Consider the following 112,296-nt stretch of genomic DNA (forward strand, 5'->3'; position numbering starts at 1 on the left):
GCGACGCACAGTCGCTTAAGAATCGACTAACCGGGCGAAGCCGAAACTTTCGTCTTGCCGCCAGGAAACACGATTTGGCGAACGAGTCGGGTGTCGGCATTAAAATAGATTGACTAAACAAGAATTCTACTCGCCTTCGAAAATTGATCTCGCGGCCTGATATTCATTGAATATTTAATCCATGTGGGCGAACCAACGAGCTATTTTCGCTCTACTCTCATGACCAGGCTTGGAGTCGTGGGACTATGGATACGACCGACGATCATACTTATTTTTCACGTCGCGCAGACCGTGAACTGGACATGGCGCAGCGTGCGACATCGCCCCAGGCGGTGAAGGCGCATTACGCGTTGGCGACCTTCTATCTTGGTCGCGTTCATGGCCTCCCGGATCGTCACGATCTGAAGGGTTTTCAGTTTCGGGCGGACAGCGGTGGCAACCCGGATGGCATCGCGTCTCACGAACATTGACGGTCCGGCGTTTTTTCCTCGTAGCGTCAGTGGTTTCTTTCGGCACGAAGCCACGCGGCGAACGTTGATGTCGGACAGCACCACGAAACTTTGGAGCCTATGATGTCCGACAAGCAACCAATGCAGGCGAGTGGAGCGGGCACGCCGCGAGATGGGCCCGAAAGCGATCGTGAGCCCAACGATCAAGACGGCGCATCGCAGGGCGGCGCCTATCCGAATCCGCACACTGGCAAGAAGGGTGGCCATTTCGACGGCGGCCAAACTGGGCAGGGCTATCATGGGACGGGGCAGCTCGGCGCCCAGAAGACCGGCGAGCAGCCGAATGCCGGGTCGACTGCGGAGTAGCTTGACGGGTACGCGCCGGCCGCGGCCGGCGGCGCTTGAAGGATACGACACATCGGTATAGCTCGATCACGAGGCGCAAGGCACGCCATCGCAACCGAAACACCTGTTTCGCGATCGAGAGGAAAGTCGATGCTCGTCGTCCACCATTTAGGACTATCGCAGTCAGAACGTATCGTCTGGTTGTGCGAAGAACTTGAGCTCGAATACGAACTTAAGCGATATGACCGCCGGGCCGACAATCGCCTCGCCCCGGACAAATACAAGTCTTTGCATCCGATGGGTGTCGCGCCGGTAATCACGGTGGACGACTTCGTGCTCGGCGAAAGCGGCGCGATCTGCGAATTCATCAACAGCCGCTTCGGGTCGGGGCGGCTGGCGCCAGCGCCATCGGATCCCGATTACCCGGAGCATCTCTTCTGGTTTCATTGGTCGAACGCGACCTACATGGCGACGAAGATGATGGGGATGGTGCTAGGATTGGGTGGTAGCGATCCGGGGCGCGTGCCGTTCGTCGCGGCGCGGGCGGATCGCAGCAGTGAGATGATGGAGCAGCGGCTGGGCACGGTGCCGTTCTTTGGTGGCCAGCATCTGACACTCGCCGATATCATGATGGTATACACACTCACGACATCGCGGGCGTTCGGCGGCGCGCCACTGACGGGCATGCCGAATGTTCAGGCTTACCTGCGACGCATTGCCGAGCGGGCAGCTTACCAGCGCGCGATGGCCAAAGCCGAGCCGGGCATGACGCCAATGATCGACTGATTCCGGCCACGCGATGCGTGTGTCCTCAGCCAACGAGGGCAGCGGCTGCTACGCGCGTCAGATCGTCGATAACGGATGAATGCTATCATGGCGGCTAGTCGAATAAGCCGTCATCACACTTTCAACCCGGCTTTCCACGCAATCCAAAGCATGGGCCAGTCGGGCAGAAATCAAGAGCTCCTCGGAGAGGTCCGATAAATCAATAATCTGCTTCAACTGATCACGGATAATACGCAGCGTTGCGAGCTTTTGATCATGCTGATTAATCGCGTCCACGTCGTGATCATGCGGCGTTGGGCAGTCGAAATCATTTACCTGTGTTAGCCGCAGTTTTGATGTATTGGGGTTGCGGTGCTCTTACCATGACATGTGCGACGACTAGCACAGGTTATAGCCGCCAGGGGACGGCGCCTTACACCCGACGCTGGGCGGCCCCCGTACAAGATCCCGCGAATGGGGGAACTGCTTTGATCGAAAGCGCTGGCGTATCGCCGAAGACGGTACGACAATCGTTAGCCGATAGCGGCAATGTAAGCCGGTCGGCACGTGTTTCTTCATTGCTCAGGGCGGCCGCGGGTCGGCCGTAGGAAAAGGGATTTGCAGTGACCAGCCCATCGTTGAAGGGGCGGCGAATCCTGATCGTGGAGGACGAGTATTTCATCGCCTCCGACCTGAAGCGCGTGCTGGAAAGCGTCGAAGCCGACGTGATCGGCCCTGTGGGCGATCTTGCGTCCGGGTTGGACCTCGCGCATCGCGAAGCGCTCGATGCCGCGATCCTCGATGTGAACCTGGAGGGGACGCTTTCCTACCGGCTCGCTGACTATCTGGAGCAGCAGCACGTGCCGCATGCCTTTGTGACCGGCTATGATGGCTGGTCGATGCCGGAAGTGTACCGTGATCGGCCGCGGATCACGAAGCCGTTTACCGATGCTAGCGTGCTGGCGGCCGTCGCTGCGCTGTGCGGCAACGCGAGCCGCTGATCAGCTGCGCTGGACGCGCGTCACATGACCCATCTTGCGGCCCGGGCGAACCTCGCGCTTGCCGTAGAGGTGAAGGTGCGCGCCCGACTCGGCGAGCAAGTCGGCCCAGCGGTCGACATCGTGGCCGATCAGATTTTCCATGGTCACGCCGGCACCGACCAGCGCGGTATCGCCGAGTGGTAGTCCACAGATCGCGCGGACGTGGTTCTCGAATTGCGAGGTCACCGCGCCCTCGATGGTCCAATGGCCCGAGTTGTGGACGCGTGGCGCCATTTCGTTGAACACCGGGCCGTCGGGCGTGGCGAAATATTCGCACGTCAGCACGCCCACGTGGCCGAGCGCGTCGGCGATGCGCCCGGTCAGCGCCGCGGCCTCGGTCCACAGCGACGCGATCTGTGCTGGCGCCGGCACCGTGGAGCGGGCGAGGATCGAATCCTCATGCTCGTTCCATGGCGGGGGGTAGCTCACCATCCGCCCGTCGCAATCGCGCACCAGCACGATGGAGAATTCATGGCTGAAATCGACGAACGCCTCGAGCACGGCGGGGCCGGCGATCGACTCCCAGGCGCCATCGGCATCGGCCGGGGATTGCAGCCGGACCTGGCCCTTGCCATCGTAGCCCATGCGGGTCGTCTTGAGCACCGCCGGCGTACCGATCTCCGCGATTGCCGCGTCCAGCGAGACGCGTGAATCGACCGCCGCCCAGCGCGCCGGCGTGCCGCCGACGTTGGAGACGAACTCCTTTTCGGCGATGCGATCCTGCGCGACGCGCAGGCTGGCGGGCGAGGGGTGGACGGGCACACGGTCGGCGAGCCATTCGACCGGAACTGCCGAGATGTTCTCGAACTCGTAGGTCACTACGTCGCATTGCGCGGCGAAATCGGCGAGCACGATTCGGTTGTGGTAATCGGCGCGGGTGAGCGCCGAAGCGGTCTGCGCGGCGACGCTCTCGCGATCGGGCGCGAGGACATGGGTGCGATAGCCGAGCTGCGCGGCAGCGGTCGCGATCATCCGGCCGAGCTGCCCGCCGCCGAGAATGCCAATTGTCGATCCGGGCGGTAACGGCGTCATTCGGGTGTCTCCGCGACTCGCTCGGTCTGCGCCGCGCGCCATGCCTTCAGCCGCGTCGTGAGCGCCGCGTCGCTGGTAGCGAGGATCGCGGCGGCGAGCAGCCCCGCGTTGATCGCACCAGGCTTCCCGATCGCGAGCGTGCCGACCGGGATGCCGCCGGGCATCTGGACGATCGAAAGCAGGCTATCCATGCCCTTCAGCGCCTTGGATTCGACCGGGACGCCGAGCACCGGCAAGTGTGTCATCGCTGCCGCCATGCCGGGCAAATGCGCTGCCCCGCCCGCGCCAGCGATGATCACTTTGAGCCCGCGGTCGGCGGCCTGCGTCGCATAGTCGTAAAGGCGTTGCGGGGTGCGGTGCGCGGAGACGACGCGCGTTTCGTGCGCGACGCCGAGCGCGTCGAGCGTCTCGGCCGCATGGCGCATCGTTTCCCAATCGGACGTGGAGCCCATGATGATGCCGACGTGCGCCATCAAAGGCGGTTAGCGAGGAGGGAAGAGGAGGGCAACAAGGGACTTGGTTAAGCCGGGCCGCCCGACGAGAAGACCTGTCGCTTACTGACGCTGGAGCGGGTGCAGCGCCAGAATGCGTTCGATGTCACGCTCGACCACCTTCGCGGTCACGCGCTCGACCAACCGCTGGGCGCTGCGCCACGAAAGCAAGTCACCCTTGCGCTGGCGATGACCGTCGATCAGGCGGCTGCCCCAGCTTTCGATCGCGCTGACCGGCGCGGAGGCGGCGTCGCCGGCAAGCACTAGCGAGGGAAACGGCAGAGCCACCGCGGGAGACGCGAATGCCTCACGGGTGCCTGCACCCGCTGCGGGTGGATCGAAGAGCAGCGCGCCGGCGACCCGCGACACATAGCTGCGCGGGGTGAGTCGCGCCCACCATGACGCCGCATGGCAGCCGATCCCCTCCGCCACCAGCACAACCGCGCGATCGGCGCGGATCACCGCAGCATCGAGTTGCGCTGCCCAGATCCCGCGCCGGTCGCCGGGTTCGAGCGCAACGTGATCGTCGCCAAAGCTAGGCCAACGCAACCGCGCGTTCCATGCGGGCGATTCGATCCCCGGCGCTGCGATCGTGATGATCGAGAAACGGCTCGGCATCTCCAGCTCGGCGGTTGACATGCGTTGCACCCTTGTTCGTACCCCGTGACGATCATGCCACGCTGCGGCAGATCGCAGCAATGACGATCAGCGTGGCGGTTGCCCAATCGCCGCCGACGCGGCACGGTCCGTCGCTCATAACAGGGGAAGCACATGTTCGGGCCGCGCAAGTCGCTGGAGTCGGTTACGCAGCACGCACACGGACAGGCGCTCGCCAAGACCTTGTCGTGGCCGCACCTGATCGCGTTGGGGGTCGGTGCGATTGTCGGCACGGGGATCTACACGCTGACCGGCGTCGGTGCGGAGCGCGCCGGGCCGGCGGTGATCCTCGCCTTCGCGATCGCGGGCGCGGTGTGCGCCTGTGCGGCGCTGGCCTATGCCGAACTCGCTACGATGATACCGGCCGCGGGCAGCGCTTATACGTTCAGCTATACCGCGCTCGGTGAGGCGCTGGCGTGGATCGTGGGATGGAGCCTGATCCTCGAATATTCGCTGGCCTGCGCGACGGTGGCGGTAGGTTGGTCGGGTTATCTCGTCGGCTGGATTCAATCGGCGGGCATCGTACTACCGCCGGCGTTGCTCAGCGGGCCGCATGGTGGCGGGATCGTCAACCTGCCCGCGGTCATGGTCGCGCTGGGGGTGATGGGAATGCTGATCGCTGGCACGCGCGAGAGTGCGACGCTCAACATCGTGCTGGTCGTCATCAAGCTTACCGCGCTTGGCGTGTTCATCGCCTTCGCGCTGCCGGCGTTCAATGCCGACAATCTGCATCCGTTCATGCCCTATGGCTTCGGATCGGTGGAAACGGGCGGCGAGAAGCGGGGTGTGATGGCGGCGGCGGCGATCGTGTTCTTCGCCTTCTACGGCTTTGATGCGGTGGCGACATCGGCGGAGGAGGCGAAGAACCCGGGGCGGGATCTGACGATCGGGATCGTAGGATCGATGCTGGTCTGCACGGTGATCTACATGCTCGTGGCGGTGACCGCGATCGGCGCCATGCCGTTCCTGCAGCTCGCCAATTCGCCCGAGCCGCTTGCGCTGGTACTGCGATCGCTCGGCCAGCCGGTGGCGGCGTATCTGATCGCGCTGGCGGCGATCATCGCGCTGCCGTCGGTGATCCTCGTGATGATGTACGGGCAGAGCCGCGTCTTCTTTACGATGGCGCGCGACGGGCTGCTGCCGCGCCGGCTTGCGACCGTCAGCCCGCGGACGGGCGCACCGACGCTGATCACCCTGGTAACGGGCGTGTCGATCGCGATCGTTGCTGGTATCTTCCGGCTCGACGAGATCGCTGAGCTGGCCAATGCCGGGACGCTGCTGGCGTTCATCGCTGTCGGCGCGTGCTTGATGGTGCTGCGCAAGCGTGCGCCCGGTGCGGAGCGGCTGTTCCGTTGTCCACAACCTTATGTCGTGGGCACGCTGGCGATCCTGGGCTGCCTGTATTTGCTGTTCAGCCTGCCATCGTCGACTATCGTGCGGTTCGTGATCTGGAACGTGATCGGGCTGGCGATCTACTTTCTCTATGGTCGGCGGCACAGCGTGGAGGGTCGGGTCACCGCCAGCTGAAGTCGAGGCGGGTTTCGCCATCGGGCACGCCCGCCGGGCCGAAGCGGCGCTCGACGATCATGCCGTTGCCTGCCGTATCCACTGCGATCACGGTGCTGCACCGTGTGCCGTAGACGCCGTCGCGGATGAATACCGGGCGTTCGCCGGCTGGCGCTTCGTCGGCGAGCAGATCGAGCACGGCGGAGGCCGGGCGGGTCGAGGCGATCCATTCGGCCAGCGCCATCGTCAGCGTGCGCGTGCGCGGTGACGGCGGATCGAGTGGGCCGTTCGCGATTCCGTGCAGCCCCGGTGCGAGCGGGCGACGCTCGATCGCGGGACGGTTGGTGCGGAAGCTCGCATCGTCCCCGATCGTCAGCAGGCTGAACCCGCCGAAGGCGCCGAGCATGTCGTCCGCCGGCAAGCTGCCGTCGCGCAGGTAATCCGCGACCAGCGCGCCGCGCGAAGGCGCGTCGCCGTCGCGTGGGTAGCCCGCGACGTTCGTGACGACGGCGAACCGCCGCGCGTCCGATACGCCGATCCACCCGCCGCCCGACACGAGATCGCGACCCGATAGGACGTGTGGTGCGTCAGTCCAGCGGGCGAGCGGGGCGGCGGCGCGGGTGTGAAATTCGTCGCGGTTGCCGGCGACGACGAGCTGCCACTTCGGGTGGGCGGCAAGGGCCAGCGCCACGACGCACATCAGCGTGTACTCACCCCACGAAGGCCCGGTCGCGCAGGCCGCGCCAGACGCGCAGCGCCTGCACCGTTTCCGGCACGTCGTGGACGCGCAGCAATTGCACCCCGGCCTCCGCCCCCTTCAGCGCGAGCGCCACCGAGCCACCGAGCCGCTCGCCCGCCGGCGCTTCGTTCGACAAGGCGCCGATCAGTCGCTTGCGGCTCGCCCCTAGCATGACCGGGCAGCCGAGACCGTGGAAGATCGTCAGCGCGTTGATCAGCGCGAGATTGTCCTGCAGCGACTTGCCAAAGCCGATCCCGGGATCGACGATCACGCGCGAGCGCTCCACGCCGGCCGCGACCACCGCCTCGATGCGTGCTTCGAGCCAGTCGAAGACGTCGGTCACTACATTGCGATAGCCATCGCCGCCGTGCGGCCCCTTGGTTGGGTCGGGCGAGTGCATCAGGATCACGGGGCAGCCGGTGCGCGCGACGACGTCGAGCGCGCGCGTGTCCCACAGCAGAGCTGACACGTCATTTACGATCGCGGCGCCTGCGGCGAGCGCGCGCTCCATCACCAACGCCTTGCGTGTGTCGATCGACACGAGCGCGCCAGCCGCCGCCAGCCGCTTGATGACGGGCACGACGCGCTTGGCTTCGTCCTCCTCCCAGACAAGCGTCGCGCCCGGCCGAGTTGATTCACCCCCGACGTCGATCAGCGCGGCGCCGGTGCCGGCCATCGTCATGCCGGCCGCGGCTGCGGCAGTGGGATCGTCGCTATGCGCGCCGCCGTCGGAGAAGCTGTCAGGTGTGAGGTTGAGGATGCCGGCGACCACGGGCTGGTCGAACCGCAACGTGCGTGGGCCGAGGGTGAGCGCCGGTCGCGGTGCGGTGATGCGGCCGTGTAGGGTGACTGCTCGCTCGCCAAGTGACGCAACCTCGGCAACCGGGACGACGCGCTTTGTGGCGGCTTCGGTAACCTCATAGGCGGCGAACCACTGCATCCCGCCGGCCAGCCGCTCGACTGCGCCATCAGGATACGCGAACGGCGCATCGACGAACTGGACCGGGAGTAGGTGCATGACGGCGGAGACTAGACCTGTGTCGCGAGCAGGTACGTCTGGCGCAGTGAATCGATCGGTGTCAGCACCCCTGCGGCCTCATGGTGCCAGAAGGTCCAGCCGTTGCACGCCGGTGCCCCCTGCAGCGTCGCGCCAAGCTTGTGGATCGATCCGATGGTGCCGCAGTCGCTCGCCAGGCTTCCGTCGGCACGCACCGTGGCGCGCCAGCGGCGCTTGGCATCGGTGACGATGCTGCCGGCGGGGAGGTATGCATTCTCCACGAGCACGCCGAACGCGACCTTGGGCTGCTGGCGCGGGCTCTGCATCGTGGTCAGCGAAGATTCGTCGAGCGGCAGGGCGGCGGCGATGCGCGCCTTTGCGGCATCGATATAGCCCGTCTCACGCTCGATCCCGATCCAGCGCCGGCCGAGCCGCTTGGCCACCGCACCGGTGGTGCCGGTGCCGAAGAACGGATCGAGCACCACGTCGCCGGGCTTAGTGCAGGCGAGCAGGATGCGGTACAGCAACGCTTCGGGCTTTTGCGTCGGGTGAACCTTGTGGCCGTCAGTGCCCTTCAGCCGCTCCTGCCCGCCGCAGATCGGGAATTCCCAATCCGAGCGCATCTGGAGCTCGTCGTTCAGCGTCTTCATCGATCGGTAGTTGAAGGTGTATTTCGCTTTCTCACCCTTCGACGCCCAGATCAGCGTTTCGTGCGCGTTGGTGAAGCGCGTGCCGCGGAAATTGGGCATCGGATTGGCCTTGCGCCAAACGATGTCGTTGAGGATCCAATAGCCGAGATCCTGCACCGCGGCGCCGACGCGGAAGATGTTGTGGTAGCTGCCGATCACCCAGATCGTGCCGTCCTCCTTCAGGAGACGGTGTGCCTCGGCCAGCCAGGCGAGGGTGAAGGCGTCGTAATGCTTCAGGCTGTCGAACTTGTCCCAATCGTCGGTCACCGCATCGACATGGCTGCCGTCGGGACGGAACAGCTCGCCGCCGAGCTGGAGGTTGTAGGGCGGGTCGGCGAAGATCATGTCCACCGACTTCGCCGGCAGCGCACGCATGTGGGCGATGCAATCGCCCATCAGGATCTCGTCCAGCGGCAGCACCGCCGGTGGTGTGGCAACGGGCGCCGCCTTTGCGCTGCGGACGCGCGCCTTTTCGATGACCCCCATTGATTCCCCCATTTCGCACGCGATGGTCGCCGCGCGGCGGACTCGTCGTCAAGCGGACAATGGTTAACGAACATCATTGCGAAGTCGTTAACGAAGCGGAACATTTCGCGGCCCGCCCCAGATGTTGAGTCCCGCGCGCCGGCAGGCCTCAAGCGGTGGGGTGTGGCGCAAAAGACTCTAGAATTGCAGAACCGTCTGCGCGACCGGTGCGAAACTGCGACGGTGGAGCGGGCAGGGGCCATGTTCGGCCAAAGCGCGGCGATGCGCGGGCGCGCCATAGCCCTTGTTCGACGCCCAATCGTACTGCGGATATGATTCGTGGTGCTGGAGCATGATCGTGTCGCGGGTGTGCTTCGCGACGATCGAGGCGGCGGCGATCGAGCGGCTGAGCGCGTCGCCGCCGACGATCGGGGTGGACGCATAGCCCCAGCGCGGCAGGCGATTGCCATCGACCAAGACGTGACCGGGCGCGCAGCCGAGTTTGGTTGCGATCTGATCGACCGCGATCGTCATCGCCTTCATCGTCGCCCAATAGATGTTGAGCGTGTCGATTTCGTCGGCCTCGACGATCCCGACGCCGACGATCGCGCAGTCGGTGATCCGTGCGCAGAGGCGGGCGCGCTCGGTGGCGGGGAGCTTCTTCGAATCGTCGATGCCTCTGGGGACGTTTCTCGCCGGCAGGATGACGGCCGCGGCGACGACAGGGCCGGCGAGCGGGCCGCGGCCGGCCTCGTCCACTCCGGCGACAGGGGCGAGATAGAGGCGTTCGTGTTTCAATCCGGGCATGTCAGCCGCCATGGCGGGAAGCGGCGGTTCTCGCCAGCGGTGTAGAGACGAAGCGCGTTGCCGGCGGGGTCGGAGAGTCGGGCTTCGCGCCAGCCCCAGCTCTGGTCGATCGGATCGGTGACCGCGATCCCGTGCGCGCGGGCGGCTGTTACGGCGACGTCGAGGTCGGCGACTTCGAGGAAGAGGATCGGTTTTGCATCGATCTCGTCGGCGGCCTCGATCGAAAGCGTGGTGCCGCCGGCGCTTTCGAAGCGGGCATAGCGGCCGTCGCTGTCGACGATCGGAGTGAGGCCGAGTTCTTTGTAGAAGGCGAAGCTTGCGGCGTGGTTGGTGGCGGGGAGGGTGATCTGGTTGGGGGTCGCGCCGCCGACGTCGCTGTCGAGGCGGACCTTTTGGTGGCCCATCGGGCCGTGTCCGGCACCGAGACCCGGGGCTTCGCGGAGTGCGATGCGGACGAACCGGCGGGCGCGGGCGGTCGCTTGCGGAAGGGGGAGGCCGCGGCCGAGGCCTTCGGCGATCGCGCTGGCGAGGGTGCAGCCGGTGCCGTGGGTGTGCGGGGTGTCGATGCGGGGGGCTGTCCAGCTGGTGACCTCACCGCTCTGGTCGAGCAGGCGGTCAGTAATCTTGTCGCCTTCGGCGTGGCCGCCTTTCACGAGGAGCGCTGCGCCGGTTTCCAGCACCGCGCCCTTGCCGCCAAGTGCGACGAGTTCGGGGAGGTTGGGGGTGACCAGCGTCGCCAGGCGCATCAGGCGGTCGAAGGCAGTGATCGTGTCGGCGTCGGCGAGGATCGAACCGGAGGTGGCGATCATCACTGGGTCGAAGACGATCGGAAGCCCTCTCCCCTTCAGGGGAGAGGGTTGGGAGAGGGGGAGGGCGGCGGACGGGGTGGCTTGGGACTGCCCCTCTCCCCGGCCCTCTCCCCGCGAGCGGGGAGAGGGAGATAGGGTTTCCAGCACGTCCGCTACCGCATGCGCCGTCGCGGCCGAGCCGATCATGCCGATCTTGACCGCGTCGACGCCGATGTCGTCGATGCAGGAGCGCATCTGCTGGACGACCATTTCGGTCGGGATCGGGTGGACGCCCTGCACGCCCACTGTGTTCTGCGCGGTGATGGCCGTCACGGCTGTCATCGCGTGGCCGCCGAGCATCGTGACGGTCTTGATGTCGGCCTGAATGCCGGCGCCGCCGCCGGAATCGGAACCTGCGATGATTAGGATCCGGGCTGTCATCGACGATTGCAAAAAACGAATGTTGAGTAAGTTGAGGCTGTGGCGCGTTTTTCTCCAACAGCCTCAACATTCGTTGGGGTGATGGGAGAGGGCGTAGGGAGGCGGACGATGCTCATCGGCTGCGATTAGATCATGATCGGGCAGAGTAGGACAGCCATTGCGGCGTGGTTCTCTTCGGGCAGGCCCTCCCCCGACCCCTCCCGCAAACGGGAGGGGAGATTAGGATCAACTGGCGAAGTGGCGCTTCGTCGAGGCGGGATGCTTCTTCAGCGAGGCGCCGATGCGGGCGGGGCGGTCGAGGAGTTCGCCGCCGCAATTGAGGCAGCGTTCGTCCATTGCCTCGGCGCAGTCGGCGCAGAAGGTGCATTCGAACGAGCAGATGAACGCGCCGCCCTGATCGGCGGGAAGATCGGTGCCGCAGCGTTCGCAGTCGGGGCGCATGTCGAGCATGTCGGTTGCCTTACGCGACGCGATCGGGCTGTGCCACCATCAGCGCATTCAGGAACTGGCGGACGTCGCCCTCGATCGGGACCGGGCGGCCGGTCGGCAGATGGACGTTGACGCTGACCAGCTCGATCACGTTGCACAGATCGCCGTGCTGGTTGGCGAGATCGAAGCGCTTGGTGATGCTCGAAGTGCCCATCCGCTCGATCCGCACAGATGCTTCGACGGTGTCGCCGAGCACCAGCGGTTTGAGATAATCGACCGTGGCGCGGCGGACGTGGAATTCCATCTCGCGCCAGGTTTCGCCGAGCGCGGCTTCGATCCCGGTCCATTCCCAGAATTCAGTGACGGCGACATCGGCATATTCGAGATAGCGCGAGTTGAAGACGACGCGTTGGCCGTCAATCTCAGCGTAGCGGACCTTGAAGGCGGTGGAGAAGGCGAAGCCGGGGCGGGGCATTTGGGTGGTCCTATGTTCATTTCCGTTCGTCCCGAGCGAAGTCGAGGGACAAGCCACGTACGGGTTGCTTTGGGCATGTGCCTCGACTTTGCTCGGCACGAACGGTTTGTCATCTCCCGGTCGCCCTGAGGAGGTGCTGAGCAGAGCGAAGCGCCGTCTCGAAGGACATGTGCTTCGGGACGGCATTTCGACAAGCTCAATGCCTCCTCAGCACGAACGGGTATGGAGAGGCTAACAAGAATGGGGGGCGGCTAGCAGGGGGGCGTGCTACAAAATCAGCTTCAGCCCCACCAGCCCGAGCGTCGTCGCGAGGATCGGGGTGAGGACGCGATCGGTGACGCGCGATGCGATCACGCTGCCCAGCACGATGCCGGGGATCGATCCGGCGAGGAGCGAGGCGAGCAGCATCATGTCGACCGAACCGAGCCACCAATGGCCGAGCCCGGCGATCAGCGTCAGCGGCACGGCGTGCGCGATGTCGGAGCCGACGAGGCGGTTCACCGGGGCGAGCGGGTAGAGGATGAGCAGCGCGGTCATGCCGAGCGCGCCGGCGCCGACCGAGGTGAACGACACCAGCACGCCGAGGATCGCGCCGAGCATCACCGTGAGAGTCGCGAGCCGCCGCTCGCTCATGCCGTCGAAATATGGGGCGACGCGCGCGACGATCCGCGCGCGGAAGAATGTGGCGAGCGCGGTGAGGACCAGCGCCACGCCGAGGACAACCGCGATCGTCGCGCCGGTCTCCTTCGCCGTTGTGCCGGCACGGCTCAGCACCAGCAGCGTGAGCAAGGCGGCGGGCAGGCTGCCGGTGGCGAGCCGCCGCACGATTGCCCAATCGACGGTGCCGCGCATGCCATGCACCGCGCTGCCGACCGTCTTGGTCGCCGAGGCATAGAGTAGGTCGGTGCCGACCGCAGTGGCGGGGTGGAAGCCGAAGGCGATAACCAGCAGCGGCGTCATCAGCGATCCGCCGCCGACGCCGGTCAGCCCGACGAGCATGCCGACCATGAGGCCGGCGAGCGAATAGAGCGGGTTATAGCCGTCCATGTGCCCCCGCCGTGCGCGAATCGGTCGGCGATCTGCTGTCCGTCACCCCGGCCTCGGGCCGGGGTCCCGCTGTTTCTCGCAGTGTGAAGAAGAAGCGGGACCCCGGCTCGAGGCCGGGGTGACGGGAGAAAATGGAAGCGATGCGTCGGTGCAGCACCGCGCCGATCGTGCTCAACCGGCGTTCCGGGCGGGCGTGTTTACTCCCATGCTGGCGAGATACTTTCGCACGTTGCGCGCCGCTTGGCGGAGGCGCTGTTCGTTCTCGACCATCGCGATGCGCACGAAGCCCTCGCCATTCTCACCGTAGCCGACGCCAGGCGCGACCGCGACCTTGGCGTGGGTGAGCATCTGCTTGGAGAATTCGAGACTGCCAAGGTGCGCGAGCGCTGGCGGCAGCGGCGCCCAGGCGAACATGCTGGCGCGCGGGGAGGGGATGTCCCAGCCGGCGCGGCCGAAGCTTTCGACCAGCACGTCGCGGCGGCGGTGATACAACCGCCGGTTCTGCTCGACGATGTCCTGCGGGCCGTTGAGCGCGGCGCAGGCGGCGGCCTGGATCGGGGTGAAGGCGCCGTAATCGAGGTACGACTTCACGCGCGTCATCGCCGCGATCAGCGTCCTGTTGCCGACCGCGAAGCCGATCCGCCAGCCGGCCATCGAATAGGTCTTCGACAGCGAGGTGAATTCGATCGCGACGTCCTTCGCGCCGGGCACCTGCATGATCGAGGGGGTCGGGTTCCCGTCGTAATAGAGCTCGGAATAAGCGAGGTCGGAGATGATCCAGACCTTATTCTCGCGTGCCCAGGCGACGAGCCGCTCGTAGAAGGCGAGGTCGACCGCCTCGGCTGTCGGGTTCGACGGATAGTTGACGACGAGGATGCTCGGACGCGGGACGGTAAATGCCATCGCACGTTCGAGGCTTTCGAAATAATGCTCGTCGGGGGTGGTCGGCACGGCGCGGATGGTTGCGCCGGCGATGATGAAGCCGAAGGTATGGATCGGGTACGACGGGTTGGGCGCGAGCACGACGTCGCCGGGCGCGGTGATCGCGGTGGCGAGGCTGGCGAGCCCTTCTTTCGAGCCCATCGTGACGACGACCTCGGTTTCCGGATCGATGTCGACTCCGAAGCGGCGGCCGTAATAGTTCGCCTGCGCGCGGCGCAGGCCGGGGATGCCCTTCGAGGCGGAATAGCCGTGCGCGTCGGGCTTGCGCGCGACTTCGATCAGCTTTTCGATGACGTGCTCGGGCGGCGGCAGATCGGGATTGCCCATGCCGAGATCGATGATGTCCTCGCCGCCCGCGCGCGCCTGCGCCCGCATCGCATTCACTTCGGCGATGACATAGGGTGGCAGGCGCTTCATGCGGTAGAATTCGTCGGACATGGCAAGCCTCGTGCTGGGAACAGCGGCATAGACGCTGCGTTGGCTTAGCGGAAGCAGGCAGGTTTTCGCGGTCACAAAGCCGCGCTATGCTGCTTCGCGAGAGGACGTCATGACCGATCAGCAAGCCACCCCGAACCCGGACGCGCCGGCACCGGCCACCGCGACGCCGAGCCTGGCGGACCTGCAGCATTGGACGTGGGTGATGGGGCGAGGGCAGCAGATGATGCTCGAGCAGGGGCTCGCCTCGCTGAAATCGGTGCCGACGTTCGACAATCCGGCGCTGGCGCAAGTGCGTGATTTCTGGACGGACAGCCTGACGCTGTGGCAGCGAATGCTCGATCCCAAGGCGCCGCGGCCTGAGGAGCCGGCGGCCCAGGCGCGCGACAAACGCTTCAAGGCCGATGCGTGGCGCGAGAACCCGGTGTTCGACTGGATCCGCCAATCCTATTTCATGATCTCGGATCATATGCTGCGCAGCATCGACGCGATGGACGGCGTCGACGACAAGCAGAAAGAACAGATGCGCTTTGCCGCGCGCGGGCTCGTCGATGCGATGAGCCCGTCGAATTTTCCGCTGACCAACCCCGAGGTAATAGCCAAGACGGTCGAGACGCGCGGCGAGAATCTGCTCAAGGGGCTGCAGCATATGCTCGCGGACATGAGCCGTGGGCAGCTGACGCATACGCCCGGCGATGCGTTCGAGATCGGTCGAAACCTGGCCGTCACGCCGGGCAAGGTGATCCACCGCACGGCGCTGTACGAGCTGATCCAGTATACGCCGACGACGCCTGACGTGCTGGCGACGCCGCTCGTCATCTTCCCACCGTGGATCAACCGGTTCTACATTCTCGATCTCACGCCCGAGAAGAGCTTCATCCGCTGGTGCGTCGATCAGGGCATCACGGTGTTCATGGTGTCGTGGAAGTCGGCCGACGCGTCGATGAAGGACGTGGTGTGGGACGATTATGTCGCCGCGCAGGTCGATGCGATCGATACGGTGCGCGCCGTGCTGGATGTGCCCGCGGTCCATGCGATCGGCTATTGCGTGGCGGGCACCACGCTCGCCGCGACGCTGGCGCTGCTGACCGCGCGCGGCGAGGCGGACAAGGTGAAGAGCGCGACGTTCTTCACCGCGCAGGTCGATTTCGCGCAGGCGGGCGAGCTCAAGCATTTCATCGAGGACGATCAGCTGGCGATGGTGCGGTCGCTGTCGTCGGAAGGGTTCCTCGACGGGCGGTATATGGCGGCGACGTTCAACCTGCTGCGCGGGCGCGACCTGATCTGGAATTACGTCACCAGCAACTATCTGCTCGGCAACGATTATGTGCCGTTCGACCTGCTGCACTGGAACGGCGATACGACCAACCTGCCGGCGAAATGGCACCTGAGTTATCTAACCGATCTGTATCGCGACAATCTGCTCGTGACGCCCGGCGCATTGTCGATCGCGGGGACGCCGATCGACCTGACGATGGTCACGACGCCATCGTACATCCAGGCGGGGCGCGAGGATCATATCGCGCCGGCCGAAAGCGTGTTTGAGATCACGCGGCATTTCCGCGGGCCGATGGAGTTCGTGCTGGCCGGATCGGGGCATATCGCTGGCGTCGTCAATCCGCCGGCGGCGCAGAAGTATCAGTATTGGACCAACGACGCTGCCGTGGATTCGCTCGATGCGTTTGTCGCCGGGGCTTCCGAGACGAAAGGGAGCTGGTGGCCGCATTGGCTTGAGTGGCTGGGCGGGCATGGCGACGAGCGTGTCGCCCCGGATGGCGCGCGCGTGCCCGGCGGTGGCGCGATGGCGGCGATGGAGGATGCGCCGGGGAGCTACGTGCGTGCCCGCTGAGGGCAATTGCTGCACTGCACAAAAGTCTTGATTTAGGGCCGACGTTTCACTATTGTGCAGCGCAGCATAGGGAGCCGTTTGCATGTCCGATACGCCAGTGACGCCGACCAGCCTCGACGAGATCGTGCTGTCGGCAAGCGCAGAAGGGCCGAGCCCCGTGCCATCGGTGCTGAAGGCGCCGGTGACCAAGACGGCCAAGAAGCCGGCCCCGGCGGCGAAGATCGCCGCAACGCCAGCGCCAGAGCAGACCAGCGTACCACCGCAGACCGAAATCACGCCCCCCGCCGCTCCGGCGGAGAGCATCGCAAAGGAATCCAAGATGGTCGAAACGATCCAGATGATCACCGACAAGACCAAGACCGCGTTCGCCGACGTGAACGAGCGTGCCAAGGCGCAGATGGAAAAGGGCGCGCAGTCGTTCCAGGAAATGGGCGCGTTCAACAAGGGCAACCTCGAGGCGATGGTCGAATCGTCGAAGATCGCCGCCAAGGGCGTCGAGAAGATGAGCCAGGACGCGGCGCAATATGCCAAGGCCTCGTTCGAGCATGCGACCAGCGCGTTCAAGTCGATGTCGACCGTCAAGTCGCCGACCGAGCTGTTCAAGCTGCAGAGCGATTACATGCGCGCCACGTTCGACGCGTTCGTCGCTGAAGCTTCGCGCTCGACGGAAGCCACGCTGAAGCTCGCCGGCGAGATCGCGCAGCCGATCTCGAACCGCGTCGCGCTGGCCGCCGAGAAGGTAAAGACCGCCGCTTAATAGCGACGGACTTGTGTGAATGTGGGGCGGTCGTCGCAAGACGGTCGCCCCGTTTTCGTTTCAGGCCTTGCCCTTGGCGCCCCGCTTGCCATATTTTGTCGAGTGACGATGACCACCTATTCGATCAGCATGGCCGAGCGACGCGACGATGGCGGTGACGAGGGCACCGGCGTCGGCATCGCGACGCGTACGCGCTCCAAGACGAAGCAGCCGACGCCGTATCGTGTGTTAATGCTCAACGACGATTACACGCCGATGGAGTTTGTCGTGCTGTGTCTGCAGCGTTTTTTCCGGATGACGTCCGAAGAAGCGACTCGCGTGATGCTGCACGTCCATCAGAAGGGCGTCGGCGTGTGCGGGGTGTTCAGCTACGAGGTCGCGGAGACGAAGGTGGGCCAGGTGATGGATTTCGCCCGCGCGAATCAGCACCCGCTGCAATGCACGCTGGAAAAGGCCTGATCGCCCGCGGGCGCCGCTTGCCATGATGCTCCTCGCCCTGCTCGCCACCACTGCGGCAGTATCGGTGGGCCCGGCAGCGCCGGAGCGCACCGCCTGGTATACATGCCTCGAAGATTACGCGCAGGTCGCGATGGCGAGCACGAGTTCTCCTGCGGCGATCGCGATTCAGACCGACCGCGCGTGCAGCGCCGAGCGCAAGGCGTTCCAGGTCGCGCTGTGGCGTTCGCGCGAGGTGAAGGGTGACGGCGCTGCGCTCAATGCTCGCTTCGCGGTCGAGGACCGCGCCGCCTATGGGCATGTCATTCGGTTTGTCGAGCGACTGCGCTGATCGTGGCTGCGGCCGGCAACCACGACAGGTCGATACCCGCCATTCGATCGACATAGTTCGCCGCGCGCGCAAGCCGTGGTTCATCGAGAATCGTCACGCGACCCGACTCGCGGGCGATCATTTTCTCGTCCTCGAGTTGCCGCAGCATGCGGTTGACGTGGACGGCGGTAAGCCCGGTCGCGTCGCCGATCTCCTCCTGGGTCAACCCTGGCACGAAGCTATCGCCCAGCGCGGGATCGATCCGGCGCAACCGATCGCGTACCTCTAGCAGGATCGCAGCGACCCGTGCCTTCGCCGAGGTCCGACCGAGGCCTGCCAGACGATCGGTCAGCGCGACGCGCTCGATCTGGTCGATCGCGACGATTGCAGCGAACAGCCGCGGTTGTTCGCAAGCGAGCCGTGACATCATCGGCCGATCGAACGGACAAACCACGCTGTCCGACAATGCCGTTACCGCCTCGCGCGCGCGCGAATAGGCGAGCGCCGACATCGCGATGATGTCGCCCGGAAACAGGAACTGCAGGATCTGGCGGCTGCCGTCGTCGAGGATGACGAAGCTCATCATCATCCCGCGCTTCAGGATGAAAAGCTCGGTCGTCGCGTCCTTCTCGCGCACCAGCGCCGCGCCACGCCGCAGCGTGCGTTCGCGCTCCTCGATACAGTCGAGCAGCGCATGTTCGGCCTCGGTCAACACGATATACTCGCCGAGACGTTCGGCGAAACAACTACTTGGCACGCGGCGGAGGCCCCTGATTTTAAGGCCGAGACGCTAGTCACCAAACGGCGCGGCGCGCATTAAAGTCGATCAACCCTGCTGCCCTGCGCATCGCTTGGCGACGACGCCGACCTTCGTTAGAGCCATGGGATGGACCGTATCCTCATCCGTGGCGGCAATCGGCTGTCGGGCACACTGCCGATCTCGGGCGCAAAGAACGCCGCGCTCACCCTGATGCCGTGTGCGTTGCTGACCGACGAGCCGGTGACGCTGCGCAACCTGCCGCGACTGGCCGATGTCGATGGCTTCGGCCATTTGCTGAACCAGCTTGGCGCGTCGACCGCGATCCAGGGGACGCGGCCGGACGAGTTCGGCCGGGTGATGACGATCCGTGCCGGGCAGCTGACCTCGACCGAGGCGCCGTACGACATCGTGCGCAAGATGCGCGCGTCGATCCTGGTGCTCGGGCCGATCCTGGCGCGCGCTGGCGAGGCGCGCGTTTCGTTGCCGGGCGGGTGCGCGATTGGCAATCGCCCGATCGATCTTCATCTGAAGGCGCTGGAAGCGATCGGCGCGGAGCTGGAGATGAGCGCCGGTTACGTCACCGCGCGTGCGCCGGGGGGCAGGCTGCCGGGCGGGCGTTATCGCTTTCCGGTCGTCTCAGTCGGCGCGACCGAGAATGTCGTGATGGCTGCGGTGACCGCGAAGGGCAGCTCGCGGATCGAGAATGCCGCACGCGAACCCGAGATCGTCGATCTGTGCAATTGCCTGGTTGCAATGGGCGCGCATATCGATGGCATCGGCACGGAAACGCTCGAGATCGAGGGCGTGCAGCGGCTCCATGGCGCGACCTATGCCGTGATGCCCGACCGGATCGAGGCGGGCAGCTATGCCTGTGCGGCGGCAATCACTGGCGGCGAACTCGAGCTCACCAACGTCGATGCCGAGAGCATGGGGGCGACGTTGTCGGCGCTTGTCGATGCAGGGGCGCTGGTGGAGCCGCGCAAGAACAGCGTCTTCATCAAGGCACAGGGCCCAATCCAGCCGCTGACGCTGTCGACCGCGCCTTTTCCAGGGTTCGCGACCGACATGCAGGCGCAATTCATGGCGATGCTATGCATGGCGGATGGCGCGAGCATGCTGACCGAGACGATTTTCGAGAACCGCTACATGCACGTGCCCGAACTCGCGCGGATGGGCGCGGACATCACGGTAAGCGGGCGTACCGCAGTGGTGCGCGGCGTTGATCGCCTGATCGGCGCGCCGGTAATGGCGACCGACCTGCGCGCGTCGATGAGCTTGATCCTCGCCGGACTGGTGGCCGATGGCGAGACGTCGGTGGCGCGGGTGTATCACCTCGATCGCGGCTATGAGCGGCTGGAGGAAAAGCTGAGTGCGGTGGGGGCGGATATCGAGCGGGTTAGCGACGGTTGATCGCTTCGCGGTGCGTGCCTGCTAGGCGGCGACCGCATCCTCAGACCGCGCGCGAACCTTATCGGCCGGCGAGAACTCGCCCTCGTGCGTGTCGGCGTAGACTTGTGCCTGGCTGACGATCACGTCGTAGGTCTTCTCGTTGTAATAAGCCTTGATGTAGCGTTCGAGCATCGCGTCCGCATCGTCATCGAGCCGGCGGGCGGCGTTGAGCGGAAAGATAATGCGATGGCAGTAGAAGCTGAGATCGGCATATTCGGCCGAGGCGACGCCGATCGTGCGGACATCTTCGGCAACGCCCTGGATGAACGCGCAGAATGAATCGAAGCACGTCCGGTACATGTACATGTCAGGATCGCGCCAGTCGGGATCCCGATAGACTTTCAGCGCGCGGATGAAGCGGCCCCAGTCGATCTCGAAATAGTCGTCGGCGGTGCGATGGCGATCCCAGGCGGGAGCCGTGCGGGATGTGCGCATCGCGGCGAACAGCGGCTGGAACGGCTCGGGGATACGGGCCGGGCCTTCGCGCCAATCGAGGATGCGCGAGACCAGCGCGATATTCGGATTGTTGACCATTTCCGACAGCAAGGTGCGGACGAACTCGGATCGCTTCCAGCGCCGTTCCTCGTCGTGATGTTTACGCGAGATATAGATCTGCGAGCCGGCGAAGATGAAACCGGCGGCAGTCACGAGCGCTCCAATCAGCGATGCGGCCGCCGATGGATCGGCCATGATCCATTCGATTTTGCAGATCAGCCGTGATGAATATTCACAGGCAAAGCCCTGTGCAACCTTACCCGCCATTCGTTACGTCCCCCCGGAGCATTCAGCGTACGGATCGCCCGGGGAGGATCAAGCCGCGTGGTGCAGCCGCTTCGCAAAGACGTGGGACACGGTCGCAAAGCCATGGCGTTCGAAAAAGCGGTGTGCGCCATGATTGTCGAGCCCGCTTTCGAGAAACAGCCAGTCGATCCCGCGCTCGGCCACCCGTGCTTCGACCGTTGCGAGCAGCCGTTCGCCGATGCCCAATGATCGCTGCGCCGGATCGACTGCCATATCCTCCAGTACCGCGAAGCGGCGGCGGGCACTTTCTTCCCAGGCGAGCACGACCATGCCGACGATCGCGCCGTCAGGGTCGAGCGCGACCAGCAGATCGCGTTCCTCACCGAGATCGAGGAAATCGTCAGCGTATAAAGCCGGCAGGCCATCAGCCCAGACCTTGCCGTCCGGGCTGAGGCCAGTCTGGATTTCGCCGTGACTGATATAACGCGTGTCGGAACCGATTACCGCGCCCGCGAACGCCGCGGCCGCGCGGGCGATTGCCTCCGACTTGTCCCAGCGAAACGAAATCTCGCCATGCTGCAGCGGTTGGCCCATTTCTGCTTATCCCTGTCGGCTTGCCATTGCGGCGTCGCTAGCAGACCGACCGGGTGCCGTCACCGTAGCGCCACGGCCTCGCGGTCGAGCACGGCGGTTTCCTCGGCGTAGCTCGCACAGTCGCCAGCCCAGTTCTGATACACGCGACCGTTCGCCGCCTTGTACCAGCTGCGGCAATGCGGATCGGCCCAGACGGTGTTCGACAGCAATTGCGTGATCCGCTCGTTGAAGCGGCGCTGGCCGTCGGGGGTGACCTCTGCCGCCTTCGCTTCTTCGGCTTCGAGTGTCGCGAGCGTCTGGAGCATGTAACCGACCTGCGCCTCGATCATGAAGCTGATCGAATTATGCCCGAGGTTCGTGTTCGGCCCGTAGAGCATGAACATGTTGGGGAAGCCGGCGACCATGATGCCGAGATATGCTTCGGGGCCGTCCTTCCAGGTGTCCTTCAGCGTCCGGCCGCCTTCGCCCACGACCTCCATCGACCAATCCCATTGTGTCGTTTCATAGCCGGTCGCGAAGATCAGCACGTCGAGATCGTGGAAGCCGTCCTTGGTGCGCACGCCATCGGCCTCGATCCGCTCGATCCCGGCGGTTTCCAGCGTGACGTTGTCGCGCATCAGCGCAGGGTAGAAGTCGTCGGTAATCAGAATGCGTTTGCAGCCGATCGGATAATCGGGGGTCAGCTTCGCGCGGAGCACCGGATCGGGGACTTGCTCTTCGAGCAGGTCGAGCGCGGTGCGGGTGTAGCCGGCGCGGCCTTCGGGGGTGAATTTGAACGCCTGCCAGAAATACGCGTCCGCGGTGTCGAAGATCATCGCGCGTTGCTGGGCGCCGAGCTTCATCGCCATCTCGACGTTGGTCGCCAGCAGCATCTTCATTTCGGGCGTGACGTGATGATCGTTGCGCGGCACGACCCAATTGGCGGTGCGCTGGAAGACGGTGAGATGACCTGCGATTTTCGCGACCTCGGGGATCAGCTGAACTGCGCTGGCAGCAGAGCCGATCACGCCGACGCGCTTGCCGGCAAGGTCGACGCTGTCGTCCCACTCAGCGGCATGCCACTTGGCGCCCTTGAAGTCGGCGATGCCGGCAATGTCGGGGAAGGTCGGCCGGCTGAGCTGGCCCAGCGCGGGGACGATCGCGTCGAACGTTTCGGTCGCGCCGGCCTCGGTTTCGATCGTCCAGCTGTTGTCAGTGTCGCTCCACGTTGCGCGGGTGACGTCTTCGTTCAAGCGCAACGCGTCGGCGAGACCGAACTGATCGACGAGGCCTTTGGTGTAGTCGTGGATCTCGGGACCGCGCGCGTAATGGTGGCTCCAGCCGTGGTTCGGCGCGAAACTGAACTGGTAGAGGATGGCGGGCACGTCGCAAGCGACGCCCGGGTAGCGGTTCGCCCGCCACGTGCCGCCGACCGAATCGGCATGTTCGAAGACGGTGACATCATGCCCCGCTTCTCGGCCCTTGATGGCGGCGCATAGCCCGCCCATGCCGGCCCCGATGACCGCGATCCGCTTGCTCATTCATACTCTCCGCTGGCGGACTGTCGCCGCATGGGAGGCAGAATGCCGCGTCGGCGGCGGAGAGGGAAGGGGTATTAAGTCGATCGCGTTAGATTTGCGCGCCGGTCGCTCCGTGAAGCAACCGGCGCCCAAGGTAACCTTAGCGGCAGCGCACGTTGTTATTGTTGCGACCACCGCGATCGACCGACTGGCCAAGCGCTGCGCCGCCGGCGCCACCGAGCAGGGCGCCGAGCAGGCCTGAGCCGCCGGGTGCCAGCGCGGTGCCCAGGACACCGCCGGCAAGTCCGCCGACGATTAGGCCCGTCGTGCCGTCGTTACGGCGGCAGTAATAACGCCCGTCCCGGCCGGCGTAGACGCGGTCGTTCTGCGAGAGGCGGCGTTCGCGATAGCGGCGATCGTCACGATAATAACGATCGGCTTCGTAGCCGTTGTAAGCCGGATCGGGCCGGTTGTAATCGTAGCCGGCATAATTGTTGCCGCCGCCGAAGCCACCGCCGTTGGTGCCCATGCATCCGCTTACCATTACTGCTGCGCTTACCGCGGCCAACGCTACTTTCCGCATCGCTTCCTCCAAATTCGTTCTAGACGAAGGGGTAATGGCCAGAACCCCGTGTTGGTTGCGTATCAAAACGTGGCCGCGGCGATGCGGAAAGAGACGCTATAAGGATCAGCGGCGGTTCTGCCGGTCATTCCGCTCGATCTGGACGCGTGCGCTCAGGCGATTGAAGCGCGTGTTGAGATCGCGCCGCTCGCCCACCGAAAGCCCGCCGCCACTGCGCCGGTAGCGATTTTCCAGATTGCTGAGGTCACGGAATTGCGCGCGCAGGCGGAGAGCTTCGGGCCGGGTCAGCGAGCCGTTGCGCACGCCCTGGTCGATCCGCACGTCGATATTGCGCTGACGCTGGTTGATCGACTGCCACGCCTGCGCCGAAGCGGGGACGGCAGCGGCGGCCATGCCGAGGCCGGCAAGCGCAAGGCCGATGGTCTTGAACGAGCTCTTCATGAAATGTCTCCTTTTGGTCGTCGCCGTTCGGGCGACAACCAAGGAGATAGGGGGCGAATGTCGCGAACTTGTGCCGCGGTTCGGTGAGAAGTGTAACGAGGCGTCGCGTGGTCGATGCGATTGTTCAGGTTCAGCGTGCGATGCCGCCGGCGGCGAGCACCGCCAGCGTCATGAGGTCGCTTGCGGTCGACGTCATCGGCGCGATCTGCACCGGCTTTTCCATGCCGATCAGCATCGGCCCGATGACGCTGTCGCCGCCGAGCTCGCGCAGCAGCTTGGCCGAGATATGTGCTGACTGCAGGCCCGGCATGATCAGCACGTTGGCGGGGCCGGAGAGCCGCGCGAAGGGGTAGTTCGCCAGCTGCTTGGGGTTGAGCGCGACATCGGGCGTCATCTCGCCCTCGTATTCGAAGCCGACCTTGCGTCCGTCGAGCACTGTGATCGCCTCGCGCACATTGTCGAGGAACGAGCCCTTGGGATTGCCGAAGGTCGAATAGCTGAGGAAGGCGACGCGCGGCTCATGCCCCATGCGACGCGCGACGGCGGCGGTCTGTTCGGCGATGTCGGCGAGCTGCACCGCGTTGGGGCGCTCGTTGACTGTCGTATCGGCGATAAACACCGTGTGGCTCTGGCCGACCATCAGGTGGATGCCGAACGGCGTGCGGCCGGCCTCGGGATCGATCACGCGGCGTACCTCGCGCATCGATTGCGCCCAAGTGCGCGTGACGCCCGTGATCATCGCATCGGCGTGGCCCATCTGCAGCAGCACCGCGCCGAACGTGTTGCGATCCTGGTTGATCATCCGCTCGCAATCGCGGCGCAGATAGCCGCGGCGCTGGAGCCGCTTGTAGAGGAAGTCGACCATCTCGGGCACCAGCGGCGAGACGCGGCTGTTGTGCAGCTCGTATTCTTCGGGGTTGGCGATGCCCAAGGCGCGCAGCCGATCGGGCACGTCGTCGCGCCCGACGAGCACCGGCGTGCCGTAGCCGCCTTCCTTGAAATTGACCGCAGCGCGCAGCACGACCTCTTCCTCGCCCTCGGCAAACAGCACGCGCTTGGGGTGCGCGCGGGCGCCCTCATAGGCGAGGCTGAGCACCGACGTCGTCGGATTGAGGCGCGCTTTCAGGCTCTGGCGATAGCCCTCCATGTCGAGGATCGGGCGCGTCGCGACGCCCGAATCCATCGCCGCCTTGGCAACCGCGACCGGCACGATCTCCATGAGGCGCGGATCGAATGGTGCGGGAATGATATATTCGGCGCCGAAGAAATGCTGCACGCCGTAAGCGGCAGCGACTTCCTCGGGCACGCGTTCGCGCGCGAGCATCGCGATCGCCTGTGCGGCGGCGATCTTCATCTCGTCGTTGATCCCGGTCGCACGCACGTCGAGCGCGCCGCGGAAGATGAACGGGAAGCCGAGCACGTTGTTGACCTGGTTGGGATAATCCGAGCGGCCAGTGGCGATGATCGCGTCGGGACGCGCGGCCTTGGCGAGTTCGGGGCGGATCTCGGGCTCGGGATTGGCCATCGCGAAGATGATCGGCGCGGGCGCCATATCCTTCACCATCTCGGGCGCGAGCGCGCCAGCGGCGGAGAGGCCGAGGAACACATCGGCGCCGGTCAGCGCCTCGGTCAGCGTGCGTGCCTCGGTCGGCACGGCGTGCGCCGACTGCCACTGGTTCACATTCTCACGGCCCTGGTAGATCACGCCCTTGCGATCGCACATGATCACATTGTCCTGGCGAACACCCATCGCCTTGATCAGCTCGGTACAGGCGATCGCGGCGGCGCCGGCGCCGTTGACGACGACCTTGATGTCGCCGAGCCGGCGATTGGTGAGCAGGCAGGCGTTGATGAGGCCCGCGGCGGTGATGATCGCGGTGCCGTGCTGGTCGTCATGGAAGACGGGAATGTTCATCCGCTCGCGCAACGTCTGCTCGATGATGAAGCATTCGGGCGCCTTGATGTCCTCGAGGTTGATCCCGCCGAACGACGGCTCGAGCAAAGCGACGCAGTTGATGAAGGCGTCGACGTCTTCGGTATCGACTTCGAGATCGATCGAATCGACGTCGGCGAAGCGCTTGAACAGCACTGCCTTGCCTTCCATCACCGGCTTGGATGCGAGCGCGCCGAGATTGCCCATGCCGAGGATCGCGGTGCCGTTGGAGATGACGGCGACGAGATTGCCCTTGGCGGTATAATCATAGGCGGTCGCGGGATCCTCGTAGATCGCGCGTACCGGGACGGCGACGCCGGGCGAATAAGCAAGCGCGAGATCGCGCTGCGTCGCCATCGGCTTCGACGCGATGATCTCGATCTTGCCGGGGCGGCCCTCCGAATGGAAGAGCAGCGCCTCGCGTTCGGAGAACTGGAGGTTGGTGGTGGCTTCGTCGGTCATGGGTCGCTCCGCGGGGAGGAGGGGTCGCAAGAGCCTTTAGGGGCGGGTCGTCACGATGCAACCGTAGGTGCGCGCGGGGCAACCACGGGTGCGCACTGGCGCCGGAAGCAATCGGCCTGATGGTCGTTGACGATCCCGACCGCCTGCATCCAGGCGTAGACGATCGTCGGCCCGACAAATTTGAAGCCGCGCGCCTTCATGTCCTTGGAAATACGATCGGACAGCGGCGTCGTGGCTAGCCATTGCGCGCCATCGTTGACGATCGGCGCGCCATCGGTGAAGCCCCAGCAATAATCGTGGAACGCCTGTGGCCCCATTTCGAGATAAAGTTGCGCGCCGCGGATCGTGGCGACGATCTTGGCGCGAGCGCGCACGATGCCGGGATCGGCCATGAGGCGTTCGATGTCGGCATCGTCGAAAGCGGCGACTTTTGCGGGATCGAAGCCGGCGAAGGCGGCGCGGAAGCCCTCGCGCTTGTTGAGGATGATCTGCCACGACAGGCCGGCCTGGAAGCCTTCGAGCATCAGCATTTCCCACAGCATCCGTGGGTCGTGCTGCGGCACGCCCCATTCGGTATCGTGATAGACGCGCATGAGATCATTGGCCTGCGCCCACGAGCAGCGCGTCACCACCTGCTGCGCGGTCATGCCGCTTCCCGCGACGTGAGGACGCGGCGTTCCAGCGCGAGCAGGAGCTGCTTGTTGGGCAGACCGCCGCCGAAGCCGGTGAGCGCGCCGTTGGCACCGATCACGCGGTGGCACGGCGCGATGATCGGCAGCGGATTGCGCCCGTTCGCCGCGCCGACCGCGCGCGTCGCCGTCGGCCGGCCGATCGCGCGCGCGATGTCGCGGTAGCTGCGCGTCTCGCCGTAGGGGATGGCGAGCAACGTGGTCCACACAGCGCGCTGGAACTCAGTGCCGGTGGGGTCGAGCGGTACGTCGAATGCAGTGCGTGTGCCGGCGAAATATTCGTTGAGCTGGCGCGTGGCGGCGGCGATCACCGGATGATCGGGCGCCGCGACGCGCGGGGCGTAGCGCGCCTGCATCCGCGCATCGTCGTCCCACAGGATCGCGGCGAGCCCGGCGTCGGTGGCGACCAGCGTGAGATCGCCGGTGGGGGAGGGGATTTTATCGGTGGCGTAGGGCATCGTTCGGCTCCTTGCGGGCGACGATATCGCAGGTTTGCGGCGGCTGCATCCCGGGACTTGCGATCAACACTGACTCGCCAAGGCGGGCGGTGGAGGTTAATGTGCGCATATGAAGCACGAGCCCGGAATTTTCGAGAATCCCGATCCGGAAGCGGAAGCCGCCGCAGACGCGCGCGCGGAGGCGGACATTGCGGCAGGCCGCATCTACCAGCACGAAGAGGTTGTTGCGTGGCTTCGTACTTGGGGCACGCCGGACCGTCTGCCGTTCCATAAATGGCGAACGTGATTTGGACCGACGAGGCGCTCACCAACCTGGAGCTGATCGTCGACTATATCGAGCAGTTCGATCCTCAGGCTGCCGTGCGGATGGCGCTTCGGCTCATCAGCGCGAGCGAGAGTCTACGCGACTTTCCGAACCGTGGCCGCCCTGCCGGTGAGACCTTTCGTGAGCTACCGGGCGTTCGGCCGTACGTGATCCGTTACAGAGTAGCAGCCGAGATCGTTTACATCATCCGCATCCGCCACGGTGCTCGTCGGCCTGAAGACTAAGCGCCATGAGCTTGAACCTGCGTGGCTGACCCCACTGCCCCCACGCCGATGATGGCGCAATATCTCGCGCTCAAGGACGAGGCGGGGGATTGTCTGCTGTTCTATCGCATGGGCGATTTCTTCGAGCTGTTCTTCGAGGATGCGCGGATCGCGAGCGGGGTGCTCGACATCGCGCTGACCGCACGCGGCGAGCATGAGGGCACCAAGATCCCGATGTGCGGCGTGCCGGTGCATGCCGCGACAGCGTATCTCCAGCGACTGATCAAGGCCGGGCATCGCGTCGCGATCGCCGAGCAGACCGAAAGCCCCGAGGCGGCGCGCAAGGCGCGGGGCAGCAAGGCGCTGGTCAATCGCGCGATCGTGCGGTTTGTCACGGCGGGCACGCTGACCGAGGAGGCGTTGCTCGATGCGCGCGCGGCGAACTGGTGCGTCGCGGTGGGCGAGGCGGGCGGCGCGGTGGGCATCGCGGCGGCGGATATCTCGACCGGGCGGTTCGAGGTGATTGCCTGTTCGGCGCAGACGCTGGGAGCGGAGCTGGCGCGGCTTGGCGCGGCGGAAGTGATCGCAGCCGAGGACAGCGACGTTCCCGCGACCGTGTGGCGCCCGCGCGGCGATTTCGACAGTGCGCGCGGCGAGGAGCGGCTGAAGCGTCTGCACGGTGTGGCGACGCTCGACGGGTTCGGGCAGTTCGACCGGGCGATGCTTGCGGCGGCGGGCGGGCTGGTCGCGTATCTCGACCATAATGGGAAGGGCACGCTGCCGTTCCTGCGCGCGCCGGTGATCCGGCGGTCGGCGGAGGCGATGGCGATCGACGCAGCGACGCGTGACAGCCTGGAGCTGACCTGCGCGACGGGGGGCATGCGCAAGGGCAGCCTGCTCGACGCGGTCGATCGGACGGTGACCGGCGCGGGCGCGCGGCTGCTCGCGGCGGACATCGGCGCGCCACTGATGGATCGCGGCGCGATCGAGGCGCGGCTCGCGCTGGTCGGGCGGTTCCACGACGACAGCGACATGCGCGTCCGGCTGCGCGAACGGTTGCGCGCGCTGCCCGACATTGGCCGCGCGCTGGGGCGGCTCGCGGCGGGGCGGGGGAGCCCGCGCGATCTGGGGCAGTTGCGCGATGGGCTGGACGGCGCGTGGCTGCTCGGCGAGACGCTGAACTCGGCCGGTGGCGCACTGGTCGACGGGCACGCGGACGATCTGCTCGCGCACCTCGCGCCGCGCTTGCGCGGGCATGGCGAATTGATCGACCTGCTCAAGCGTGCGCTCGTCCCCTCGCCGCCGATCGATGCGGCGAACGGCGGGTATATTGCGGAGGGCTATGATGCCGCACTCGACGATCTGCGCGATGCGGGATCGGGCGGGCGGCGAGCGATTGCAGCGCTCGAAGCGCGATATCGCAGCGAGACCGGGATCAACGCGCTCAAGATCCGCCACAACAATGTGCTCGGCTATCATGTCGAGGTGCCGGCGAAGAACGGCGATGCGCTGATGAAGCCCGACAGCGGCTTCACGCACCGCCAGACGATGGCGGGGGCGGTGCGCTTCAACGCGCCCGATCTCCACGAGGTCGCGAGCCGCGTGACGCAAGCCGGCGCGCATGCGGTCGCCGCAGAGGCGGCGCATCTCGAGGATCTGGTTGCCGCGGCACTGACGCAGGCCGAGCCGATCGCGGCGACCGCGGACGCGCTGGCGCGGCTCGATGTCGCGGCGGGGCTCGCCGAGCGCGCGGCGGAGGGGGGCTGGGCGCGGCCGGCGATCGTCAATCACCCATGTTTCGAGATCGTCGGTGGGCGGCATCCGGTGGTCGAGACAGCGGTGGCAAAGTCGGGTGAGCGATTTGTCGCGAACGATTGCGCGCTGTCGGAGCGGTCGCGGCTGTGGCTCGTGACGGGGCCGAACATGGGCGGCAAATCGACCTTCCTGCGGCAGAATGCGCTGATTGCGGTGCTCGCGCAGGCGGGCAGCTACGTCCCCGCGACGAGCGCGACGCTGGGGCTGGTCGATCGGTTGTTCAGCCGCGTCGGCGCGTCGGACAATCTGGCGCGGGGGCAATCGACCTTCATGGTCGAGATGGTCGAGACCGCGGCGATCCTGGCACAGGCGACGCCGAACAGCTTCGTGATCCTCGACGAGGTCGGGCGTGGGACGTCGACCTATGACGGGCTCGCAATCGCCTGGGCGGTGGTCGAGGCGATCCACGAGGACAATCGCTGCCGCTGCCTGTTCGCGACGCATTACCATGAGCTGACGCGGCTCGCCGAGCGCTGCGACGCGCTCTCGCTGCATCATGTGCGGGCGCGCGAGTGGAAGGGCGAGCTGGTGCTGCTGCACGAACTGGCCGACGGGCCGGCGGATCGCAGCTACGGGCTCGCCGTCGCGCGGCTGGCGGGGATGCCGCCGGCGACGGTGGCGCGCGCCAAGGCGGTGCTGGCGAAGCTCGAGGCTGGACGCGCGAAGACTGGTGGGCTGGCGGCTGGGCTCGACGACCTGCCACTGTTCGCCGCCGCGGCTGCGGCGGTCGAGGAGCAGCGCGATCCGCTGCGCGACGCGGTCGAGACGCTCGACGTGGATACGCTCAGCCCACGCGAGGCGCTCGACATGCTTTACCGGCTGAAGGCGCTCGCGCGGGAGGCGTGATCAGGTGAGCGCGGTCATGGCCTGCGCGCGCGCGACGGTTTCCGGATAGTGCGTGACGATCTGGAAGTTCGACCGGCCTTTCGCGACGACGATGACCATCGCGGTCACCTGGTCCGCGATCTTGGGATAGACCTTGCCGCCGCCGCGGAACAGTCGGCCGGCATAGCCCGCCGGGATCAGCACCGCATAATGAAAGCGCTGCGCGTTGGGATGCGCATAGAAACCGCCGAGTTTGCCGAGGGCGGCGAAGAGCATGTTCTTCTCGTCCGCAATCGAGAGATCGGTCTCGTCCTGCGAGTACGACTTCTTGACCGGCGCCGCACCGTCCAAGCCTTTGACGTCCATGACGATCTTGCCTTCGGGGTTCTCTACCAACTTGACCTTCTGATAGTAACCTGCGGGCTCGTTCCCCGAGTTTCCGGCGTGATTGTAGCTGTAGGCGCGCGCGGACTCGCGATGTTTCGAATCATGTCCCGCGGCATAGGAGTTATACGCCGCCTCGAACGTCGCTCTTTTGCGAAGTGCCGTGATCGCGCCTTGCGCCGTCTTCAGATCCATTTGCCTGCCCCTCCCGAGTCCTTTGCGATAGATTATGCCAACTATGTTGGTCACGCCAGACCGATCGTCGCGTGGCGCTCGGCTTGATCCCCTGCCACCGCACCCCGATATGCCGCGGTGATGAAGGACTATCTTACCCCCAAGGCGATCGTCGCCGCCCTTGACGCTCACATCATCGGACAGAAGGACGCCAAGCGCGCGGTCGCGGTTGCGATGCGCAACCGCTGGCGACGCCAGCAGCTGAGCCCCGATCTGCGTGACGAGGTGACGCCCAAGAACATCCTGATGATCGGGCCCACGGGCTGCGGCAAGACAGAGATCAGCCGGCGGCTGGCGAAACTTGCCGATGCGCCGTTCGTGAAGGTCGAGGCGACCAAGTTCACCGAGGTCGGCTATGTCGGCCGCGACGTGGAGCAGATCGCGCGCGACCTGGTCGAGGAAGCGGTGCGGCTGGAAAAGGAGCGCCGCCGCGTCGCGGTGAAGGACAAGGCCGAGGAAGCCGCGATGGCGCGGCTGCTCGATGCGTTGGTCGGCAAGGATTCAAGCCAGGCGACGCGCGAAAGCTTCCGCCAGCGCTTCCGCGACGGGCATCTCGAGCAGACCGAGATCGAGCTCGATTTGCAGACCGCGCCGCAAATGCCGTTCGAGATGCCCGGCGGCGCGCAGATGGGGATGATCAACCTCGGCGAGATGTTCGGCAAGCTCGGTGGCGGGCAGACCAAGCGGCGCAAGCTGAGCGTGCCGTCTGCGTGGGAGAAACTGGTCGAGGAAGAGGCCGACAAGCGGCTCGACCAAGACGAGGTGAGCCGCACGGCGCTGGCCGATGCCGAGGCGAACGGGATCGTCTTCCTCGACGAGATCGACAAGATCGCTGTGAGCGACGTGCGCGGCGGATCGGTGAGCCGCGAGGGCGTGCAGCGTGACCTGCTGCCGTTGATCGAAGGCACTACCGTGTCGACCAAGTATGGCCCGATGAAGACCGATCACATCCTCTTCATCGCTAGCGGGGCGTTCCATGTCGCCAAGCCAAGCGACCTGCTGCCCGAGCTGCAGGGTCGCTTGCCGATCCGTGTGGAGCTGAAGGGGCTGACCGAGGACGATTTCGTCGCGATCCTGTCCGACACGAAGGCGTCGCTGCCGTCGCAATATACCGCGCTGATCGCGACCGAGGGTGTCGATGTGTCGTTCACCGAGGATGGCATTCGCGCGGTGGCGCGAATTGCGGCCGAAGTGAACGGCGAGATCGAGAATATCGGCGCGCGGCGGTTGCAGACGGTGATGGAGAAGCTGCTGGAGGAAGTGAGCTTCGAGGCGGAGGATCGCGCGGGCACGGCGGTGGTGGTGGATGCGGCGTATGTCGACAAGCATCTCGCCAGCGTGGCGCGGAATACGGATCTGAGCCGGTACGTGCTGTAACCTATGCTCCCCTCCCCTTGTGGGAGGGGCTGGGGGATGGGGTGTCTCACCGAGAGCAGCGCCCGTTGACACCCCCTCATCCCGACCCTCTCCCACGAGGGGAGAGGGAGTAGGCTACGCTTCCGCTTCCGCGCGCATCAGCGTCGCGTAGCGCTTCACGTGATGGTCGGGTGCACCGAACTGCTGCTCGATCGCGGTGGCGCGGCGGAAGTAATGGCCGACCGCCAGTTCGTCGGTCATGCCCATCCCGCCGTGCAGCTGCACCGCGTTCTGGCCGACGAAGCGTACCGCATCGGAAACCGTCGCTTTAGCCGCAGCGATGGCGCGGACGCGGGCTTCGGCATCGCCGTCGAGGTTGAGCGCGGCTAGGTACGCCGCTGAGGTCGCCTGCTCGACCGCGATGTACATGTCGACCATGCGGTGCTGGAGCGCCTGGAAGCTGGCGAGCGGCTGGCCGAACTGCTTGCGTTCCTTGGTATACGCCACGGTATCGGCGAGCATCTTGCGCGTCAGCCCTGCCGCCTCGGCGCAGAGCGCGGCGATGCCTTCGTCGCGCGCCTGTTCGAGCAGCGGCAGCGCGTTGCCCTCCGCGCCCAGCAGCGCGTCGGCGGGCAGGCGGACGTCGGCGAGCGTGAGGTCCGACGCTGGCAGGCCGTCGATCAGGCGGTAGTCGTGGCGCGTGAGGCCGGCCACGTCGGCGGGGACGAGAAATAGCGAGACGCCGCGGATGTCGCGCGGTGCGCCCGCGGTACGCGCGGTGACCAGCAGCCAGTCGGCGCCGGGCGCGCCGGCGACGACGGTCTTGGCGCCATCGATCGCCCAGCCGTTGCCCTCGCGCCGCGCGGTCGTGGCGACGGCTTCGAGCGCCTGCCGGCTGTCTGCTTCGCCCGCCGCCAGCACGACGCGCGTGCTGCCGTCCGCGATCTGCGCGAGGAGCGCGGTCGCGCGCGCGTCGTCGATCCGCTTCAGCAACCCGCCGGCGATCACGATCGACTCGATGTAGGGGATCGTCGCCAGTGCTTCGCCGAGGGCGTCGGCGACGACCATCGCCTCGACGCCGCTGCCACCCAAGCCGCCCAAGTCCGCCGGCAATGTCGCGCCCAGCACGCCTAGATCGCGGCCCAGCGCCTGCCACAACGCATCGGTGTCGCGCGCGCGGTGTGGATCGAACGCATGGTGCTGCGCGAGATAGCGCGTCAACGTATCGCGGAGCATCGCCTGCTCGTCGCTGAGCTTCAGATCCATTGCCCTCTCCCGTTTCTCGGCCCGGCTATGCGGAGCACGCGGGCAGGGCGCAAGATCAATCCGCGGCGACGGCCGGCCCCCCGCCGGTCTGCGGGCGGCGGCAGAACCACACGATGATGGTGAGCGCGGCGCAGAGCCAGGAGGACAGGCGGAACAGGTCGGTCGAGGCGAGCAGATAGGCTTGGCCCACCATTTGCCGCGTGATCGCGCCGGCAGCCTGTGTCGCATCCATCCCGAGCCGCCCGAGGCTCTCGACTGCCATGCGATAGGGCATGCCGTTGCCGACCGCTTCGGAGAGCCGCGCCTGGTGCAACGCCTCGCGGCGATCCCAGGCGGTGGTGATGAGCGACGCGGCGAACGCGCCGGCGACGAGCCGGGTGAAATTCGACAGGCCCGACGCGGACGGGATGCGCTCGGGCGGAATGCGATCCAGCGCGATCGTCAGCATCGACAGGAAGAAGGTCGCCATCGCGACGCCCTGCACCAGCAACGGCAGCATGAGATCGTAGAAGCTCGCGGTGGTCGTATAGCCCGATCGCATCCAATAGCTGATCGCGAAGAAGGTGAACGCCACCGTCGCCAGTATGCGCGCGTCGATCTTGCCCGAAAGCCGCGCGACGAATGGCGTCAGCAGCACCGCCACCACGCCGCTCGGTGCGGCCACCAGCCCGGCCCAGGTGGCGTTGTAGCCAAGTTGCGTCTGCAGCCACAGCGGCAGCAGCAGGATGTTGGCGAAGAACACCGCATAGCCGAGGCAGAAGGCCAGGCTGCCGACGGCGAAGTTGCGGTTCTTGAACAGCGACAGGTCGACGATCGGGTTCGCGTCGGTCAGCTCCCAGATCAGCCAGGCGACGAAGCTGATCGCGGATACGATGGTCAGCACGACGATCAGCGGATCGTTGAACCAATCGGCGTTCTTGCCGAGATCGAGCATGATCTGCAGCGAGCCGACCCAGATCACGAGCAGGCACAGCCCGATCGTGTCGATCGGCACCTTGGCCGTCGGCGTCTCGCGGCTCTTGAGGTTGGACCAGCAGATCAGCCCGGCGAAGAGGCCGAAGGGCAGGTTGATCAGGAAGATCCAGCTCCAGTGATAATTGTCGGAGATGTAGCCGCCCAGGATCGGCCCCATGATCGGCGCGACGAGCGTCGTCATCGACCAGATGCCGAGCGCGGTGGCCCGCTTGTCCGACGGGAAGACCGCGATCAGCAATGCCTGGCTGCCCGGCATCATCGGGCCAGAGACCGCGCCCTGGATCACCCGGAAGACGATCAGCGAGGTGAGGTTCCATGCGATGCCGCACAGGAACGAGGCGATGGTGAACAGCGCGAGCGAGACGCAGAAGGTGCGCACCACGCCGAAGCGCCGCATCAGCCAGCCGGTGAGCGGCACCGAAATGCCGTTGGCGACCGCGAAGAAGGTGACGATCCAGGTCGAGTTATCCGAACTGACGCCGAGGTTGCCGGCGATCGTCGGGAGCGAGACGTTCGCGATCGTGCCGTCGAGCACCATCATGAAGGTGCCCAGCGCCAGCGCGAAGGCGACGAGCGCCAGCCGGCCGCCGGTGAGCGGGGCGGGCTGGGCGCTCATGCGTCCTCCCCATCGCAGATGGGGAGGGGGACCAGCGTAGCTGGTGGAGGGGAAATGCCGCAGGCGGGGCGCTCGTGGCATTTCCCCTCCACCATGCTTTGCATGGTCCCCCTCCCCAAGCTGTGCTTGGGGAGGATGTGCGTAGCGCACATCACCGGTTCGCCGCGATGATCTGGGCGATCTTCGTCTCGACCGCGGGGTCGGCGGGCGCACTGTTGCCGCGGTATGGCACTGCCGCAGGCTGTGCGAGGCGTGGCCCGCGAACGTCGGCGGTGTCGACCGTCGCGGTCACCGACAGCCCGACGCGCAAGGGATTGGCGGCAAGCTCGCGCGGATCGAGCATGATGCGCACCGGCACGCGCTGGACGATCTTGATCCAGTTGCCGCTGGCGTTCTGCGGCGGCAGCAAGGCGAAGGCGCTGCCGCTGCCGGCGGACAGCCCGACGACGCGGCCGTGATAGACGACGTCGTCGCCGTACGCGTCGGCGATCACCGTCGCGCGCTGGCCGAGCCGCAAATCCTTCAGCTGCGTCTCACGGAAGTTCGCATCGACCCACAGCCGGTTGAGCGGGACGACCGCCATCAGCGGCGTGCCGGCGGCGATCTGCTGGCCGAGCTGGGCATTGCGCTGCGCCACCACGCCGTCGATCGGCGCGACGACGTGCATGTGGCTGCGCACGATGGCGGCGCGGCGGTAATTGGCGATCGCGGCGAGGACGGCGGGGTTGGTGCCGACCGCGGTGCCCGCGACGGTGCTTTGCGCCTGAACGCGGCGGCTGCGCGCGAGGTTGAGCGCGGCGCTGGCGACCTTCACCTGATCGGCGGCGTGGCTGAGTTCCTCGCCCGAGACGGCGCCCTCGGCAGCGGCGCCGCGGCGGCGACCGTAATCGGCGCGCGCGGCGGCGAGCTGTGCCTCGGCCTGCACGACACTGGCATTAGATTCGGTGACGCGTGAGAAATCGGCGCGGGTGCCGCGTACGGCGCGCGCGAGTTCGGCTTCGGCGGCGGCGAGGTTTACGTCGGCGGTCAGCGGATCGAGGTCGATCAGCGGCTGGCCGGCCTTCACCGACTGGGTATTGTCGGCATGCAGCGCCAGAACCGTGCCCGGATCGCGCGCGGTGATCGTGACGACGTCGCCCGCGACATAGGCGTCGTCGGTCTCCTCTTCCGGCGCCCCGAGCAGGAAGTGGAACACCGCCCAGATGGCCAGCGCGACGACCACGACGAGCCCGAGCGCGAGCAGCAGCCGGCGGCGCAGCACGGGCTTGCCGGCCGGGGGAGGGGGGACGGCGGTGTCGGTCATGGCGTGTCTGTCCGAGAGGCAAGAGGGTCGCGCGCAGGGTCGAAGCCGCCGCCGAGCGCCTGGGCGAGCCGCGCGCGGGCGGCGAGCGCGTCGACGCCGAACGTTGCTTGCGCGAGCTGCGCGTCGAGCAGGCGGATATCGGTATCGATGCCGGTGAGGCGTGATTCCAGCCCCGCCGAGACGCGCACCGCATTCAGCCGGTTTGTCTCGGCGAAGCCGCGCACGATGTCGCCTTGCGCCTGCGCTTCGGCCTGATTGGCGCGGATCGTGGCGAGCGCGTCGGCCGCCTCGCGCACCGCGCCGACGACCGTGGCGTTGTAATCGGCGATTGCCACGTCCACCGCAGCGGTCGCGCCGGCAAGATCGGCCTTGAGCCGCCCGGAATCGAAGATCGGCAAATGGAAGGCGCCGCCCGCACCGAGCGTGCCGGCCTGCGGATCGAAGAAATTGCCGATCCCCACCGCCTGCAGCCCGGCGAGCGCGATGAGATTGACGTTGGGATCGAAGGCGCGGCGCGCGACTTGTCGCCCGGCGGCGGCGGCATCGACCCGCGCGGCGGCGGCGGCGATGTCGGGGCGGCGGGCGAGGAGATCGGCGGGGATGGTGGTCGGCAGCGCGAGCGCGGTGGGCTCGGCGAGGCGCGTTGGGCCGATGGTTGCAGGATAATCTGCACCGCGGCCGGCGAGCGCGGCCAGCGCGTCGGTCGCGAGCAGCCGCGCGGCGTCGGCGCGGGTCAGCGCGACGCGCGCCTGCGCTAGCAGCGTGGTAGCGGCCTGGATGTCGAGCTTGCTCGCGAGGCGGTTCTCGGCGCGGACATTGACCAGCCGCACGGCACGTTCGCGCGCGCCTATCGTCGAGCGGGCGATCGCCGCGATGCGCTCGGCACGCGCCACTTCGGCATAGGTCGCGACGATGGAGCCGGCGAGCATCAGCCGCGCCGCGTCGATGTCGTATTGCGCCGCCGTCAGCGACGCGCGCGCACTGTCGATCGCCGCGCGCTGGCGACCGAACAGGTCGAGGTTCCACGACAGGTTCGCCTGCGCGTTGCCGAGGAACCGGACGCTGCCGGCGAAGGGCGGCGGGATGGTGTAGCGGCCCGACAGCCGCGCGACCTGCGCGTTGCCGTCGCCGGTGATTTCTGGGCCGTTATCGGCATCGCGCCGTGCGAGCACCGCCTGCGCCTGCCGCACGCGCGCGAGCGCGGCGTCGAGGTTCGGGCTGCCCGCGAACGCGTCGGCGACGATCCGATCGAGCTGCGGATCGCCGAACGCGGTCCACCACATCGGGTCGATCGCCGGCGTCGGCGCGCCGGTTAGCGCGAGGTCGGCGGGCGCGCGCTGGGTGAGCTGCGGGCGGGTGTCGGGCGGGGTGCAGGCGGCGAGCGCAGTAAGGGCTAGCAAAACGCCCGTTCGTCCCGAGCGAAGTCGAGGGACCGCCGCTCCCTGCGGTGTCTCGACGTTGCTCGACACGAACGGAATTTGGGATAGGGCTGCCGCCCGCAAACTCACGCCGCGCATGGATCACTCTCCATCGTGTGCCGCAGGCGCTGGAGCGTCGCGATCAGGTCGGCGACTTCGGCGTCGCTCCAGTCGGCGAGGAAGCCGTTCCAGCAAGCGATCACCTTCTGCTTGGCCGCCACGGCCGCATCGCGGCCGGCTGCGGTGAGCGACAGGCGAACGATGCGGCGATCGATCGCGTCGCGCTGGCGCTCGACCCAGCCGTTCGCCTCGAGCTGATCGACCATCCGCGTCATCGCGCCGGCATCGTGACCGAGCGCGCGGGCTAGCCCGCCGCACGTGTCGGCGTGGTTGAAATAGAGGGAGACAAGCGTCGTCCATTGCGTCGCCGTCATTCCGTCGGCTGCCAGCGCGCGATCGATCGCCGCCACGCTCATCTGGTGGATCAGCCGCACGAGATAGCCAGGCGACGTCTCCGGGCTGAAGGTCGAATCGGTGAACGGCATATCGTTTGCCTTGGCAACGGTTGCCTAGGCAGTCAATATCTGTGACGAAGTGTTGCCGACTATCGCCCGCCGCTCGTCACGCCTAAGCTCTGGGCGCAGTTCCTAGGAGATCCGTGCGTTGCGTTTGTCGATCCAGCTGGCCGCGAGCGTCGCGGCGATTGCCCTTGCCGTTCCCGCTACCGCCCAGGCACCGGTTGCCAGCCCTTTCCCTGCTGCCGCGCCGGTGGAGTCGCTCGTAAAGGCGATCGATATTCCATTCGAGCAATTCACGCTGCCGAACGGCCTGCGTGTGGTGGTCCATACCGATCGCAAGGCGCCGGTGGTGGCGGTGTCGGTGTGGTACGATGTCGGATCGAAGCACGAGCCGGCGGGCAAGACCGGCTTCGCGCATCTGTTCGAGCATCTGATGTTCAACGGCAGCGAGAATGCGCCGGGTGATTTCTTCGAGCCGTTGAAGCAGGTCGGCGCGACCGACCTCAACGGCACGACCTATTTCGACCGTACCAATTATTTCGAGACGGTGCCGACCGCCGCGCTCGAACAGGCGCTGTATCTCGAGAGCGATCGGATGGGCTATCTGACGGGCGCGATCTCGCAAGCGGTGCTCGACGAGCAGCGCGGCGTCGTCCAGAACGAAAAGCGCGAGGGCGATAACCAGCCTTATGGCCTCGTTAGCTACAAGCTGATCGAAGGCGTGTTTCCCGCGACGCACCCTTATGGCCACAGCACGATCGGGTCGATGGCGGACCTCGACAAGGCGAGCCTCGGCGACGTGAAAGCGTGGTTCCGCGATCATTACGGCCCGAACAACGCCGTGCTGGTGCTCGCCGGCGATATCGATCTCGCCACCGCCAAGCGGCTGACGACCAAGTATTTCGGCGCGATCAAGGCGGGGCCGAAGAGCGTCGCGCCGCCAGCCGCGGTGCCGGTGCTGACCTCGCCGAAGGCGGAGGTGATGAAGGATCGCGTCGCCGCGCCACTCGTGATGAAGAGCTGGCCGGTGCCGGGGCTCAACGATCCCGCGGCGCCAGCGCTTGAAGTGGCGGCGGCTGTGCTCGGCGGCCTCGCCAGCTCCCGCTTCGACAATGCGCTGGTGAAGGGCGACAAGACCGCTGTGCAGGTGAGCGCGAGCTATTCCGATTTCGCGCAGGTCGGCACGTTCACGATCCATGCGATCGTACGGCCCGATGTCGATCCGGCGATCGTGGCGAAGCGGCTCGACGAACTGGTTGCCGATTTCGTGAAGAACGGGCCGACGGCGGACGAAGTGCAGCGCACGCTGACGTCGAGCATTTCGCGGCGGATTGGCGGGCTCGAATCGGTCGGCGGATCGGGCGGCAAGGCAGTCGCGCTGGCGGAGGGCGCGCTCTATTCGGACGATCCGGGCTTCTACAAGAAGCAGCTTGCGCGGCTTGCGGCGCAGACACCGGAGACGGTGAAGGCGGCGGCGCAGGCGTGGCTGACGAAGCCGGCTTATGCGCTGACCGTGCTGCCGGGCGAGCGCGACAAATATGACGAGGCGCAGGTGCCGCCCGAGGCCGCCGTCACGGCGGTGCCCGACGCCGCGCCGAAGGGCACGCGCGCGCCGATGCCCAAGGTCGGGGAAGTCGGCACGCTGGCCTTCCCGAAGGTCGAGCGCGTCCGGCTCGCGAACGGCATCGAGCTGGTCTATGCTAATCGCACCACCGTGCCCGTCACGCAGATGGTGGCGAGCTTCGACGCCGGCATCGCCGCCGACGTGCCCGACAAGCTTGGCACGCAAGCGATGACGCTGGCGATGATCGACGAGGGGACGGCGCGGTACAGTTCGATCCAGCTCGCCGAGGCGAAGGAGCGGCTGGGGCTCGATATCTACACCGGCTCGTCGCCCGATCGCACGACCGTGAGCTTTCGCGCGCCGAGCGCCAATCTGGAGCCGGCGCTCGGGCTATGGGCCGAGCTGCTGCGCGCACCGAGCTTTCCCGAGAGCGAGCTTGCGCGTGTGCGCGGCCAGATGCTGACGCAGATCGCGCAGGAGCTGACCGATCCGGCGGGGATCGCGCAGCGCATCGTGCCGCCAATCCTGTATGGTTCGGGCAGCCCCTATGCGAAGCAGCGCGGCAGTGGCGACGCGGCGGCGGTGCAGTCGCTCACGCGCGCGGATCTGGTGGCGTTCCACCGCGCATGGATGCGGCCCGACAAGGCGAAAATCTTCGTCGTCACCGATCGGCCGCTGGCGGAAGTGAAAGCATCGCTCGATCGCGCGCTCGCCGGGTGGACGGCCGAGGGCGCGGCGGGCAGCAAGGTGTTCCGCGAGGATCGCAGCTTGCCCGCGGCGCGGATCATCCTGATCGACCGGCCGGATTCGCCGCAATCGCGGATTTCCGGCGCGCTGCGGACCGGCCTGAAGGGCACGCAGGACCTGTTGCCGGTGATCACCGCCAACGATGCGCTCGGCGGGGACTTCCTCGGCCGGATCAACATGGACCTGCGCGAAACCAAGCACTGGTCCTATGGCGCGTACGGTAGTTTCAGCCGTAACGCTTTTGCCGCGCCTTATGTGATCGTCGCGCCGGTGCAGGCGGACAAGACCGGCGCGGCGATCGCGTCGCTGCGGCAGGAGATTGGCGGCTTCGTCGGCGCCAAGCCGCTGACGCAGGCCGAGTTCGACCGCGCGATCACGGGTGCCACGCGCTCGCTGGCGGGTGATTTCGAGACGTCCGGCCATGTTCTGGGGGCGATGCAATCGAACGACCTGTACCAGCGGCCCGACGATTATTTCGCGACGATCACGCAGCGCTATCGCGCGATGACGCGCGCGCAGCTCGACGGCGCGATCCGTAGCGTCATCGATCCGAGTCGCTTCGTTTGGGTGGTGATCGGCGATGCCAAGGTCGTCCGGCCGCAGCTTGACACGCTGGGACTGCCAGTGGAGGTCACGAGCGCAGCGTCCGTGGCGGGCGCGTCAATGGAGAGCAAATGATGTCTGGAGTCGACGGTACGTACGACGTCGTGGTCAAGTCGCCGCTGGGTGATCAGAAGTCGACGCTCACGGTGAAGAGCGAGGGTAGCACCTTTACCGGCACCAATTCGGGCGCGATGGGCTCGAGCGATGTTTCGGGTGAGGTGAACGGCAACACGCTCACCTGGAAGCAGCAGATGACGGTGCCGATGCCGATGACGCTCGACATGAACGTGGTGATCGAAGGCGACACCGTGTCAGGCAATGTCGGCGCGGGCGCGTTCGGGACGTTTCCGCTGACCGGTTCGCGGGTGGCTTGATGTAGGAGCGGGGCGCAAATCAGGGTGCCCCGCCAATGTCGTCACCCCAGCGAAAGCTGGGGTCGCTTGCGGCTCTTGCGAAGCGACCTACGCGAGCGATCCCAGCTTGCGCTGGGATGACGGGATGGGCTAGACCGCAATCACCCCTCCAAACTCTTCGACGCCTGTTCGAACACGTCCTTCGACAGCCCAGGTGTCCCCACGATCCGCTCGAGTTCCGCCCGCATCAGCGCGGCGCGTGCGGGATCGAAGCGGCGCCAGCGGCCGAGTGGCGGCAGCAGCTTCGCTGCGGTCTGCGGGTTCAGCCGGTCGAGCGCGATCAGCTGATCGGCGAGGAAGCGGTAGCCCGTACCGTCAGCCACGTTGAACGCACGCTGGTTGACCGCAAAGGCGCCAATCAGGCTGCGCGCACGGTTGGGATTGGCCAGCGTGAAATCGGGGTGCTCGGCAAGCGCCGCGACGGCCGCAGGGGTATCGGTTCGGCTCGACAGCGCCTGCGTCTGGAACCATTTGTCGAGCACCAGCGAATTGCCGGCATAGCGATTGTAGAAGATGTCGAGCGCCGCCTCGCGCAGGTCGCTGTCGCCGCTGACGAGCACGGTGAGCGCGCCCTGGCGATCGGTCATGTTGTCGGCGCGCTCGAACTGGCGGAAGGCGAGCGCCGCGGCGTCGCTCGCGCCCGAGGCGGCGATATAGCCGAGCGCGACGCTGCGGATTCGGCGCGCGGCCTTGGCTGCGGGCGTATATTCATAGGGCGCCGTGCTCGCGTTCGTTTCGTAGATGTAGCGCCAGCGCTCGGCGAGCGCACGGCCGAGATCGCCGCGCAGCGCCTCGCGGGCGCGGTATACTGCCTCGGGATCGACCGTCATGAGCTGGTCGCCGATGAAGCTTTCCGACGGCAGCAGCACCGCCTCGGCAATGAACGCGGGGTCGAGCGCAGGATTGTCGAGCGTGTCGGCGACGGCGTCGATCACCGCCTGATGGCTTGCGCGACCTTCCAGCGTGCCCGCCACCAGCGTGTCGAGCATCAACTGCTGCATCGCTTCGTAGCGCGCGAAGGGATCGTCATCGTGCCGCGCGAGGAAAGCGAGGTCGGCGGCGGTGCGGTCGCTTTCGATCGTTACCGGGGCGGAGAAGCCGCGGTTAATCGACAGGACCGGGCGCTCGGCGATGCCGTCGAAGACGATCGATTCGCTCGTCCCGTCGAGCAGCACGAGCTGTTCGGGGCCGAGCGGTTCGCCCGTCTCCGCGCCGAACAGGCGCAACCGGAGCGGCAGAACCATCGGCTGCTTGTCGGACTGGCCCGGTGTCGGCGGCACGTGCTGGGCGAGCCGCAGCGTGGCGCGGCCGCCGTCATGCACGAGGCTGGCGGACACGCGGGGCGTACCGGCCTGGCTGTACCAGAGGCGGAAGCGCGCAAGGTCGACATCGCCAGCCTCCTCCATGCACGCGACGAAATCCTCACAGGTCGCTGCGGTGCCGTCGAACCGGTCGAAATACAGGTCGCAGGCGGCGCGGAACTTCACCGGGCCGAGGATCGTCGCCATCATTCGGATCAGCTCGGCGCCCTTATTGTAGATCGTCGAGGTGTAGAAATTGGCGATTTCCTGGTAGCTTTCGGGGCGAACCGGGTGCGCGAGCGGGCCGGAATCCTCGGGGAACTGGCTGGCGCGCAGGCCGCGCACGTCCTCGATCCGCTTGACCGCGGCCGAGCCCTGGTCGGCGGAGAAGCCCTGATCGCGAAAGACGGTGAAGCCTTCCTTGAGGCTCAGCTGGAACCAGTCGCGGCACGTGACGCGATTGCCCGACCAATTGTGAAAATATTCGTGCGCGACGACGGTGGCGATCGCGTCGTAATCGTAATCGGTCGCGGTATCGGCGTCGGCGAGGATGTAGCGGCTGTTGAAGATGTTCAGCCCCTTGTTCTCCATCGCGCCGAAATTGAAATCGTCGACCGCGACGATGTTGAACACGTCGAGATCATATTCGCGGCCATAGACGCGCTCGTCCCACGCCATCGACGTCTTGAGCGCATCGAGCGCATGATCGGTCTTGGGCAGATCGGCCTCGCGCACCCAAATACCGAGTTCGACCTCGCGGCCAGAACGGGTGACGTAGGTGCCGCGGTTGCAGGCGAGATCGCCGGCGACGAGCGCGAACAGGTACGATGGCTTGGGGAACGGATCGTGCCACTCGGCCCAATGTGTGCCATCGGCATTGTCGCCCTGCGCGATCGGATCGCCATTGGCGAGCAGCACGGGATAACGCGCCTTTTCGGCGGTCATCCGCACGCGATAGGTGGCGAGAACGTCTGGCCGATCGGGGAAGAAGGTGATGCGGCGGAAGCCCTCGGCCTCGCATTGCGTGCACAGGTTGCCGCCCGACGAATAGAGCCCCATCAGCTGCGTGTTGCGATCGGGCGCGATCTCCACCTCGGTCTCGACGACGTGCGCGTCGCCCGCGAGCGGGATGACGAGTTGGTCGTGCTCGATCCGCCAATCATTGATCGCGACACCATCGACGCGGACCGCGAGCGGCGTCAGCCCGTCGCCGTCGAGCCGCAGCGGCTCGCCCGGCGCGGCGTTGCGCGTGACGTTGAGCCGGGCGTGGACGCGCGTCGTGGCGGGATCCAGCGCGATGTCGAGCGCAACCTCGGGCACCAGCCAGGCCGGCGGCAGATATGCCTCGCGACGCTTGACGGCAGGGACGGCGGGGGCGGTAAGGACATCGAGCATGCGTGGAATATAGACGGGGAGGCGTGTGGTTCCATCGCTAATGCTTGTGGTGACCCTTCGCGATGCTAGAACAGCGTCTTACATCATCCCCTCCCGTTCGTGCCGAGCGAAGTCGAGGCATGTGCCGCAGACGATGTTGCTTGTGGCTTGTCCCTCGACTTCGCTCGGGACGAACGGGGGGTTATTGGAAACTCCATGCGTCGTTTCGTTCTAGCGTTTTGCCTCTCGACCCTGCCCGTCGCCGCCATCGCGCAGGATGCTGCGCCGCTTTCGCCAGGGGCGTCGGCGATCAAGGGCCATGTCATGTTTCTCGCTGCGGACGCGATGAAGGGGCGCGAGGCGGGGAGCCCCGAATATGACATCGCCGCCGAATATGTCGCGTCGCAGTTCTTCGCGGCGGGGCTGAAGCCCGGCGGCGACAAGGGCGCGTACCTCCAGAACGTGCCGCTCGTGGCGTACAAGGCGGACGGCAAGGGCGTGCTGAACGTATCGCGCGGCGGCGCGGCCACGCCGCTCGCCGAAGGCACCGACTTCCTCGTTTCGCCCAACCCGCGCGCGAAGGAGACCAATGTCGCGGCGCCGGTGGTGTTCGTCGGCTATGGCATCGTCGCGAGCCACTATGGCCGCGATGATTATCGCGGGATCGACGTGCGCGGCAAGATCGTCGCTTTCGCCAGCGGCTCGCCGGCATCGATGACCGGTGAGGAGCGCGCCTGGCTCGGCTCGACCACCACCAAGGCGCGCTTTGCTGCCGAGCATGGCGCGGTGGGCGCGATCGTGCTGACCACGCCCCGGTCGGAGCGGCAGCGCGCGTTCGCCGGGCAGGTCGCGGCGAACGGCCACACGCGGATGGCGTGGGCGAACCCCGACGGCACCGGCCATGTCGATGCAGGCGTGCCGACGCTCGCGACGCTGAGCCTTTCCGGGGCCGAGAAGCTCTTCGCCGGCGCGCGCCGTCCGTGGGCGACTGTCGCCAAGGAAGCCGACAAACCCAATGCGAAGTTCGTCGCCGAGGCGCTGCCGGCAACGCTGTCGGTCGCAACGCGGACGAGCTTCGCGCCGGCGCGTTCGTCGAACGTTGTCGGCGTGCTGCCGGGCAGCGATCCGGTGCTCGCGAAGGATGTCGTCGTGCTCTCGGCGCACCTCGACCATGTCGGCGTCAGCGGCACCGCGGCGGACAAGATCCACAACGGCGCGCTCGACAATGCGATCGGCATCGCCAGCCTGATCGAGGAAGCCAAGCGCTTCGGCCGCGAAGGCGCGCCCAAGCGCACGCTCCTGTTCCTCGCGGTGACGGCGGAGGAAAAGGGGCTGATCGGCAGCGATTATTTCGCCAATCACCCGACGGTGCCGCTCGCCGGGATCGTCGCCGACGTCAATCTCGACATGCCGATCCTTACCTATCGCTTCGAGGACATGATCGCGTTCGGCGGCGATCGCTCGACGCTCGGCCCGGTGATCCGCCGCGCGGTGACCGGCGCCGGGCTGGCGCTGTCGCCCGATCCGATGCCCGATGAAGCGATCTTCGTGCGTTCGGATCACTTCCGCTTCGTGCAGAAGGGCGTGCCCTCGGTGTTCCTGTGGCCTGGCCAGCGGGGGCCGGGCAAGGCGGCGGTGGCGCAGTTCTTCGCCAATAACTATCACAAGCCGAGCGACGATCTGTCGCAGCCGATCCGGTGGGAGGAAGGCGTGCGTTTCGTCGACGTCAATTATCGCATCGCGCGCGAAATCGCCGACGCGCCGACACGCCCGGTGTGGAACAAGGGCGATTATTTCGGGACGCTGTTCAACGGGCCGATGGCCCCGTGAGCAGCTTCGCGTGAGCAGGCTATTCGTCTTCGGCCTTGGCTATACCGCGCGGGCGATCGTGCGGGAAAGCGGTTGGCCGTTTCTGGCGACAACGCGCGATGGACGTGACGGCACGATCCGGTTTGACGACGCCGAGGCGGTGCGCGCGGGGCTGGCCATCTCGACGCACGTGCTGTCGTCGGTGCCGCCGGACGAGGGGGGCGATCCGGTGCTCGACCGGTACGGCGATGCGCTCGGCGGGCGGTGGCTTGGGTATCTCTCCTCGACCGGCGTCTATGGCGATGCCGGCGGGGCGTGGGTCGATGAGACGACGCCGATCCGCGGGCGGCGGGCGAACCGTAATGCGGCGGATGCTGCCTGGTTATCACTGGAAGCGCGCGTGTTCCGGCTACCCGGGATCTATGGCCCCGGCCGATCGCCGCTCGACCGCGTTGCGGCGGGGCAGGCGCATCGCACCGGGATCGCAGGGCAGGTCTTCAGCCGCGTGCATGTCGACGATATCGCGCGCGGCGTGGTGGCGGGGTTCGACGGACCGGCCGGCGCCTATAATCTCGCCGACGATCTGCCGACCAGCCAGGACGAGGTGATCGAGCATGCCGCGCGGCTGCTGGGTGTCGCGCCGCCGCCGCTCGTTGCGCTCGACACGCTCTCGCCGATGGCACGCGCCTTCTATGCCGAGAACCGCCGCGTCGCGAACGGCAAGGCGAAGCGGGTGCTCGGCTGGCGCCCGCTTTACGCCGATTACCGGTTGGGCCTGCGCGCGGTGAGTGCCACGATCAGCCCTGCGCCCGCGAGCAGTGCGCCGCCCGCCGCCAGCGGCGACCAGCGATAGCCCTCGAACATGGTCGACAGCGTCATCGCGATGACGGGCACGATCACGCTAGAATAGGCCGCCTTGGCCGGCCCGATCGCACGAATCACACCGAAATAGAGCGGGAAGGCAAGCGCCGAGGCCGCCAGCCCGAGATAGAGGATGCCGGCGACATAGCCGAGCCGCCACTCCATCACCGGCGGCCCGACCGTGAACCAGGCCCATTCGGCATCGAAGCACGCGCCCATCAGCATCGCGATCGCGGTGGTGCGTAGCATCGGATAGGCGCGCGCCATCTGCGTTCCCTGCATCACGTTCGCGGTCGAGGCAGACAGGATCGCGCATAACGTCAGCCCGATGCCGGTGAGGGCGGTGGCGGGGCCGTGCGGATCGCTACGCGCCTCGTGCACGAACAACAGCGCGACCCCGCCCATCGCGATCATCGACCCGATGATCAGCTGCCGCCCCAGCCGCTGGCCGAGAAAAATGCGCCCGAACAGCGAGTTGGGGATCAGCAGCAGCGCGAAGACCACTGCGACCAGCCCGGACGTGATGTACTGCTCGGCGCGGTAGACGAAGTTGAAGTTGAGCACGAACTGCGCGAGCCCCAGCGTCGCGGCAAAGCCATAGCCGCGCGCATCGATCCGGCCCGGTTCGCGGCGGATCGCCGACCAGGCGAGCAGCGCGACGCCCGCGACCAGGAAGCGGTAGCTGACCGACCACGACGCTGGCACCACGCCTAGCTGGTCGCGGATCACGAGCCACGTCGAGCCCCAGATCAGCGTCACGATCGCGAACGGGATCAGGATGCGGGCGCGGGTCGATTGCGGGGCGGCGGCGGCGGTCATCCTGGTTGCGCGTAATGCCGTTGGCATCAGGTTTCCACTGTCGTGCGAGGAAGGCAAATTCTCTCTGTTCGTGCCGAGCGACGTCTAGGCACCTTCCCCCATACGCAGCGTTTGTGGCTAGTCCCTCGACTTCGCTCGGGACGAGCGGATCAGGGAAGCGCCCGGATCGCTTCCGCCAGCGGCCGGATGTCCTCGGCGCGCTGGTTCCACGACACCACTAGCCGCGCCTCGCCCGGCCCCCAATCGTAGAAGTCGAACCCGGCCGCGCGCAGCGCCGCGGCTTCCTCCATCGACACACGCAGGAACACCTCGTTCGCCTCCACCGGATGGATCAGCCGCGCGCCGGCCGCCGCGCCGATCAGCGCCGCGCCCTCGTTCGCCGCGCGCGCGGTCGCCAGCCAGCGATCGTCGTCGAGCAGCGCCAGGATCTGCGCGGCGAGGTAGCGCCCCTTGGACAACAGCAACCCGGCGCGCTTGCGGCGATAGCGCGTCGCATCGATGAGGCCGGGCTTGAAGAACACCAGCGCTTCGGCGTTCATCCCGCCGTTCTTGACGAAGCCAAGGCTGAGTGCGGTCACCCCGGCGCGCCACGTCACATCTGCGGGCGAACAGCCAGCGGAGACCAACGCGTTGGCGAAGCGCGCGCCGTCCATATGCAGCGCGAGCCCACGCTCCGCCGCGAGCGCGCCGATCGCGGCAACTTCGTCTGGCTGGTAGACCAGGCCATATTCGGTCGCGTTGGTGATCGAGATCACGTGCGGCTGCACTTGATGAACGTCGTTGCGGATCGTGGCGAGCAGCGCGGTGATGCCGGCAGGCGTCAGCTTCGCGCCGTCGCCTTCGGCCAGCAGCAGCTTGGCGCCGTGGGTATAGAATTCGGGCGCGCCGCATTCGTCGTTCTGGATGTGCGCATCGCGATGGCAGACGACCGCGCCGTGCGGCGGACATAGCGCGGCGAGCGCGAGGCAATTGGCGGCGGTGCCGCTGGGCACCCACAGGGCCTCGACCGGGGTTTCGAACAGGTCGGACAGGCGCGCGTCGAGCGCCTTCGACCAGCGATCACCGTCATAGGCGGTGTCGAGCACGTCCGCCTCGGCCAGCGCGGTGAGGACGGCGGGGTGGACGGGGGCGGCGTTGTCGGAAAAGAAGCGCATTGCGCGGCCTTGCGGTGCGGGCGCGGCGGCGTCAATTCCGCGCCGGCGGCAAGCGTTTACAGTTTGCCGAAGCGCGCCTCGAACGTCTTCACGTCCCCGCTCGCCAGCAATTGCGCCTGTTCGAGCCAGCGATCGCGCGTCAGGCGGCCGGTGAACGGCCCGAGCCGCGCATCCAGATCTTCTGCGGCGCGCTGGTCAAGCGCGGCGAGATCGCCGACCGTGACAATGCCGAGATCAGCCAGTCGCGCCGCGACCTTGGGGCCAAGGCCCTTGATCTTGGTGACCGGTGCGTCACCCGGAGGGGGACCGACGGGGGCTGGCGGAGGCAAATCACCAGGATCCGACACTCCGAAAGCGTCGGTTTCGGGAGATTGCGCTTCGCTGGCGGGGGACGCGTCGAGCGGCGCGGCCGCGGCGATCGGCTCGTCAGCGAGCGGCGCGGGTTCTTCGTCGATCCGCGCCGGTTCGGGTGCTGGCGCAACTTCGGGCAGGTCCGCCAGCGGAGGCGGAGCGGGTGCTACGGGGGGCGGCGCGGGCGGTGGCGGCGGCGGCGCGACGATCGCAGCGCGCTCGACTGGCGGGCGCTTGACGGATCGCGCGGCGGCTGCGGCCTGGACGCGCTCGCGCTCGACCCGTTCGCGCTCGATCCGTTCGGCTTCCTTCCGCTCGCGGCGCTTGCGCGCGCCGACGAGAATTCCGATGATCGTCAAAACCGCCAAGACGGCGATGATCGCCAGTGCGATGCCGGTCAACGTACCGGTATCGGATATTGGGTCCATGACACGCTCCGCTACGCCGAGCGCAACGCCTTAGGCGGGCGATTCGGTTCCCGCAACGCGCTAACCACGCGGACTTATCCGATCGCGCGCCAGCCGATGTCGCGGCGGCAGAAGCCCGTGGGGAAGTCGATCGCGTCGACCGCGCGGTACGCGGCGGCCTGCGCGGTGGCGACGTCGCGGCCGGTCGCGGTGATTGCCAGCACGCGGCCGCCCGCGGCGACCAGCTGGCCGGCGTCCTCGCGGGTGCCGGCCTGGAAGACGGTCGCGCCGGTCGCTTCGGCGGCGTCGATCCCATCGATCGAGCCGCCGGTGGCGGGCGTGCCGGGGTAGCCGTTCGCCGCCATGACGACCGTCAGCGCTACGTCGTCGGCAAACGCCGGCGCGGGCAGATCGGCGAGCCGCCCCTCCGCCACCGCAAGCAACGTGGCGAGCAGGTCGCCCGAGAACCGCGCCATCAGCACCTGGCATTCGGGATCGCCGAAGCGGACATTGTATTCGATCAGCTTGGGGCCGTCGGCGGTGAGCATCAGGCCGGCGTAGAGCACGCCGATATAGGGCGTGCCCGCGGCGGCGAGCGAGTCGATCGTCGGGCGGACGATCTCGCGCATGGCCTGTTCCTCCAGCGCGGGGGTGAGCACCGCGGCGGGGGAATAGGCGCCCATGCCGCCGGTGTTCGGGCCGATATCGCCATCGCCGACGCGCTTGTGATCCTGCGCGCTGCCGAAGCTGGCGGTGGCGTCGCCGTCACACAGGACGAAGAGGCTCGCTTCCTCACCTTCGAGGAATTCCTCGATCACTGCCTCGGCCGGGCCGTCGGCAAAGAGCGCGCTGATGGCGTCCTCTGCCTCGATGCGGCTCATCGCGACGACGACGCCCTTGCCTGCGGCGAGACCGTCGGCCTTGATGACGCACCGAAGTTGCCCGTCCTTGGCGAAATCGTCGAGACACGCGAGCGCGCCGTCCTTCGAGGTGACGCGGAAATAGCGCGCGGTCGGGATGCCGACGCGCGTGCACAGATCCTTGGTGAAGCCCTTCGATCCTTCGAGCCGCGCCGCCTCGCGCCCGGGGCCGAACACGGGCACGCCGATCGCGCGGAGATCGTCGGCGAGCCCGGCGACCAGCGGCACCTCGGGGCCGACGACGACCAGCCCGATCTGATGCCCGCGGACGAAATCGATCACGGCGCGGTGATCCGCCGTATCGAGCGCGGCGATGGTCGCATGCTGCGCGATGCCGGGGTTGCCGGGCGCGGCATAGAGCGTATCTAGGCCGGACGATTGCGCGAGTTTCCACGCCAGCGCGTGCTCGCGCCCGCCCGATCCGATCAGCAGGACGTTCATGCCCGATCCCTTTTTCGACATTCCGGCGCGGCTGGTAGCCGAGCCCACGCCGGGGGACAACGCAGCCGCGATGTCGGTGGGCGAGCTGTCGAACAAGCTGAAGCGCTTCGTCGAGGGCGAGTTCGGCCATGTGCGGTTGCGCGGCGAGATATCGGGGTACAAGCGCGTCGCCTCGGGGCATTGCTATCTGTGCCTGAAGGACGATGCCGCGGTGATCGACGGCGTGATCTGGAAGGGGCAGGCATCCCAGCTCGCCTTCCGGCCCGAAGACGGGATCGAGGTAATCGCGACCGGGCGCCTCACGACGTATCCGGGCCGCTCGAAATACCAGGTGATCATCGATCGCATGGAGCTGGCCGGCGCTGGCGCGCTGATGGCGCTGCTTGAGCGCAACAAGGCGCGGTTCGACGCCGAGGGGCTGTTCGCCAAGTCGAAGGCGCGCGCGCCGCTGCCGTTCCTGCCGCGGCGGATCGGCGTCGTCACCTCGCCCACCGGTGCGGTGATCCGGGACATCATCCACAGGCTCGAGGACCGCTGCCCGAGCCACCTGCTCGTCTGGCCGGTGAAGGTGCAGGGCGATGGCGCGGCGAACGAAGTGGCGGCGGCGATCCGGGGGTTCGAGGCGCTGCCGGAGAGCCAGCGCCCTGATCTGATCATCGTCGCGCGCGGCGGCGGCTCGATCGAGGATCTGTGGGCGTTCAACGAGGAAGCGGTCGTGCGTGCGGTCGCGGGTTGCAGCATCCCGATCATTTCCGCGGTGGGCCACGAGACGGATACGACGCTTTGCGATTATGCCGCCGACCTGCGCGCGCCGACGCCGACCGCGGCGGCCGAGCTGGCGGTGCCGGTGCTCGCCGACTTGCGGCTGACGGTGTCGGCGCATGCGCAGCGGATGGAGCGTTGTTCGCGACGGCATGTCGAGCGTGGGCGCGAGCGGCTGGATGCGCTGGCGCGGCATTTGCCCAGCCGTGATCGGCTGCTCGGGCCGCAACGCCAGCGAATCGACGATCTCGGCGCACGGCTCGATCGCGGACTCGAGCGGCGCGTGGTGCGTGCACGCGGTGCGCTTGATCGGACGGGCGCGGTGCTGCGGCCGGCGCTGCTGGCGCGGCGGATCGAGGGCGCGCGGCAGCGGCTGGAGGATCTCGGGCGGTTGCTCGCCTCGGTCGATCCCGATGCGCCGCTCGCGCGTGGCTATGCGCGTGTCACCGCGCGCGGCGGGGCGACGCTGACCAGTGCGGCGACGGCGAAGGCGGCTGGGGCGGTGACACTTCACTTCCGCGACGGTACCGTCGATGCGAAGGTCGATGGTGCGCGGCCACGTGCGGCTACCGGCGATGCGCCCGCGCAGCCGTTGCTGTTCTAGGGCGTTCGGCCTTCTGACCGTGCTGGTTCCCCGGCGAAGGCGGGCCCATTTGGGCATGCGCCGCTGGAAAGCCGCCGACGCCTTTGCAACTGGGCCCCGGCCTTCGCCGGGGAGGCGGAAAAGGGCGAACTCGTGGTAATCGACTGTCGGTGAGTGTTACGGAGTTGAACAGATGTTGATGTCGAACACCGACCGCCCGGCGCGGCTTCACTATATGGCGAACGGCTTTCGCGTGCTGACGCCGGGCGATCATGTCCTGTGCGCGGTCACTGGTGCGCGGATCACGATCGAGGATCTGCGCTATTGGGATGTCGCGACGCAGCGCGCCTTCGCGAGCGCCAGCCTCGCGACGGAGGCGATGGCGCCGCAATGATCCGTACGCACGGGGCGTGTGCGGGTGCGGGCGCGGCGGCGTTGCTCGTGCTGGCGGGGTGCGTCGCGCCGGCCGCGCCGCCGCCTTCCGAGCCGGCTCGGGGTGCCACGCCAGTCGCTCGACCAGCGCCGCTGCCGCTGGGGCGCTTCAGCGTTTCCGGCGTTGCGAGCCAGGGCGGGTTGATGCTCGGCACCGCGCCGGCCGGTAGCGTGTCGCTGACGCTTGATGGCGCGGCGGTGCCGCTGGGGGCGGACGGGCGGTTCGTGATTGCGTTCGATCGCGATGCGGGGCCGAGCGCGACGCTCGTTGCGGCCGTTGCGGATGGCCGCACGGTCGCGCATCCGATCGCCGTCGCGCCGCGCGCGTGGCGGATCGAGCGGCTTGCTACCGTTGCCAAGGTCCCAGTGCCGAGCGCCGATTTCCAGCGTCGCCGCCCGGGGGAGCTGGCGCAGATTGCGGCCGCGCGTGGCGAGAGCGCTTTGGTCGAGGGCTGGCGGCAACGCTTCATCTGGCCAGTGACGGGGCGGATCTCGGGGCTGTTCGGGGCGCAGCGCATCTATCGCGGCGAGCCGGGGTCGTACCATTCGGGGGTCGATGTCGCGCGGCCTACCGGCACGCCGGTCGTCGCGCCGGCGGATGGCGTGGTGGTGCTCGCTGCCGCGGCGCCGTTCACGCTCGAGGGCAATCTGCTGATCATCGATCACGGCATGGGGCTGAACAGTGCGTTCCTGCATCTGTCGCGCATCGACGTGCGCGTCGGTGCGCGCGTGCGGCAGGGCGAGCCTGTCGGCGCGGTCGGCGCGACCGGGCGCGCCTCGGGGCCGCACCTTCACTGGGCGATGAAGTGGCGCGAGGCGCGGATCGATCCGCTGCTGGTGGCGGGGCCGATGACGGCGCAGTGATCGGCGCTGATGTGAGGTGGCGGTTGATGGGCGATGGTCACCGCGGAGCAGCTCCCCGGCGAAGGCCGGGGCCCAGACGCCCCGTTGGCCGTGATTTACCGCAACCGTTAGCCTAGCTGGGCCCCGGCCTTCGCCGGGGTACTGGGGTAGTTGCTCGGGCGGCGGCCGCTATTGCGCGGTCATGCCACCATCGACGACGAACTCCGCGCCGGTGACGTAGCTCGCCTCGTCGGATGCGAGGAACAGCACGCAGTTGGCGATATCCTCGGGCTCGCCCATCCGGCCGAGCGGGACGACGGCGGAGACGCGGCGCTGCTGTTCGACCGGATCGGGCGCGGCGAGCGGCGCGGTCATCTGCGTGCGGATCATGCCGGGATGGACGCTGTTGACGCGGATGCCGTCTGCCGCGGTCTCGATCGCGAGGCCCTTGCCGAACACGCGCAGCCCTGCCTTGCTCGCGCCATAGGCGTGGGTGCGCGCGAGGCCGATGATGCCGCCGACCGACGAGATGTTGACGATCGAGCCGCCGTTGCCGGCGCGGCGCATCGCCTCGACGCCAAGCCGCATACCCAGGAAACCGCTGGTCATGTTGACCGCCATCTGCCGTTCGAACAGCTCCAGCGTCATGTCCTCGATCAAATGGAGGATCGCGACGCCGGCGTTGTTGACCAGAATATCGAGCCGGCCATGATCCTGCTCGATCCGTGCGAGCACCGCCTGCCAGCCGGCCTCTGAAGTGGCATCATGCGCCAGGCCGATCGCGCCGTGGCCGATCTCGGTCGCGCGCGCTTCTGCGCCGCCGCGATCGATATCGGTGAGGTAGACGTGTGCGCCTTCCTGCGCGAGTCGCAATGCGGTCGCTTGCCCTAGCCCGCCGCTCGACCCAGCGCCTGTTACCAGCGCGACCTTGCCCGCTACCCGTCCTGCCACGATGCCCTCCCAAGCTACCTGGCCGCAGACGACCCGCCGGGCGCGATGCTGTCAACCTGATTTGTAACGCGCATATTATTTTACAGACGCGTCTGAAGCCTACGCTCTATCTGCACGGCCACCGCGAACTCGATTTTGTTTCGCATCTGCGAAATTGACATGCGTACGACTAATTGTCAGTCTCCGAATCAGAACAGAATAATCTGTGGGAGGGGAAAACCGTGGACCATCGCGTCTTCTGCGATTGCATCGTCGTGCGTGCGTCGGGGCGGCAGCGCCGTTTCGGGATGGTGAGCGGCCTCGCCGCGATGGCGTGGGCGCTGGCAGCGCCCCCCGCGGCGGCACAGACCAACCCGAGCCAGACCACCGATACGCCATCGGAAAGCGCCGCGCCCACCGCCGACGTCGCGCCGACGGAGCCTACCGCAGCCGATTTCGAGGAAATCATCGTCACGGCGCGCCAGCGGTCCGAGACGATCGCGACCACGCCGCTTTCAGTAACCGCGATCGCCCCGGCGCAGCTCGAGGCGGTCAACGCGCTCACCATCCAGGACGTGAGCGGCGCGATCCCGAACATGGTGATCCAGCCGGTCGGCGCGGGGCCGTCGGCGGCAGCGATCGCGATCCGCGGCATCGTGTTCGCCGATATCGAGAAGTCGTTCGATCCGGCGGTCGGCGTGCTGGTCGACGGCATCTTCCTCGGCACCAATACCGGGCAGCTGCTCGACTTCTTCGATATCGGCAGCATCGAAGTGCTGCGCGGGCCGCAGGGGACGTTGTTCGGCCGCAACACGATCGGCGGCGTGGTCAACATCCGGCGCACGCGCCCGACCGGGGAGTTTGGCGGCAAGGCCGAGCTGGTGTTCGGCAATTACGGCCTGTTCCAGGCGCGCGGCGTGTTCAACGCGCCGATCATCGATGACGTGCTGGCGGTGAAGCTGTTCGTGCAGCACAATTATACCAGCGGCTTCTATCGCAACGTCACGCTCAATCGCGACGAGCCCAAGGTGCGTTCGGAGAATTTCGGCGCGGCCTTCCTGTTCACGCCGACGCCCGATTTCGAGGCGCTGCTGACGGTGGAAAAGCAGGTCCAGCGCGGCCATACCGTCAACGCATCAGGCAGCACGACGGGCGACGTCGTCTGCTTCGTCGCACCGGCCAACCAGTGCAATCGCAACCTCACCACCGATCTCTACACGACGTTCACGCAGTTCGATAACCCGACCGAATATGATTCGCCGGCGATCACGCTGGAAATGAACTGGGACGTGAGCGAGAACGTAAAGCTCACCTCGATCACCGGGTGGCGCAAGAGCGACGAAATCTTCTTCCAGGATTTTGACGGCACGTCGGCGGCATTCTACGAAACGATCCGCGACCAGGATTATCGTCAATTCTCGCAGGAACTTCGCGCGTCGGTGAAGCTGAGCGAGACGCTGGATTTCGTCTCGGGGCTGTATTTCTTCGACAACCGCTATTTCAATCACCAGACGACGTTCCTGGGCACGATCCTGGGCGGGGGGCGACCGGAGCAGTTCGCCGAGCAGGATTCGACGTCCTACGCCGGGTATCTCGACGTGAACTGGGCCTTTGCCGAGCGCTTCCGCGTGACGCTGGGTGGCCGCTACACGCGCGACGAGAAGAAATTCCGCAACCGCTTCCTCGGCGGGTTTGACGTGTCGGCGGAGGATAGCTGGAACAAGTTCACGCCCAAGATCTCGGTCGATTATCGCCCGACCGACGAGGTGATGCTCTACGCCTCCTATTCGCGCGGCTATCGTGCGGGCGGCTTCAACGGGCGGGCGACGTCGATCGCGACTTCGCAGACGTCGTACAATCCAGAGACGGTCGACAGCTACGAACTGGGGCTGAAGACGCAGTTCTTCGATCGGCGATTGTCGTTCAACATCGCCGGCTTCCAAACGAAATATGATGACAAGCAGGAAGGCATCATTCGCCGCACCCCGCCGGGCTCGCCGAATACCAATGAGACGATCGTGTCGAACGCTGCATCGGCGACGATCAAGGGCATCGAGGCGGACCTGACGGCGCGTCCGTTCGCTGGCTTGTCGTTCAATGCGTCGGTCGGTTTCCTCGATTCCAAATACGACGGCTATGATACGCTCAACCCGTTGACGCTGGCGCCGATCGACCTGTCGGGGCTCGACCTGACGTTCAACCCGAGCTTCACCGGATCGGCCGGCGCATCCTATTCGGCGCCCACCGTGATCGGCGACGTGACGATCTCGACCAACTATCGCCACATCTCGCGCTATTTCACCGCGATTACGCCCGATCCTTCGAACGCGAACCCGAATGCGCCGACGATCAACTCGCTCGCCAGCCGCACGCGGCCGCTGGATCAATGGGACATGAGCGTCGCGATCGAGCCCGATCTGGGCACCTTCAAGCCGAGCCTCAATCTGTTCATGCGCAACATCCTCGACAAGCGCAGCATCTCCGCCAACACGATCGTGCCGGGGCTGTTCAAGACCCCGACCGGGCGGGAGCCGCGGACCTATGGCCTGCAAGTCGGCATCAAGTTCTGATGCGGCAAGCCGCGGAAGTGGCCGGATCGCGCACCGACATCGTGCAGAATTGCTATGTCGTGCGCGATCTCGACGCGGCCTGCGCGCGGCTCCATCGCCTTTACGGGATGGGGCCGTTCGTCGGCGGCGGTGAAGGCGTGCTCGGTGACCATGTGTATCGCGGCGCGCCCGCCGACCCGATCCGCATCCGTGGCGTGTTCGTCCAGTCGGGCGATCTCAACGTCGAGCTGGTGCAATTGCTCTCCGATGCGCCAAGCGCGTTCCACGACATGTTTCCAGATGGCGGCGAAGGCTATCACCACAATGCCTTGTTCTGCGCCGACTATGCCGCGACGCGCGACGCGTGGGTGGCGGAAGGCTGCGCCGTGGCGAGCGAGTTCGTCACCGGCTTCGGCGCGATGATCTGTTACGTCGACGCGCGCGCGACGCACGGCCACATGATCGAGCTGTACCCCGAAAACGAGATCATCCGCGGCATGTATCGCACCGCCCGCGCCGCCGCAGCGGCGTGGGACGGACGCGAGCTGATCGTGCCGTGGGATCGCTACGGCTAACGCTAAACGCGATCGAACAGCCAATCCTCCCCTGCAAGGGGAGGTGGCGCCGAAGGCGTCGGAGGGGTGTCCCGCTATCGACAGGGCGACACCCCTCCGTCAGCGCGTGCCGCGCTGCCACCTCCCCTTGCAGGGGAGGATCAGCGCCCTGCAAATCTGGCGGTGAGCGTCAGCGCAGCATCCGCTCGGTCACCATGCGTTCGAGGATCGCCAGCGGCATCGCGCCGTCGAGCAGCACCGCATGGAACTTGCGCGGATCGAAGGCGGCGCCCTGCTTCTTTTTCACCGCATCGCGCAGCCGCACCCAGACGGTGTGGCCGATCTTGTAGCTGCACGCCTGCCCCGGCCAGACGGTGTAGCGATCGATCTCGTTCTGGCTGCGGCCGCGCGCGATGCCGGTGGTGGCGATGAAATAATCAGTCGCCTTCTCGCGGCTCCAGCGCTTGTGGTGCATGCCCGAGTCGACGACGAGCCGCGTCGCGCGGAACAGCAGCGACTGAAGGTAGCCGACCTGGCTGAGCGGATCGCCCTCGAACATCCCCATCTCGTCGGCGAGCTGCTCGGTGTAGAGCGCCCAGCCTTCGGTATAGCCGCTGAACCCGCCGCGGCGACGGATGAGCGGGATATTCTGCGATTCGAGCGCGAGCATCACTTGGAGGTGATGGCCGGGCACCGCTTCATGGTGCGTCAGCGTGGCGAGGCCGAACTTGGGGCGATCGAACGTGTCGCGCAGGTTGATGTAATAGATGCCGGGGCGCGAGCCATCGAGCGTTGCGTTCTGGTAATAACCGCCGGGCGAGCCGGCCTCGATCGACGGCGGCACGCGGCGCACCTCGACCGGCGCCTTGGGCAGCGTGGAGAATTGCTCAGGCAGCCGCTTCTGCATGGCGCCGATCTGCGCGCTGAGCTGCGCGAGCAGCGCCGCCTTGCCGGCTTCGGTGTTGGGATAGACCTGATCGGGGCGCTTGTTGAGCGCGACGAGCCGCTCGCCGACCGTCCCTTGCGTCATGCCCTGCGCCCTGAGGATCGCATCGATCCGGCCGCTGATCTCGGCGACCTGCGCAAGGCCAAGACGATGGACCTCCTCGCCGGGCATCGCGACCGTCGTCGCGGCTTCGACCGCAGCGGCGTAATAGGCCTCGCCGTCGGGCAGGCGCCACACGCCAGCGTCATGCGTCGCCTTCGCGCGCAGCTCGGTGATCAGCGCGCGCTGGCGATCGAGCGCGGGGAAGACCTGCGTCGTCATGATCCGGGTGGCCTCGGCGACGCGCGCGTCGGGCAGGTTTGCGGCCTTCAGCTTGGTGGCGAGCGCGGTGACGGGCACCGTCTGGTCGGCGGGCTGATCGCGCAAGCTGCCCATCAGCTTCAACGTCGTATCGAGCACATAATCCGGCGCGAAGACGCCGCGCGCCGCATCCTCGCGCTGGCGCTGCGTATCCTGATCGATCGCCGTGGCGAAGGCGGCGACGCGGGCGACATAGGCGTCGGCGTCCGCGGCGTCCTTGATGCGATGCTGCCCATTGAGGAAGTCGGGCGTGTCGCGATAGGCGCCGGTCAGCTGCGTCAGCACGTACGGCGCGAACCGCCCCATGCTGGCGCCGTAGGTGAAGCGCTCGGCGCCGGCGATGCCGCGCTGGAGCTGGTACGAGACGATTTCATAGTCGAGCTTCGCCGCGGGCGAGAGCGAGCCGGGGTTGATCGCGCGCAGCTCGGCAAGTTCGCGCTTTGAACGCGCGAGATCGGCCTGGATGCCCTTGGCGGACCCGTCGTTGAGCTGCGACTTGAGCGCGGCGCGCTCGCCTGTGTCGAGCCCGAGCGCGGTCGCGCCTTCGGGATTGTCGCCGACGCGATCGTAGAAGAAGCGATCGAGCAGCGTGCGGAGCTTGGCATCATTGGGGTTGCTGGTTGCAGCGTTGGCTGCGGTCTGCGCGGTGGCGGGGAGGGCGGCGGTGAGCGCGGCGGCGCCGGTGCTGCCGATGAAAGTGCGACGATCCATTATGTTCTTTCCTTGAATTTCAGCCGTTCGTGTCGAGTAGGGTTTGTAGAACCCGTATCGAGACACATGTCCCTCGATACGCCATCTCGGCTTCGCTCGATGGCTACTCGGGACGAACGGAGTGGGAGGGTTGTTCAATCCCCCGTTCGCCCTGAGGAGGTGCCGAGCGAAGCGAGGTGCCGTCTCGAAGGGTGTGTTTCGGGGCCGGTGCTTCGAGACGGTACTTCGCCTTCGGCTCAGCACCTCCTCAGCACGAACGGGTTGGACGGGCGTTCGGGTTGCGGATGAAGCTCAGTTCGCCGCGGTCTCCCAGAAATACCGCCCGCGCGTCGCCGTGCCGGTCGCCACTTCGTTCAGCGTCTTCGCGTCGTACAGCCGCCCGCCGATCATCACGCGCGCGACCTTGTCGCTGTTGCGGATATCCGCGGTGGGATCGGCGTCGAGCACCACCAGATCGGCGAGCTTGCCGACTTCCAGCGAGCCGATGTCCTTCGCCATGCCGAGCGACTGCGCCGGCACGATCGTGCCCGCGCGCAGCGCCTCGATCGGCGACATGCCGCCGCGCACGAACGACCAAAGTTCCCAATGCGGCCCGATGCCGGCCTGCTGGCCGTGCGCGCCGATCGAGACGAGCACGCCGCGCTTGGCGAGCTTGTGCGCCTCGCGGGCATTGTCGTCGTCGACATAATCGCCTTCGGGCGCCTTCACGCGGCGGGCGTTGTCGGCGCGCAGCTTGGCCGGCGGGGTATGCGCCTGGAGCAGCGGGTTGGCGAACACGTCGGTGGCCTGCCGCCAGTACGGATCGCCCGCCGGGCCACCGTAGCTGACCACCAGCGTGGGCGTGTAGTTCGTCTTCGAGGCGGCGAAGAACTGCAGCAGATCGTCGTAGAAATATTCGAGCGGGATATTGTGCTCCAGCGTTGAATTGCCGTCGGCGATGTGCGTCACGTCGAGGCCGTAAAGCGAGCCGCCTTCCGCCACGACTTCCATATTCTCGCGGCGCGAGGCTTCGGTCACTTGCTGGCGCTGGTCGCGGCGTGGCTGGTTGTAGTTCTTCACGCTGTGGCCGCCCTGCGCCTTCAAGCGGCGAACGTGGCTCAGCGCATCGTCGAGGCTGTCGATCTGCGCGTACACGTCGGCGGCCTTGGCACCGTAGACGATCTCGCCAGTTGAGAAGATGCGCGGCCCCATGATGAGGCCCGCGCGCTGCATTTCGGCGGCGGCGAAGATCTCGCTCGAGCGGTTCGACGGATCGTGGATCGTCGTCGTGCCGAGTGCGAGGTTCTGCATCAGCGACCAGTTGCGCTGCGGGATCAGCTCGTCGCTGCCCGCGGGGCCGTGCGCATGCGCGTCGACGAGTCCGGGGATGATCGTCTTGCCCGCTGCATCGACCAGCGTGGCGCCAGCCGGGATGGCAGTCGAGCCGCGCGGGCCGACCGCGACGATGCGGTCGCCGCGGATCACGACGACGCCGTCATCGATGATGCCCCCATCGGCACCCGCCATCGTCACCAGCCGTGCGCCGGTGATCGCGACCGTGCCGCTAGGTTTCTTGGCATCGGCCTCCATCGCTAGCGACACGCCGGTGGTCGGCGGCGTGAAGCTCGGCGTACCCTCGGCGCGCGGTGCGCTGGCGAACAGGCTGCCGGTATCGACGGTGTAGAGCGTTGGCCCGAGGCTCCAGTGCAGCCGCGTGCCGTCGTTCGACCAGTGGATGTAATCCGCGCCGCCTGCGCTCACCTTTGTCACTGGCAGCGCCTTGGCGTCCGGCGCGAGCCCGACCGCCTGGCCGCCGGGCATCAGCGGCACGACATAGGCAGCGTAATTCTGGCGGAAGGCGACATATTCGCCGCTCGGCGAGACGATATAGTCGGTCGCCAGCTCGCCGTTGGCGTGGACGCGCTTGGCCCCGCCCGTCAGATCGGTGCTGACCAGCTGGCGCTGCGACTTGCCGTCCTTGCGCTCGTCCTCGAGCATGAAGATGCGATCGCTGCTCGCGCCGAACTGCGGCGAGGCTAGGCCGCGCGCGACGAGCGTCGTCGCGCCGCCGGTGGTCGCAACGCGATACACGCCGGGATCCTGCGCCCATTTCGGGCTGGTGAGCCCGCCGTCGCCGGTGCGCTCGAACACGATCGTCTTGCCGTCGGGCGAGAAGCGCGGGCGGGCGTAATGGCCCGGCTGCGCCGTCACGTCACGCGCCGTGCCGCCGCTCGCGCCGATCACGCGCAGCCGGCCCAAACCCTCGTCGGTCCAGCTGACGAACACCAATTGCTTGCCGTCGCGCGACCAGCTCGGGAACAGCTCGAACGCTTGCGCCTCGCGCGTCAGGCGGCGCGCCGTGCCACCGGCTGCGGGCTTGATCCACAATTTGCCGAGGCTCTCGAACACGACCTGGCGGCCGTCGGGCGAAACGCTGGCGAAGCGCGGCATCGCGGTGGTGAAGCGATCGGGCGCGACCGCGATCTGCGGGTGCGGCCCATCGATCAGCCCGCGCGTGTCGTTGACGGTGAAGGGGATCTCGCGGGCGTTGCTGCCATCGGCGTTCACGCGGCGGATCTTGCCCTTCGCCCAGAACACGACCCCGCTGTTATCGGGCAGCCACGCCATGTTGGGATAGACGCCAGTGACCGCCCAGGTCTCCTGCACGTCCTGATCGAGATCGTCGTAGATCTTCCGCTCCTCGCCCGAGGCGAGATCCTTGACGTAGAGCTTCGATCGCGTCGCCTCGCGGCGGACGAAGGCGATCTTCTTGCCGTCGGGCGACGGCGTCGGGCGTACCGCGCCGCCGTCGCCGGTGACGGCCTTGGTCACTTCGCCGGTGTCGAGATCGTAGCGCTCGATGTCGAACAAATTGGTGTTCGAATCCTGCGCATATTCGAAGATCGGGCCGGGCGTGACGTTGCGCGTGTAGAACACCGACTTGCCGTCAGCGGCGTAGATCGGCTCGCCGAGTTCCTTCTGGTGCGTCTCGTTCGGCCGCTTGACCAGCACGACGCCGGCGCCGCCCGATACGTGGTACATCCACACCTCGCCGGTGCCGAGCGAGCGGCCGGTGGTGAAATGCTTCTTGGCGACGATGAAGCGGCCGTCCTTGCTCCAGCTCGGCTGGTTGAGCAGGCGGAACTCCTCCTTCGTCACCTGGCGCTTGTCCGAACCGTCGCGGTTCATCACCCAGATATTGTCGCCGCCGCCGCGATCCGAGGTGAAGGCGATGCGGCGACCATCGGGCGAGAAGCGCGGCTGGACTTCATAGGCGAGCCCCTCGGCGATCCGCGTCGGCGTGCCGCCGGCGATCGGCATCGTGTAGATGTCGCCCAGCAAAGTGAAGGCGATCGTCTGGCCATCGGGGCTGACGTCCAGGTCCATCCAACTGCCCTCGCTGGTGCGGATCGGCACCTGGCGGATGGTGGCGCCGGTGGGGGCATTGACGTCCCACTTGGGCGGCTTGGCGGGGGTTGCTGGCGCTGGCTGGGCGGCCGGAGCGGCTGACGGCGCGGCGGGCGCGGGCAGGGGGGCGGGCAGCGGATCAGGCGCGGGTGCTTGCTGCTGGCTCTCGTTCTCGGGCGCCTGCGTTTGCGCGATCGGTGGCGTCGGCTGCGCGACCTGGGCGGTGGCGCTGTGCGCTGCGAGCGCGGCAAGCGAGACGAGCGAGGCGGTGGTGAACTTCATGGATACCCCGGAAAGCGACAAGATCATTGCCGCACTATCGCCGTCCGCAACGCGCTGGCAATGCCGCAAATGTTTGCCATTCGCGGCGCGCGGCGCATGATCGGCGCAAGTCAGGGGGGAGGATGCGGATGAGCCAGCAAACCGTATTGATCGCGGGCGCAAGCGGCGTGATCGGCCAGGCAGCGATCGCGCGCTTCGCGGCGGAGCCGGGCTGGCGCGTGATCGGCGTTTCACGGCGCCCGGCCGACCTGCCGGCCGCGGTCGACTATGTTCATGTGCCGCTCGACCTGCTCGATGCCGAGGCGTGCCGCGCTGCGGCGCCGCAATTCGCTGGCGTGACGCACGTCGTTTATGCCGCGCTGTACGAGAAGCCGGGGTTGGTCGCGGGATGGTTCGAGCAGGACCAGATGGACACCAATCTTGCGATGATGCGCAACCTGATGGAGCCGCTGCTCGGCGCGGCGATGGGGCTGCGGCACGTCAGCGCGTTCCAGGGCACCAAGGCTTATGGCGCGCATGTCCATCAGATCGCGCTGCCCGCGCGCGAAAGCTGGCCGCGCGATCCACATGCTAATTTCTACTGGCTGCAGGAGGATTATCTGCGCGAGCGGCGCGCGGCGGCGGATTGGTCGCTCACCATCTGGCGGCCGCAAGTGGTGTTCGGTGGCGCGACGGGCGTGGCGATGAACATCGTGCCGGTGCTCGGCGCCTATACGGCGATCTGCCGCGAACTGGGGCTGCCGTTCGCCTATCCGGGGCGGCCGGGCGGGTTGGGCGAGGCGGTCGACGCCGATCTGATCGCCGACGCGCTCGTCTGGGCGACGGGCACCACGGCGGCGGGCGACGAGACGTTCAACATCACCAATGGCGATGTCTTCACCTGGGCCGATGCCTGGCCGGCGATCGCCCGCGCGGTCGGGCTTGAGCCCGTGTTCGGCGAGGCGTTTTCGATCGTCGAGTTTCTGCGGGAGCATGAGCCGGTGTGGGACCGCCTCGTCGCGCGCGATGGGCTGCGCGTGGCGCGGCTCGCCGATCTGCTCGGGGAGTCGCACCATTATGCGGACTTGCTGTTCGGCGTGCATGCGCCCGGCTCGGCGGTGCGCGCGCCGGTGCTGGTGAGCACGATCAAGCTCCGGCAGGCCGGGTTCGGCGGGTGTATCGATACCGACGCGATGTTCGCCAAATGGCTCGCGCGGCTGGCGGAACGGCAGATCATCCCTCCCGCTTCGTCACCCCGGCCTTGAGCCGGGGTCCCGCTTATTCTCCGACGCCGCAACGGTAGCGGGACCCCGGCTCAAGGCCGGGGTGACGGCAGGATCAGATATCCAAACAGATCTTGCCGAAGTGCTTGCCCGATTCCTGATGGCGGAACGCGTCGCCGATCTCTTCCAGCGGGAAGTGGCGGTCGATCACCGGCCGGATGCCGTTGGCCTCGATCGCGCGGATCATGTCCTGCTGGTGGCGCCGCGCGCCGACCGTCAGCCCGATGATCCGCTGGTTGCCTTGCATTACGAACACCGTCGGCACGTTGCCCGCGATCCCTGCCAGCACACCGATCAGCGCGATATGCCCGCCGATGCGACACGCCGCGATCGATTGCGGCATGGTGCCCGATCCGCCGATCTCGACGACATGGTCGACGCCGCGCCCGCCGGTTAGCTTGCGCGCGGTCTCGCCCCATTTCTCGTCGTTGCGATAGTTGATCAGGTGATCGGCGCCCATCGCGCGCAGCCGTTCGAGCTTCTCGTCCGACGACGAGGTCGCGATCACGCGCGCCCCGGCCGCCTTGGCGAATTGCAGCGCGAAGATCGAGACGCCGCCGGTGCCCTGCACCAGCACGGTATCGCCGCTCTTGATCGCACCGTTGACCACCAGCGCGCGCCACGCGGTTAGCCCGGCGCAGGTGAGCGTCGCCGCCTCGGCATCCGAATAGCCGACCGGCGCGCGCGTGAACGACGTGACAGGAGCGGTGACGAACTCGCGCGCGAACCCGTCCGCGCCGTCGCCGGGCACGTCGCCCATCACTTCGCGCGCGGGTTCGCCATCCAGCCAGTGCGGGAAGAAGGTGGAGACGACCTTGTCGCCGACCGCGAACTCACTGACACCCTCGCCGATCTCGACCACTTCGCCCGCGCCGTCGGACATGGGCACGCGACCGGCGGGCGTCGGGATCATGCCCTTCACCACGGCATAATCGTGGAAGTTGAGCGAGCTGGCGCCAACGCGCACGACGATCTCGCCGCGGCCGGGCGCCGTGCGATCGGCTTCCACGAGTTTGAGGCTGTCGAGCCCGGCGGGCTGCTGCAATTGGATCGTGCGCATTGGTCTCTCCTTCGGCGCTGTCGGCCGTCGGGAGCGGGCGTAGTTATCGCCGCGCACCGGCGCAATCGGATTTAAGTCGATGCGCTTAGCTAGCTGTACCCCGGCCTTCGCCGGAGTACAGCTAGCACTTAGTGCCGATCGTGCGAGCGCCGCGGACCCGAACTGCGTGCCGGACCGCGCTGGTTCTGCCGCGCGCCGGCAGGCGGACGGGCCGGCACCGGCGCGTTCTCGGAAACTTCGATCAGCACGTCGTCATCCGCCGTCGCGGTCTTGGCGACCGTCGCGATGAACTTTGCCGCCAGCGCGCGCGGCACCTGGAAAGCGGTTTCGTTCGGCCCGATGCGGATCGCGCCGACATCGTTCTTCGTCACGTTGCCGCGGCGGCAGATCAGCGGCAGCACCCAGCGCGGATCAGCATTCTGACGGCGGCCGAGGTTCATGCGGAACCACACGACATCGTCGAAGCCGGGACGGTGACGATCGACCTGCGCCGCGCGATGCGCTTCGGGCGTCGCGGCGACCAGCTCCTCGGGCGCCGGCATCGCGGCGCGATACGACCGGACCAGCGCGGCGGCGATATCCTCGGGGCTCTTCTCGGCGATCAGCCGCTCGGCGAGCGCGCGATCGTCCTCGTCGGTCTCGACCGGCGCGAGCAATTGCTCGAGCAAGCGATCGTGATCCTTCGCGCGGACATCTTCCGGCGTCGGCACAGGAACCCACTCGACCGGAATGTTCGCGTTGCGAAGCATCGATTCGGCCCAGCGGCGGCGCTGGTACGGCACGATCAGCACCGCGGTACCCTTCTTGCCCGCGCGTCCGGTGCGCCCGGAGCGATGCTGCAGCGTCTCGCCATCGCGCGGCAGCTCGACGTGTACAACCAAGCTGAGCGTCGGAAGATCGATCCCGCGCGCCGCGACATCGGTCGCGACGCAGACGCGTGCGCGGCGGTCACGCAGCGCCTGCAGCGCCGCGTTGCGCTCGCTCTGGCTATGCTCGCCCGACAGCGCGACCGCGGCGAACCCGCGCTCGACCAGCGTGGCGTGGAGATGGCGCACATTGTCACGCGTCGCGCAGAACAGCATTGCCGTCTCTGCCTCGTGTAGCCGCAGCAGGTTGATCACCGCGTGCTCGATATCCGACGGGCTGACCGCGAGCGCCTGATAGCTGATGTCGCTGTGCCCGCGGTCCGCCTCGACCGTCGAGATGCGCAGCGCATTCTTCTGGTAGCGCTTGGCGAGCTGAACGATCGGCTTGGGCATCGTCGCCGAGAACAGCAACGTGCGGCGCTCGTTCGGCGTGCCGTCGAGGATTTCCTCGAGATCCTCACGGAAGCCCATGTCGAGCATCTCGTCGGCCTCGTCGAGGATCGCGACCTTCAGCGCCGACAGTTCAAGCGCGCCGCGCTCGAGATGGTCGCGCAGCCGGCCCGGCGTGCCGACGACGATGTGCGCGCCATGGTTGAGGTTGCGGCGCTCCTTCGACGCATCCATCCCGCCAACGCAGGTGACGACCCGCGCGCCCGTCGGCCCGTAGAGCCAGATCAGCTCGCGGCTGACCTGCAGCGCCAGTTCGCGCGTCGGCGCGATGACGAGCGCGTGCGGCTCGCGCGAGGGAATGATGCGCTCGTCCTCGCCCAGCAGCTCGGCTGCCATGGCGATGCCGAACGCAACGGTCTTGCCCGATCCGGTACGAGCGGAGACGATCAGATCGCGACCGACAGCCTCGGTTTCGAGAACGGCGGCCTGGACTGGCGTAGGCGCTTCATAGCCACGCGCGGCGAGCGCGCCGGAGAGCGGCGCGGGTAGATTTGAAAATAGCATGATAGCCCGTAACATGGGCGCGCCGCGCCGCATAGCAAGGCTTTGCGGGTCGCTATGTCGGCCGATCCCGCCTTCACCAGCATGTTAGCGGCACCAAAGACGGCGGACGGTGACAAATATGTCGTGCCGCCGGCCTCAGCGCACCCGCATGCCGCGCACGCTCTTGCCGCCGAAGGTGATGAAGTAACTCCCGATCGCGCCCTTGCGGATGCGGATCGTCGCGCCGGGCTTGGGCGGGAACATCACGGCCTCGGTGGTCTGCCAAACCGCCTCGGTATCGTCGGCGAGACGGATCTCGACGCGCCCGTTGGCCACTTCGCGTGCCGAGGCGACAGTCGTGTTGATCTCCGTGAACGGCGCTTCCTTTTCGTCGTCGTCGTCGCGCCCGAACAGATCGAGTTTCGGGAGGGTGAAGCCGAACAGCGAGCGGCGCGCCTTGCGCACGTCGCCGCGGTCGACGATCCGCACGTCATTGGCTTTGACCGCTTGCTCAAGCGCGCTGGCCGCCTTGTCGAAACAGTCGAGCCGCTGCGCCGCGTCAGTGATGGAGCGGCATTGCGCGAACGATGCCAGCACGCGCTCGCCCGCGCCATCGGGCTCGGCCGCCTGCGCGCCGGTTCCCATCGCCAGCATCGCAACGCCGGACATCACCCATATCGATCGCGCCATCACTCACCCTCCAGAAGCGCTCGGGGATAGGGTCTGTCGCGAAAGCGGACAAGCCGGACACCAAACTGTTGCTTTACTGTAACACCCGCGCCGCAATGTTGCGCAAGTGTCGAGCGGACGTTGCAGGCAGTAAGTTTCCTGATTAGCCCTCTGACCATGTGGTTTGGTGCGAGCCAATCACACGATGGGAAAAGCCGCAGAAGCCGGGTTCGACCGGGGCATCAAAAGGGAAACATACATGCGCATCAATTATCGTTCGCGCCTACTGACGACGACGCTGCTCGTCGGCGCCGCCATGGCGTCGACCTCGGCATTCGCGCAGAGCGTCGATTCGACCACCACGCCGGGCGCACCCGCTCCGGGCGTCGTCACCCAGGAGGGTGCGGTCACCGAAGAGACGTCGACGGGCGACATCGTCGTTACCGGTACGCTGATCAAGAACCCGAACCTGGTGCAGGCCACCCCGGTCAAGGTCGTCGGCGCCGACGAAATTGATCTTCAGCAGGCCAACGTCGCTGAAGAGCTGCTGCGCGAAATCCCGGGCATCACCCCGTCGATCGGCTCGGCCGTCAACAACGGCAACGGCGGCGCATCGTTCGTCAACCTGCGCAACCTCGGTTCGAACCGCAACGTCGTCCTGCTCGATGGCGTCCGCCTGGTGCCGGCCGAACTGAACGGCCGCTTCGATCTTAACAACGTGCCGCTCGCGCTGATCGAGCGCGTCGACGTTCTGACCGGTGGTGCATCGACCACCTACGGCGCTGACGCCGTGTCGGGCGTCGTGAACTTCATCACCCGCCGCGATTTTTCGGGCATCGAGCTCAACCTTTCCGAGCAGATCAGCGAGCAGGGCGACGGCAACGTGTTCCGCGCGGATCTGACGGTCGGCGCGAACTTCGATGACGGCCGCGGCAACGCAGTGCTCAGCATCGGCTACCAGGAAGCCGATCCGCTCTATCAGGGTTCGCGCGACTATGGCCGCTTCGGCCTCAGCTCGGCAAGCGGCGGCGGCGGCGGTTCGGGTACTGCGGTCCCGTCGCGCTTCTCGCTTCCGGGCCAGGGCACGCGTCAGGTTAATGCAGCGGGCACGGCGTTCAACCCGACCACGGCATTCACCGCCTTCAACTTCAACCCGTACAACGTGTATCAGACGCCGTTCGAGCGCTACAACATGTACGGCGCCGCGAACTACGAAGTGAGCGATGCGGTCGAAGTCTACAGCCGCGGCATTTTCTCGAAGAACACCGTCGAGACGATCATCGCACCGTCGGGCGCCTTCGGCATCCCGGTTCAAATCCCGCTCAACAACCCGTTCCTCACCGCTTCGCTGCGTAATAGCTTCTGCGGCGCGAACGGCATTGACGAGGCCACCTGCCTTGCGGCCTCCAACCCGGCGCTGACGCCGGGTCAGGCTGGCTATCGCACGGTCACCAGCAATCTCTCGCGCCGCGCGACTGAAGTTGGGCCGCGCATCAGCGAGTACACCACGACGTTCTTCGATTACCGTGCCGGTGCGCGCGGCGGTATCACTGAGTCGATCGATTGGGACATGTTCGGTTCGTACGGCGAGTCCGAGAACCTGCAGGTGATCCAGGGCTACACGCTTAACTCGCGCGTTCGGGACAGCTTCCTGGCGAACAGCACTACCGCATGCTTCGATGGCACCGCGGCGGGCTGCGTTCCAGTCAACTGGTTCGGAGCCGAGAACAATGCGTCGTTCACCCCGGCAGCGCTCGACTTCCTGAGCGAAAATTCGACGGTTCGCACCAAGACCACGATGGCGCAGATGCGTGGCACGGTGAGTGGTGACTTCGGCGTAGCTAGCCCGTTCGCCAGCAACCCGATCTCGTTCGCGGTCGGTGGCGAATATCGCAAGTACACCGCGTCGCAGGAATCCGATACGCTGGCAGCAGGCGGTGATCTGGGCGGCGCCGGTGGCGCAGCGCCGAATATCGCTGGTGGCTACAACGTGTACGAAGCGATCGGCGAAATCATCGTGCCGCTCGTGTCGGACAAGCCCTTCTTCCAGGATCTGACGATCGAGGGCGGCATTCGCTATTCCAAGTACGACATCGATGCAGCTGGTGATCCCGGCTTCAACACGACGACCTGGAAGGCAGCCGGTAGCTGGACCCCCGTGGACGGCTTCAAGGTCCGCGGTAACTACGCCCGCGCTGTCCGTGCACCGAACATCGCCGAGCTGTTCTCGCCAGTGAACACGGGCCTGACCAACCTCAGCGATGATCCCTGCGCCACGTTCAACGACGCCGGCGTGCGGATCAACCCGAACCCGACCGGTGAACTGCGCGCGATCTGCCTTGCGCAGGGTGCTTCGGCATCCAACGTCGACTCGATCTCGCAGCCGACGGCGGGCCAGGCAGCTCAGACCGGTGGTGGCAACATCAACCTGCAGCCGGAAACCTCGACCAGCTGGACGGCCGGCGTGGTGTTCACCCCGACGTTCGCGCCGCGCCTGTCGATCTCGGCCGATTACTACAACATCAAGATCAACGGTGCGATCACCCAGCCAACGCCGGGCGACGCGATTTCGGCTTGCTTCGGTGCGAACCCACGCTCGCCAGCCGCTGGCGCTTCGCAGACGGAAGCGTGCACGATCATCCGTCGTGACCCGCTCGACGGCGATCTTGCCGGCGATCCGAACACGACTCCGGGTCTGTTCCTCTCGCTGTCGAACCTCGGCAAGCTGGAGACCAGCGGCGTCGATGTCACGGTCAACTATTCGCACGACCTCGGCTTCACGAAGCTGAGCCTCGCCGCTGCGGGTAACTGGACGGAGAAGTCGAAGTTCCAGGCAGTCTCGGGTGGTTACGACCGTGACTGCGTCGGTTACTTCTCGGCCAACTGCGGCCAGCCGATCCCTGAGTGGCAGTGGTCGGTGCGCGGTACGCTCACGTTCGAGGCGGTCGACGTCTCGCTGCTGTGGCGTCACCTCAGTGGGGTCGAGTACGAAGGCCTGGCGGACGACTTCGACCTGCGTGGCTTTGCTGCCAATGCACGCACGCTCTTCACCGGCGCATTGCCGGCAAGCGCAGGCAGCCTCGCTGGTCGGCAGGTCGACTTTAACCGCATCTCGGGTAAGGACTATTTCGACCTGACCGTTCGCGCGAACGTCGGCGAGAACTACACCTTCACCTTCGGTGTGCAGAACCTGCTCGACCAGGAGCCACCGCTGGTCGGCGGCGAAGCTGGCTCGACCACGTTCAACAGCGGCAACACCTTCCCGTCGACGTACGACGCGATCGGCCGCCGCTTCGTTGCAGGTGCGAAGGTTCGCTTCTGATCTGATACAAACACGACAAAAGGAGGCGGGCAGCGATGCCCGCCTTTTTTTGTGCCTTTTGCGATCTGCTTCGCGTGGGCGTCTGCCCCGATGCTCAGTCGAGCAGCGGCAGCGGCAATGTCATCGCCACGCCGGCGGTCTCGGCCAGAGTCAGCGCCCAAGCATGAACCTTGTCGATCTCATCACCATGGGCGGCCAGCGCGGCGGCGTGCTCGTCGGCGCGATCGGACGCCGAGAAAGCGACCCCGGATTTGCTGTGGCGCACGAGGGCGGGGTTCATCGCCACGGCGTCAATATCCGAAACGCCGAACAGCGCTGCCGCCGCACGCAGTGCGCCATCTGGGTTGCTCAACAATCGCTCGGACTCGATCGTGCGGATGCGCGCGGGGAACTGCGTTGCAAGCGCCGCGAACTGCCGATGCTGCGCAAGCCAACCGACCGCGGCGACCTGTAGGTCACTGAGGCGAAAGTAATCAGCCGGCGCAAAGCCGAAGTCGATCAGGCCGTCCCGGATCAAGCCCTGAAGCAGCTCGCGCACCCACAGCCGACACCATAAACCCTTGCGCGCGACCGAGATCAGGAAGGTACGCAGCGGCGCAAAGAGCAGGATCGCATGCGCATCGGGGCGCAGCGCCAGCAGCGGTCGCTGCAGCCCGCACAGGATGTTCGATGGCTTGATGACGACATGCTCGCCAGCGGACCAGCGCCGCGCCAGCAGCGTGACGGCTTCGTCGAGCAGCCGCGCGAGGTCCGCGCCGGTTCGCTCACCACGTCGATGAATGCCGACGACGTCGTTCAACAGCACGGGCTCCGACAGTCCCATCGATACGCCCGGCGTGTCGAAAGCACGAACCAGCATCGTCGATGCGCAGAACGCCGAGTGAAAGACGAAGTTGACTGGCGCCGCATTGCTGCGCGCCGCGCTCACCGCCTCCGACCGAGCAAGGATTGTCTTGGGGCGATCGCCGACAAGCTCATCGGTAAGGAAAGGACCGTCCCGGTGCATCGCCCGCGGCAGGTGGCGGTACATGACACGGTCGTCGGCGGGATCGTAACGGTGCGCGAGCCATGTGGGATCGGCAGGATCGAACGCATCCGGTGATTTCATACGACATTGATAACGATCGCGCCGATGACCGGCACGCTCTTTTCATGCGCCCCCCGGTTGGTTACGCTCCGGCCATGTCGTTGTCGTCACAGGAAGCAAATAGTCGCGGCTTGGCAGCACTGAAGGCCGGAAATGCAGCAGCGGCGGCCGAACTCTTCAGAAGTGCGATCAAGCTTGATCCCACGGCGGGCAGCCTGTGGCGCAACTTGGCGCACGCCAGTCGCCTGATGGACGATCACGCCGGAGAGCGCGCCGCGCTTGAGGGCGCGCTAGAGCTCGACGCGCGGGATTTCCCGGCGCTGGTACGGCTGGCGCAATGGCATGAGCGGGCGGAGGACACCCGCGAAGCGATGATCCGCTGGACTGCGGTGATCCAGCTCGGCGAGCAGATCGCCGATCCGGCCCCGGCCTTGCTGGAGTTGCTCGATCATGCCCGCGCCTATTGCGCGGCACAGAATGATGCGACGATCACGCCGGTACGCAGCAAGCTGGGCCCGCGGATAGCGGCGCTGGAACAAACGCCGCGCCGCCGCGCCGCAGCCTTCGTCGATCATGTCCTGGGTCAGCGCCGGGTGTATCAGAATGTCTGCGCCGGGCTTTATTATCCGTTTCTGCCACCGGACGAATTCTTCGACGATCATCACTTCCCCTGGTTCGCGCAGCTGGCGTCGCAGACCGATGCGATCAGGGGCGAGTTGCAGGCATTGCTTGCTGAGCCGGGCGATGATCTGATTCCCTATGTCCGCATGGAGCGCGGCGTATCCGGCGGGCAATGGGGCCAGTTGAACCACAATCTCGATTGGGGCGCGTGCTTCCTGTGGGAATATGGCCGGCCCAACACGCCGGTGCTCGATCGCTGCCCGGTAACTGCAGCGGCGCTTGCTGCGCTGCCGAGCGCGCATATCCCCGGGCGGGCGCCGAGTGCGTTCTTCTCGATGCTGAAGCCGCGCACCCGCATTCCCCCGCATACCGGCGTCACCAACACGCGCGCGATCGTCCACTTGCCGTTGATCGTCCCGCCGGGCTGCGGCTTCCGGGTCGGGGGGGAGACGCGCGAGTGGGTCGAGGGCCGGCCGTTCGCGTTCGACGATACGATCGAACACGAAGCGTGGAACGACAGCGATGAGATGCGCGCGGTGCTGATCTTCGACGTCTGGAACCCGCACTTGTCGGCCGAAGAACAAGCAACGGTGGCGGACTATTGCGAAACGATCGACGCGTTGACGAGTCCTGCGGCGAAAACCGCAACATTGTCGGCGGCTTGATTGAAGCAACCGGTCGGTTTCCCGGTGCCGGAGAGGCTAATGTCCGCGTAGCACCACTATGTCGGGCAATTGGCATGAGGGCCACGGTCTGTTACGGACCTGAAATCGTTAGGGACCGGGTTTCGCAGCGCGACCGATAGCGTCACAGTCTATCGAACCGTTGCGGCCATTGGACGGAGGGCATGAAGATGTTTACGACGGCGTTGTCATGGACGATCTTGCTTCAGGCGGCCGCCGTGCCGGCTGCGACCTCTGCAACTACCAACCCGAACGACGAAGTGCGTTGTCGCCGCATCGAGGTGACCGGCTCGATTGTCCGCAAGGAGCGTGTCTGCAAGACCAGGGGCGAGTGGCGCCGCCTGGCCGAAGCGGGCAATGGCGTCGCGCGTGCAGTCGTGGATTACAGCACCGGCCGCCCGTCGGGTCAGTAAACGCGCGCCGTCAAGGCTCGTCAGAAAAACGGCAGGATCGGTAACCACCCCGATCCTGCCGCTCGGCTGATGCTCAGCCCACCACCAACACCAGCTTCCCGTCGCCCTCGTCCACCGCCACGCGCGCGCCGTCCTTCACCGCGCCGCGCAGGATCAGGTCGGCGAGCGGATCTTGCAGATAGCGCTGCACCGCGCGCTTCAGCGGTCGCGCACCATAGACCGGATCGTAGCCCACGCGGCCGAGCCATGCGCGCGCGGCATCGGTGAGGTCGAGCGTGATCTTGCGATCCGCCAGCAGCTTGTCGACGCGCGACACCTGGATGTCGACGATCGGCCCCATGTGCGCCTGCCCCAGCCGATGGAACAGGATGATCTCGTCGAGCCGGTTGAGGAATTCCGGCCGGAAGTGCGCGCGCACCACGTCCATGACTTGCGGCTCGACCGTCTCGACCGTGTCATTCTCGCCCAAGTTGGCGAGATACTGGCTGCCGAGGTTCGACGTCAGGATGATGATCGTGTTCGCAAAATCGACCGTGCGCCCCTGGCCGTCGGTCAGCCGTCCGTCGTCGAGCACCTGCAGCAGCACGTTGAACACGTCGCCGTGCGCCTTCTCGACCTCGTCGAACAGCACGACCTGATACGGCCGGCGCCGCACCGCCTCGGTCAGCACGCCGCCTTCCTCATAGCCGACATAGCCCGGCGGCGCGCCGATCAGTCGCGATACGGCATGCTTCTCCATGAATTCGCTCATGTCGATCCGCACCATTGCGTTGGGATCATCGAACAGGAATTCGGCGAGTGCCTTGGTCAGCTCGGTCTTGCCGACGCCCGTCGGCCCGAGGAACAGGAACGAGCCGAGCGGGCGGTTCGGATCCTGCAATCCGGCGCGCGCGCGCCGCACCGCGGTGGATACGGCGCGGACGGCATCGGCCTGGCCGATGACGCGCTTGCCGATCGCCTCCTCCATCTTGAGCAACTTGTCGCGCTCGCCTTCAAGCATGCGTTCGACCGGAATCCCGGTCCAGCGCGCGACGACGCCCGCGATATCCTCGGGCATCACCTCTTCACGCAGCATCGCGCCCTTGGTCGCGCCCGCGGCTTCGGCGAGTTGCTTCTCGAGCGCCGGGATGCGGCCATAGGATAGCTCGCCCGCCTTGCCGAGATCGCCCTGCCGCTGCGCCTGTTCGAGCTCGAGCCGCGCGGCGTCGAGCTGCTCCTTCAGCTTCGCCTCGCCGGCGATCTTGTCCTTCTCGGCCTGCCAGCGCTGCGTCAGCTCGGCCGATTGCTGTTCGAGATTGGCGAGTTCGCCCTCGATCTTCCCCAGCCGGTCCTGCGACGCTTCGTCGGACTCGCGCTTCAGCCCCTCGCGCTCGATCTTCAGCCGCAGGATGCGGCGGTCGAGCGTCTCGATCTCCTCGGGCTTGCTCTCGACTTCCATGCGGATGCGGCTTGCGGCCTCGTCCATCAGGTCGATCGCCTTGTCGGGCAGGAAACGATCGGTGATGTAGCGGTTCGACAGCGTCGCCGCCGAGACCAAGGCGCCATCGGTGATGCGCACGCCGTGGTGCAGCTCGTACTTTTCCTTCAGCCCGCGCAGGATCGAGATCGTATCCTCGACCGTCGGCTCGCCGACAAACACCGGCTGGAAGCGGCGCTGCAACGCGGGATCTTTCTCGACGTACTTGCGATATTCGTCGAGCGTGGTCGCACCGACGCAATGCAGCTCGCCGCGCGCGAGCGCCGGCTTGAGAAGATTCCCTGCGTCCATCGCGCCTTCGGATTTCCCGGCGCCGATCAGCTGGTGCATCTCGTCGATGAACAGCACGACATCACCCTCGGCGGCCTTCACCTCGTCGATGACGCCCTTCAGCCGCTCCTCGAATTCGCCGCGATATTTGGCGCCGGCGATCAGCGCGCCCATGTCGAGCGCCATCAGCGTCTTGCCCTTGAGCCCGTCGGGCACGTCGCCATTGGCGATGCGCAGCGCGAGGCCCTCGGCGATCGCCGTCTTGCCGACGCCGGGTTCACCGATCAGCACTGGGTTGTTCTTGGTGCGCCGCGCCAGCACCTGGATCGTGCGGCGGATTTCCTCATCGCGGCCGATCACCGGATCGAGCTTGCCGTCACGCGCCGCCTGAGTGAGGTCGCGCGCGAACTTCTTCAGCGCGTCGTAGCGATCTTCGGCGGAGGCGGTGTCGGCGGTGCGCCCGCCGCGCAGGTCGTTGATGGCGGTGTTGAGCGCATCGGCCCGCACACCCGCGGCCTGCAGCGCCTTGCCCGCGGGCGTCGTGGGGCTGAGCGCTAGCGCGACGAGCAGCCGCTCGACGGTGACATAGCTGTCGCCCGCCTTCTGCGCGATCTGCTCGGCCTGATCGAGCACACGCACGGCATCGTTGTTGAGCCCGGGCGTCGATTGCGCGCCCGATCCGCTCACGACCGGCAGCTTGGCCAGCGCCAGATCGGTCTCGCTCACGGCGCGCGGCGCATCGCCGCCAGCGGCCTTGATCAGCCCCGCGGCCATGCCCTGCTCGTCCTCCAGCAGCGCCTTGAGCACATGCTCGGGCGCGATCTGCTGATGGCTCATGCGGATCGCAACGGTCTGCGCCGACTGGAGGAAGCCTTTGGCGCGGTCGGTGAATTTCTCGAGGTTCATGGGTATCCCTGTTTCCTTCGAGCATCAGATAGTGTTGCCCATATGCAACACAAGAGTGTGGGTTCGACAAACATGGTGACGCGGCATCGTGCCGTCCAGTGACGGAAACCTGCCTTGCTGGCTGCTCCGGCGCCAAATCCCGCCGTCACTTATCGTTCACGAAACGGACGCCGTTCCGCCACCGAAACAACGCCGCTGCGTAACAAAGCATTGCTAGCGCGACCGAGAAGAGCCGGCGCAAAGATCGCCGCATAAGGGGAAATCCGATGAAGAAGATGTTCGCGCTCGCGCTGCTCGCGAGTGCTTCCTGGCCGACGCTCGCGATCGCGGCGCCCGAGGATGCGCCCGTTGCCGACGCCGCGGCTCCCGCCGATGAAACGCCCGTCGACGAAGCCGGCGAAGACATCGTCGTGATCGGTCGCGGCGTGACGCAGCAGGTTCAGCAGCTCGCGCCGCAGGATTTCGACCTGCTCATCCCGGCGACGAGCCCGCTGAAGGCGATCCAGAAGCTCCCCGGCGTCAACTTCCAGTCGGCCGATGCGTTCGGCGCGTACGAATGGTCGCAGCGCGTGTCGATCCGCGGCTTCAACCAGAACCAGCTCGGCTTCACGCTCGACGGCATCCCGCTGGGCGATGGCAGCTACGGCAACACCAATGGCCTGCACATCAGCCGCGCGATCTCGTCCGAAAACATCGGCCAGGTCCGCGTGGCGCAGGGCTCGGGCGCGATCGGCACGCAGGCGACGAACAACCTTGGCGGCACGATCGAATTCCTCTCGTCCGATCCCAAGGACGTCGTTGGCCTCTCGGCGAACGCCACCTATGGCAGCGAGGAGACGGTGCGCGCATTCGTGCGGCTCGACACCGGCGTGCTCGGCGCCGACGGCCCGAGCGCCTATGTCTCCTACGGCTATCTCGATACCGACAAGTACAAGGGCTTCGGTTCGCAGCGCCAGCATCAGATAAATGCCAAGGCGGTCGCGCCGCTCGGCGCGGTCCGGCTCGTCGGCACGTTCGATTTTTCGGACCGGCGCGAGCAGGATTACCAGGACATGTCGCTCGATATGATCCGGCGGCTGGGGTATGGTTGGGACAACATCTCCAACGATTATCGCACCGCCGTGCAGGTCGCCGATGTCGGCGCCAACACCAATTACACCGGCGCGCCCAAGCTCAACCCAGCGGCAGGCACGACCTATCCCGCGCCGTTCGCCAACGCCGACGATGCCTATTTCGACGCCGCGGGCTTGCGCACCGACTATCTCGCCTCGGTCGGCCTCGAAACCGAGCGCGACGCGACGGTAAAGGGCGTGCTGCGCGCTTATTATCACGACAATCACGGCCGCGGCTTGTGGTTCACGCCCTATGTGCCCTCGCCGTCGGGCGCGCCGATCTCGGTCCGCACCACCGAATACGACATCCGCCGCAAGGGCGTGTTCGGCAACGTCGGCACCAACGTCGCCGGCATTGCCGAGATTACGGTCGGTGGCTGGTACGAGCGCAACGATTTCCGCCAGGCGCGGCGCTTCTACGGCCTCGACAGCCGCACCGAGCCGACGCGCGACGCACTCGATTTCCCGCTCGGCGCCTTCGCGACGCAGTGGGATTATCGCTACCAGACCGATACCGCGCAGTATTTCGTGCAGGCGCGCGTGCCGCTCGGCGCGCTGACGGTTGAGCTGGGCTGGAAGGGCTATGACGTGCGCGCCACGGCGCGGCCGCTCACCGCGGGCAGCCTCGCCTCGGGCAAGATCAAGACGACCGACTGGTTCCAGCCGCGCGCCGGCTTCACCTTGACGGTCAACGATCAGGCCGAAATCTTCGGCGGGTTCAGCCAGGTGACGCGCGCCTTCACCGCGTCCGCCACCGGCGGGCCGTTCGCGACGACCCAGGCCGGGTTCGACGGGCTCGGCGGGCTGAAGCCCGAACAGTCCGACACGTACGAGCTCGGCGGCCGGATCAAGGCCGGGCGGTTCAGCGGCTCGCTCGCCGGCTACCACATCGATTTCCGCAACCGCCTCCTCGGCTTCGCCAATGGCGCGGGCATCGTCGGCAATCCCGCGATCCTGCGCAACGTCGGCGGCGTGCGCTCCGATGGCGTCGAAGCGACCGCGCAACTGCGCTTGCCCGAAGGCTTCGGCGCCTTCGCCTCTTACGCGTACAACGTGTCAAAATATCAGAACAACATCCGCAACGCCGACGGCTCGTTGTTCGGCGGCGTCGCGATCGAGGACAAGACGGTCGTCGATGCACCACGCCACATCGCGTTCGGCGAGCTGACGTTCGACAATGATCTGGTCTTCGGCCGGATCGGCGCGAACTATATGAGCAAGCGCTTCTTCACCTACAGCAACGATCAGTCGGTGCCCGGCCGCCTGATCGCCGACGCTTCGGCCGGCGTGCGGCTCACCGTCGCCGGGGGCCGCAAGGTCGAGCTGCAGCTCAACGCGACCAATTTGTTCGACAAGGATTATGTCGCGACGATCGGCTCGAACGGCTTCGGCAATTCGGGCGACAACCAGACGCTGCTGATCGGCGCGCCGCGGCAGGTGTTCGTGAGCCTCAAGACGGGGCTCTGATCGGCTTGACGCCAACCTCTCCTGCGTAAACAAGTCGTCTGACTTAGTTGCGTGGGAGAGGCGGCATGAAGGCGTTGCGCTATTTCGGGGCGCGGGACATCCAATATGGATCGACCGACGACGCCGTGCTGCAGGACGATTGCGACGTGCTCGTCCGCGTGAAGCATTGCGCGATCTGCGGCAGCGATCTGCACATCTATCACGGCCATGGCTTCTCCGACGATATCGGCTTCTGCGTCGGGCACGAGGCGGTCGGCGAGGTGGTCGAGACGGGCAGGGCAGTCCGCAACCTGCGCTCGGGCGACCGGGTGATGATCTCCGCCGCGGTCGGGTGTGGCGCGTGCCCGGGGTGCCTCGCGGGCCGGGTGCACGAATGCGAGAACAACGGCTCGGGCTGCTACGGGCTCTCCGCCGCGCTGCAAGGGAGTCAGGCCGAGGCGGTGCGCGTGCCGGCTGGCGACGTCAACGCGCGGCGCATCCCGGACGGCGTGTCCTACGAACAGGCATTGATGCTGACCGACGCATTGCCGACGAGCTGGATGGCGGTGCGCAATGCCGACATCAAGCCGGGCGCGAGCGTCGCGGTGGTCGGGCTGGGGCCGATCGGGCTGATGGCGGTGGAAGGGTGTTTCGCGATGGGCGCCGGGCGCGTCTATGCGATCGATCTGGTGCCCGAGCGGCGCGCGATTGCCGAAGGGCTGGGCGCGATCGGGGTCGATCCGAACGTCGCGGTCGAGACGATCAAGGAGGATACCAAGGGGCTCAAGTGCAGCAGCGTGATCGAGGCGGTCGGCGCGGATGCGACGATCGATCTGGCGCTGCGGCTGGTGGGCAAATGGGGCACGGTGTCGTGCCTCGGCGTCAACCAGACGCGCCGCTTCCCCTTCCCGATGGAGCGCGCCTTCGCGCAGGGGCTGACGTTCCGGACGGGCACGTGTTCGGTGCCGCATTGGTGGCAGGAACTGATCCCGATGGTGCAAAAGGGGCAGCTCAAGCCCGAAAGCTATATCTCGCACCGCCTGCCGCTGTCGGAGGGGACGGAGGCCTATGCGATCCTCGACCGGCGCGAGGCGTTGAAGGTGGTGATGTCGCCGGAATGACCATGGCTTGAGCCGGGGCGGGACTCGCTCAGGCTGTCCTACACGGCGCCATCGTGATCTAATCGCGGGGATGCTCACCGTCCGCCCTCTAGCCCGCTCGCTCGCCCGCCACGCGAATGTTGAGGTTGTTGGAGAAAAACGCGCGAGCGCCTCAACTTCCTCAACATTCGTTTTTTGCAATCGTCCGCGACGGTGCCGCTCACGCCGCCGCGCCGGCCGTGTTTGCCCCTGCACCGGCAAACCGTTATGATCGGCCGCAAAGCGCAATCAGGAGAGTATGTCATGGCCACACTGGCATCGGTCGATAGCACCCCGCAGTACGTCCCCGGCGAATGGGAGGCGCGGGTCGATCTCGCGGCCGCTTACCGGCTGGTGGCGATGTATGGCTGGGACGATCTGATCTTCACGCATTTGTCGGCGCGCGTGCCGGGGCCCGAGCATCATTTCCTGATTAACCCGTACGACATGATGTTCGAGGAAATCACCGCGTCGAGCCTCGTCAAGATCGACGTCGAGGGCAAGCCGGTCGGGCCGACGACGCATCCGGTGAACCCTGCCGGCTTCACGATCCACTCGGCGATCCACATGGCGCGCGAGGATGCCGCCGCGGTGATGCATCTGCACACGCCGCACGGCCAGGCGGTGAGCGCGATGGAGTTCGGGTTGCTGCCGCACACGCAGACCGCGATGATCGCGCAGCACAATGTCGCCTATCACAACTATGAAGGCATCGCGACCGACCTCGACGAGCGTGAGCGGCTGGTCGCCGACATCGGTGACAAGCATGCGATGATCCTGCGCAATCACGGTACGCTCGCGGTGGGCGACAGCGTCGCGTCGTGCTTCCTGCGGCTCTACTTCCTCGAGCGCGCGTGCGAAGCGCAGGTGCTGATGCTGTCGGCCGGCCGCGAGAATCTCAACACCCCGCCGCAGGGCGTGGAAGAGAAGGTCGCCGGGCAAAGCGCGCCGGCTGGCATGGGCAAGCTCGCCGAGAAGCTTGCGTGGCCAGCGCTGCTCCGCAAGCTCGACCGGATCGACCCCAGCTTCCGCAACTGATCGCGCCGGCCTTGCCCTAGCCGCCGTGCTCGTGAATGTAGCCGTCAAGCAAGGCGGCGCGAGCGCGGCGCCGGCAAGAGGAGAGGATGATGGCGGATTTCACGCTCGTGGCGGATGGCTTGCGCTTTCCCGAAGGCCCGGTGTTCATGCCCGACGGCAGCATCGCGCTGGTCGAGATCGAGCCCGGCCGGATTACTCGCGTTCACCCCGACGGCACGAAGGAAACGATCGCCACGCCCGGCGGTGGCCCCAATGGCCTCGCACTCGGGCCGGACGGAATGCTGTATTGCTGCAACAACGGCGGGTTCGAGTGGCACGAGAATAACGGCATGCTCGCCCCCGGCGGCATCGCCAGCGATTACTCGGGCGGCCGAATCGAGCGCATCGATCCCGCGACTGGCGCGGTCGAGGTGCTGTACAAGTCGGGCGATCACGGCTGCATCCTGCGCGGGCCGAACGATCTGGTGTTCGACAAGCACGGCGGCTTCTGGTTCACCGATCACGGCAAGATGGATCACAAGAAACGCGTCCACGACGTGGTCGGGATCTTCTACGCCAAGGCCGATGGCAGCCATATCGAGGAAGTCGTCTTCCCCTCGAACAACCCCAATGGCTGCGGCCTCTCGCCTGACGGCAAGTGGCTCTACGCCGCCGAAACCTACACCTGCCGGCTGATGAAGTTCGCCGTGACCGAGCCGGGCAAGGTCGATGCGACCGCGGGCGTCGGCGGGCCGGGCATCCCGGTCTATCGCCCGGCCGGCTGGAAGTTCTTTGATTCGCTCGCGGTCGAAGCGTCGGGCAACGTGTGCGTCGCGACGATCGGCGAATGCGGCATCAGCGTGATCTCCCCCGAGGGCGAGCTGGTCGAGTTCGTGAAGACCGACGACATCTTCACCACCAACATCTGCTTCGGCGGCGAGGACATGCAGGATGCGTATCTGACGCTGTCGGGCACCGGCCGGCTGGTGAAGACGCGGTGGAATAGGCCGGGGTTGAAGCTGGAATATTGAGCCTGGTCGTGCAGGCACGTAGGAGAATGGCATGAGCGGCTGGGCGCTTGAGATCGATCGCGCGGACATCACCCGAGCCTGGCTGACCGACGTCGAAGCGCCGGCGCTCGCCGAGGGCGACGCCGAGTTCGCGCTCGATCTCGCCGCGCTTACCGCCAACAACGTCACTTATGCCGCGCTCGGCGCGCCAACGCCGTTTCTGGGCAAGGACGCGGGCTATTGGGACTTCTTCGCCGAGCGTCATGCGCCCGGCCGCGTCCCGGTCTGGGGCTTCGCGACCGTCACGCGATCGAGCGCGGTGGGCATCGCAGAAGGCGACCGCTTCTACGGCTATTGGCCGCTCGCCAGCCATGCCGTGATGCAGCCCGGCCGCGTCGACGGCGTCGGCTTCACAGAGGTAAGCGCCCGCCGCGCGAAGCTGCCCGCGCTCTACAACAGCTATCAGCGGATCGCCGCGCTCGATGGGTTCGCCGGCAGCGACGAGCGGCTGTGGCCGGTGTGGCGTCCGCTCTACATCACTGGCTGGCTGATTGCCGACCAGTTGATCGACGAGGGCGATCATGGCGCCGACGCGGTGCTCGTTACCGCCGCGTCGAGCAAGACCGCGCTGGCGTTCGCGCACGCGATGCAGGCGCGCGATGGCGACCGCCCGCTCCTCGTCGCGCTCACCTCGCCGCGCAGCAGAGCGTTCGTCGCCGAGACGGGGCTCTACGATGCGGTCGTCACCTACGATGCGATCGACGGTACCCTTGGCGACAAGGCGGTCCTGGTCGATTTCGCCAATGATGGCTCGGTCGTCGCCGCGGTGCGCGCCGCGTTCGGTGAACGGCTCGTGTTCGATCTCGTCGTCGGCTTCACGCATTGGGATGCGACGCCGGTCGCCGCCGGCGTCCAGCGCAGCGGCTTCTTCGCGCCGGCCCGCCTCGCCAAGCGCAACGCCGACTGGGGGGGCGCCACGGTGCGCGCGCGGCTTGCTGAGGCGTGGGACGGGTTCCTCGCTGTCGCGCCGTCACTGGTAGCGTTCGACGAGCGCGCCGGTGCCGACGCCGCGAAGCAGGCGTGGAGCGACATGGTCAGCGACCGCGCCGATCCGCGCCGAGCGATCTTGATCCGGCCCTGATCCGGGCGCGCTTGCGCCTCGCGGCGTGGCGCGGCATGGCCAACTCATGCGCGATACAGTGATTTTCGATTTCGGCGGGGTGGTCACCTCGTCGCCGTTCGAGGCGTTCAACCGGATGGAGCGCGAGCGCGGCCTGCCGCACGATCTGGTCCGCCGGATCAACGCGACCAATCCTGACACCAACGCCTGGGCCCTGTTCGAGCGCGCGGAGATCGGCGCGAGCGGCTTCGACGCGCAGTTCGCCGACGAAGCCGCCGCGCTCGGCTACGAACTGCGCGGGCAGGATGTGCTGGCGCTGCTGTCGGGCGATATTCGGCCGCGGATGGTGCATGCGCTCGATTGGCTGAAGGCGAACGGCTACAAGCTGGGCTGTATCACCAACAACGTCCCCGCCGGCGAAGGCGCGGGCATGTCGCGCAGCGCGGAGAAGGCAGCGAGAGTCGCCGACGTGCTGGCGCGGTTTGATCATGTGATCGAATCGAGCAAGATCGGCATCCGCAAGCCCGATCCGCGCATCTACGAGATGATGCTCGATCACCTCGGCAAGCCCGCGGCGGATTGCGTGTACCTCGATGACCTCGGGATCAACTGCAAGCCAGCGGCGACGCTCGGGATGCATGCGATCAAGGTGACGGGGGAGGCGCAGGCGCTGGATGATCTGGCGGATGCGCTTGGGGTTGAGCGCGGGGTTTTTTAGGCAGCTACTCCGTTCGTCCCGAGTAGCCATCGAGCGAAGTCGAGATGGCGTATCGAGGGACATGTGTCTCGATACGGGTTCTCACGAACCCTACTCGACACGAACGGGTGCGGGTTGCTTGAACCTCCCCAACGCACCCGCTAATCGCCTCCCCGTCCAGTGAGGAAGGCGGCAGCGCATGAAGAAGCTTTATCCCGATGCCGCGGCGGCGCTCGACGGCCTGCTGCATGACGGGATGACGATCTGCGCCGGCGGCTTCGGCCTGTGCGGTATCCCCGAGCGGTTGATCGACGCGATTCAGGCCGCGGGGACGAAGGATCTCACCATCGCCAGCAACAATGCCGGGATCGACGGCGAGGGGCTCGGCAAGCTGCTGCGCACGCGCCAGGTGAAGAAGATGATCTCGTCCTATGTCGGCGAGAACAAGGAATTCGAGCGCCAGTATCTCTCGGGCGAGCTCGAGGTGGAATTCTGCCCGCAGGGGACACTTGCCGAGCGCTGCCGCGCGGGCGGGGCGGGTATTCCGGGCTTCTACACCAAGACAGGCGTCGGCACGTTGGTGGCCGAGGGCAAGGAAATGAAGGTGTTCGACGGGGAGGAATATATCCTCGAACGCGGCATCCGCGCCGATATCGCGATCATCAAGGGGTGGAAGGCTGACGAGAGCGGCAACCTCATCTTCCGCAAGACCGCGCGCAACTTCAATCAGCCGATGGCGACTGCGGGCCGCATCTGCATCGCCGAGGTCGAGGAAGTGGTGCCGGTCGGCAGCCTCGATCCCGATGCGATCCATTTGCCCGGCATCTACGTGAAGCGGATGATTATCGGCGCGCCGTACGACAAGAGGATCGAATTCCGCCTGACGCGGCCCAGAACGGACCAGCGCCCGGAAACGGCGGCGGCGTGATGCGGCCGCCGCTCGCGATGATCGCGGCGGCGCTGGCGCTGGGTGGCGCCTTGTCGGGCTGTGTCGCGGCGGTCATTCCGCTCGCGGCGGCCGGCACGATCGGCAAGCGCAAGTTCGATGGTCCGCGCAAGCGCCAGCCGGCCCCGGCTGCCGCTGCCGTATCGCCAGTGCCGGGCGAGCGGCTGACGTTGCTCCCCGCGGGCAGCAAACTCCCCCCGCCCAGTGCGGCCTCAGGCGTAGCAACGCCAGCGCCGACGACGGGGTGGCGTGCGCTCGTCCGCCATGTCGGCCGCGCGATGTCGTCCGGCGCTTCCTGCGCCGACGGCACGACGGCAGTGCTGATCGACGCTGGCGTCGCTGGTGCACCGGCGGACGAACGCGACGCCGCGGTCACCTCGCTCAATGCGCTCCGCACGATGGGCGCGAGCGTGACGTTCGTCGCTGTCGATCCCACGGCGGCGCGCGCGGCGCTCACCGGCGCCGGCATGGCCGAGCCCGACATGGCAGTCGCCGCTCCGGCGGAAACAGTCGCGATCGCGCGGCGTGGCTGCGTCGTTGCGACCGGCGGTGGCTCCCGCGCCGCCTTCACCGGCCTGCCGTTCATCCCGCTCCCCGCATCCGCGCCAGCCCCGGTCGCTGCGGCGCCGCAGCCATGACCAAGCCGCGCGGCATCGACATCAGCGGCGTGCCAGCGCTCGGCAAGGATTCGGCTGAAGTTGCGCGCATCTGGGTCACCGATCGGGCGGGCAGCACGGTGCTGATCGACGCTGGCGTGCTCGAAGACCCGCGCGTGTTCGGCTATCTGATGGCGGATACGATCCGCCACGCCGCCAAGGCCTATGCCGCTGCCTGGTCGACCGACGAAGGCGCCGCGCTGCAGGCGATCGTCGACGGCGTCGCCGAGGAACTGCGCGAACAATTCAACGACATTACCCCAATCGACGAAGGACGTACGAACTGATGGCCGAAGCAGTGAAGGGCTGGGATCGCAACCAAATGGCGGCGCGCGCAGCGAAGGAATTGCGCGATGGCTATTACGTCAATCTCGGTATCGGCATCCCGACGCTCGTCGCGAATAACATTCCCGAAGGCATGACGGTGACGCTGCAGAGCGAGAACGGCATGCTCGGCATCGGCCCCTTCCCGTATGAGGGCGAGGAGGACGCGGACCTCATCAACGCCGGCAAGCAGACGATCAGCGAGCTGCCCAGCAGCGTCTATTTCTCCTCCGCCGACAGTTTCGCGATGATCCGCGGCGGGCATATCGACCTGACCGTGCTGGGCGCGATGGAAGTCGCGGAGAATGGCGACATTGCCAATTGGATGATCCCCGGCAAGATGATCAAGGGTATGGGCGGCGCGATGGATCTCGTCGCCGGGGTGAAGAAGATCATCGTCGTGATGGAGCACACCGCGAAGGACGGCAGCCCGAAGTTCATTCCGTCGTGCACCTTGCCGCTGACGGGCAAGAACGTGGTCGACATGATCGTCACCGATCTCGCGGTGTTCCAGCGCCCCGATCATGCGAGCGCGTTCCGGCTGGTCGAGCTGGCGCCGGGCATCACGGCGGAGGAAGTCGCGGCGAAGACGACGGCGGTCTACGAGGCCGCATTGTAGCCACAAGTAATTCGGGCGCGCTTTCGACCATCATATCGCAACTAGCCTTTCACTCGCTCCGCAATCTCGGTTAAGAGCGCCGCAATATGGCTAGCCGTCCGCTTACCCTCTACGAAAAGGTCTGGGCCGCGCACGTCGTCGAGCGCCGCGACGACGGGACGTGCCTGATCTACATCGATCGCCATCTCGTCCACGAAGTGACCAGTCCGCAAGCTTTTGAAGGGCTGCGCGTCGCCGGCCGCCGCGTCCGGCGCACCGATCTGACGCTGGCCGTTCCCGATCACAACCTGCCGACCACCGCGCGTGTCGATGCACAAGGGCGCGAGCTGCCGATCGCGGACGCCGACAGCGCGACGCAGCTGACCGCGCTGCGCCAGAATGTCGCCGAATTCGGCGTGCCCTATATCGACGCGCTCGCCGCCGCGCAGGGCATCGTCCATGTCGTCGGGCCGGAGCAGGGCTTCACGCTGCCCGGCACCACCGTCGTCTGCGGCGACAGCCACACCTCGGCGCATGGTGCGCTCGGCGCGCTGGCGTTCGGGATCGGCACCAGCGAGGTCGAGCACGTCCTTGCCACGCAGACGCTGCTCCTCAGCCCGTCGAAGACGATGGAAGTCCGTGTCGAAGGTACGCTCGGCTTCGGGGTCGGCCCGAAGGACGTGATCCTCGCGATCATCGGCCGCATCGGCGCCGCGGGCGGCACCGGGCACGTGATCGAATATACCGGCAACGTCATCCGCGAAATGTCGCTTGAGGGCCGGCTGACCGTCGCCAACATGTCGATCGAGGCAGGCGCGCGCGCCGGGATGATCGCACCCGACGATACGACGTTCGCGTATCTGAAGGGCCGCCCGATGGCCCCGAAAGGCGCGGAGTGGGACAAGGCTGTCGCATGGTGGCGCACGCTCGCGACCGACCCGGGCGCGACCTACGATCGCACGGTCGTCATCGATGCGAACGAGATCGCGCCGGCGCTCACCTGGGGCACGAGCCCCGAGGATGTCGTGTCGATCACCGGCGCCGTGCCCGATCCCGCCAGTTTCGCCGACGCGTCGAAGCGCGAGGCGGCACAAAAGTCGCTCGATTACATGGGCCTCGTGCCGGGGACGCGCTTGCAGGACGTGCCTGTCCAGCATGTCTTCATCGGATCCTGCACCAACAGCCGGATCGAGGATTTGCGTGCCGCCGCCGCGGTCGCCGATGGTCGCCATGTCGCCGATGGCGTTCGTGCAATGGTCGTCCCGGGCTCGGGCCTCGTGAAGCGCCAGGCCGAGGCCGAGGGGCTCGACCGCATCTTCCTGTCGGCCGGGTTCGAATGGCGCGAGCCGGGCTGCTCTATGTGCCTGGCGATGAACCCGGACAAGGTGCCGCCGGGCGAGCGGTGTGCCTCCACGTCGAACCGCAATTTCGTTGGGCGACAGGGGCCGGGCGCACGCACCCACCTGCTCTCGCCGGCGATGGCGGCAGCGGCGGCGGTGACGGGGCGACTGGCGGATGTACGTGAGTTGTTGGCGTAAAGAGGGGAAGCGTAACATGAAGAAGATCCTGGTGCTGTTGGTCGCAGGTTCGATGCTCAGCGGCGTTGCGGCCTATGCGGCGATCGCCAAGCCTGCGTTGCTGGCAAAATCGCGGAGCAATTGATGCAGCCGGTGCGTCAGGTCTTCGGCGGCGCCTATCCCTGGGGCGCGAAGAACATCGACACCGACGTCATCATCCCGGCGCATTGGCTGAAGACGATCACCCGCGCCGGGCTTGGCCGCGGCGCGTTCGAGACGGTGCGCGCGCAGCCGGGCAACATCTTCGACGATCCTGACTATGCCGGCAGCCCGATCCTGATCGCGGGCGACAATTTCGGCTGCGGTTCAAGTCGCGAACATGCCGCTTGGGCCCTGGGCGATATGGGCATCAAGGCAGTGATCGCGCCGAGCTTCTCGGACATCTTCTCCGGCAATGCGTTCAAGAACGGCATCATACCCGTCGTTCTGCCGCAGGACGCGATCGACCGGCTGCTGGAAGTCGCCAGGACGGAAGAAATCACCGTCGATCTCGAAACAATGACCGTCACGACGCCCTTTCAGGATCGCTTTGCCTTCGAACTCGACCCGTTCCGCCGGCAATGCCTGATGGAGGGGCTGGACGAGGTCGGTCTGACGCTGGCAAGGGATACCGCGATTTCGAAATACGAGGCGATGCTGGATGAGCAGCGCCCGTGGATCGCGGGAGAGACTGATGCGAGGACTGCTGTCGAGAGCCCCGGGCGGGCCTGAAACACTCGAGATCGGCGAGCTGCCCGATCCCGTCGCCAAGCCCGGCGAAGTGATCGTCGCCGTCAAGGCGTGTGCGATAAACTATCCCGACGTGCTGATCATCGAGGATCGCTACCAGTTCAAGCCGCCGCGCCCGTTCGCGCCGGGCGGCGAAGTCTCCGGCGTCGTCGAAAGCGTCGGCGAGGGCGTGACGACCTGGAAGCCGGGCGATCGCGTGATGGGCAACACCGGCAACGGTGGCCTCGTCGAGCGGATCGCGATGAAGGCCGACAATATCTACGCCGTACCCGACGAGCGATCGTTCGAGGAAGGTGCGTCGATGTTGCTGACGTACGGCACGACGATCCACGCGCTCGTCGATCGCGGCAACATCAAGGCGGGTGAAACGCTGCTGGTGCTGGGCGCCGCCGGCGGCGTCGGCCTCGCGGCGGTCGAACTCGGCAAGGCGTTCGGCGCGCGCGTCGTCGGCGCGGTGTCGAGCGAGGAAAAGGCGCAGGCTGTGCGCGATGCCGGCGCCGACGATGTCATCATCTATGGCCGCGCGCCCTTCTCGAAGGACGAGAGCAAGGCACTGGCCGATACGTTCAAGGAAAAGGCCGGAAAGAACGGCTTCGATCTCGTCTATGACGCGGTCGGTGGCGATTATGCCGAACCGGCGCTGCGCTCGATCGCATGGGAAGGGCGCTATCTCGTGATCGGCTTCCCCGCCGGCATTCCGAAGATCGCGCTGAACCTGACGCTGCTGAAGAGTTGCGACATCCGCGGCGTGTTCTGGGGCGCGCACGCCGCGCGCTCACCCGAGCAGAACCGCGCGAGCATTGGGCAGTTGTTCGATCTGTGGCGCGAGGGCAAGATCGCGCCGCGGGTGACCGAGGTGTTCCCGTTCGAGCGCGGCGGCGACGCCATCGCCAAGATGGCAGGGCGGGGCGCAATCGGGAAGCTCGTGGTGCGCGTGGCGGACTGACGAAGGGGGACCAGTGTTGCGTCATGCCCGTTGCGCACCTATCCCGGCGCAAACAGGAGCACGCAAACCTATGACCACCTTCGACGATCGCGAACGCGCTTTCGAGGCCAAATTCGCGCACGACGAGGAGATGGCGTTCCGCATCGTCGCGCGACGCAATCGCCTGCTCGGCGTATGGGCAGCCGAGTTGATGAAGCTGACTCCCGAGGAAGCCGATAGCTACGCCAAGTCGGTGGTTCACACCGATCTGGAAGAGGCCGGCGACGGCGATGTCCTGCGCAAGATCCTCGGTGATCTTACCGCGGCGGGGGTCGAGATCGACGAGCCGGCGGTGCGGGCCGCGCTCGACGAGCAGACGATCGCCGCGCGGCGCCAGCTCATGGAGCTGAAGTAACATGGCGATGGCGGCCGACGAGATCGTCGCGCTGATCCGTGCCGGCATCCCCGATGCGGAGGTCGAGATCACCGATCTTGCCGGCGATGGCGATCATTATGCGGCAAAGGTGATCAGCGCCTCGTTCGCCGGTGTGTCGCGCGTGAAGCAGCACCAGGCGGTCTATGCCGCGCTTGGCGGGCGGATGGGCGGCGTGCTCCACGCCTTGCAGTTGACCACTGGCGTGCCGAAGTAACTGATTACAACAGCTTCCCGCGAGGACAATGATGACCGACGAATCCCATGCCCGCATCGATGCGGTGGTGAAAAACAACCCGATCGTCCTGTTCATGAAGGGCAGCCCGCTCTTCCCGCAGTGCGGCTTTTCGAGCCGCGCGGTCGCGATCCTCGATCATCTCGAGGCTGAATATGAAAGCGTCGACGTGCTGCAGGATCAGGGCATCCGGCAGGGCATAAAGGGCTATTCGGATTGGCCGACGATCCCGCAGCTCTACGTCGGCGGCGAATTCGTCGGCGGGTCTGACATCATGATGGAGATGTACGAGAGCGGCGAACTGGCCGAGCTGATCAAGGACGGCGCGAAAACAGGCTGAGGTTGGCGCGGGTACGGGCGGGGGTCGCGAGATCGAAGAAGCGACACACCCGCCCGGCTGAAGCGTAACCACGCTTGGCGCACGAACCACGATGCAGTGCGCGTGCCAGCTGAAGCAAAGTACCAGAAATGCGTGGTTTTTTCGGTTAACGGGCTGCCGCCGCCAGCGGCAGGTGTAAAGCGGGCCGACAGCGCTTTAGAAGCTTCGATTACCAACCAGAACCTGTCACCCCGGACCTGATCCGGCGCCCGCGACCTCCCGACGCTTGGAAAGAAGCGGGACCCCGGCTCAAGGCCGGGGTGACGGTGGTCGGATCAAACGTGGATCGGCTTGCCCCGCACCGCCATCGCCGCTTCCTTGATCGCCTCGGAATGCGTCGGATGCGCGTGGCAGGTGTAGGCGATATCTTCGGATGTCGCGCCGAACTCCATCGCCTGCGCTGCCTGCGCGATCATTGTCCCCGCGGGCACTGCAATCGCCCATACGCCGAGCACTCGATCGGTCTTGGCGTCGGCGATGATCTTCACGAAGCCGTCGGGCTCGTGGTTGGTCTTGGCGCGGCTGTTGCCCAGCATCGGGAACTTGCCGACCTTCACCTCGCCCTTTTCCTTCGCGGCTTCCTCGGTCAGCCCGACGCCGGCGATCTCGGGCCAGGTATAGACGACGCTCGGGATGATCGCGTGGTTCACGATGCCATGCTGCCCGGCGATATTCTCGGCGACCGCAATGCCCTCGTCCTCGGCCTTGTGCGCGAGCATCGGCCCCGGGATCACGTCGCCGATCGCCCACACCCCGTCTACCGAAGTGCGGAAATCATGGTCGGTCTCGATCTGGCCCCGCTTGTTCGGCGCCAGCCCGATCGCTTCGAGCCCGAGCCCATCGGTATTCGGCCGCCGCCCGATCGACACCAGCACGCAATCGGCCTCGATCGTCGATGCCTCGCCGCCCGCCGCCGGCTCGACCGTCAGCACTGCCTTGTCGCCCTCGACCGCAACGCCCGTCACCGTGGTCGATAGCTTGAACTCGATGCCCTGCTTCTTGAAGATCTTGTTGGCTTCCTTGCGCACGTCGCCGTCGAAGCCCGGCAGGATCTGGTCGAGGAACTCGACGCACGTCACCTTGGCGCCCAGCCGGCGCCAGACGCTGCCAAGCTCCAGCCCGATCACCCCGCCGCCGATCACCACCATATGCTCGGGCACCTTCGGCAGCTCGAGCGCACCGGTCGAATCGACAACGACCTTCTGGTCCACCGTCACGCCGGGCAGCGGCGTAACCGACGAGCCCGTCGCGATTACGACGTTCTTCGCGGTCACCGTCTGCTCGCCGACCGTTACCTTACGCGCATCCTCGAAGTGCGCGCGGCCCTTCAGCCACGTCACCTTGTTCTTCTTGAACAGATATTCGATCCCGCCGGTCAGCCCCTTCACCGCTTCGCGACGCTGGCCGTGCATCGCGTCGAGGTCGAGCTCCGGGGTCACCTTGATGCCCAGCTTGGCCATCATGCCGTTCTTCGCGGCGTCGAAATACTCGCTTGCGTGCAGCATCGCCTTCGAGGGGATGCACCCGACGTTGAGGCACGTCCCGCCCAGCGTCTCGCGACTCTCCGCGCACGCCGTCTTCAGCCCAAGCTGCGCCGCCCGGATCGCCGCGACATACCCGCCCGGCCCGGAGCCGATTACGAGCACGTCATAGTCGAATTCGCCAGCCACTTCGTCAGCCATTGGGGGCACTCGCCTCTGGATATGGGGATCGGGGTGCGACATAGACCCTCGAGACGGGGGTGCAACCCCGCGAGCCACTAGGAGACGCGGCATGGACCTGAACTGGAGCCCCGAGGAACAGGCGTTCGAAGCCGAGGTGAAGGATTTCCTCGCAACCTCGCTAACCCCAGAGCTGCAGCGTGCCGGCCAGCTTTCGACCAGCGTCTATCCCGATCACCACGCCAGCATGAAGTGGCAGGAGATCCTGGTCGCCAAGGGCTGGGCCGCACCGCACTGGGCGCCCGAGCATGGCGGCACCGACTGGACCGTCGCGCAGCATTATATCTGGAACCGCGAGCGTATCGCCGCCGGCGCGCCCGGCCTGTCGCCGATGGGCATCTCGATGGTGGCCTATGTCATCATGAAATACGGCACGCCCGAACAGCAGCAGTTTTTCCTGCCGCGCATCCTCTCGGGCGAGATCTTCTTCTGCCAGGGCTATTCCGAGCCAGGCTCCGGCAGCGATCTCGCGTCGCTGCAGACCAGCGCAGTCGAGGACGGCGATGATCTAATCATCAACGGCCAGAAGGTCTGGACCACGCACGCCAATGAAGCGAACTGGATCTTCGCACTGGTTCGCACCTCGAAGGAAGGCCGTCCGCAGCAGGGCATCACCTTCCTGCTGATCGACATGACCACGCCCGGCGTTGACGTCCGTCCCTTCACGATGACATCGGGCGAGCAGGTGCAGAACGCGGTGTTTTTCACCGACGTGTGCGTGCCCAAGGCGAACGTGATGGGCGAGATCGACCGCGGCTGGAGCGTCGCCAAATATCTCCTCGAATTCGAACGCGGCGGCAACGCCTATGCCCCGGCGCTGAAAGCCCGCGCCGACGCCATCGCGCGCCACGCTGCACAGACGACCGGCAGCGACGGCGAACCACTGATTGACGACGCGGTTTTCGCCTCGAAGCTCTCCCGCGCCCGCATCCGCGCCGATGTGCTCGAGATCATGGAGCTTCGCCTGCTTTCCGCCGCGGACGGCGACGGCAGCGTTGGTGCGTTGTCGTCGATGATGAAGATCATGGGCACCGAACTCGCCGGCACGCTGACCGAACTCGCGATGGAAGCGGCCGGCGACCGCGGCCTCGTCTATCAGCCACACGCGACGATGCCCGGCGGCGCCGTCCCCCGCCACACGCCCCCTGCCGACGGCTATGTCTCTGGCGAAACCTGGCACGCGCTCGCGCCCTTGCGTTACATGAACGAGCGCGCCGGCCCGATCTACGCCGGCTCGAACGAGATCCAGCGCAACATCATCGCGAAGCAAGTGCTGGGGCTGTAGGTCAGGCAGCGTTCGCACCCACACACCCGTTCGGCCTGAGGAGAGGCTGAGCTTGTCGAAGCCTCGTCTCGAAGGGCTGGCGAGCAATGTGCTTCGAGACGGCATTTCGACAAGCTCAATGCCTCCTCAGCACGAACGGAAGCGTGTTGACTACATCCGTAATCACTGCGATTACATCCGTAGTTGCAGGAGAAGCGAGTCGTGGCCGAACGCATCAGCGATGCCGAACATGCGGTGATGGAGGTGCTGTGGGACGAGAGCCCACTCACCGCGCAGGACGTGGCGGAACGCGTCGATCCCGAACGCGGCTGGAGCGCCAATACCGTCAAGACCCTGCTCGGCCGGCTGCTCGCCAAGAATGCGATCAGCCATGTCGAGGACGGGCGGCGCTACCTGTATCGCCCGGCGGTCGAGCGCGGTGATTACGTCACGGGCGAATCGCGCCGGCTGATCGACCGGCTGTTCGGCGGGAAGCTGATGCCATTGGTTGCGCATCTCGCCGAGCGCGACGAGCTTTCGGCGCAGGACATCGCCGAGATCGAGAAGCTCCTGAAGGCGCTGAAGCAATGAGCGCGGCGGTGGTAGCGTGGGCTGTCGAGGCGCTAGTCGCCTCTGCACTCCTTATCGCGTTGGTGCTGCTCGCGCGCGGCCCCGTCCGCCGCACGTTCGGCGCGCCGGTCGCTTATGCGCTATGGGCACTGCCGGTGCTCCGCCTCGCGCTGCCACCGCTGCCGCAGGGCGTGCGCGACAGCGTCGCCGCACCGCTCTCCAGCTCGTTTGTCGCGCCGCTCACGCAGGTCGGGCAGCAGGTCACGATCTTCATCGCCCCTGCTGCTGCCGACGGCGCCGCCGCGTCGCCCGTCCTCACCACAGGTACAGCCCTCGCCCTGCTGTGGGGGCTCGGCGCGGCGGCGTTCCTCGGCTGGCACCTCGTCGCGTACATCCGCTTCCGCCAGCGCCTGCTCGCGCGCGCTACGACCCTTGAGCTGGTCGATGGCGTCACAGTGGTCGAAAGCGCCGCCGCCACTGGCCCGCTCGCGTTCGGCATTGCCCGCCGCTACGTCGCTTTCCCGCGTGATTTCGCCGATCGCTACGACGCCGACGAGCGCCGCCTGGCGCTGGCGCACGAGCTTGGCCACCACGCCCGCGGCGATCTCGTAGCCAACTGGGTCGCACTGGCGGTGCTCGCACTGCACTGGTTTAATCCGCTCGCCTGGTACGCCTTCCGCGCGTTCCGCGCCGATCAGGAAATGGCCAACGACGCGCGTGTTCTCGCGCGGCTCGGCCGCGACGCGCGCCACGCGTACGCCTGCGCGATCGTCAAGGCGGCGCACGGCGGCGCCATCGCAGCCGCGTGCCACCTCCACACCGTCGACGGCCTGAAAGGGCGATTGAAGATGCTCGGCCTGAACCGCATTTCGCGAACCCGCGCGCTGACCGGCATGGCAGCGGTGGCCGCCACCGGCATCGGCGCGCTGGCGCTGACTGCGTCGGGCACGCAAGCTGCGCAGAGCATGCGCAGCACGGTGGAAGATGCCGCCGCGGTGGCGCTCGCCCAGCCGATCGCGCAGACGGTTGCCGCACCTGCGCGGCCGGCCAAGGACGTCCGCGTCGAGATCGTCACCGACGGCAAGCGCCGCGTCTACAAGGGCGAGGAAGCCGCCGCCTGGATCGCCGCCAATCCGCCCCCCGTGCCGCCGGCACCGCCGGTTCCGCCGATGCCCTCGGTGCCGGGCGTCACGCCGGTCCCGCCAATTCCCCCGATCCCGCCGGTGCCCGCGACCGGACCCTATGTGAATACCGTCGTCGAAACCCGCGACGGCGAAACCCGCCACGTCTATGTCTCGGACGGGTCCGACCATGTCGCCGCGATGGTGCCCGAGGTGCGGTCCGCCAAATGTGGCGGCGACGGGGAACGCCCCGTTGTCATGCACGATGAGCAGGCCGGCAAGCGCCGCGTCACCATCTGCACCGACCGGATCGAGCGCACCACCGCACGAGCGGCGCAGGCGCGGGTGCAAGCCGAACAGGCTCGCCGCATCGCCATGACGAGCGCCGTCAGCGCAATCCGCGCCGCCCGCAACACGATCCGCACCAGTCGCAACCTCTCGCCAGAACAGCGCGATCACGCGCTCGATGGCCTCGATCGCGAGATCGAACGCGTGGAAGCCGAGCGCGAGGAGCAATAACGCCCTCCGCCGTGCCGAGACTAGCCGGCACGACGACTGCACGTCTCCCTTGTCATCCCGGCTCCAACCGGCCATTTGCCCCGCATGGACGCGCCGCCCACCGGTATTCCGATCCAGCTTGAACCGCTGGTCACGCGCGTGCTGGCGCCCAACGCCTCGGCGTACACCTACACCGGCACGCAGACGCATATCGTCGGCACGACCGATCTCGCGATCATCGATCCCGGCCCGGCCGACGATGAGCACCACGCCGCGCTGCTGGCCGTCATCGCGGGCCGCCCAGTCACCGCGGTCGTCATTACGCATCACCATCGCGATCACAGCCCCGGCGCCGCCCGGCTCAAGGCGGAGACGGGCGCACCGATCATCGGTGCCGCACCCTTCGCGCTGCAGGACGATGGCCCGCGCTCGGACGCCTCGTTCGATCATGATTACGCCCCCGATCGCGTGCTGGCCGAAGGCGACACGGTCGCCGGCAACGGCTGGACGCTCGAAGCGATCGCCACCCCCGGCCACACGTCGAACCATCTCGCGTTGGCGCTGCTGGAGACGAAGGCGCTGTTCTCGGGCGATCACGTGATGGGCTGGGCGACCAGCGTCGTCTCGCCGCCCGACGGCGACATGACGCACTATATGGCGAGCCTCGACAAGCTGATCGAGCGCGACGACCGCGTCTATTATCCCGGCCACGGCGACCTGATCGAGAAGCCGCAGCGCCTCGTCCGCGGCCTGCTCGGCCATCGCAAGCAGCGCGAAGGGCAGATCCGCCGGCTGCTCGCGGCAGGGACGGGCGCGATCCCGGCGATGGTCGAAAAGATGTACGTCGGCGTCGATCCGCGGCTGTATCCCGCTGCCGAGCGCTCGGTGCTGGCGCATCTGATCGATCTCGAACGGCGCGGGCTGGTGACGCACGTCGGCGACCATTGGCAATGAATGGTGACGCCCGACTAAAGAGCGGCGTCCTCATCGTCGCGATCACGGTCGGGCTGGCACTGACGATCGCGATCGGCGTCGCGACCTATCTCGGCTACCGCTACGTGACCGACGAGCGGATGGTCTCGGTCGATCGGGACGGCAAGGCGACTGCTCAGGTCGTCGCCGCCACGCTGTTCGGCCGCAGCGACTTGCGCGTCGGGCGACTCTCCGGAACGGTGCAGGGGACCGCGGTGTCGAGCCGCCTGTGGGGGTGGTTGAACGCGACCCAGGTGGTCAAGGCGCCGTTCGAGGTGAATTACTTCGTGAACGTGTCGCAACTCGGCCCGCGGGATTTCGTGATGAACGACGCCGGCGACCGGATCGTTATCACCGTTCCCGACGTGACGATCGAGCGCCCGAATGTCGATCTCGCGCGCGCCAGCCTCAACGACGTGCAAGGCGCGTTCGTGTCGCGCGGCGCCATGGTGGAAATGGGCAGCAAGGTGGCAGCGAGCGCGCAGCGCGCGGCGTCGGATCGTGCCAATTCGCTTGAGAACCGCGCAAAGGCGCGGGACTATGCCCGCGCCGCGGTCGAGCGGCTGTTCACCGGCGCCTTGCGCGCGGCGCGCGTCGATGCGCAGGTTTCGGTGCGTTTCGCGGGCGATCCGTTGCCCAGTGGCGAGCGCTGGGACGTGAGCCGCAGTCTGGAAGAAGTATTAGGGACGAACCGGTAACGACGCGTCGCAAGTTTTCAAACAATTACGTCGGCGGCTAACTCTGCGTCGATACAAAATCGGGCCGACGATATTCTCCCACGACACGTAATCTGCTAGGCACCAGCAATCGGGAAGGGGAGAATCCGATGGCCACGATCGCAACATCACGCGCTGAAATCCGCGACGATCGCGGGTTCTTCTATGTGCTCGCCATGGCAATGGCGCTCGCCAACGTCATCGGTTTCGGTACGCAGTTCGCAATGGGGCGGTCCAGCTTCGGCGCGCCCGCGCTCGTTCACTTCCATGCGCTCGTCTTCGTCGGCTGGGTCGGCTTTTTCGTGTTCCAGACGTGGCTCGTGTCGCATGGCCGCGTCGCGCAGCATCGTCGCATGGGCTGGATCGGCGCTGGATATGCGGCGGTGATGATCGTGATCGGGATCACCGCCACGGTCGCGATGGTCCGCGCCGGCCGCGCGCCCTTCTTCTTCCAGCCCGGCTATTTCCTGGTGATGAATTCGCTGGGCGTGCTTACCTTCGCCGGGCTGTTGTGGTGGGCGGTCGCGCTGCGGCGGCGCACCGAGTGGCACCGCCGGATCGTGATTTGCGCGATGACCGCGATCATGGGGCCGGCGTTCGGGCGGATCGTTCCCGCGCCGCTGATCATCCCCTGGGCGGCGTGGGGGGTCTTCGCGGCGATGATGCTCTTTCCGATCGCGGGGGCGATTTACGATCTGCGACGACACGGGCGGGTGCATCCGGCATGGTGGGCCGGCATCGCGATCCTCGTCGGCATGCAGGTTACGATGGACGTGATCGCGGTGACACCGATCGGCACCGGGCTATATGCGATGGCGACCGCGGGTTCGCCCGGCGCCGCGATCGCGCCACTCGCCTATCCGCCATTTCCACCGCTCTCTTGATCGCGCGCGCGCGCCGGGCCATCTGCCGCGCATGGAACAGCCGCAAAACCTGAAGGGCGTCAACATCCGCGCCGAGATCGATCGCCTCCGCAAGGAGCGCAACGCGGTGATCCTCGCGCATTATTACCAGAAGCCCGAGATCCAGGACATTGCGGACTTCGTCGGCGACAGTCTCGATCTGTCGCGCAAGGCCCAGGCGACCGACGCCGACGTGATCGCCTTCTGCGGCGTGCGCTTCATGGCCGAGACCGCGAAGATCCTCTCACCCCAGAAGATCGTGATCCTGCCTGACATGGACGCCGGTTGCAGCCTAGAGGACAGCTGCCCGCCCGACCAGTTCGCCGCCTTCCGCAAGCAGCATCCCGACGCAATCGCGCTGACGTACATCAACTGCTCCGCCGCGGTGAAGGCGCTCTCGGACGTGATCGTCACCTCGTCGTCGGCGGAGAAGATCCTGTCGCAAATCCCCAAGGATCAGCCGATCATCTTCGGCCCCGATCGAAATCTGGGCGGCTATCTCGCGCGCAAGACCGGACGTGATCTCATCCTGTGGCCCGGCGTGTGCATCGTCCACGAGGCGTTCAGCGAGACCGAGCTGCTGAAGCTCAAGGCGCAGCACCCCGGCGCGCCCGTCGCCGCGCACCCCGAATGCCCCGCGGTGATCCTCGACCACGCCGATTACGTCGGCTCGACCAGCGGCATCCTTGCCTATGCGAACGACTTCGCCGGCGACACGCTGATCGTCGCGACCGAGCCGCACATCATCCACCAGATGGAAAAGGCGCTGCCGAACAAGCATTTCATCGGCGCGCCCGGCGCCGACGGCAACTGCAACTGCAACATCTGCCCGTACATGGCGCTCAACACGATGGAGAAGCTCTACGTCGCGCTGCGTGACTTGCAGCCGCGGATCGAGATGGACGAGGAACTCCGCCTCGGCGCCAAGAAGAGCCTCGATGCGATGCTCGCCATGGCGAGCGGTACGGTAGGGTTGGGCGATCTCGGACCCGCGCGGGTGACGGGGGATTAACCTCCTTCGTCACTCCGGCCTTGAGCCGGGGTCCCGCTGTCTTCTTCAAGGCCGAAGAAGAAGCGGGACCCCGGGTCGAGCCCGGGGTGACAGTTAAGCCGCCGCGCGCACCGCATCGCAAATGCGGTCCACCACCGCCTCCACCTGCGCGGCGTCATCCCCCTCGGCCATCACCCGGATCACCGGCTCGGTGCCCGACGGGCGAATCACCAGCCGCCCGTTGCCCGAAAGCTCCGCCTCCGCCGCCGCGATGATGTCGCGGACGCTGGCGGCCTCCAGCGGCTTGCCACCGCGCGCATATTTCACGTTCTTGAGCAATTGCGGCAGCGGCTCGAAGCGGTGCAGCACCTCGCTCGCCGGCGCGCCCGTGCGCTGTACTTCGGCCAGGATCTGCAGCGCTGCGACCAGCCCGTCGCCCGTCGTGCCGTAATCCGACAGGATGATGTGCCCCGATTGCTCGCCGCCCACGTTGAACCCGCGCGCGCGCATCGCCTCGAGCACATAACGATCGCCGACCGACGTGCGCACCAGACCCAGCCCCTGCGCCGCGAGATGCCGTTCGAGCCCCAGGTTCGACATCACCGTCGCCACCAGTCCGCCACCCGCCAGTCGTCCGCGCCGCGCAAAACTGGTGGCGATCGTCGCCATCAACTGGTCGCCATCGACGACGCGGCCCTTCTCATCGACCACGATCAGCCGATCGGCATCGCCGTCCAACGCAATGCCGATCGCCGCGCCGCTCGCCACCACCGTGTCCGACAAGGTCTGTGGCGCGGTCGATCCGACACGGTCGTTGATGTTCTTGCCGTTCGGCTCGACGCCGATCGCGACAACCTCGGCGCCCAACTCCCACAGCGCGGACGGCGCCACCTGATACGCCGCGCCGTTCGCGCAATCGATCACCACCTTGAGCCCGTCGAGCCGCAGGTCCGCCGGAAAGGTTGATTTGGCGAAATGGATGTAGCGCCCGCGCGCATCCTCCACGCGGCGCGCACGGCCGATGTCGCCAGCCGGGGCGAGCGCGATCTCGCCGTCGATCAGCGTCTCGATCGCGATCTCCGCCTCGTCGGAAAGCTTGTACCCGTCGGGCCCGAACAGCTTGATGCCATTGTCCGCGAACGGATTGTGGCTGGCCGAAATCATCACCCCGATGTCGGCGCGCATCGATTGCGTCAGCATCGCCACCGCTGGCGTCGGCATCGGGCCGACCAGCACCACGTCCATCCCCACGGCAGTGAACCCGGCGACCAGTGCATTTTCGAGCATATAGCCCGACAGCCGCGTGTCCTTGCCGATCACCACCCGGTGGCGATGATCGCCGCGCACGAAATAGGCGCCCGCCGCCATGCCGACCTTCATCGCCATCTCGGCCGTCATCGGCGCGATGTTGGTCAGCCCGCGGATGCCGTCGGTGCCGAAATATTTGCGTGCCACGCCGCTTCTCCGTTGCGTCGAATCCCGTTCCGGCATCCATCTTGCCGCAAAACGTTGAACATTCGCTCTTGCCGATTGCCCGGACGCGGAACAAGCCCACGGTTGTGTTGCTTGTGAAGGGCCCGATGTCACAATCCACCCGTATTCTTTTCGCGCTCGTCGCCGGTCTCGTCGGCGGCATCCTGCTCGCGGCCTATGCGCCGGGCGCAGTCGAGCCGACCGCCTCGATTGCGCAACCGATCGGCCAGGCGTGGCTCAACGCGCTGCAGATGACGATCGTGCCTTTGGTCTTCTCGCTGCTGGTGACGGGCGTCGCCGCGACGGCGGAGGCAGCGCAGGCCGGCCGGCTCGCCGGGCGTGCGGTCGGGCTGTACCTCGTCATCATGCTCGCCTCGGCGGTGACGGCGGCGCTGGTGACGCCGTTGTTCCTGAGCCTTGCGCCGCTGCCCGCCGAGTCCGCCGCCGCGCTGCGCGGCGCGCTTACGGGGGTGGCCCCCAACCCGCCTGTGCCGCCGCTCGGTGAATTCCTGGCCGGGATCATCCCCGCCAATGTCGTGCGCGCGATGGCGGAGAGCAATTTCCTCTCGATGATCATCTTCGCGCTGGTCTTCGCCTTCGCGCTGATGCGGATCGAGCCCGAGCTGCGCGCGCTGCTGGTGCGCGTGTTCACCGCGGTGCGCGATACGATGCTGGTCGTGATCGGCTGGGTGTTGTGGGCCGGCCCGGTCGGCGTATTCGCGCTGGCGCTGGTAGTCGGCGCGCGCGCCGGCAGCGGGGCCTTCTCCGCGTTGGTCCATTACATCCTGATCGTCGCGGGAGTCGGCGTCGTTATTGCGCTGCTCGCCTATCCGATGGCGATGCTTGGCGGGCGCGTGTCGCTCGCGCGCTTCTCGCGCGCCGCGCTGCCGAGCCAGGCGGTCGCCGTGTCGACGCAATCCTCGCTTGCCAGCCTGCCCGCGATGCTCACGAGCGCTCGCTCGCTCGGCGTGCCGGTCGCGACCGCCGGCGTCACGCTGCCGCTCGCGGTGGCCTTGCTGCGCGCGACCGGGCCGGCGATGAATCTCGCTGTCGCAATCTATATCGCGCATTGGTTCGGCGTGCCGGTCTCGGGTGGCGCGCTTGCGGTCGGCACTTTGGTCGCGGCGCTCATGTCGCTTGGCGCGGTCAGCCTGCCCGGCACGGTCAGCTACGTCAGTTCGGTCGCGCCGGTCTGCGCTGCGATCGGGGCGCCGACCGCACCGCTCGGGCTGCTTGTCGCGGTCGAGACGATGCCCGATATTGTGCGCACGCTCGGCAACGTCATGTGGGATCTCGCGACCACCGTAACGCTGGCGCGCGGCGAACGGGCCGGCGAAGACGAGGCGGACACTCTGCTGGAGGATGCGGCATGAACTATCGGATGTTGGGTGACGGGCTGAAGGTTTCCGCAATCGGCATCGGCTGCATGCCGATGGCCAGCAAGGAAGGCGGCCGGATCAATTACGGCACGGCCAATGACGACGAAAGCATCGCGACGATCCACCGCGCGATTGATCTCGGCATCACCTTTTTCGATACGGCCGAAGTCTATGGCCCACTGTTCAACGAAGAACTGCTCGGCCGTGCGCTCAAGGATCGGCGGGACGGCATCGTCATCGCGACCAAGTTCGGCTTCATCGGACCCGACGGCAATTTCGGCGTGAACTCGCAGCCGGCGAACATCCGCCGCGCTTGCGAAGGATCGCTCCAGCGGCTCGGTGTCGAGACGATCGATCTCTATTACCAGCATCGCGTCGATCCCAACGTGGCGATCGAGGACGTGATCGGCACGCTCGCGGACCTCAAGGCCGAGGGCAAGATCAAGCATATCGGCCTGTCCGAAGCGGGCGTCGCGACGATCCGCCGCGCCGCCGCGGTCCACCCGATCGCCGCGCTGCAAAGCGAATATTCGCTGTGGGAGCGCGACGTCGAGGAAGAGATACTGCCGGCGTGCCAAGAACTCGGCATCGGCTTCGTGCCATATAGCCCGCTCGGCCGCGGCTTCCTGACCGGCTCGATCCGCTCGCGCGACGAGCTGAAGCCGGGCGACTATCGCCTCAACGATCCGCGCTATGCCGAGGGCAATTTCGAGGCCAACATGGCCGCGGTCAACGTCGTCCAGTCCGTCGCGGACAGCCATGGCGCCAGCGCCGCGCAAGTTGCGCTCGCGTGGCTGCTCGCGCAGGCCGGCACGATCGTCCCGATCCCAGGATCGAAGCGCCGCGCGACGATGGAAGACTCCGCCAAGGCGCCCGAGGTGGTCCTGACGACCGCAGACCTCGCTTTGCTCAACGAAGCCGCCCCCCGCGGCGGCACCGCCGGCCCGCGCTATCACGCCGCGATGATGAAGATGGTGCGGATCTAAACCTAGCAATGCCGTCACCCCGGACTTGATCCGGGGTCCCGCTTCTTTTGCTGCCGTCCGAACAAAGCGGGACCCCGGCTCAGGGCCGGGGTGACGGCGTTTTACTCAAGTCAACGCCGCGCCAGCGCCCACCGCAGCACATTGCTCATCCCGCGCGCGCCAAGCCGCACCGCCGGCCGCGCCAGTGCTGAGGGCGCCCGTCCATGCATCGCCGCGGCCCACGGCGGCAGCAGATCGAGCCCCGCCGGTGCGATGATCGCCAGCGCCGCGCCATTCGTCGGGTCGGGCCCGGTCGCGAGCAGCGCATTCGCCACTTCTTGCGTCCGCGCATCGAAGCGCAACTCGGGGCGGACGGCGCGATAATAGGCCTCAACCTCACGCCGCGTCTCGGGCACGTCGCGCGCGCCCAGTCGGCGCGCGATCGTCGCAGTCTCCGCGAAGTAACGGTCCTGTTCGGCGCCCGTAACCGCCGGATCGCGATATCGCAGATAGCCGCGCAGGAAGCTGTCGACCTCGGCGACATGCACCCAGGTCAGCAAGGCGGGATCGTTGGCATCATAGCGTGTGCCGTCGGGCAGGGCGCCCGATACGTGATTGTGGATCGACCGCACGCGTCCGATCGCGCCCTCGGCGGCGGTAGTGCTGCCGAAGGTCGTCACCGAGATGAATTGCGCGGTACGGCGTAGCCGGCCCAGCCGGTCGCGACGAAAATCGCTATGGTCCCAGATCCCCGCCAGCGCGAGCGGGTGGAGCATCTGCAACAGCAGCGCCGAAACGCCACCAATCATCATTGCGGAAAAATCGCCATGGATCCGCCAGGCCGCGGAGCCGGGGCCGAACAGCCCATCGTCGCCGGGCGGCCGCGACAGGTCAATCTCGCCCGAGCCGACGAGCGCACGGATGCGCCCGCCGAGTGCCGCGCGAAGGTCGGGCAGCAAGCTGGCCACCCGACGCCTCCGCGCCTGCTCCCTTACTCTTCGCTAGCGGCGGCGGCGGCCGGCTTGCGGCCGCGCTTTGCCGGTGCCGCGGCCTCGGTGGCTTCGGCGCCCTTGCGCATCATGCCGGGCTTGCGGCCCAAGCCGATCTTCTTCGCCATCGCGCGCCGCGCCTCGGAATAGCTTTCGGCAACCATCGGATAATCCGACTTCAGGCCATAACGCTGGCGATATTCCTGCGGGCTCAGGCCGTGGCCGGCAAGGTGACGACGCAAGGTCTTGTAAGGCTTGCCGTCTATCATCGAGATGATGTGATCCTTCGAGGCAAGCGACTTGCGCACCGACACGGCGGGCGAATAGTCACCGGCAGGCTCTTCGGTCGTGGTGGAGATACCCGTGGTCGTCAGCTGATTTACCGCCTCATGCATCTTCTGCAGGAACCCCGGCACCTCGTCGCTCGACGCGCGCGTGTTGGGGTTGGACAGCCATGCGATCGTGAGTTCGGTGGCGAGTTCGACCGCGTTGGTATCGACGGTATCTTCAATCATGCGACGTTCCTTTTACTTTTTTGTTGCCATAGCAAGTCGGTTTTGTGCGTCAACCGTCGATGTTAGGCTCCGCAATCTTTTGCTACGAACCCAATTTGCTCATCCTCAAACTCCTGCATTTGATGTTTCGTTGCATTTCAATCTATTCTGCCGTTCATCTGGCATTAACTTACAGAATACTGCTGATCTACATCACAATGCGTCCTCGCCATCGTTAGCGCAGGCCGATATCGCGGCCCGCATGATCCACGGCTCGTCCTCAAAATCCCTGTCGGTTGGCATGGCCTTTTTCGTCGCCGCGATCGGGATCGGGCTGTTCTCGATCATGGATGCGGTGATGAAGGGGCTGGTGCTCGCGATCGGCGTCTACAACACGATGCTGTGGCGGATGGTCGGCAATGTCGCGCTCGGCACGGTGGCATGGGGCGCGATCGGTTATCGCCGGCCGTCGCGGCGCGCGATGCTGCTGCATGTGGCGCGCGGCATCGTCGGCGGCGCGATGGCGCTGCTGTTCTTCTGGGGACTTGCGCGCGTGCCGATGGCGCAAGCAATCGCGCTGTCGTACATCGCGCCGCTGCTGGCGTTGCTCCTCGCCGCGCGCTGGCTGAAGGAACATGTCTCGCGCCGCACGATCTGGGCAGCGTTCGCGGCCAGTTTCGGGATTGCGACGATCTTCATCGGCCAGTCGCGCGCGGCGCTCGGGCCCGAGGCGTTTGCGGGCGCGCTGGCAGTGCTTGCCTCGGCCGTCCTCTACGCGGTGAATCTGATCCTCGCGCGGCTGCAATCGCTCGCCGCGCGCCCGGCGGAAACGGCGTGTCTCCAGTCGCTGGTGATCCTGCTGATGCTGGGCTGTGCCGCACCATGGCTCGCCGCTCTGCCGCCCGCCGAAACGCTGGCGCCGCTCGCGCTCGCGGCGGGGCTCGCGTTCGTCTCGATGATGCTGCTTTCCTGGGCGTACGCGCACGGCGAGGCGGGCTATCTCGCGATGACCGAATATACTTCGTTCGTGTACGCTGCGGTGCTCGGCTTTGTGATCTTCGGTGAGCGCGTGTCGCTCTACACGTTCATCGGCGCAGTCGTGATCGTCGCCGCCTGCGTCTATGCTGCGCGCCGCCGCGACATCGCCGCGCAAAGCCTGGAGCATGCCGCATGACCGTCACCATCCGCCCCGCGACCCCGGCCGACGTGCCGACGATGCTCCGTTTCGTGCGCGAGCTCGCCGCCTTCGAGCGCGAGCCCGATGCGGTCGAGGCGACCGAGCCGATGCTCCACGACGGCCTGTTCGGCGCGAAACCAGCGGTCGAGGCGCTGATCGCGGAACGCGATGGCATCAGCATCGGCTTTGCGATCTTCTACCACACCTTTTCAACCTGGACGGGGCGGCGCGGAATTTGGCTCGACGATCTGTACGTCACGCCCGAGGCGCGCGGATCGGGCGCCGGCGCGGCGCTGCTCCATGCGCTGGCCGGGATCGCGGTCGACCGCGATTGCGCGCGCTTCGAATGGTGGGTGCTCGACTGGAACACCCCTGCGCTCGATTTCTACCGATCGCGCGGCGCCGTGCCGCAGGACGAATGGACGGTGCAGCGCGTGTCGGGGCCTGCGCTCCTCACGCTCGCCGGCCGCGGCTGACGCTGTCCTACGGCTGCGCGATCATGGCATAAAGCAATGCGCCAGGACGGAAGGACGCCGATGCTGAGAACAACCGCGCGACAGCCTCAACTTCCTCAACATTCGCGCGCCGGAGCGTCCTGATGCCGTGGCTCTTGCTGATCATCGGTGGCGTGTTCGAGGTCGGGTTCACCACCTGCCTGCGGCATGTCGACGGCTTCCGCCATCTCGGCTGGACGGCCGGTTTCCTCGCGTCGGTAACGCTGTCGATGGGGCTGCTCGAACAGGCCTCGCGCTCGATCGCGATGGGGACGGCCTATGCCGTGTGGGGCGGGATCGGTGCGCTCGGCACCGTGCTGGTCGGCATCGCCTTCTACGGCGAGCCTGCGACGCCGGTGCGGATCGCGCTGATCTTCGCCGTCGTGGCGTGCATCGCAGGGCTGAAACTGACCGCGCATTGAGGCGCCGGTCTGGTACCCCTCTCCCGAACGGGAGAGGGGCTGGGAGCAATCAGTCGCGCCCGGGTACGTCGTGGTCGTGCGGCTCTTCGCCCTGCGCCTTGGCGGCATTGTAGCGCTCGATCGCCTCGACTGTGATCTGCCGAGCCTCGTCGGCGCCGCCCCACTTCCCGATGCGGACCCACTTCTTCTTCTCGAGGTCTTTGTAGTGCGTGAAGAAATGCTCGATCTGCTCGAAGACGATCTCGGGCATGTCTTCCCGCTCGCCGACCTTCGAATAATACGGGAAGGTCTGGTCGACCGGCACGCACACCAGCTTCTCGTCGCCGCCGGCCTCGTCTTCCAGGTTCAGCACCGCGATCGGCCGCGCGCGTACGACGCAGCCGGGAATGAACGGGGTGCGCGACACGACCAGCGCGTCGAGCGGATCGCCGTCGGGCGACAGCGTATGCGGCACGAAGCCATAGTTCGCCGGGTAGCGCATCGGCGTGTGAAGGATGCGATCGACGAACAGCGCGCCGCTGGCCTTGTCGAATTCATACTTCACCGGCTCGCCGCCTGTCGGCACCTCGATGATGACGTTCAGGCTATGCGGCGGATTCTCGCCGGTCGGTATCATGTCGATGCGCATGATCGGTCCTCTTGTACGAATGAAGAAAAATCGCCGCGAGTCAGCGCGGCGACAGCAAGCGATCCAATCCGGCCTCTCCCGTGCCGATTTTTTCGAGCCGCGGGTAGCGCAGCCCACCGTGCCAGTCGAGCGCGACTTGGCGATACCGGTCGCCGTTCTTGATCCACAATTGCACGGGCTGCTTGCTATCCTTTGTTGCAGCAATCGCCGTCTTCAGCCGATCGTCCGAATAGGCGACGCCATCGACCGACACGATCATCGTGCCGACCGTCAGCCCGGCATCGAACGCCGCGGAACCCCAGGTGACGGACGTCACCTCGGCATTCGCGCCGACGACGAACCCGCCCGAATAGGTCAGATCCACCACCTTGCGCGCTTTTTCGCCGCTCTTGAACGATGGCGTCGGCTCGGCGGTGTAGATCAGGCGATAGCCGTTGCGCTCCAGCCCGGTGAGCGGCGCGCCCTTGGCATGTTCGGTCAGCCGCTGGGTCAGCAGCGTGCGCCAGTCATAAGGCTGGATCGCGTTCAGCGTCGTGACGAGATCGTCGAACGTATAGGTCAGGTCACCCCAGTCGCCATCGCGCACGCCGAAGAAGGCCTTGGCGAAATCGTCGATCGACTTTTTGCCGCCCGAAAGCTCGCGCAGCCTCGAATCGACTTCGAGCCAGATGAGCATCCCCTCGCTGTAATAATCCTCGCTGCGCTGCCAGCTCGACCAGCCCTTGGGCCGCCGCGCCGAGATGATCGGATCGTTGGTGGTATCGAGCAGATCGCGCCACTGCCGCGCCGGCTGGCTCTCATACAGTGCGCCGATCGCGGCAATCTGGTCGAGTGTGTCCTGCTTCGACACGATCCCCGATCGCGCCTGCAGCACATAGCCCCAGAACTGCGTCTGCCCTTCATACACCCACAGCAGCGAGTTGCGCATGGGCGTGCGGAAATCGGGCGTCCACGAACCCGCGCCGCGGCGGAACTTGCCGTTCCAGCTGTGCGCATATTCGTGCGGCAGCAGGTTTCGGCGGCCGGGGCCGTCGTCCCACTTGGTGAAATAGCCCGGGGTCACGCCATTCTCGCTCGATCGGTGATGCTCCAGCCCGATGCCGCCGAGATTGTCGCTGATCGACAGCAGAAAGGTGTAATTGTCGTAATGCTGGCTGAAGAACGCCTTCACGGATTGATCGACGAGCCGCTTGTGCGCGTCGATCTGCGCCGGGGTGGCAGCAAGCTCGCCCGGCGTGTCGGCGAACACCGCGAGCGAAACGCGCGGGGATAGTGGCCACGTCTTGGCATAGCGCCCCGCGACGATCGGCGAATCGACGAGCGTCTCGTAATTCACGCGATCGTAGGTGTAGCTCGATCCGCTCACCTTTGCCGGGATCGCCCCCGCCGCGGTCCAGCCGGCGGGGTATTTCACCGTCATCGTCACCGGGATCTGCCGCGTGAACCAGCCGGCCGGATAGAGGCTGACCGAATTGGGCTGCAGGCTCAGCATCTCGGGCGTCATCGCGACACGCCCCTGATCGGTCTTGGTCGCGGAAATGAACTGGAAGCGCGCCTCGATCGTCTTCACGCCCGCCGGCACGTCGACGTGGAAGGCGAACACGTCGACCGGATCGCGCGTCCACTCGATCCGCTTTCCACCCGCCGTGATCACCAGCCCGGCCAGCTTCTCGATCTGCCCGCGCGGGCCGTGATTGCCCGGCAACCATGCGGGGTACAGCAGCACCATCGGCCCGGCCTTCGCCACCGGGATCGTCTCGGTCACGCGGAAGATGCCGCGCGTCACGTCGGTCGCATCGACATCCAATGTGATCGTTCCCGAATACGGCCGATCGACCGGATCGGGGATCGCGGTGGTGAACGGCGCCGGCTGCGGCGCGGAATTGCCGCTTGGGACTTGTGCGGAAAGCATGGCGGCGGAGGCGAGCAGGAGGCTCGCGGAAACAAGACGATACATGGCTCCATCCGCTAGCGTGCCGCGCGGCGAAGCTCAATTGCCCAATACATTGATCGTGAAGGCAATCACGCCAAGGTTGAAGACGAACGCGGCCAAACAATGCCCAGTGACGACACGGCGCATGCGGCGTGACTTGATCGCGACGTCCGAGGTCTGGAACGTCATGCCCAGCGTGAAGGCGAAATAGATGAAGTCCCAATAATCGGGCTCGTCACCATCGGGAAAGTCGAGTCCGCCGGCGTCTCTGGCGCCATCGCGACTGTAGAACAGATGCGCGTAATGCAGTGCATAGGCAGTGTTCGAAAACAGCCACGCGATCGCAAGCGTTGCGATTACCAGCGTCGCTTCACCGACTGAGGTACGCCCGCCAAGCTCGTTCGCGACTGCGACCAGCACCACCAGCGTGACGATCGCGGTGAGCGCGAGCAGCCCGGCGCGGTTCGCGTCATTGTCCGTCGCGCGGCGTCGCATGGCGTCGCTCTCGTCGTCGAGCAGCGGCCATAGCGATAGCAGGAAGCCAGCACTCGCAACATCGAACCCAAGCATCAGGGCGCGGCCGAGCGGCTGGCCGAGTGCCACCGCCATCCCGCTCGCCGCGATCATCGCCAGCGCAAAGCCGATGAAGCGCGCTGGTGCGATGCGGTTGCCGATCCCCATGGGCCGGGGTGCTAGCGCGCGGCGCAACGCGCGCCTAGATGCGGCCGCGATGGCCCGTATTCAGACCCCCAATCGCGTGCGCGGCACGCAGGATATCTTCGGCAGCGAGGAACGCCGCTTTTCTCGCGTGCTCGAAACCTTTGATCGCGTCCGCAAGCTCTACTGTTTCCAGCGCGTCGAAATCCCGATGTTCGAAGACACGCAAGTGTTCGCCCGCTCGATCGGCGAGACGACCGATGTCGTCTCGAAGGAAATGTATACCTTCCCCGATCGCGGCGGAGACTCGCTGACGCTGCGTCCCGAGTTCACCGCCGGGATCGCGCGCGCCTATCTCACCGAGGGCTGGCAGCAATATGCGCCGCTGAAGCTCGCGACGAGCGGCGCAGTGTTCCGCTACGAGCGCCCACAGAAGGGCCGCTATCGCCAGTTCCACCAGATCGACGCTGAAATCCTCGGCGCGCCCGAGCCCGCCGCCGATGTCGAGCTGCTGACGCTCGCCGATCAGTTGCTGCACGAACTTGGCATTGCGGACGGTGTGACGCTGCAGCTCAACACGCTCGGCGACGCCGAGACGCGCGACGCGTGGCGCGCGGCGCTGGTGGCGCATTTCGAGGCGCACCGCGGCGATCTGAGCGAGGACAGCCTGAAGCGGCTCGACAAAAATCCGATGCGGATCCTTGATTCGAAGGATCCCAGAGATCGCCCGATCGCCGACAGCGCGCCCGATATCGATGCGTATCTGACGCCCGACGCCCGCGCATTCTTCGACGCGGTAACCGCCGGGCTGGATGCCGCAGGCGTCGCGTGGGAGCGCAACGCGCGGCTGGTACGTGGGCTCGATTACTACCGCCACACCGCGTTCGAGTTCGTCACCGATCGGCTGGGCGCGCAAGGAACGGTGCTCGCTGGCGGGCGCTACGATGGGCTGGTGGAAAGTCTCGGCGGGCCGGCGACGGCTGGTGTGGGCTGGGCGGCCGGTGTCGAGCGGTTGGCGTTGTTGTTGAAGGAGCCGGCGATCGAAACGCCTGAGCTATTCTTTATCCCGGCTGATGCTTCTGTGGCCCCGCTTGCTGCAGAGTTGCTGACGCTCAGCCGATTTGCCGGGATCTCTGCCGGCATGGCATTGCGCACTG

At 66.5% G+C, this 112,296-nt stretch carries 104 protein-coding genes (1 of these 104 cut by a window edge); 56 read left to right on the top strand and 48 right to left on the bottom strand.

The annotated features are described in order from the left end of the window. Positions 1-245 precede the first annotated feature (245 nt). The 3 genes from LLW23_RS10810 (at position 246) to LLW23_RS10820 (ending at position 1,580) form a co-directional block, all read left to right on the top strand. On the top strand, positions 246-470 hold the full coding sequence (locus LLW23_RS10810; protein ID WP_228945406.1) for a hypothetical protein: 225 nt from the start codon (positions 246-248) through the stop codon (positions 468-470). Positions 471-572: 102 nt separating this feature from the next. Beyond that, on the top strand, positions 573-815 hold the full coding sequence (locus LLW23_RS10815; protein ID WP_228945408.1) for a hypothetical protein: 243 nt from the start codon (positions 573-575) through the stop codon (positions 813-815). Between the two features lie 129 nt (positions 816-944). After that, positions 945-1,580: a glutathione S-transferase family protein gene (locus tag LLW23_RS10820; RefSeq protein ID WP_228945410.1), complete on the top strand. Its 636-nt coding sequence runs from the start codon at positions 945-947 to the stop codon at positions 1,578-1,580. Positions 1,581-1,637: 57 nt separating this feature from the next. Here the strand turns inward: LLW23_RS10820 and LLW23_RS10825 are convergent, their stop codons facing one another. Next, a complete protein-coding gene (locus LLW23_RS10825; protein WP_228945412.1) occupies positions 1,638-1,856 on the bottom strand; it encodes a hypothetical protein in 219 nt (72 codons plus the stop codon). A 326-nt stretch (positions 1,857-2,182) separates the two neighbouring features. Between LLW23_RS10825 and LLW23_RS10830 the strand changes: the two genes are divergently transcribed. After that, positions 2,183-2,560, top strand: a complete 378-nt coding sequence (locus tag LLW23_RS10830; protein ID WP_228945414.1) for a response regulator — start codon at positions 2,183-2,185, stop codon at positions 2,558-2,560. On the opposite strand, the gene LLW23_RS10835 is transcribed toward LLW23_RS10830, so the two are convergent. The 3 genes from LLW23_RS10835 to LLW23_RS10845 form a co-directional block, all read right to left on the bottom strand. After that, positions 2,561-3,631, bottom strand: a complete 1,071-nt coding sequence (locus LLW23_RS10835) for a 5-(carboxyamino)imidazole ribonucleotide synthase (RefSeq protein WP_228945416.1) — start codon at positions 3,629-3,631, stop codon at positions 2,561-2,563. Continuing rightward, on the bottom strand, positions 3,628-4,104 hold the full coding sequence (purE, locus tag LLW23_RS10840; protein ID WP_228945418.1) for a 5-(carboxyamino)imidazole ribonucleotide mutase: 477 nt from the start codon (positions 4,102-4,104) through the stop codon (positions 3,628-3,630). Before purE ends, LLW23_RS10835 begins: the two co-directional genes overlap by 4 nt. Before the next feature lie 81 nt (positions 4,105-4,185). After that, entirely contained in the window at positions 4,186-4,761 is a 576-nt protein-coding gene (locus tag LLW23_RS10845; protein ID WP_228945419.1) for an alpha/beta hydrolase, read from the bottom strand. Between the two features lie 132 nt (positions 4,762-4,893). On the opposite strand from LLW23_RS10845, the gene LLW23_RS10850 reads away from it, so the two are divergent. Beyond that, positions 4,894-6,306 carry an amino acid permease gene (locus tag LLW23_RS10850; RefSeq protein WP_228945421.1) on the top strand — a complete coding sequence of 471 codons (1,413 nt, stop codon included), beginning with the start codon at positions 4,894-4,896 and terminating at the stop codon, positions 6,304-6,306. Here the strand turns inward: LLW23_RS10850 and LLW23_RS10855 are convergent. The 9 genes from LLW23_RS10855 to LLW23_RS10895 all read right to left on the bottom strand — a co-directional run bounded on the left by LLW23_RS10855 (position 6,293) and on the right by LLW23_RS10895 (position 14,542). Further along, on the bottom strand, positions 6,293-6,985 hold the full coding sequence (locus LLW23_RS10855) for an NRDE family protein (protein ID WP_228945423.1): 693 nt from the start codon (positions 6,983-6,985) through the stop codon (positions 6,293-6,295). The genes LLW23_RS10850 and LLW23_RS10855 overlap by 14 nt on opposite strands. 10 nt (positions 6,986-6,995) lie before the next feature. After that, positions 6,996-8,042 carry a dihydropteroate synthase gene (gene folP, locus LLW23_RS10860; RefSeq protein ID WP_228945425.1) on the bottom strand — a complete coding sequence of 349 codons (1,047 nt, stop codon included), beginning with the start codon at positions 8,040-8,042 and terminating at the stop codon, positions 6,996-6,998. An 11-nt stretch (positions 8,043-8,053) separates the two neighbouring features. Continuing rightward, a complete protein-coding gene (locus LLW23_RS10865) occupies positions 8,054-9,196 on the bottom strand; it encodes a site-specific DNA-methyltransferase (RefSeq protein ID WP_270049232.1) in 1,143 nt (380 codons plus the stop codon). A 177-nt stretch (positions 9,197-9,373) separates the two neighbouring features. After that, entirely contained in the window at positions 9,374-9,982 is a 609-nt protein-coding gene (locus LLW23_RS10870; RefSeq protein ID WP_228945427.1) for a ribonuclease HII, read from the bottom strand. Beyond that, a complete protein-coding gene (locus LLW23_RS10875) occupies positions 9,970-11,211 on the bottom strand; it encodes a bifunctional hydroxymethylpyrimidine kinase/phosphomethylpyrimidine kinase (protein ID WP_228945429.1) in 1,242 nt (413 codons plus the stop codon). Before LLW23_RS10875 ends, LLW23_RS10870 begins: the two co-directional genes overlap by 13 nt. Before the next feature lie 225 nt (positions 11,212-11,436). Beyond that, positions 11,437-11,661 (bottom strand): DUF1272 domain-containing protein, encoded by a 225-nt coding sequence (locus tag LLW23_RS10880; RefSeq protein ID WP_228945431.1) that lies wholly within the window; start codon positions 11,659-11,661, stop codon positions 11,437-11,439. Between the two features lie 10 nt (positions 11,662-11,671). After that, positions 11,672-12,115, bottom strand: coding sequence for an acyl-CoA thioesterase (locus tag LLW23_RS10885; protein ID WP_228945433.1), 444 nt, complete (start codon positions 12,113-12,115; stop codon positions 11,672-11,674). Positions 12,116-12,382: 267 nt separating this feature from the next. Further along, positions 12,383-13,162, bottom strand: coding sequence for a sulfite exporter TauE/SafE family protein (locus tag LLW23_RS10890; protein ID WP_228945435.1), 780 nt, complete (start codon positions 13,160-13,162; stop codon positions 12,383-12,385). A gap of 171 nt (positions 13,163-13,333) precedes the next feature. Next, positions 13,334-14,542, bottom strand: coding sequence for an LL-diaminopimelate aminotransferase (locus LLW23_RS10895; RefSeq protein ID WP_228945437.1), 1,209 nt, complete (start codon positions 14,540-14,542; stop codon positions 13,334-13,336). A gap of 109 nt (positions 14,543-14,651) precedes the next feature. Here LLW23_RS10895 and LLW23_RS10900 point away from each other — a divergent pair, with 109 nt between their 5' ends. The 4 genes from LLW23_RS10900 (at position 14,652) to LLW23_RS10915 (ending at position 17,932) form a co-directional block, all read left to right on the top strand. Beyond that, positions 14,652-16,388 (top strand): PHA/PHB synthase family protein, encoded by a 1,737-nt coding sequence (locus tag LLW23_RS10900; RefSeq protein WP_228945439.1) that lies wholly within the window; start codon positions 14,652-14,654, stop codon positions 16,386-16,388. Positions 16,389-16,470: 82 nt separating this feature from the next. Then, complete coding sequence (locus LLW23_RS10905) at positions 16,471-17,145, top strand: phasin family protein (RefSeq protein WP_228945441.1); 675 nt, start codon at positions 16,471-16,473, stop codon at positions 17,143-17,145. Between the two features lie 129 nt (positions 17,146-17,274). Continuing rightward, on the top strand, positions 17,275-17,604 hold the full coding sequence (gene clpS, locus LLW23_RS10910; RefSeq protein ID WP_228948548.1) for an ATP-dependent Clp protease adapter ClpS: 330 nt from the start codon (positions 17,275-17,277) through the stop codon (positions 17,602-17,604). Between the two features lie 22 nt (positions 17,605-17,626). Next, a complete protein-coding gene (locus LLW23_RS10915) occupies positions 17,627-17,932 on the top strand; it encodes a hypothetical protein (protein ID WP_228945442.1) in 306 nt (101 codons plus the stop codon). Here LLW23_RS10915 and LLW23_RS10920 read toward each other — a convergent pair. After that, a complete protein-coding gene (locus LLW23_RS10920; RefSeq protein ID WP_228945444.1) occupies positions 17,904-18,668 on the bottom strand; it encodes a Crp/Fnr family transcriptional regulator in 765 nt (254 codons plus the stop codon). The two genes, LLW23_RS10915 and LLW23_RS10920, sit on opposite strands and share 29 nt — an antisense overlap. Positions 18,669-18,797: 129 nt before the next feature. Here LLW23_RS10920 and murA point away from each other — a divergent pair, with 129 nt between their 5' ends. Next, on the top strand, positions 18,798-20,081 hold the full coding sequence (murA, locus tag LLW23_RS10925) for a UDP-N-acetylglucosamine 1-carboxyvinyltransferase (RefSeq protein ID WP_228945446.1): 1,284 nt from the start codon (positions 18,798-18,800) through the stop codon (positions 20,079-20,081). 21 nt (positions 20,082-20,102) lie between these two features. Here the strand turns inward: murA and LLW23_RS10930 are convergent, their stop codons facing one another. The 8 genes from LLW23_RS10930 to LLW23_RS10965 form a co-directional block, all read right to left on the bottom strand. Next, positions 20,103-20,810 carry a hypothetical protein gene (locus tag LLW23_RS10930; RefSeq protein WP_228945448.1) on the bottom strand — a complete coding sequence of 236 codons (708 nt, stop codon included), beginning with the start codon at positions 20,808-20,810 and terminating at the stop codon, positions 20,103-20,105. A gap of 120 nt (positions 20,811-20,930) precedes the next feature. Continuing rightward, the gene (locus tag LLW23_RS10935) at positions 20,931-21,455 is read right to left on the bottom strand and encodes a GNAT family N-acetyltransferase (protein WP_228945450.1); all 525 of its coding nucleotides are present in this window, start codon (positions 21,453-21,455) and stop codon (positions 20,931-20,933) included. Positions 21,456-21,514: 59 nt separating this feature from the next. Beyond that, positions 21,515-22,975: a flavin-containing monooxygenase gene (locus LLW23_RS10940; protein ID WP_228945451.1), complete on the bottom strand. Its 1,461-nt coding sequence runs from the start codon at positions 22,973-22,975 to the stop codon at positions 21,515-21,517. Between the two features lie 139 nt (positions 22,976-23,114). Next, a complete protein-coding gene (locus LLW23_RS10945; protein ID WP_228945453.1) occupies positions 23,115-23,537 on the bottom strand; it encodes a hypothetical protein in 423 nt (140 codons plus the stop codon). A gap of 105 nt (positions 23,538-23,642) precedes the next feature. Then, the gene (locus LLW23_RS10950) at positions 23,643-23,978 is read right to left on the bottom strand and encodes a hypothetical protein (protein WP_228945455.1); all 336 of its coding nucleotides are present in this window, start codon (positions 23,976-23,978) and stop codon (positions 23,643-23,645) included. Between the two features lie 130 nt (positions 23,979-24,108). Beyond that, entirely contained in the window at positions 24,109-26,373 is a 2,265-nt protein-coding gene (locus LLW23_RS10955; protein WP_228945457.1) for an NADP-dependent malic enzyme, read from the bottom strand. A gap of 50 nt (positions 26,374-26,423) precedes the next feature. Continuing rightward, positions 26,424-27,020, bottom strand: coding sequence for a DNA-3-methyladenine glycosylase I (locus LLW23_RS10960; protein ID WP_228945459.1), 597 nt, complete (start codon positions 27,018-27,020; stop codon positions 26,424-26,426). After that, positions 27,017-27,520, bottom strand: coding sequence for a methylated-DNA--[protein]-cysteine S-methyltransferase (locus LLW23_RS10965; RefSeq protein WP_228945461.1), 504 nt, complete (start codon positions 27,518-27,520; stop codon positions 27,017-27,019). The genes LLW23_RS10960 and LLW23_RS10965 overlap by 4 nt, the downstream gene beginning before the upstream one ends. Before the next feature lie 109 nt (positions 27,521-27,629). Between LLW23_RS10965 and LLW23_RS10970 the strand changes: the two genes are divergently transcribed. From LLW23_RS10970 to mutS, 3 genes are read left to right on the top strand one after another with little or no spacing between them, the layout of a single operon-like run. Beyond that, a complete protein-coding gene (locus tag LLW23_RS10970) occupies positions 27,630-27,806 on the top strand; it encodes an antitoxin (RefSeq protein WP_228945463.1) in 177 nt (58 codons plus the stop codon). Next, a complete protein-coding gene (locus tag LLW23_RS10975) occupies positions 27,794-28,069 on the top strand; it encodes a type II toxin-antitoxin system RelE/ParE family toxin (protein ID WP_228945465.1) in 276 nt (91 codons plus the stop codon). The genes LLW23_RS10970 and LLW23_RS10975 overlap by 13 nt, the downstream gene beginning before the upstream one ends. A gap of 48 nt (positions 28,070-28,117) precedes the next feature. Next, positions 28,118-30,709: a DNA mismatch repair protein MutS gene (gene mutS, locus LLW23_RS10980; protein WP_228948549.1), complete on the top strand. Its 2,592-nt coding sequence runs from the start codon at positions 28,118-28,120 to the stop codon at positions 30,707-30,709. Here the strand turns inward: mutS and LLW23_RS10985 are convergent, their stop codons facing one another. Continuing rightward, positions 30,710-31,267, bottom strand: coding sequence for a hypothetical protein (locus LLW23_RS10985; RefSeq protein ID WP_228945466.1), 558 nt, complete (start codon positions 31,265-31,267; stop codon positions 30,710-30,712). It abuts the gene before it with no gap. Between the two features lie 120 nt (positions 31,268-31,387). Here LLW23_RS10985 and hslU point away from each other — a divergent pair, with 120 nt between their 5' ends. Further along, the gene (gene hslU / locus LLW23_RS10990) at positions 31,388-32,683 is read left to right on the top strand and encodes an ATP-dependent protease ATPase subunit HslU (RefSeq protein WP_228945468.1); all 1,296 of its coding nucleotides are present in this window, start codon (positions 31,388-31,390) and stop codon (positions 32,681-32,683) included. A 114-nt stretch (positions 32,684-32,797) separates the two neighbouring features. Here the strand turns inward: hslU and LLW23_RS10995 are convergent, their stop codons facing one another. The 5 genes from LLW23_RS10995 to LLW23_RS11015 all read right to left on the bottom strand — a co-directional run bounded on the left by LLW23_RS10995 (position 32,798) and on the right by LLW23_RS11015 (position 38,785). Beyond that, on the bottom strand, positions 32,798-33,928 hold the full coding sequence (locus tag LLW23_RS10995; RefSeq protein WP_228945469.1) for an acyl-CoA dehydrogenase family protein: 1,131 nt from the start codon (positions 33,926-33,928) through the stop codon (positions 32,798-32,800). 55 nt (positions 33,929-33,983) lie between these two features. Further along, complete coding sequence (locus LLW23_RS11000; RefSeq protein ID WP_228945471.1) at positions 33,984-35,519, bottom strand: DHA2 family efflux MFS transporter permease subunit; 1,536 nt, start codon at positions 35,517-35,519, stop codon at positions 33,984-33,986. A gap of 151 nt (positions 35,520-35,670) precedes the next feature. Further along, the gene (locus LLW23_RS11005) at positions 35,671-36,822 is read right to left on the bottom strand and encodes an HlyD family secretion protein (protein ID WP_228945473.1); all 1,152 of its coding nucleotides are present in this window, start codon (positions 36,820-36,822) and stop codon (positions 35,671-35,673) included. Further along, positions 36,819-38,222 carry an efflux transporter outer membrane subunit gene (locus LLW23_RS11010; protein ID WP_228945475.1) on the bottom strand — a complete coding sequence of 468 codons (1,404 nt, stop codon included), beginning with the start codon at positions 38,220-38,222 and terminating at the stop codon, positions 36,819-36,821. The genes LLW23_RS11005 and LLW23_RS11010 overlap by 4 nt, the downstream gene beginning before the upstream one ends. Positions 38,223-38,326: 104 nt before the next feature. Next, positions 38,327-38,785: a MarR family winged helix-turn-helix transcriptional regulator gene (locus tag LLW23_RS11015; RefSeq protein WP_228945476.1), complete on the bottom strand. Its 459-nt coding sequence runs from the start codon at positions 38,783-38,785 to the stop codon at positions 38,327-38,329. Positions 38,786-38,903: 118 nt separating this feature from the next. Between LLW23_RS11015 and LLW23_RS11020 the strand changes: the two genes are divergently transcribed. Continuing rightward, on the top strand, positions 38,904-41,747 hold the full coding sequence (locus tag LLW23_RS11020; RefSeq protein ID WP_408641949.1) for a M16 family metallopeptidase: 2,844 nt from the start codon (positions 38,904-38,906) through the stop codon (positions 41,745-41,747). Further along, the gene (locus LLW23_RS11025) at positions 41,747-42,046 is read left to right on the top strand and encodes a hypothetical protein (RefSeq protein ID WP_228948551.1); all 300 of its coding nucleotides are present in this window, start codon (positions 41,747-41,749) and stop codon (positions 42,044-42,046) included. Before LLW23_RS11020 ends, LLW23_RS11025 begins: the two co-directional genes overlap by 1 nt. A 140-nt stretch (positions 42,047-42,186) precedes the next feature. Here LLW23_RS11025 and pepN read toward each other — a convergent pair whose 3' ends face one another. Then, on the bottom strand, positions 42,187-44,781 hold the full coding sequence (gene pepN, locus LLW23_RS11030) for an aminopeptidase N (protein WP_228945478.1): 2,595 nt from the start codon (positions 44,779-44,781) through the stop codon (positions 42,187-42,189). A 195-nt stretch (positions 44,782-44,976) separates the two neighbouring features. Between pepN and LLW23_RS11035 the strand changes: the two genes are divergently transcribed. Both LLW23_RS11035 and LLW23_RS11040 read left to right on the top strand, forming a co-directional pair. Continuing rightward, positions 44,977-46,590, top strand: coding sequence for a M28 family metallopeptidase (locus LLW23_RS11035; protein WP_228945480.1), 1,614 nt, complete (start codon positions 44,977-44,979; stop codon positions 46,588-46,590). Between the two features lie 10 nt (positions 46,591-46,600). Beyond that, positions 46,601-47,422 (top strand): Rossmann-fold NAD(P)-binding domain-containing protein, encoded by an 822-nt coding sequence (locus LLW23_RS11040; RefSeq protein ID WP_228945482.1) that lies wholly within the window; start codon positions 46,601-46,603, stop codon positions 47,420-47,422. Here the strand turns inward: LLW23_RS11040 and LLW23_RS11045 are convergent. From LLW23_RS11045 to purD, 4 genes are all read right to left on the bottom strand, one after another. Continuing rightward, entirely contained in the window at positions 47,332-48,249 is a 918-nt protein-coding gene (locus LLW23_RS11045) for a DMT family transporter (protein ID WP_228945484.1), read from the bottom strand. The genes LLW23_RS11040 and LLW23_RS11045 overlap by 91 nt on opposite strands. A 149-nt stretch (positions 48,250-48,398) precedes the next feature. Beyond that, entirely contained in the window at positions 48,399-49,403 is a 1,005-nt protein-coding gene (locus LLW23_RS11050; RefSeq protein ID WP_228945486.1) for a threonine aldolase family protein, read from the bottom strand. A gap of 56 nt (positions 49,404-49,459) precedes the next feature. Continuing rightward, a complete protein-coding gene (locus LLW23_RS11055; protein ID WP_228945488.1) occupies positions 49,460-50,182 on the bottom strand; it encodes a hypothetical protein in 723 nt (240 codons plus the stop codon). A 74-nt stretch (positions 50,183-50,256) separates the two neighbouring features. Then, positions 50,257-51,522 carry a phosphoribosylamine--glycine ligase gene (purD, locus tag LLW23_RS11060; RefSeq protein ID WP_228945490.1) on the bottom strand — a complete coding sequence of 422 codons (1,266 nt, stop codon included), beginning with the start codon at positions 51,520-51,522 and terminating at the stop codon, positions 50,257-50,259. Between purD and xseA the strand changes: the two genes are divergently transcribed. From xseA to LLW23_RS11075, 3 genes are all read left to right on the top strand, one after another. Continuing rightward, the gene (gene xseA, locus LLW23_RS11065; protein ID WP_228945492.1) at positions 51,521-52,888 is read left to right on the top strand and encodes an exodeoxyribonuclease VII large subunit; all 1,368 of its coding nucleotides are present in this window, start codon (positions 51,521-51,523) and stop codon (positions 52,886-52,888) included. The genes purD and xseA overlap by 2 nt on opposite strands. Positions 52,889-53,060: 172 nt before the next feature. Beyond that, complete coding sequence (locus LLW23_RS11070) at positions 53,061-53,261, top strand: DUF2093 domain-containing protein (protein ID WP_228945494.1); 201 nt, start codon at positions 53,061-53,063, stop codon at positions 53,259-53,261. Beyond that, positions 53,258-54,163: a M23 family metallopeptidase gene (locus LLW23_RS11075; protein WP_228945496.1), complete on the top strand. Its 906-nt coding sequence runs from the start codon at positions 53,258-53,260 to the stop codon at positions 54,161-54,163. The genes LLW23_RS11070 and LLW23_RS11075 overlap by 4 nt, the downstream gene beginning before the upstream one ends. Positions 54,164-54,331: 168 nt before the next feature. On the opposite strand, the gene LLW23_RS11080 is transcribed toward LLW23_RS11075, so the two are convergent. Continuing rightward, positions 54,332-55,093, bottom strand: a complete 762-nt coding sequence (locus tag LLW23_RS11080) for an SDR family NAD(P)-dependent oxidoreductase (RefSeq protein WP_228945498.1) — start codon at positions 55,091-55,093, stop codon at positions 54,332-54,334. A 221-nt stretch (positions 55,094-55,314) separates the two neighbouring features. Between LLW23_RS11080 and LLW23_RS11085 the strand changes: the two genes are divergently transcribed. Both LLW23_RS11085 and LLW23_RS11090 read left to right on the top strand, forming a co-directional pair. Beyond that, positions 55,315-57,642 carry a TonB-dependent receptor gene (locus LLW23_RS11085; protein ID WP_228945500.1) on the top strand — a complete coding sequence of 776 codons (2,328 nt, stop codon included), beginning with the start codon at positions 55,315-55,317 and terminating at the stop codon, positions 57,640-57,642. Then, positions 57,642-58,196 carry a VOC family protein gene (locus LLW23_RS11090; protein ID WP_228945502.1) on the top strand — a complete coding sequence of 185 codons (555 nt, stop codon included), beginning with the start codon at positions 57,642-57,644 and terminating at the stop codon, positions 58,194-58,196. Before LLW23_RS11085 ends, LLW23_RS11090 begins: the two co-directional genes overlap by 1 nt. Positions 58,197-58,365: 169 nt before the next feature. On the opposite strand, the gene LLW23_RS11095 is transcribed toward LLW23_RS11090, so the two are convergent. Then, positions 58,366-60,192, bottom strand: coding sequence for a DUF885 domain-containing protein (locus LLW23_RS11095; protein ID WP_228945504.1), 1,827 nt, complete (start codon positions 60,190-60,192; stop codon positions 58,366-58,368). 291 nt (positions 60,193-60,483) lie between these two features. Then, complete coding sequence (locus LLW23_RS11100) at positions 60,484-63,861, bottom strand: amidohydrolase family protein (protein ID WP_228945506.1); 3,378 nt, start codon at positions 63,859-63,861, stop codon at positions 60,484-60,486. 128 nt (positions 63,862-63,989) lie between these two features. Here LLW23_RS11100 and LLW23_RS11105 point away from each other — a divergent pair, with 128 nt between their 5' ends. Further along, on the top strand, positions 63,990-65,105 hold the full coding sequence (locus LLW23_RS11105; protein WP_228945508.1) for an SDR family oxidoreductase: 1,116 nt from the start codon (positions 63,990-63,992) through the stop codon (positions 65,103-65,105). A 73-nt stretch (positions 65,106-65,178) separates the two neighbouring features. Here the strand turns inward: LLW23_RS11105 and LLW23_RS11110 are convergent, their stop codons facing one another. From LLW23_RS11110 to LLW23_RS11120, 3 genes are all read right to left on the bottom strand, one after another. After that, the gene (locus LLW23_RS11110) at positions 65,179-66,183 is read right to left on the bottom strand and encodes a zinc-dependent alcohol dehydrogenase family protein (protein WP_228945510.1); all 1,005 of its coding nucleotides are present in this window, start codon (positions 66,181-66,183) and stop codon (positions 65,179-65,181) included. A 128-nt stretch (positions 66,184-66,311) separates the two neighbouring features. Next, complete coding sequence (locus LLW23_RS11115) at positions 66,312-68,003, bottom strand: DEAD/DEAH box helicase (RefSeq protein WP_228945511.1); 1,692 nt, start codon at positions 68,001-68,003, stop codon at positions 66,312-66,314. Positions 68,004-68,138: 135 nt separating this feature from the next. Continuing rightward, positions 68,139-68,672 (bottom strand): hypothetical protein, encoded by a 534-nt coding sequence (locus tag LLW23_RS11120; RefSeq protein WP_228945513.1) that lies wholly within the window; start codon positions 68,670-68,672, stop codon positions 68,139-68,141. Between the two features lie 238 nt (positions 68,673-68,910). Between LLW23_RS11120 and LLW23_RS11125 the strand changes: the two genes are divergently transcribed. Beyond that, complete coding sequence (locus LLW23_RS11125; protein ID WP_228945514.1) at positions 68,911-71,973, top strand: TonB-dependent receptor domain-containing protein; 3,063 nt, start codon at positions 68,911-68,913, stop codon at positions 71,971-71,973. Positions 71,974-72,067: 94 nt separating this feature from the next. Here the strand turns inward: LLW23_RS11125 and LLW23_RS11130 are convergent, their stop codons facing one another. Next, complete coding sequence (locus LLW23_RS11130; RefSeq protein ID WP_228945515.1) at positions 72,068-73,081, bottom strand: hypothetical protein; 1,014 nt, start codon at positions 73,079-73,081, stop codon at positions 72,068-72,070. A gap of 110 nt (positions 73,082-73,191) precedes the next feature. Between LLW23_RS11130 and LLW23_RS11135 the strand changes: the two genes are divergently transcribed. Both LLW23_RS11135 and LLW23_RS11140 read left to right on the top strand, forming a co-directional pair. After that, positions 73,192-74,346: an aspartyl/asparaginyl beta-hydroxylase domain-containing protein gene (locus LLW23_RS11135; protein WP_228945516.1), complete on the top strand. Its 1,155-nt coding sequence runs from the start codon at positions 73,192-73,194 to the stop codon at positions 74,344-74,346. A 182-nt stretch (positions 74,347-74,528) separates the two neighbouring features. Then, on the top strand, positions 74,529-74,777 hold the full coding sequence (locus tag LLW23_RS11140; RefSeq protein WP_228945517.1) for a hypothetical protein: 249 nt from the start codon (positions 74,529-74,531) through the stop codon (positions 74,775-74,777). A 73-nt stretch (positions 74,778-74,850) separates the two neighbouring features. Here LLW23_RS11140 and clpB read toward each other — a convergent pair whose 3' ends face one another. Beyond that, positions 74,851-77,430, bottom strand: coding sequence for an ATP-dependent chaperone ClpB (clpB, locus tag LLW23_RS11145; RefSeq protein WP_228945518.1), 2,580 nt, complete (start codon positions 77,428-77,430; stop codon positions 74,851-74,853). Between the two features lie 266 nt (positions 77,431-77,696). Between clpB and LLW23_RS11150 the strand changes: the two genes are divergently transcribed. From LLW23_RS11150 to grxD, 16 genes are all read left to right on the top strand, one after another. Next, complete coding sequence (locus LLW23_RS11150) at positions 77,697-80,009, top strand: TonB-dependent receptor (RefSeq protein WP_228945520.1); 2,313 nt, start codon at positions 77,697-77,699, stop codon at positions 80,007-80,009. A 65-nt stretch (positions 80,010-80,074) separates the two neighbouring features. Then, a complete protein-coding gene (locus LLW23_RS11155) occupies positions 80,075-81,109 on the top strand; it encodes an alcohol dehydrogenase family protein (RefSeq protein WP_228945522.1) in 1,035 nt (344 codons plus the stop codon). A 282-nt stretch (positions 81,110-81,391) separates the two neighbouring features. Continuing rightward, positions 81,392-82,165 (top strand): class II aldolase/adducin family protein, encoded by a 774-nt coding sequence (locus LLW23_RS11160; protein WP_228945524.1) that lies wholly within the window; start codon positions 81,392-81,394, stop codon positions 82,163-82,165. Positions 82,166-82,254: 89 nt separating this feature from the next. Further along, a complete protein-coding gene (locus tag LLW23_RS11165; RefSeq protein ID WP_228948552.1) occupies positions 82,255-83,175 on the top strand; it encodes an SMP-30/gluconolactonase/LRE family protein in 921 nt (306 codons plus the stop codon). A gap of 31 nt (positions 83,176-83,206) precedes the next feature. Then, a complete protein-coding gene (locus LLW23_RS11170) occupies positions 83,207-84,295 on the top strand; it encodes a DUF2855 family protein (protein WP_228945526.1) in 1,089 nt (362 codons plus the stop codon). 46 nt (positions 84,296-84,341) lie between these two features. Further along, positions 84,342-84,992 (top strand): HAD-IA family hydrolase, encoded by a 651-nt coding sequence (locus tag LLW23_RS11175; RefSeq protein WP_228945528.1) that lies wholly within the window; start codon positions 84,342-84,344, stop codon positions 84,990-84,992. Between the two features lie 178 nt (positions 84,993-85,170). Then, on the top strand, positions 85,171-85,899 hold the full coding sequence (locus LLW23_RS11180) for a CoA transferase subunit A (RefSeq protein ID WP_228945530.1): 729 nt from the start codon (positions 85,171-85,173) through the stop codon (positions 85,897-85,899). After that, positions 85,899-86,555 carry a hypothetical protein gene (locus LLW23_RS11185; RefSeq protein WP_228945532.1) on the top strand — a complete coding sequence of 219 codons (657 nt, stop codon included), beginning with the start codon at positions 85,899-85,901 and terminating at the stop codon, positions 86,553-86,555. Before LLW23_RS11180 ends, LLW23_RS11185 begins: the two co-directional genes overlap by 1 nt. Further along, entirely contained in the window at positions 86,552-86,860 is a 309-nt protein-coding gene (locus tag LLW23_RS11190) for a DUF5076 domain-containing protein (RefSeq protein WP_228945533.1), read from the top strand. Before LLW23_RS11185 ends, LLW23_RS11190 begins: the two co-directional genes overlap by 4 nt. Continuing rightward, complete coding sequence (locus LLW23_RS11195) at positions 86,860-87,516, top strand: CoA transferase subunit B (RefSeq protein WP_228945535.1); 657 nt, start codon at positions 86,860-86,862, stop codon at positions 87,514-87,516. The genes LLW23_RS11190 and LLW23_RS11195 overlap by 1 nt, the downstream gene beginning before the upstream one ends. An 86-nt stretch (positions 87,517-87,602) precedes the next feature. Beyond that, entirely contained in the window at positions 87,603-89,033 is a 1,431-nt protein-coding gene (leuC, locus tag LLW23_RS11200) for a 3-isopropylmalate dehydratase large subunit (RefSeq protein WP_228945536.1), read from the top strand. Positions 89,034-89,156: 123 nt separating this feature from the next. Next, positions 89,157-89,783, top strand: coding sequence for a 3-isopropylmalate dehydratase small subunit (leuD, locus tag LLW23_RS11205; RefSeq protein WP_228945538.1), 627 nt, complete (start codon positions 89,157-89,159; stop codon positions 89,781-89,783). After that, the gene (locus LLW23_RS11210) at positions 89,746-90,747 is read left to right on the top strand and encodes an NADPH:quinone oxidoreductase family protein (protein ID WP_228945540.1); all 1,002 of its coding nucleotides are present in this window, start codon (positions 89,746-89,748) and stop codon (positions 90,745-90,747) included. The genes leuD and LLW23_RS11210 overlap by 38 nt, the downstream gene beginning before the upstream one ends. Before the next feature lie 70 nt (positions 90,748-90,817). Continuing rightward, a complete protein-coding gene (locus LLW23_RS11215; protein ID WP_228945542.1) occupies positions 90,818-91,141 on the top strand; it encodes a DUF1476 domain-containing protein in 324 nt (107 codons plus the stop codon). Position 91,142: 1 nt separating this feature from the next. Continuing rightward, positions 91,143-91,376 carry a BolA/IbaG family iron-sulfur metabolism protein gene (locus LLW23_RS11220; protein ID WP_228945543.1) on the top strand — a complete coding sequence of 78 codons (234 nt, stop codon included), beginning with the start codon at positions 91,143-91,145 and terminating at the stop codon, positions 91,374-91,376. Positions 91,377-91,407: 31 nt separating this feature from the next. Then, a complete protein-coding gene (gene grxD, locus LLW23_RS11225) occupies positions 91,408-91,734 on the top strand; it encodes a Grx4 family monothiol glutaredoxin (protein ID WP_228948553.1) in 327 nt (108 codons plus the stop codon). Between the two features lie 314 nt (positions 91,735-92,048). On the opposite strand, the gene lpdA is transcribed toward grxD, so the two are convergent. Continuing rightward, complete coding sequence (gene lpdA, locus LLW23_RS11230) at positions 92,049-93,455, bottom strand: dihydrolipoyl dehydrogenase (protein ID WP_228945545.1); 1,407 nt, start codon at positions 93,453-93,455, stop codon at positions 92,049-92,051. Positions 93,456-93,546: 91 nt separating this feature from the next. On the opposite strand from lpdA, the gene LLW23_RS11235 reads away from it, so the two are divergent. From LLW23_RS11235 to nadA, 7 genes are all read left to right on the top strand, one after another. Next, the gene (locus LLW23_RS11235; RefSeq protein WP_228945547.1) at positions 93,547-94,779 is read left to right on the top strand and encodes an acyl-CoA dehydrogenase family protein; all 1,233 of its coding nucleotides are present in this window, start codon (positions 93,547-93,549) and stop codon (positions 94,777-94,779) included. Positions 94,780-94,980: 201 nt separating this feature from the next. After that, complete coding sequence (locus tag LLW23_RS11240) at positions 94,981-95,349, top strand: BlaI/MecI/CopY family transcriptional regulator (RefSeq protein WP_228945554.1); 369 nt, start codon at positions 94,981-94,983, stop codon at positions 95,347-95,349. After that, positions 95,346-96,968: a M56 family metallopeptidase gene (locus LLW23_RS11245; protein WP_228945556.1), complete on the top strand. Its 1,623-nt coding sequence runs from the start codon at positions 95,346-95,348 to the stop codon at positions 96,966-96,968. Before LLW23_RS11240 ends, LLW23_RS11245 begins: the two co-directional genes overlap by 4 nt. Before the next feature lie 84 nt (positions 96,969-97,052). Beyond that, complete coding sequence (locus LLW23_RS11250) at positions 97,053-97,901, top strand: MBL fold metallo-hydrolase (protein ID WP_228945558.1); 849 nt, start codon at positions 97,053-97,055, stop codon at positions 97,899-97,901. Continuing rightward, positions 97,898-98,617 carry a DUF4230 domain-containing protein gene (locus LLW23_RS11255; RefSeq protein WP_228945561.1) on the top strand — a complete coding sequence of 240 codons (720 nt, stop codon included), beginning with the start codon at positions 97,898-97,900 and terminating at the stop codon, positions 98,615-98,617. Before LLW23_RS11250 ends, LLW23_RS11255 begins: the two co-directional genes overlap by 4 nt. A gap of 128 nt (positions 98,618-98,745) precedes the next feature. After that, positions 98,746-99,519: a hypothetical protein gene (locus tag LLW23_RS11260; RefSeq protein WP_228945563.1), complete on the top strand. Its 774-nt coding sequence runs from the start codon at positions 98,746-98,748 to the stop codon at positions 99,517-99,519. Between the two features lie 31 nt (positions 99,520-99,550). Then, on the top strand, positions 99,551-100,549 hold the full coding sequence (gene nadA / locus LLW23_RS11265; protein ID WP_228945565.1) for a quinolinate synthase NadA: 999 nt from the start codon (positions 99,551-99,553) through the stop codon (positions 100,547-100,549). A gap of 93 nt (positions 100,550-100,642) precedes the next feature. Here nadA and glmM read toward each other — a convergent pair whose 3' ends face one another. Beyond that, positions 100,643-101,983: a phosphoglucosamine mutase gene (gene glmM / locus LLW23_RS11270; RefSeq protein ID WP_228945567.1), complete on the bottom strand. Its 1,341-nt coding sequence runs from the start codon at positions 101,981-101,983 to the stop codon at positions 100,643-100,645. A gap of 125 nt (positions 101,984-102,108) precedes the next feature. Here glmM and LLW23_RS11275 point away from each other — a divergent pair, with 125 nt between their 5' ends. Then, positions 102,109-103,374: a dicarboxylate/amino acid:cation symporter gene (locus LLW23_RS11275; protein ID WP_228945569.1), complete on the top strand. Its 1,266-nt coding sequence runs from the start codon at positions 102,109-102,111 to the stop codon at positions 103,372-103,374. Beyond that, complete coding sequence (locus LLW23_RS11280; protein WP_228945571.1) at positions 103,371-104,366, top strand: aldo/keto reductase; 996 nt, start codon at positions 103,371-103,373, stop codon at positions 104,364-104,366. Before LLW23_RS11275 ends, LLW23_RS11280 begins: the two co-directional genes overlap by 4 nt. Positions 104,367-104,476: 110 nt before the next feature. Here LLW23_RS11280 and LLW23_RS11285 read toward each other — a convergent pair whose 3' ends face one another. Beyond that, positions 104,477-105,313, bottom strand: coding sequence for an oxygenase MpaB family protein (locus LLW23_RS11285; RefSeq protein ID WP_228945573.1), 837 nt, complete (start codon positions 105,311-105,313; stop codon positions 104,477-104,479). A gap of 23 nt (positions 105,314-105,336) precedes the next feature. Further along, entirely contained in the window at positions 105,337-105,849 is a 513-nt protein-coding gene (locus LLW23_RS11290; protein ID WP_228945575.1) for a MucR family transcriptional regulator, read from the bottom strand. Positions 105,850-106,129: 280 nt separating this feature from the next. Between LLW23_RS11290 and LLW23_RS11295 the strand changes: the two genes are divergently transcribed. From LLW23_RS11295 to LLW23_RS11305, 3 genes are all read left to right on the top strand, one after another. After that, positions 106,130-107,002 carry a DMT family transporter gene (locus LLW23_RS11295; protein ID WP_228945577.1) on the top strand — a complete coding sequence of 291 codons (873 nt, stop codon included), beginning with the start codon at positions 106,130-106,132 and terminating at the stop codon, positions 107,000-107,002. Beyond that, positions 106,999-107,481 carry a GNAT family N-acetyltransferase gene (locus LLW23_RS11300; protein ID WP_228945579.1) on the top strand — a complete coding sequence of 161 codons (483 nt, stop codon included), beginning with the start codon at positions 106,999-107,001 and terminating at the stop codon, positions 107,479-107,481. The genes LLW23_RS11295 and LLW23_RS11300 overlap by 4 nt, the downstream gene beginning before the upstream one ends. A gap of 122 nt (positions 107,482-107,603) precedes the next feature. After that, positions 107,604-107,921, top strand: a complete 318-nt coding sequence (locus tag LLW23_RS11305; protein ID WP_228945581.1) for a DMT family transporter — start codon at positions 107,604-107,606, stop codon at positions 107,919-107,921. Positions 107,922-107,970: 49 nt separating this feature from the next. Here LLW23_RS11305 and ppa read toward each other — a convergent pair whose 3' ends face one another. From ppa to LLW23_RS11320, 3 genes are read right to left on the bottom strand one after another with little or no spacing between them, the layout of a single operon-like run. Beyond that, entirely contained in the window at positions 107,971-108,549 is a 579-nt protein-coding gene (gene ppa / locus LLW23_RS11310; protein WP_228945583.1) for an inorganic diphosphatase, read from the bottom strand. Positions 108,550-108,589: 40 nt separating this feature from the next. Then, positions 108,590-110,506, bottom strand: a complete 1,917-nt coding sequence (locus LLW23_RS11315; protein ID WP_228945584.1) for a M61 family metallopeptidase — start codon at positions 110,504-110,506, stop codon at positions 108,590-108,592. Positions 110,507-110,539: 33 nt separating this feature from the next. Then, positions 110,540-111,163: a DUF1345 domain-containing protein gene (locus LLW23_RS11320; protein WP_228945586.1), complete on the bottom strand. Its 624-nt coding sequence runs from the start codon at positions 111,161-111,163 to the stop codon at positions 110,540-110,542. Positions 111,164-111,212: 49 nt separating this feature from the next. Here LLW23_RS11320 and hisS point away from each other — a divergent pair, with 49 nt between their 5' ends. Then, on the top strand, positions 111,213-112,296 hold the 5' portion of the coding sequence (gene hisS, locus LLW23_RS11325; protein ID WP_228945587.1) for a histidine--tRNA ligase. It continues 230 nt past the right edge of the window; the window shows 1,084 of its 1,314 coding nt (coding positions 1-1,084); the start codon lies at positions 111,213-111,215; its stop codon lies off the right edge, out of view.

It is taken from the genome of Sphingomonas radiodurans, assembly GCF_020866845.1.
Classification (GTDB): Bacteria; Pseudomonadota; Alphaproteobacteria; order Sphingomonadales; family Sphingomonadaceae; genus Sphingomonas; species Sphingomonas radiodurans.

What these genes read in the sequence shown, in the direction of transcription:
- LLW23_RS11095 (WP_228945504.1), bottom strand. Translation starts at nt 60,192, where the DNA reads ATGGATCGTCGCACTTTCATCGGCAGCACCGGCGCCGCCGCGCTCACC.
- LLW23_RS11100 (WP_228945506.1), bottom strand. Translation starts at nt 63,861, where the DNA reads ATGAAGTTCACCACCGCCTCGCTCGTCTCGCTTGCCGCGCTCGCAGCG.
- LLW23_RS10865 (WP_270049232.1), bottom strand. Translation starts at nt 9,196, where the DNA reads ATGGGGGTCATCGAAAAGGCGCGCGTCCGCAGCGCAAAGGCGGCGCCC.
- leuD (WP_228945538.1), top strand. Translation starts at nt 89,157, where the DNA reads ATGCAGCCGGTGCGTCAGGTCTTCGGCGGCGCCTATCCCTGGGGCGCG.
- LLW23_RS10970 (WP_228945463.1), top strand. Translation starts at nt 27,630, where the DNA reads ATGAAGCACGAGCCCGGAATTTTCGAGAATCCCGATCCGGAAGCGGAA.
- mutS (WP_228948549.1), top strand. Translation starts at nt 28,118, where the DNA reads ATGATGGCGCAATATCTCGCGCTCAAGGACGAGGCGGGGGATTGTCTG.
- LLW23_RS11315 (WP_228945584.1), bottom strand. Translation starts at nt 110,506, where the DNA reads ATGTATCGTCTTGTTTCCGCGAGCCTCCTGCTCGCCTCCGCCGCCATG.
- LLW23_RS11215 (WP_228945542.1), top strand. Translation starts at nt 90,818, where the DNA reads ATGACCACCTTCGACGATCGCGAACGCGCTTTCGAGGCCAAATTCGCG.
- LLW23_RS11050 (WP_228945486.1), bottom strand. Translation starts at nt 49,403, where the DNA reads ATGCGCTTCTTTTCCGACAACGCCGCCCCCGTCCACCCCGCCGTCCTC.
- clpS (WP_228948548.1), top strand. Translation starts at nt 17,275, where the DNA reads ATGGCCGAGCGACGCGACGATGGCGGTGACGAGGGCACCGGCGTCGGC.
- LLW23_RS11115 (WP_228945511.1), bottom strand. Translation starts at nt 68,003, where the DNA reads ATGCTATTTTCAAATCTACCCGCGCCGCTCTCCGGCGCGCTCGCCGCG.
- LLW23_RS10835 (WP_228945416.1), bottom strand. Translation starts at nt 3,631, where the DNA reads ATGACGCCGTTACCGCCCGGATCGACAATTGGCATTCTCGGCGGCGGG.
- ppa (WP_228945583.1), bottom strand. Translation starts at nt 108,549, where the DNA reads ATGCGCATCGACATGATACCGACCGGCGAGAATCCGCCGCATAGCCTG.
- LLW23_RS10810 (WP_228945406.1), top strand. Translation starts at nt 246, where the DNA reads ATGGATACGACCGACGATCATACTTATTTTTCACGTCGCGCAGACCGT.
- LLW23_RS11120 (WP_228945513.1), bottom strand. Translation starts at nt 68,672, where the DNA reads ATGGCGCGATCGATATGGGTGATGTCCGGCGTTGCGATGCTGGCGATG.
- LLW23_RS10935 (WP_228945450.1), bottom strand. Translation starts at nt 21,455, where the DNA reads ATGGGCCAACCGCTGCAGCATGGCGAGATTTCGTTTCGCTGGGACAAG.
- LLW23_RS10875 (WP_228945429.1), bottom strand. Translation starts at nt 11,211, where the DNA reads ATGACAGCCCGGATCCTAATCATCGCAGGTTCCGATTCCGGCGGCGGC.
- LLW23_RS10960 (WP_228945459.1), bottom strand. Translation starts at nt 27,020, where the DNA reads ATGACCGCGCAGCAGGTGGTGACGCGCTGCTCGTGGGCGCAGGCCAAT.
- LLW23_RS10945 (WP_228945453.1), bottom strand. Translation starts at nt 23,537, where the DNA reads ATGCGGAAAGTAGCGTTGGCCGCGGTAAGCGCAGCAGTAATGGTAAGC.
- LLW23_RS11295 (WP_228945577.1), top strand. Translation starts at nt 106,130, where the DNA reads ATGGCCTTTTTCGTCGCCGCGATCGGGATCGGGCTGTTCTCGATCATG.
- LLW23_RS10975 (WP_228945465.1), top strand. Translation starts at nt 27,794, where the DNA reads ATGGCGAACGTGATTTGGACCGACGAGGCGCTCACCAACCTGGAGCTG.
- LLW23_RS10995 (WP_228945469.1), bottom strand. Translation starts at nt 33,928, where the DNA reads ATGGATCTGAAGCTCAGCGACGAGCAGGCGATGCTCCGCGATACGTTG.
- LLW23_RS10900 (WP_228945439.1), top strand. Translation starts at nt 14,652, where the DNA reads ATGACCGATCAGCAAGCCACCCCGAACCCGGACGCGCCGGCACCGGCC.
- LLW23_RS10950 (WP_228945455.1), bottom strand. Translation starts at nt 23,978, where the DNA reads ATGAAGAGCTCGTTCAAGACCATCGGCCTTGCGCTTGCCGGCCTCGGC.
- purD (WP_228945490.1), bottom strand. Translation starts at nt 51,522, where the DNA reads ATGAACGTCCTGCTGATCGGATCGGGCGGGCGCGAGCACGCGCTGGCG.
- folP (WP_228945425.1), bottom strand. Translation starts at nt 8,042, where the DNA reads ATGCACCTACTCCCGGTCCAGTTCGTCGATGCGCCGTTCGCGTATCCT.
- xseA (WP_228945492.1), top strand. Translation starts at nt 51,521, where the DNA reads ATGCCCGATCCCTTTTTCGACATTCCGGCGCGGCTGGTAGCCGAGCCC.
- LLW23_RS11255 (WP_228945561.1), top strand. Translation starts at nt 97,898, where the DNA reads ATGAATGGTGACGCCCGACTAAAGAGCGGCGTCCTCATCGTCGCGATC.
- LLW23_RS11220 (WP_228945543.1), top strand. Translation starts at nt 91,143, where the DNA reads ATGGCGATGGCGGCCGACGAGATCGTCGCGCTGATCCGTGCCGGCATC.
- LLW23_RS10815 (WP_228945408.1), top strand. Translation starts at nt 573, where the DNA reads ATGTCCGACAAGCAACCAATGCAGGCGAGTGGAGCGGGCACGCCGCGA.
- LLW23_RS11075 (WP_228945496.1), top strand. Translation starts at nt 53,258, where the DNA reads ATGATCCGTACGCACGGGGCGTGTGCGGGTGCGGGCGCGGCGGCGTTG.
- LLW23_RS10850 (WP_228945421.1), top strand. Translation starts at nt 4,894, where the DNA reads ATGTTCGGGCCGCGCAAGTCGCTGGAGTCGGTTACGCAGCACGCACAC.
- LLW23_RS11110 (WP_228945510.1), bottom strand. Translation starts at nt 66,183, where the DNA reads ATGCGCACGATCCAATTGCAGCAGCCCGCCGGGCTCGACAGCCTCAAA.
- LLW23_RS10845 (WP_228945419.1), bottom strand. Translation starts at nt 4,761, where the DNA reads ATGTCAACCGCCGAGCTGGAGATGCCGAGCCGTTTCTCGATCATCACG.
- LLW23_RS10930 (WP_228945448.1), bottom strand. Translation starts at nt 20,810, where the DNA reads ATGGCCGATCCATCGGCGGCCGCATCGCTGATTGGAGCGCTCGTGACT.
- LLW23_RS10965 (WP_228945461.1), bottom strand. Translation starts at nt 27,520, where the DNA reads ATGCCCTACGCCACCGATAAAATCCCCTCCCCCACCGGCGATCTCACG.
- LLW23_RS11105 (WP_228945508.1), top strand. Translation starts at nt 63,990, where the DNA reads ATGAGCCAGCAAACCGTATTGATCGCGGGCGCAAGCGGCGTGATCGGC.
- LLW23_RS11235 (WP_228945547.1), top strand. Translation starts at nt 93,547, where the DNA reads ATGGACCTGAACTGGAGCCCCGAGGAACAGGCGTTCGAAGCCGAGGTG.
- LLW23_RS11275 (WP_228945569.1), top strand. Translation starts at nt 102,109, where the DNA reads ATGTCACAATCCACCCGTATTCTTTTCGCGCTCGTCGCCGGTCTCGTC.
- LLW23_RS11280 (WP_228945571.1), top strand. Translation starts at nt 103,371, where the DNA reads ATGAACTATCGGATGTTGGGTGACGGGCTGAAGGTTTCCGCAATCGGC.
- LLW23_RS10955 (WP_228945457.1), bottom strand. Translation starts at nt 26,373, where the DNA reads ATGACCGACGAAGCCACCACCAACCTCCAGTTCTCCGAACGCGAGGCG.
- pepN (WP_228945478.1), bottom strand. Translation starts at nt 44,781, where the DNA reads ATGCTCGATGTCCTTACCGCCCCCGCCGTCCCTGCCGTCAAGCGTCGC.
- LLW23_RS10820 (WP_228945410.1), top strand. Translation starts at nt 945, where the DNA reads ATGCTCGTCGTCCACCATTTAGGACTATCGCAGTCAGAACGTATCGTC.
- LLW23_RS11180 (WP_228945530.1), top strand. Translation starts at nt 85,171, where the DNA reads ATGAAGAAGCTTTATCCCGATGCCGCGGCGGCGCTCGACGGCCTGCTG.
- LLW23_RS11260 (WP_228945563.1), top strand. Translation starts at nt 98,746, where the DNA reads ATGGCCACGATCGCAACATCACGCGCTGAAATCCGCGACGATCGCGGG.
- LLW23_RS11045 (WP_228945484.1), bottom strand. Translation starts at nt 48,249, where the DNA reads ATGACCGCCGCCGCCGCCCCGCAATCGACCCGCGCCCGCATCCTGATC.
- LLW23_RS10855 (WP_228945423.1), bottom strand. Translation starts at nt 6,985, where the DNA reads ATGTGCGTCGTGGCGCTGGCCCTTGCCGCCCACCCGAAGTGGCAGCTC.
- LLW23_RS10905 (WP_228945441.1), top strand. Translation starts at nt 16,471, where the DNA reads ATGTCCGATACGCCAGTGACGCCGACCAGCCTCGACGAGATCGTGCTG.
- LLW23_RS11250 (WP_228945558.1), top strand. Translation starts at nt 97,053, where the DNA reads ATGGACGCGCCGCCCACCGGTATTCCGATCCAGCTTGAACCGCTGGTC.
- LLW23_RS11025 (WP_228948551.1), top strand. Translation starts at nt 41,747, where the DNA reads ATGTCTGGAGTCGACGGTACGTACGACGTCGTGGTCAAGTCGCCGCTG.
- LLW23_RS11000 (WP_228945471.1), bottom strand. Translation starts at nt 35,519, where the DNA reads ATGAGCGCCCAGCCCGCCCCGCTCACCGGCGGCCGGCTGGCGCTCGTC.
- LLW23_RS11300 (WP_228945579.1), top strand. Translation starts at nt 106,999, where the DNA reads ATGACCGTCACCATCCGCCCCGCGACCCCGGCCGACGTGCCGACGATG.
- murA (WP_228945446.1), top strand. Translation starts at nt 18,798, where the DNA reads ATGGACCGTATCCTCATCCGTGGCGGCAATCGGCTGTCGGGCACACTG.
- hslU (WP_228945468.1), top strand. Translation starts at nt 31,388, where the DNA reads ATGAAGGACTATCTTACCCCCAAGGCGATCGTCGCCGCCCTTGACGCT.
- LLW23_RS10915 (WP_228945442.1), top strand. Translation starts at nt 17,627, where the DNA reads ATGATGCTCCTCGCCCTGCTCGCCACCACTGCGGCAGTATCGGTGGGC.
- LLW23_RS10985 (WP_228945466.1), bottom strand. Translation starts at nt 31,267, where the DNA reads ATGGATCTGAAGACGGCGCAAGGCGCGATCACGGCACTTCGCAAAAGA.
- LLW23_RS11190 (WP_228945533.1), top strand. Translation starts at nt 86,552, where the DNA reads ATGACCAAGCCGCGCGGCATCGACATCAGCGGCGTGCCAGCGCTCGGC.
- LLW23_RS11245 (WP_228945556.1), top strand. Translation starts at nt 95,346, where the DNA reads ATGAGCGCGGCGGTGGTAGCGTGGGCTGTCGAGGCGCTAGTCGCCTCT.
- LLW23_RS10890 (WP_228945435.1), bottom strand. Translation starts at nt 13,162, where the DNA reads ATGGACGGCTATAACCCGCTCTATTCGCTCGCCGGCCTCATGGTCGGC.
- LLW23_RS11320 (WP_228945586.1), bottom strand. Translation starts at nt 111,163, where the DNA reads ATGGGGATCGGCAACCGCATCGCACCAGCGCGCTTCATCGGCTTTGCG.
- LLW23_RS10880 (WP_228945431.1), bottom strand. Translation starts at nt 11,661, where the DNA reads ATGCTCGACATGCGCCCCGACTGCGAACGCTGCGGCACCGATCTTCCC.
- leuC (WP_228945536.1), top strand. Translation starts at nt 87,603, where the DNA reads ATGGCTAGCCGTCCGCTTACCCTCTACGAAAAGGTCTGGGCCGCGCAC.
- LLW23_RS10940 (WP_228945451.1), bottom strand. Translation starts at nt 22,975, where the DNA reads ATGAGCAAGCGGATCGCGGTCATCGGGGCCGGCATGGGCGGGCTATGC.
- LLW23_RS10885 (WP_228945433.1), bottom strand. Translation starts at nt 12,115, where the DNA reads ATGCCCCGCCCCGGCTTCGCCTTCTCCACCGCCTTCAAGGTCCGCTAC.
- LLW23_RS11195 (WP_228945535.1), top strand. Translation starts at nt 86,860, where the DNA reads ATGGCCGAAGCAGTGAAGGGCTGGGATCGCAACCAAATGGCGGCGCGC.
- LLW23_RS11015 (WP_228945476.1), bottom strand. Translation starts at nt 38,785, where the DNA reads ATGCCGTTCACCGATTCGACCTTCAGCCCGGAGACGTCGCCTGGCTAT.
- LLW23_RS11155 (WP_228945522.1), top strand. Translation starts at nt 80,075, where the DNA reads ATGAAGGCGTTGCGCTATTTCGGGGCGCGGGACATCCAATATGGATCG.
- LLW23_RS11130 (WP_228945515.1), bottom strand. Translation starts at nt 73,081, where the DNA reads ATGAAATCACCGGATGCGTTCGATCCTGCCGATCCCACATGGCTCGCG.
- LLW23_RS11170 (WP_228945526.1), top strand. Translation starts at nt 83,207, where the DNA reads ATGAGCGGCTGGGCGCTTGAGATCGATCGCGCGGACATCACCCGAGCC.
- LLW23_RS10895 (WP_228945437.1), bottom strand. Translation starts at nt 14,542, where the DNA reads ATGTCCGACGAATTCTACCGCATGAAGCGCCTGCCACCCTATGTCATC.
- LLW23_RS11125 (WP_228945514.1), top strand. Translation starts at nt 68,911, where the DNA reads ATGCGCATCAATTATCGTTCGCGCCTACTGACGACGACGCTGCTCGTC.
- nadA (WP_228945565.1), top strand. Translation starts at nt 99,551, where the DNA reads ATGGAACAGCCGCAAAACCTGAAGGGCGTCAACATCCGCGCCGAGATC.
- LLW23_RS11090 (WP_228945502.1), top strand. Translation starts at nt 57,642, where the DNA reads ATGCGGCAAGCCGCGGAAGTGGCCGGATCGCGCACCGACATCGTGCAG.
- LLW23_RS11165 (WP_228948552.1), top strand. Translation starts at nt 82,255, where the DNA reads ATGGCGGATTTCACGCTCGTGGCGGATGGCTTGCGCTTTCCCGAAGGC.
- LLW23_RS10870 (WP_228945427.1), bottom strand. Translation starts at nt 9,982, where the DNA reads ATGCCCGGATTGAAACACGAACGCCTCTATCTCGCCCCTGTCGCCGGA.
- grxD (WP_228948553.1), top strand. Translation starts at nt 91,408, where the DNA reads ATGACCGACGAATCCCATGCCCGCATCGATGCGGTGGTGAAAAACAAC.
- LLW23_RS11175 (WP_228945528.1), top strand. Translation starts at nt 84,342, where the DNA reads ATGCGCGATACAGTGATTTTCGATTTCGGCGGGGTGGTCACCTCGTCG.
- purE (WP_228945418.1), bottom strand. Translation starts at nt 4,104, where the DNA reads ATGGCGCACGTCGGCATCATCATGGGCTCCACGTCCGATTGGGAAACG.
- LLW23_RS11035 (WP_228945480.1), top strand. Translation starts at nt 44,977, where the DNA reads ATGCGTCGTTTCGTTCTAGCGTTTTGCCTCTCGACCCTGCCCGTCGCC.
- LLW23_RS11005 (WP_228945473.1), bottom strand. Translation starts at nt 36,822, where the DNA reads ATGACCGACACCGCCGTCCCCCCTCCCCCGGCCGGCAAGCCCGTGCTG.
- LLW23_RS11160 (WP_228945524.1), top strand. Translation starts at nt 81,392, where the DNA reads ATGGCCACACTGGCATCGGTCGATAGCACCCCGCAGTACGTCCCCGGC.
- LLW23_RS11150 (WP_228945520.1), top strand. Translation starts at nt 77,697, where the DNA reads ATGAAGAAGATGTTCGCGCTCGCGCTGCTCGCGAGTGCTTCCTGGCCG.
- LLW23_RS11185 (WP_228945532.1), top strand. Translation starts at nt 85,899, where the DNA reads ATGCGGCCGCCGCTCGCGATGATCGCGGCGGCGCTGGCGCTGGGTGGC.
- clpB (WP_228945518.1), bottom strand. Translation starts at nt 77,430, where the DNA reads ATGAACCTCGAGAAATTCACCGACCGCGCCAAAGGCTTCCTCCAGTCG.
- LLW23_RS11070 (WP_228945494.1), top strand. Translation starts at nt 53,061, where the DNA reads ATGTTGATGTCGAACACCGACCGCCCGGCGCGGCTTCACTATATGGCG.
- lpdA (WP_228945545.1), bottom strand. Translation starts at nt 93,455, where the DNA reads ATGGCTGACGAAGTGGCTGGCGAATTCGACTATGACGTGCTCGTAATC.
- LLW23_RS11290 (WP_228945575.1), bottom strand. Translation starts at nt 105,849, where the DNA reads ATGATTGAAGATACCGTCGATACCAACGCGGTCGAACTCGCCACCGAA.
- LLW23_RS11055 (WP_228945488.1), bottom strand. Translation starts at nt 50,182, where the DNA reads ATGGACCCAATATCCGATACCGGTACGTTGACCGGCATCGCACTGGCG.
- LLW23_RS11305 (WP_228945581.1), top strand. Translation starts at nt 107,604, where the DNA reads ATGCCGTGGCTCTTGCTGATCATCGGTGGCGTGTTCGAGGTCGGGTTC.
- LLW23_RS11210 (WP_228945540.1), top strand. Translation starts at nt 89,746, where the DNA reads ATGCGAGGACTGCTGTCGAGAGCCCCGGGCGGGCCTGAAACACTCGAG.
- LLW23_RS11140 (WP_228945517.1), top strand. Translation starts at nt 74,529, where the DNA reads ATGAAGATGTTTACGACGGCGTTGTCATGGACGATCTTGCTTCAGGCG.